The organism is Pseudomonas sp. LAM2023 (assembly GCF_016620375.1).
GTDB classification, from domain to species: domain Bacteria; phylum Pseudomonadota; class Gammaproteobacteria; order Pseudomonadales; family Pseudomonadaceae; genus Aquipseudomonas; species Aquipseudomonas anuradhapurensis.
Window position 1 is genome coordinate 56,696 of the sequence record NZ_JAENHV010000026.1, and the last position, 115,343, is coordinate 172,038.

Here is a 115,343-nt window from a genome sequence, read left to right on the forward strand (position 1 = left end):
ACCCGCGCCGCAAAGCGGCCCTGGCTGAGCTGTGCGACATAGTCGATCAACTGGCGGATCGGCTCGATCAGGCTGCGGTTGACCAGCCACAGGCTGAACAGCCCCACCAGTACCGCCGAGGCGAGCATCACCAACAGGCCCAGCCATACCGTGCGTTCGGCGCCGGCGCTGAGGCTGGCGGCGCGCTGGCGGGCATCGCCCCGCAGTTGCTCGACCAGCTCGCTCATCTGCTCGCTGGCGGCACGGTCCACGCCCTTGACCGCCTGGTCGCCGGCAACCGGGTCGCCCCCCGCCGCCAGGAACGCCTGGCGGCCCTGCGCATAGGCCTGGCCAAGCTGCCGGTGGCTGTCGCGCAGTTGCTGCAGCGGTGCCTTGAGACGCGCGTCGCTGCTCTCGATCAATTGCCCGAGCAGTTGCTGCACCTGCTGCTCGCGGGCCTGGAACTGCTGCCAGTACTTGTCCATGTCAGCGGGTTGGCGCCCGCGCAACAGCACGTTCTTCCATTCCTGCACCTGGATCTTGAACTGCAGGTTGGCTTCGTCGATCAATTGCGAGGCCCGCAGCGGCCCGTCCACCAGCTCGGCATAGCCACGCACGCTGGACGAGAGGACCTGGAAGCACACCAGGGCGATCAGCAGCATGGCCAACAGGCTGCCACCGAGCAGCGAGAGAATTTGCACTCTGAGTGATTTACGCAACATCTTGGATCTCGGAAACCAGGGGGAAGGCTGGGGCCGACGACGCAGCCCCGGTTACTGGCAGGCCAAAAAAAGGCTGCCATCAAGCAATGGCAGCCAGGTCAAGCGCGCAACAGTTGAGACAGATACTCTCAGGCAAATACTACAGAAATGTTACAAAGCCAGGACAAGCTAGCCGGTGGTGAACTGCAAGGCTGCCAAGCGCGCATAAAGCGGGCTGGTTTCGATCAACTGGCGATGCGTGCCTATCGCCACCAGCCGGCCCTTGTCGATGACGGCGATACGGTCGGCATGCTGTACCGTGGCCAGGCGATGAGCAATCACCACGGTGGTGCGCCCGGCCATCAGGCTGGGCAGTGCCTGCTGGATCAAGTGTTCACTCTGCGCGTCGAGGGCGCTGGTGGCTTCGTCCAGCAACAGGATCGGCGCATCGACCAGCAACGCCCGGGCGATGGCCAGGCGTTGCCGCTGGCCGCCAGACAGGCCGATGCCCCCCTCGCCCAGCGGGGTCTGGTAACCCTGGGGCAGTTGCCGGATGAACGCGTCGGCATGAGCACCACGGGCCGCCGCCTCGACCTCGGCCAAGGTGGCCTCGGGCCGCCCATAGCGGATATTGGCCTCGACCGTGCCGCGGAACAGCGCGGGGGATTGCGCCACCAGGGCGAACTGCCGGCGCAATTGCTCGGGGTCCAGTTCGGTAATCGCCTCGCCGTCGAGCAGGATGCGCCCTTGCTGCGGGTCGTAGAAGCGCAGCAACAGATCGAACAAGGTCGACTTGCCCGCCCCCGAAGGGCCCACCAGCGCTACGGTCTGCCCCGGCTCGATGGTCAGGCTGAGGCCATCGACAGCCGCGACCGAGGGCCGTGACGGATAGGCGAACAGCAGTTCCTGCAGCTCGATACGCCCACTGGCCCGTTGCTGTGGCAGCACCCGCGCCACACTGGGCGCCAGGATCGCCGTGCGTGCCGCCAGCAGTTCGGCAATGCGCTCGGCTGCGCCGGCCGCACGCTGCAGCTCGCCGATCACTTCACTGAGGGTGCCGAAGGCACTGCCGACCAGCAGGCTGTAGAACACGAAGGCGGCCAGTTCGCCCGCCGAGATTCGCCCGGCGATCACATCCATGCCGCCGACCCACAACATCACTCCCACCGCGCCGAGCACCAGCACGATCACCAGGGTGATCAGCCAGGCACGCTGGGCAATGCGTTGCCGCGCCACGGCGAACGCCGCCTCGACTGCGCCTGCGAACAACTTGCGGTCATGTGCCTGGTGGTTGTAGGCCTGCACGGTCTTGATCTGGCCGAGGGTCTCGGCTACGTAACTGCCCACGTCGGCTACACGGTCCTGGCTCTGCCGCGACAGGCGGCGTACCCGGCGGCCGAACAGCAGGATCGGCGCCAGCACCAGCGGCAGGGCCACGACCACGATGCTGGTGAGCTTGGGGTTGGTGATGAACAGCAACACCACACCGCCGATGACCATCAGCGCGTTGCGCAGGAACATCGACAGCGACGAACCGATTACCGACTGCAGCAAGGTGGTGTCGGCGGTCAGCCGCGACTGGATCTCGGAGCTGCGGTTGTCTTCGAAAAAGCCGGGGTGCAGGCCGATCAGGTGGTCGAACACAGCCCGTCGGATATCGGCCACGCAGCGCTCGCCGATCCATGACACCAGGTAGAAGCGGCTGAAGGTACCCACCGCCAGGGCCAGCACCAGCAGCAGGAACAGGCCGATGGTCTGGTTGAGCTGGTGTGTGGAGCGGGTCATGAAGCCTTGGTCGACCAGCAGGCGGATGCCCTGCCCCATGGACAAGGTAATGGCAGCCGTGACCACCAGGGCCAGCAACGCCAGCAGCATCTGTCGACGGTATGGACGGAGGAACTGCCAACCCAGGCGCAAGGCGCGGCGTTGACGCGGGGAAACCGATTCAGGCATGGCGGCGACCACAAGAGCGGGGAAACCGCAGCCTACCACTCATCGGCGCCCAGGGAACCCTTGCAGGTCGCTATAGCCTATCGGTCTAACCAGACGCTGGAGCTTTGTCGCCGTTTCTGCTGGAGTATTTCTGCCGGGACGCGGCGGTAGGTTTCACAGGCCAGTCACGGCGCAGGGTTACCCTGAGCTTGAACCTGATAAGGAGGCACTACATGAGTTTGCAGCATGGCAGCGACAACCAGAAGCCCCGCCCCATCCCGCCCACGCAGGTGTGCGGCTCGATCATCGACGCCCAGGGGCGCGAGGTACCGATTACCGAGCAGATGATCCAGCAGGCCTGCAAGGCCTTGGAACAAAGCCGGGTCGAGCGCGTACGCAAAGGTTGATCGGCGAATCCCTTGTAACCCGGCGCTTGCGCCGGGTTTTTATTTGCCTGAATCCTGCACTGGCCTCTTCGCGGGTGAACCCGCTCCCACAGGGACCGCACAGCTGCCCAGCGCAGTGGCAGCGGTCAACAGGCTGTCAAACCAGCACCCCACCCAAGGCACTCACCAGTTGCGCCAACTGCGGCGACTCACCGCGCAAGCGCACCGCCAGGCCTTCGATCTCGCGCCGTGGCGGGTACTGTTTGCGCAACTGATCGAATGCCGCGCGCTGCTGCTGCGGGTCGTCGCTGAGGCTGCGGCGGAAATCGGCATCGTCACGGCGCGGGTCGTATACGGCGCGGCACAGGGTGGCCAAGGCCCAGGCGGGGTCGGCATCGGCGTCCAGCTCGATCTGTGCCAGCGGCGGGCGTGGCAGCAGGTCGGCCAGTTGCACCTGTGCCTCCACGCCGAGGAAGCGGCACAGCGCCTGGTAGATCTGCGCCGTGCCACGCTGGCGACCGTCGAGGCTATAGCCAGCAATGTGCGGTGAGGCCAGGGTGCACAGGTCGGCCAGTTGTAGGTCGACTTGTGGCTCGCCCTCCCACACGTCCAGCACCGCATGCACGTCTTCACGGTCGAGCAGCAGCTCGCGCAGGGCGCTGTTGTCCACCACCGGGCCGCGGCTGGCATTGATCAACCAGGCGCCGGGGCGCAGTTGTGCCAGCTGTGCCTGGCCCAGCAAGTGCCAGGTCGGGTGCTCGCCGCCGCGCTGCAAGGGCGTATGCAGGCTGATCACATCGCATTGTTGCAGGAGGGTATCGAGGCTGACGTAGTCGCCGCCTTCGGCGGCCTGGCGCAACGGGTCACACACCAGCACCTTCCAGCCCAGGCCGTGCAGTACCCGCACCAAGCGCCCGCCTACCTCACCAGCACCCACCACGCCATACACCCGCTCGGGCAATGCGACGCCATCCAGTTCGGCCAGGGTCAGCAGGCTCCCCAGCACGTAATCCACCACGCCACGGGCATTGCAGCCCGGCGCGCTGCTCCAGCGAATGCCAGCCTCGGCAAAGTAGTCGAGGTCGAGGTGGTCGGTGCCGATGGTGCAGGTGCCGACAAAGCGCACGCGGCTGCCTTCGAGCAACTGGCGATCGACCTTGGTCACCGAGCGCACCAGCAGGATGTCGGCGTCCTTGACGCTGGCGGCATCGAGGCTTCGGCCCGGATAACGGCGGATTTCGCCGAAGCCCTGGAAGAAGGCATCGAGCAGCGGGATGTTCTCGTCGGCAACTATCAGCATGGCGCTCTCCTGTCTGGGGAACGCAGTGTAGGCGCAACGCGGGGCGTGTTCCAGAGCGCTTCAGTCGGCTTTCTTGCGAATCCAGTACAGGAAGGTGCCGGCGTCTTCCTGCTGCTGCAGCAGTTCGTGGCCGAGGAAGTTGCAGAACTTGGGGATATCGCGACGGGTCGAGGGGTCGGTGGCGATGACCTTGAGCAGGCCGCCAGCGGCGAGGTCACGTACGTGCTGGTGCAGCATCATCACCGGTTCCGGGCAGTTCAGGCCGGTGGCGTCGAGGATGGCGTCGGGGGTGAATTCGGTCATGGGGGGCTCCGCAAATGATGCGCTATTGTCGCGCATAGCGCGACGCGGTCCAAGCACCACACGCCCCACTCGCTCTTCTTGCTCTTGATCCTGATCTTGATCTTGATCTTGATCTTGATCTTGATCTTCGCGACTTCAGGAGGCCGAACGCAGGCCTTGCGGAGGGAGGTGACAGGCATGGATGCCCGTCAAGCGCTGAGGCCCCATGGATGGGGCCTGCAGCGCGTCCTCCCGGGAGCAAGGCCGGAGTGAGGCCTCCTGAAGTCGCAATCGGCGGCGCCTGCACTACCGCGCGCTTAAAAGCAACGGCAATTACCGGGCCGTGCTCAACGCGGTTTCAAGTCCATTCGACGCAGGTGGCAAGTCACTTCCTCTCGGTCATGGTACAGCTGCTTGCAGGCAATCGACACCTTGATCTTGCGTGCCTTGAATGTCGCCTCCATGCGCTCGAGCAGCCGCCGCACCTCGGCATAGCGCTGCTTCATCGGCAATTTCAGGTTGACCACCGCTTCGCGGCACAAGCCCTCGCCCAGCCAGGTCTCGATCAGCGCGGTAGTGCGCGCCGGCTTCTCGACAATGTCGCATACCATCCAGTCTACCGGCTGCTTCGGCTGCCAGGTAAAACCATCGGCCATCAGGTGCTGAACCAACCCGGTATCCATCAGGCTTTCAGCCATCGGCCCGTTGTCGATGGCCGTCACCAGCATGCCCCGACGCACCAGCTGGTAGGTCCAGCCGCCCGGCGAGGCCCCCAGGTCGACACCGGTCATGTCGTCACCCAGGCGCTGCGCCCATTGCTCGCGCGGGATGAACTGGTGCCAGGCCTCTTCCAGCTTGAGCGTCGAGCGGCTGGGAGCTTCGCGAGGAAATTTCAGGCGCGGGATGCCCATGGGCCACAGCGCGCTGTTGTTGGCCGGGGCAACGCCGACGAACACTCGCCGGCCACTGATGAACGTAAGCAGCAGGCGCGGACGGCTGGCATCGTCGACCAGGCGACCGGCCTTCTCCAGCGCCTTGCGCAGCGGTACCTCGAACTTGCGGCAGAACGTGGACAGTTCCTTGCCTTCGTTGCTGTCCAGCACCTCCAGCCACAGGCTGCCGAACACCGGTAACCCCGCCAGGTGCGCCAGCAGCACACTGATGCGGTCGTTCTCCGGCAACTCGACATAACCGCCACGGGCCCATTGCCGCGGGAAAATCAGCTGATTGAAGCGCATTTCCCCCATCAAGCGCTCGGCACCGCCCTCCTCGCTGCAGACAAACTCGGCACTGGCACTGTGCGGCTTGCCTTTGGCATAGCCGGCAATGCCCAGGCGGGCGGCATGTTCGCTGATTTCGGCGCACACCTCGCCCTCGAAACCGGGCCGGCAATGCATGAACAGGGTATTCATCTCTCACTCCACTACGGCGGGCGCCACAGGCGCCGGCAGGGCGGCGATGATAAAGGAAGATCGGAACCTGCGACATGCCCCGCCGGTCCAGAAAAGGGTCAGGTGGCGCAAAGCGGTCTAACCTGACTTTTCAGCCAGGTCCGTAGCGTGCGGACCGATACAGAGCGGTGCCCCCGGCAACCCTGAGTCGTACCGGGCACCGGCGCAGAAGGAGTTGGCAATGCCCTCGCTCGATAGCCTGAACACACTCAAGCCCCTCAAGGTCGGCGACCAGACCTACCACTACTACAGCCTCACCGAAGCCGCCCGACAGCTGGGCGACCTGCAGCGCCTGCCCATGTCGCTGAAGGTGCTGCTGGAAAACCTGCTGCGCTGGGAGGACGGCAAGACCGTTACCGGTGACGACCTGCGTGCCCTCGCCCAATGGCTGGGCGAGCGGCGCTCCGACCGTGAGATCCAGTACCGCCCGGCACGGGTACTGATGCAGGACTTCACCGGCGTACCGGCCGTGGTCGACCTGGCCGCCATGCGCGCCGCCATGGCCAAGGCCGGTGGCGACCCGCAGCGGATCAACCCGCTGTCGCCGGTGGACCTGGTGATCGACCATTCGGTGATGGTCGACCGCTATGGCACACCACAAGCCTTCAGCGAGAACGTCGACATCGAAATGCAGCGCAACGGCGAACGCTACGCGTTCCTGCGCTGGGGCCAGAGCGCCTTCGACAACTTCCGCGTGGTACCCCCAGGTACCGGGATCTGCCACCAGGTCAACCTGGAATACCTGGGCCGCACCGTCTGGACCCGTGAGGCCGATGGCCGCACCTACGCCTTCCCTGACACCCTGGTCGGTACCGATTCGCACACCACCATGATCAATGGCCTGGGCGTGCTCGGCTGGGGCGTGGGCGGCATCGAAGCGGAGGCGGCCATGCTCGGCCAGCCGGTGTCGATGCTAATTCCGGAAGTGATCGGCTTCAAGCTGACCGGCAAGCTGCGCGAAGGCATCACCGCCACCGACCTGGTGCTGACGGTGACGCAGATGCTGCGCAAGAAAGGCGTAGTGGGCAAGTTCGTCGAGTTCTATGGCGATGGCCTGGCCGAGCTGCCCCTGGCCGACCGCGCAACCATCGCCAACATGGCCCCGGAATACGGCGCCACCTGCGGTTTCTTCCCGGTCGACCAGGTGACCCTGGACTACCTGCGCCTGTCCGGCCGCCCCGAGGCGACCGTGCAACTGGTCGAGCAGTACTGCAAAACCCAGGGTTTGTGGCGAATGCCAGGGCAGGAACCGCTGTTCAGTGACAGCCTGGCGCTGGACATGCACGAGGTCGAGGCCAGCCTGGCCGGGCCCAAGCGGCCGCAGGACCGCGTGGCCCTGGGCCAGGTGCGCCAGGCCTTCGACCACTTCATCGAACTGCAACCCAAACCCCTGGCCAAGGAAGTCGGCCGCCTGGAAAGCGAAGGTGGCGGCGGCGTGGCGGTGGGCAACGCCGACCAGGCAGGAGAAATCGACTACAGCCATCAAGGCCAGACCCATACCCTGCGCGATGGCGCGGTGGTAATCGCTGCGATCACCTCATGCACCAACACCTCCAACCCCAGTGTGATGATGGCCGCCGGGCTGGTGGCGAAAAAGGCCCTGGAAAAGGGCCTGCAACGCAAACCCTGGGTCAAGAGCTCACTGGCACCGGGCTCCAAGGTCGTCACCGACTACTTCAAAGCCGCCGGGCTCAGCACTTACCTCGACCAGTTGGGCTTCGACCTGGTCGGCTATGGCTGCACCACCTGCATCGGCAACTCCGGTCCGCTGGATGACGCGATCGAAAAGGCCATCGGCAGCGCCGACCTCACCGTAGCCTCGGTGTTGTCGGGCAACCGCAACTTCGAAGGCCGCGTGCACCCGCTGGTGAAGACCAACTGGCTGGCATCGCCACCGCTGGTCGTGGCCTACGCCTTGGCCGGCACGGTGCGCCTGGACCTGACCTGCGACCCGCTGGGTATCGGCAACGACGGCCAACCGGTGTACCTGCGCGACATCTGGCCCAGCCAGCAGGAAATTGCCGCTGCCGTGGCCAAGGTCGACACGGCGATGTTCCACAAGGAATACGCCGAAGTGTTCGCCGGCGATGCGCAGTGGCAGGCGATCGAGGTACCGCAGGCGGCCACCTACGTGTGGCAGGCCGACTCGACCTACATCCAGCACCCGCCATTCTTCGATGACATCGGCGGGCCACCCCCGCAGGTCACCGACATCCGCGGCGCGCGGATACTGGCGTTGCTCGGCGACTCGGTGACCACCGACCACATTTCCCCGGCAGGCAACATCAAGGCCGACAGCCCGGCCGGGCGCTACCTGCGTGCCCAAGGCGTGGAGCCACGTGACTTCAACTCCTATGGCTCGCGGCGTGGCAACCACGAAGTAATGATGCGCGGGACCTTCGCCAACATCCGTATCCGCAACGAAATGCTCGCGGGCGAGGAAGGCGGCAACACCTTGCATGTGCCCAGCGACGAGAAACTGTCGATCTACGACGCCGCCATGCGCTACCAGCAGGCAGGCACCCCGCTGGTGGTGATCGCCGGGCAGGAGTACGGCACCGGCTCGAGCCGCGACTGGGCGGCCAAAGGCACCAACCTGCTGGGAGTCAAGGCGGTGCTGGCAGAAAGCTTCGAACGCATTCACCGCTCAAACCTGGTGGGCATGGGCGTGCTGCCGCTGCAGTTCAAGGCCGGGCACAACCGCAAGCAACTGGGGCTGACCGGCAAGGAACAGATCGACGTCCTGGGCCTGACCGGTGCGGAGCTCCACCCAGGCATGAGCCTGCCCTTGCGCATCACCCGCGAAGACGGGCAACAGGAACAGATCGAGGTGCTGTGCCGGATCGATACCTTGAACGAGGTGGAGTATTTCAAGGCCGGGGGAATCCTGCATTACGTGTTGCGTCAATTGATCGCGGGCTGAACCGGGTATGCTTGGGCCGCTGTAGGAGCGGCCTTGTGTCGCGATGGGGCGCGTAGCGGCCCCACTCGATAGTGGCGGCGAAGCTCAATCTGAGGCCGCTATGGCCCGTCGCGACACAAGGCCGCTCCTACCAGCGATGGGCAGCGGCCCATTTCCATTTACCCGAGAAGGACCACTCGTGCCTCGCCTCCAGCTGATCGCTCTCCTACTCCTGGCCCTCGGTTACACGCTCGCCCTGAGCCACGGCAAGCTCGGCATCGCCAGCCTGCCCACCTTCCTCGCCCTGCTCACCAGCGCCCTGCTTGCTGGTCGCCCGCAGCGCTGGCTACAAGCCTTGGGCCATGGGATGTTCATCCTGCTGGCTATCGCCCTGGCACTGCACTGGCTGCCCGGTTTCAACGCAGCCAAGGTCATCGACAGCACAACTTTCAGCCCCGGCGCCCAGCCTTTCACGATGTACCTGAACCTGGACAAACCGATGATCGGCGCCTGGCTGCTGCTGGCCTGCCCTTGGCTGATCCTGTGGCGCAGCCAGGGCCTGCCGGCCAGTCTGCTGTGCGCCCTGCCCCTGACCCTGCTGGCCTGCCTGGGCGGGGCCTGGGCCCTGGGCATGGTTGCATGGGCGCCGAAATGGCCCGAACAAGCCTGGTTGTGGCTGCTGAACAACCTGTTGTTGGTCAGCCTGACCGAAGAGCTGCTGTTTCGCGGTTATCTGCAAGGCGGCCTGCAACGCCTGCTGCGCCATCAGGGGCTGGCGTTGCTCGCCGCCGCCATGCTGTTCGGCCTGGCCCACCTGGGGGCTGGCTGGCAGTGGGTATACCTGGCCACGCTTGCCGGTGTGGGCTACGGCCTGGCGTACCGCTGGGGCGGCTTGGCGGCAGCCGTGCTTTGCCATTTCGGCCTGAACCTGGTGCATTTCGCGCTGTTCAGCTACCCAATGCTGGCTCTTGGCTAGCTAATCGGTCATCATCTGACTTCTACGTCATTAATCCGCAGTAAAAACGCAATAATGACGCAAACAAGCTTGAACGTGCCCGGCGACTACCCCAGATTGCATAATGGCTCATTGCCATAGATCAAGCCTTGCAAATATTCACTCAATAAAACCAGGGCCTTGCCGATAGCTTTGGAAAGCCCTGCGGACTATCAACCCATGCGTAACAACCAGCCGATTACCCAGAGAGAAAGGACTTTCCCTGCCCAGCAGCGGTTGATCTCCACCACCAATGCCAAAGGTGTGATCACTTACTGCAACGATGCTTTCATCGAGATCAGTGGTTTCACCCGCGAGGAACTGACTGGCGCGCCGCACAACCTGGTGCGCCACCCGGACGTGCCGCCTGCCGTGTTCGCACACATGTGGCAGACCCTCAAGCAGGGCCAGCCATGGATGGGCATCGTCAAGAACCGCTGCAAGTCCGGCGACCACTACTGGGTCAACGCCTACGTCACGCCGATCTTCGACAATAACCAGGTGGTTGGCTTCGAATCGGTGCGGGTCAAACCCACTGCCGAACAGATTCGTCGCGCCGAGGCGCTCTACCAACGCATCAACCAAGGCAAGCCGCCCGTACCACGCCGCGACAAGTGGCTACCGGTGCTGCAGGACTGGCTGCCGTTCATCCTGATCAGCCAGGTGGGCTTCCTGATCGGCAACTGGCTCGGCCATTCCTGGGGCTTCGCCCTGGCCGCCGGGCTTTCCGTCCCCCTGGGCCTGCTCGGCCTGGGCTGGCAGCAGCGCGGCCTCAAGCGCCTGCTGCGCCTGGCCGAACAGACCACCTCCGACCCGCTGATCGCACAGATGTACACCGACAGCCGCGGCGTGCAGGCGCGCCTGGAAATGGCCATGCTCAGCCAGGACGCGCGCATGAAAACCTGCCTGACCCGCCTGCAGGACAGCGCCGAACACCTCAGCGAACAGGCACGCCAGTCCGACGCCCTGGCGCACAAGAGCTCCTCGGGGCTGGAACGCCAGCGCGTGGAAACCGAACAGGTCGCCGCCGCTGTCAATCAGATGGCCGCCACCACCCAGGAAGTGGCCAACCACGTGCAGCGCACGGCCGATGCCACCCAGGAAGCCAACCGCCTGACCAGCCAGGGCCGGCAGATCGCCGGGGAAACCCGGGAAGCCATCGAGCGCCTGTCGGCTGCGGTGGGCGAAACCGGCCAGACGGTCACCCAGCTGGCCAAGGATAGTGACGAGATTGGTGGCGTGGTCGATGTGATCAAGGGCATCGCCGATCAAACCAACCTGCTGGCATTGAACGCAGCCATCGAAGCGGCGCGTGCGGGTGAAATGGGCCGTGGCTTTGCCGTGGTGGCCGACGAAGTGCGCCAGCTGGCACAGCGCACCGCTGAATCCACCGGGCAGATCCATGGGCTGATCGCCAAGCTGCAACAAACTGCCAGCAACGCCGTGCTGACCATGGAAACCGGCCACCGCCAGGCACAGGAAGGCGTGGACCGCGTGATGCAGGCCGACGAAGCGCTGGTGGGCATCAGCGAAGCGGTGGCCAACATCACCGACATGGCGACCCAGATTGCGGCAGCGACAGAAGAACAGACGGCGGTAGCGGACGAGATCAGCCGCAACATCAGCACCATCGCCCAGCTGGCCGACCAGACTGCCGAACAGGCCCAGCATTCGGCGCTGCTCAGCGAGGAGCTGACCAGCACCGCAGGTACTCAGTACTCACTGGTGGAGCGTTTCAACCGCTGAGGCCGTTTCCGCTGGGAGCGGCTTCAGCCGCGATCACCGGCAAAGCCTGTGCCATCCACCGTACCGCCTGCTTTGCGGATGAATCCGCTTCTACAGTTGACGCTATTTCTGTAGAAGCGGCTTCAGCCGCGATCACCGGCACCGCCGGTGCCAGCCTCCAGATTACCAATCCAGGTGCAAGCGGCTCTCGAAATAACGCTCTTCGCCACTCAGTGGGTCCTCGAAACGCAAGCTCTGCGCCAGCAGTTTCAACGGCCGCTGGTAGTCATCGTCTTCCTTGAGCAACTGCGGGTAAAACGGGTCATTGCTGATCCCTGCGCCCAGTGCCGCCATGTGCACGCGCAGCTGGTGGGTCTTGCCGGTCACTGGCGACAACCCGTAACGCCACAGGTCGCCATGCTTTTCCAACACCTCAGCCCACGTTTCGCTGTTCGCCTCCCCCTCGACCTCATGCATGCGGAAAAACGGCTCGCCATGCACCAGGCGGCTTTTATGCACCAGCGGGAAATCGTGTTGCGGCATGGCCGCGGCAATGGCCTGGTAGCGTTTATCGATGCGCCGCTCGGGAAACAGCCGCTGGTAGGCACTGCGGCTCTGCGGGTTGGCGGAAAACAGCACCAGCCCGGCGGTATGCCGGTCGATTCGGTGCAACGGCACCAGGTGCGGGTTGCCCAGGTGGCGAATCAACCGGCGCAGCAAGGTTTGCTCGACGTATTCTCCGCTCGGCGTCACAGGCAGGAAATGCGGCTTGTCCGCCACCACCAGGTGTTCATCCACATGCAACACCGCCTCCTGCACCGGGATCGGCCGCTCATTCGGCGCCTCGCGGAAGTAATGCAGGCGCATGCCCCGTTTGTACGGCAGCTCGGCCGCGACTGCTCGCCCCTCGGCATCCAGCACCCGGCCACGGGCAAAGCGATCGAGCCATTGGGCTCGGTCGATGGCCTTGAAATGGTCGCACAGGCAGTCGAGTACCGTCGCCCAGTTACCGGGTGGCAGGCACACCGTGCTGGCTTGCTGGCGGGCGGGGTCGAACGGCGTGGTCATGGCAGGGCTCGAAACAGTCACGGCCGCGCATTATCCTCCAAGCCCGCGCCCTCAACCAGCCTTGGCCATCGCTTCGCTGCGCTCCTTCAACCAACGCAGTACCTGCACCGGCTCCCAGCGGCCAGGGTCGTACAGGGCATACAGCAACCCCTGGTAACCCACCACATCCAGCCCGCGGTGGTAGCCGGCACGCTGGAACAAGGCCTCTATCTCGGCGAAGCAGGTATTGAAGTGGACCTTGCCGAACGGCGTGCGGTCGTCGGTTACCAGGCCTTCGAGGCGCAGTTCCAGAACAGCGTCGGCCACCCGTTCGACGGGCATGCGGTTGACGCTGTACTTGAGTTGCTCGACATTGAGCATGGCTTTACCTCGATACTGTATTTATATACAGCATACGAACATCCCCTTGCTGCCGTCAATGCGCTTCATTGCAGCCCCTCCTCGTAGCCGCTGCCTCTGCGAATCGTCAGTACCTGTCGTCGCGGCCTGCCTGGGGTCACCGCCAGGTGTACCCATTGGTCGAATTCGAGGATCAGCTGGTCGAAGGGAATGGCGCTTTCGCTGATGCGCCGCACGACTTCGCGCGGGCTGACTTCGATCACCGTGAAGTCGGCGGCCAACCCTTGCAAATGCTTGCTCGCCATCGACCCGCCAATGCGGCTGTTGACCGCCGGACTGCGATAGCCACTGCTGACGATGACCGGCGCGCCGAACAGGGCGCGTACCTGCTCCAGGACATTGCACAGCAGTTGCAGGTTGGTCCGCGCCTCGGCTGGCGGGTCGTTGTCGAGCCCTTCCCTGGCGGCAAGCTGCGAAACGGTCATTTCATCGAGGGAGAAATGGGGGGTAATAAGCATGCTTGGGGTCCTGATGATTGGTGGCAAATGCCGGCCTCAGTGTGCCGGCAAGTGATCATCACGACGCAGCGCGCCACATGGAGCAGGGAGGCACCTCCCCTGGTGCCGTCATTGCGCGAGAAACGCCACGACCTGCTCGGAATCGAACGGCCAATGCAGCTCGGCGCCATTGTCGCAGCGCCGCAACACCGGAATGATCAGGCCGTAGCGCTCGACCATCGCCTCGCTTTCAGCAATATCGACCAGTTCCACCAACAGGCCGTGATCGACGAAGGGCATCAGCACAGCCTCGGCCACTTCGCACAGGTGGCAGCCGAGGGTGCCGAACAGTTGGCATTCAGGCAGCATGGGCAGGTTCCGGATTGACATGCACAGAAGCCTATTCTAGGCCGCTCCTGCCCAGCGCGCACCTGACCTGGCTCAATCCTGGCTGGTTGCGCCGATACGGTGCAACGACAGGTCGGCGCCCTGGAACTCCTGCTCATGGCTCAAGCGAAGGCCATGCAACGCGCGGATCGCACCGTACACGGCAAAGCCGCCGGCCAGTGCCACCAGCACGCCCAACAGGCTGCCCAGCAACTGACTGACCAGGCTGACACCGCCCACACCGCCCAAGGCCGCCTGGCCGAACACACCACAAGCCAGGCCGCCCCACACGCCGCACAGGCCATGCAACGGCCACACGCCCAGCACGTCGTCGATCTTCCAGCGGTTCTGCGCCGCCGTGAAGGTCCAGACGAAAAGTGCACCGGCGACCAGGCCGGTAACCAGTGCGCCAACCGGGTGCATCAGGTCGGAGCCCGCACAGACCGCCACCAGGCCGGCCAGCGGACCGTTGTGCAGGAAGCCCGGGTCGTTACGGCCGGCCAGCAACGCCGACAGGGTGCCACCGACCATGGCCATCAACGAGTTGATCGCCACCAGGCCGCTGACACCCTGCAGGGTCTGCGCACTCATGACGTTGAAGCCGAACCAGCCAATGATCAGGATCCACGACCCCAGCGCCAGGAACGGGATGCTCGACGGCGCAAACGCCACCAACCGGCCATCGCGATAGCGCCCTCGACGCGCGCCCAGCAGCAGCACCGCTGCCAAGGCCAGCCAGCCGCCCATGGCATGCACCACCACCGAGCCGGCAAAGTCATGGAATGGCGCGCCAAAGCGTGCCTGCAACCAGGCTTGCAGGCCGAGGTTGCCGTTCCACACCACCCCCTCGAAGAACGGGTAGACGAACGCCACGATCAACGCCGTGGCGCACAGCTGCGGCACGAAGCGCGCCCGCTCGGCAATGCCCCCGGAGATGATTGCCGGGATCGCTGCGGCGAAGGTCAGCAGAAAGAAGCACTTGACCAGCGCGTAACCCTGGTCGGCCGCCAGTGCGGCTGCCGGCTGCAGGAAGTTGACCCCGTAGGCGATCCAGTAGCCGATGAAGAAGTACACCAGCGCCGAGATGGCAAAATCGCTGAGAATCTTCGACAAGGCATTGACCTGGTTCTTGTGGCGCACCGTACCCACTTCGAGAAACGCGAAGCCGGCATGCATGGCCAGCACCAGGATGGCGCCCATGAGGATGAACAGGGTATTGGAACCGTGGACCAGAGAATCCATCGCGCTGTGCATGTTTTCCATGAAGTAGGCAGACCTGCTGAAAAGGCACCAGGACAGTTCAAGAACCTGCATCCCTGCACCGAATCGGTGCCACCCCCCCCTGCCCTGTTTCGGTGAGCCGGGCGGGCCTGCGCGGTTTTTTCTTGGGTTTGTCGTGGATTGGGTTAAGGTTTATCGGTAGCCGCTGCGTCGGCGCCCTGAATCGGCGCAAAACCTGCCACGAACGCCCCGCAACGTGGCAAAGCCTCAAGCAAGGCCCATACCAGCGCCGGCACTTGAACCTTCCGCGTGTGCTATCACTCGAACTACCAACATTCATCGACAGGGAGACACCCATGGCCAGCAAATCGGCAAAGACTGCACAAGAGATATTGATGGCTGACTTCCAGGCGCTGGTGCGCGACACCGAGAAGCTGCTGGCCGACACCGCCAACCTGGCCGGCGACCAGGCGGACGAATTGCGCGGACAGATTCACGAGCGCCTGGCCCAGGCCCGCGAAACCTTGCAACTGACCCAGGACTCGGTGCGCGAGCGCGGCCAGGCTGCGTTGGGCAGCGCCGAGCAGTACGTGCAGGAAAACCCGTGGCAGGCGATCGGCATCGCGGCGGGCGTCGGGCTGTTGATCGGCCTGCTGGCCAACCGCCACTGAGGGGATACCATGGATAACGACGCCAACGGCGCCAGCGCTTCAGGCAAGCGCCTGGGCGCAGCTGCGCTGGGGCTGCTGCACAGCCATATCGAACTGTTCGGCATCGAGTTGCAGGAACAGAAGGGCCGCACCTTGAGCCTGCTGTTGTTCGCCGGCCTGGCCCTGGTGTTCGCCTTGCTGCTGCTGACCGCCTTGTCCGGGCTGTTGTTGGTGCTGCTGTGGGACAGTTATCGCCTGGCCGGCATCATCGGCCTCTGTGTGTTCTACGGCATCGCCGCACTGTACTGCGGGCTGCGTCTCAAGGCCGCAGTATTCGACGAATCGTCACCGTTCGGTGCCACCCTCGAGGAACTCGCCAAGGACCGGGAGCGCCTGTTGCCATGAGCCTGCCAGAACTGCCAGACACGCGTAACCCGCGGGAATTGCGCAAGGCGTTGTTGCGCCTGCGCATGGAAATGCACCGCCAGGAAATCCGCCACGAATCCGCGCAGCTGCTGGAACCGCTGCGCCGCGTGCGTGGCATGGGCAACTCGCTACAGGACGGCCTGGGCATCAAGCATGCACCGCTGTGGGGGATCGGCGCCGTGGTGGCACTGGGTTTCCTCACCGGCAAGGGCGTACGCAGCGGCAACCTCGCGCGGCTGCTGCGCCTGAGCACCAGCGTGCTACCGCTGCTGCGCCTGTATCTGCAAGCCAGCCGCCGTCCTTGAGCGTTTTATGCCGCCTGCGATGGTCTCATCGCAGGCTTTGCCCCTTGCGCTGACCCTTCGGACACCCGAAGCTATACCCCTCGATGCACAGGAGACCGCGCCTTGGACTGGCACACCCTGCTCACCCGCGAACGCCTGGGCAAAGCGCTGTACAGCGCCGATGAGCTCGGGCGCAGCCCCTTTCACAAAGACCACGACCGCATCATCTTCTCCGGAGCCTTCCGCCGCCTCGGGCGCAAGACCCAGGTGCACCCGGTTTCCAGCAACGACCATATCCACACACGCCTGACCCACTCGCTGGAGGTCAGCTGCGTCGGTCGCTCACTGGGCATGCGCGTCGGCGAAACCCTGCGCGACAGCCTGCCGGACTGGTGCGCCCCCAGCGACCTTGGCATGATCGTGCAGTCGGCCTGCCTGGCCCATGACATCGGCAACCCACCGTTCGGCCACTCCGGCGAAGATGCCATCCGCCACTGGTTCCAGCAGGCCGCCGGGCGCGGCTGGCTGGATGACATGAACGACGACGAACGCGCCGACTTCCTCAACTTCGAAGGCAACGCCCAGGGCTTTCGGGTACTCACCCAGCTGGAATATCACCAGTTCGACGGCGGTACCCGGCTGACCTACGCCACCCTCGGCACCTACCTGAAATACCCGTGGAGCGCGCGCCACGCCGACGCCCTGGGCTACAAGAAGCACAAGTTCGGCAGCTACCAGAGCGAACTGCCCCTGCTCGAGCAGATCGCTCGCAAGCTTGGCCTGCCGCAGCTGGAACACCAACGCTGGGCACGCCACCCGCTGGTCTACCTGATGGAGGCCGCCGATGACATCTGCTATGCGCTGATCGACCTGGAAGACGGCCTGGAAATGGAGTTGCTGCAATACGCCGAAGTCGAAGCGCTGCTGCTCGACCTGGTCGGCGACGATCTGCCGGAAACCTACCGCCAGCTCGGCCCGGGCGATTCCCGGCGGCGCAAGTTGGCCATCCTGCGTGGCAAGGCCATCGAACACCTGACCAACGCCGCCGCCCGTGCTTTCGTCGAGCAACAGCAAGCCCTGCTGGCCGGCCAGTTGGCGGGCGACCTGGTCGAACACATGCATGGCCCGGCCAAACGCTGCGTGCTGCAGGCCAAGGCCATGGCGCGCAACAAGATCTTCCAGGACAAGCGCAAGACCTTGCACGAGATCGGCGCCTATACCACCCTGGAGATTCTGCTGAACACCTTCTGTGGCGCAGCCCTCGAACAGCACGGCGGGCGCACGCCCTCGTTCAAGAGCCGCCGGGTGCTGGACCTGATCGGCAACAATGCCCCCGACCCGCACGGCTCCCTGCACAGTGCCTTCCTGCGCATGATCGACTTCATCGCCGGGATGACCGACAGCTATGCCAGCGAAATGGCTCGCGAGATGACCGGTCGCTCCAGCCCGGTCTGAACCTGGCAGGTGCAGCCCGCCCCCGGTGCTACCATCCTGCTTGAAGGAAACTTCCTACATATACGCACGACAAACTAAACAACACGATTAAAAACAAAATGATTGGTTACCAAATTTGTTTTGACATCGTGTTGAATCCCCCTATTTCGTAGACAGATTTGTTTTATCTTGTAAGCCATTTCCCATATAGGTCTAACAGCCCTTCCTCGCATCCCCGATCACTTCCAACTGCGATAAGGTGCCGCCTGTCACCTCAATCGCCCGCAGGAAGTTGAACATGCAATCCATATTTATTGTCGACGACCATCCTGTCATCCGCCTGGCTGTCCGTATGTTGCTGGAGAACCAGAATTACAAGGTTGTCGGCGAGTCGGACAACGGTGTGGACGCCATGCAGATGGTCCGCGAAACCAACCCCGACCTGGTCATTCTCGACATCAGCATCCCCAAGCTGGACGGGCTGGAGGTGCTGTCCCGCTTCCAGGCCATGGCATTGCCGTTGAAGGTTCTGGTATTGACCGCACAATCGCCGGCATTGTTTGCCGTACGCTGCATGCACTCGGGTGCCGCCGGCTATGTGTGCAAGCAGGAAGCGGTCATTTTCAAAATTTTTTGAATTTTTTCAGCCTAAATTGATTCTCAGGCACTACTCACAGGCTAGGCACCAAGTCTTGTCGCCCGAGCATCACTGAAAAAGCCACATCAAATCACTTTTTAGACAATTTTGAGGAGTAGTCGCAGCGATCCTTTAGCTCCCGGCCTTGCGACCTTGGGGTCAGAATCCGATGAGCGATGCCCGTCGTCCCTACTTCAGAGAAGCCAGCTCTCTCTGCTGCCAAATTGCGGGGGGCTTTTGCTGGTATCCAGTCCCGACGGATGCGCAGTTGCAGTCCTCGCCTTTAAGGCTATACAAGGAGACACGCGTGTCAATTGAATCGCGCCGTACCCCGACCAATGCCCTTTCGAATTCGATCAGGATTGGTGCAAGAACCTTATGCGGCAATCAACGGATCCTCCCTATCACAGAATGGATGGAGTGGAGGTGACCGGGAGGAACGGTGATCTGCTGGAGCTGCGCCCATGCTGAGATGACCTGGTGTAAACACGACGGGAACTACTGGTCACGACAGGGACGCTTGTCGCGCGAGAAGCGCGCATAGGCTTCCGTCAGGCCACTACGCAACTGTAAATGCAGTTCATTGCCGCCTCACATTTTGTCAGGTCCCGCAACAGATCAGCAGCCCGCTTGGCCACTGCCGTCATACCAATGGTAAATGTCGTACTGATTGGGTCAACCACGCCTCAAGTCTCCCCGCCGGGTCACTTCCGCCATTATGACTTCCGCCATTTGGGCAGGCTCGCTTGGCTGCTATCGACTCATTGCAGACATTCAAGGGCTCTCCAAGATGTGTGTTGCAGGTCGCATCGAGCCTTATCTCCTAACAGACCACCCGTCAGCTTGATCCCGCCTGGAGCAGTGTTTCAATACCTGCTAGAGCGTTTCGTGGATCGCGATTATGCATCGCAACATATACTCGCATAGTTCCCGAGTTCACCAAGGCCAGCAAACATGAAGGTGTCCAAGTTCGAAAGTCACATAAGCGGTCAGCTCATGATGGCCATTTTCCAGTAGTGAAAGGGCCAGCGCATCTGCCTTATGATCACCAGGCTGCTGTGTCAACTCCTACAGCGCCTGGCCAAATAGTATAGTCATTTAGGTGGAAAATTCGTCTAGCCGTTAGAGTCGCGCTCGGCGACAACCAATGTTGATTTATAGCTTAAACACCGTCACCATAAATTTGGCGTCGTATCGCGTAATCAACCTCGCAATAGCCAGGATATAGTTTACCGCAAGAGAAGTCACGCTCGTCATAACCCGGAAAATACTCAACCCCATCAACATCCTGCTTAAACTGAATGTACATTTGAGGCGAGCCATTCAGCTCCCTGTTGTTTAATGAAATAATATGGTTGGCAGCCTTGATTAATTGGTAAAATAAGCTTTGGAGTACACCTTTTCGATATGAGATGTATTTTTCTCGCTGGTAGTAATCAAGGTGCAGGCAGCTTACCCAGTAAGCATATTCATCACCTTCAATATATTTGTTTTCATGCAGACAACAAATGGTTACAAGATCGCGACATACACAATTGAAGTTGCGAATGGCATTTATAAGCACTGTGAAATTTATATCATTCTCGTGATCCTCTATTATCCACTCAACCTGAGATAAGTAGGATTGAATTCGAAGCAGGAACTGCTCTGAAATCCGAACATCACAATAAAAAAACGGCAGAAAACAGCAGTAGTAAACAAGATTGCTCGGATCTATCTTGTCGCACCAAAATCGATAGATTCGCGATGCCGACAGGTCTCGATTGCTTGTGTTTCGGGCATAGAGCAATTCAGAGCCTAAGAAATCTACAATTGTTTTTAGCTTGGGAAGATCAGAGCTATTAACTATTTCCTTGACTAGGTCGGCCACATCAAGTATGTCGCTCTTGGTATCTAATTCGTATTCAGCAGTGCCTATTTTGGCAATCCGATGGTTAGATTTGCTCACAATATTTAGAATTATCAACCGATCATAATTTTTATAGAGGCCCTTTTCTATAAACTTGTCGACGGTGTGTTTCGTTTTGGCTAGGGCTGACGTGGACGTCACCTGAAAAGCAACTCGACTTTGGCCGTCACCTAAATCTATCGCAGCAGTGTTATTGTTAATGATATTAATATTTTTAAGATTGAGACCATAAATTAAATTCAGAAGACCGCAATAAAAATCTTCTGCGCCATGATTTATATCCGTTAGCGCCATGCCGTTATGAATCTCGACCTGGGCTTTTAACCAAGCGAGCGCTGCTATTATTTCTCTGTGATAGTTAAGCCGATTCATTTCTTTGAGTGCTCCGAAAATTCATAAGTGGCTATGAGAAAGCAGCAGTCGTGACACTACCAAAAATTCGCAAGCCGGTGGCCAGTGATGGCCAAAAGCTACATTTAGTTATGATGGATGTCCACTCAATATTTTGGGTAGTCGCTTTGGGAACAACCCACCCGGATATCACGGACGCATGATGGAAGCACGCGATGATGCGCTCTGATGTCGTCCAGATTGTTCAAGGTTTGAGGATGGGGGATTGTCAGCGTTGCTTACCTGAGCAGGAGCGCTATACGGAGGTTAACGCGGAGCTTAAGGTGCATAGATCAAATTCGACAACAGACCTTCTCTGTGCTTTGAATGGGAGTCGATAGCGTCCGCTTTCGAGCCAGGCTGTGTGAAAACGTTCGACGCGATCCGATTGGTTAGAAAACGACATGATTCCGCGCCCCTGCGACGGATCCACTCAAGGCCGCCCCATGGACATCCAGCTAATCGGCAGAAACAGGCTAGTTGCGGCCATTCGCTACGACCCTCAAATCCAAGATTCACTGATGTTTCAGACGCTCCCAGTTTCAGACGTGTAAACCTATTTTTTTACGTGTAAACCACCTAGGTTTACACGTAAAAAAATAGGTTTACACGCATGCCTTAGCAAGCCTTGATTTCATGATGTGGCTTAGCTTGCGAAGCAAGCTACGAGTGGTGGGACGTTCATTACAGACAGGCCGCCCGAGGGTAGGCCTATCTGTTTAGGTCGTGGTGGCTTATCGAGCAACCCAGACTTCACCTCCCAAGCGCTGGTAGCGGCGCTCAAAAGCCTCCGAGCCTCCCTCCATCACTTGGCAAACCTCCTGCCGCATGTCCTGTTCCTGTAGGGAACCGGCCTGCTTCACATGAGACTGGGTGTTGAAATCCAGTAGATGGATCAGCTCAGCATCGAGCCTTCAGATCTAATCGATGAGGACTTCATCGACCACTGGAAGCCAAGCTTGAAACTCTTCCCCGCTAGAGATTCTCCTAAAGCCTAACGGCGTGGCCATCAAAGTGGCGCCAACGGCTTCCTGGTTGGAATGTGTCTCATCCCAAAGACTATGTTTCTCAACCTCAGCAATTAGATCATCAAACTGCTCCGAGCTTTCAAACCCGATGATTGAAACCTCGAAGCCAGCCACTGAAATAGCTGCGATTAGAGCGGGAGGAACATCGATATCAGGACCGGCATACGCAGTCACCATGCGCCCTCCCAAGTGATCGTTAATTCGCTTTTGCCGCTCGTGCCCTCGATCAAACTGCGGCCCAGGCGCATTCGTGGAGATCGAAAACTTCCCGTCGTCGGTTAATTCAATTTTCCACGCCATGGGTGGATTTTCGCTGAATCGGCCAACAACAGTACGTGCAGGACGGAATGACATCACTGTCTGCTGCTGAAAGCACTGGAGGATTTCAAAGAAAAACAAACCTATTTGTATAGCGCCCACCAGCTCATCGTTAGGGACAAGGACTGGGAAACCACCGTTTCTTCGTCGTAACCGTAAACCTTCCGGGACCAGTATGTAGTCAGCGTGAGCTATGCCATTTCGTATGTCATCCCGGAAAGCGATTTCCAACAACCCTGCTAAGCCTGTCATTCCGATGGCTGTTGCAACCTGTGCCAAGTGTCGAAACATCGCGTTAGCATTGGGTCCGATGACGGCCCGAGGCTCCTTGCGGACGCGCACTAGGCCTTGAAATGGCCAAAGGTTGTAAGCCTTTAATTGCGCGACCCTTAGGGTGTTCAGCAATCCCTCATATACCCCCCCAGCTTCTGCAAGATGAGCATAAAGGCAGAGCAGCTGTCGAAGCTCTGAGCGCGTGAGCGGCGTACCTTTAGACCCCAGTGCTTTCAGCTCCTGAAAGACCTCCTGGGCCGTAGCAACAGTACTCCAACCTGCATCTTGCACGCCACGAAACTCGCCAAACATCGCAGCTGCAGTATCGATCTCATTGATCTTCAACGCGTAAGCGTACAGATACGTCAACTGGGTATTGAGTGCTTGCAAATAGGTGCGGGGGTCCATATTTGGCATCCATTGAAATCAGAGAGAACTGGTCAGCAGCACGGACTACTTCGTCTTCAGCATTATCGAAGAAGGAGCTTTTTCACCAAATAGCTTCGCCTCACGTTTTTTCTGAGCCTTTGCCACGCGAGTGCCAACCTCACGAACGATCGTCGGCATGAAAGCCTTGAACACTATCGAAGGTTCGCTCGACGTTTCAGACCAAAGGTCAAAGCGGCCATCGACGATCTTCATAAAAAGGACTGATGCTCTCCAGAAGTCCTTCGGTTGCTGAGCACTCAGCATTGCTCCATACCAGGTCTTCGCCCAAATATTTTTTGCATACCACTCTGACGCAGCTGCATGAGCAGAGCCCACAAAACCTTTGGCTCCGGCGAAGCGGGACAGCACCCCGTCAGCATGCACGCTCTCATCACAAAATCCCGCAATCATAAGCGCAAGCATAGTGTCGCAGGGGCGTTCTGAGGCAAGCAGTTCATCGATATACGTCTGCAGAATTAATACATTCCCTGATAAATGGGCAGCAATGACTTCTTGTGCGATCTCGCTATCATTACGAGATGATTGAAGCCGCTTTATACATACATCCCGGATCTCAGGAGTTTCTGACCGGCGCCAGAGAGCAATCGCCTCCATTGGGATTTTTGCGATACCAGTGACACGACGTATGATCGGGACTAAAGCCAGGACACGTTCAAGGAGTCTTAGTGCTAACCTGTCACCGAACATAATGGCAACTTGAAGCGCGACATGATAAAGGTTGCGCAGTGCCCGATCTGAGGTAGCCAGAAAAATTTTTATCCAGCGCTGAGCACGATCCACATCCTGTCCGATGATGGCTTGGATACCTTCGAATGTTAGGTCAGATAGTATTAAATCTGCATCTGCGGCCGTGAGTTCTGAAGCAAAGCGCTCATAGCTATCTCCCATACGACGGCGGCGTTCGTTAAACTGCTCATCCGATTCCGCAAGCCGACTCATCTTGGAGGCGAAATCGCTCTCAGTTGTAACCCGCTCTGTTAGCGAGATGAGTGGTGGTGTCGAGTTGGATGAATTTGGGACCTCAGTCTCAATATCGGGCAACTCCACATCGCTTCCATACTCTAAGGCTTTGGCAATTGCGATCTCGACACGGTCAGCAATGTTTCTGACTCTCTCGACAGGCAGCGTTTCTGCGGCAAAACCGTAATGGGAAAGGCTCATGCGATCTAGCGCAGGGCCCACCTCAATCAGCCCGGCACGTAACGCTTTCACCAACACCATAGATCCGTGCCAGTCCTCGAAGCTGCTATCACGGCCACGAGGCTTCGCAGCGCACCAGCCGCTATCGATCACTTCCTGCCATAGAGAGTCGTTATCGCTAGATGCCGCGACGGCGAGCGCTTCGTGGCGAAGTCCCTTAAGGGGTGTCCGGATAAACCCTTTGACAATCATGACCGCCCGCGGAGTCAAAGGCGACTGTGAGTAATGTATTGCGGCAAGAACCGCCGTCTGGGAATGTGTGTTGCCGTCGTTAAGCACGCGCTCCAAGACATGTTCCACTTTTTCTTCAGTGGCCCGATGAACACAGTCCAACAATTCCAGCAGTACCGTATCACCCTGCATATTAGCGATTGCATCTAGCTGCTCGTTCGCGCTGAGATGTGGCAAGGCGATAAGCGTAGAAAACTGAGCGGTTAGGAATTCATCCTTACCTTCATCAGTATCTTTATGAGACGCTGGGCAAGATACTCCGGCGGCCAGGAACCTTGAGGCTTGCTCTTTAGTAAGCCCGGCGCTGTGTCGCATGAGCTCCAAAACACCTTGGCGACGCTCAAATCCTGTACGGTCCAAGACGTCATTCGCGAGCGCGCGGAGTGAGTAAATCGCGTCATCCGATAGGAAACGCGCGATTCCAGAGCGAGCGCTACGGAAAAAGTGACCCTGCTCAGATAGTGCACGGCCGGTTGCGACCTTACCGACATCAAGCTCACGGTACCGTTTGGCAGTCGTCGTAACGTTGTCAGGCATGGTGGAATTTGGATTGCATGGATCTACTGCGCAATGGTCCTCAATCAGAGACCAACCTTCATGGAGCTTCTGGCCGGGCTTAATCTCATCGAAAATTCTTTCACTTTCGATAGCATCACCGATGTCTCCGGTGCCGTGCAGAATGCCTACACGAGTCCATCTACCCACATCCGAACAGCCCTGCCCCGGTAGTGATTCCAGTTCCTGTAGAAGAGCAGCCCTGGTTTCATGCCAATCTACACGGTTGAAGCGCAGCACATGCTCGAATTCTTCGTAGGGTGCTGATAGTGAGTAATGGAGCGCGTAGGAAAATCGCCAACGTACAAAATAGGGGGCAATTTCGACCAGAGGCATACCAGACAGAAGATACAAAGCAAAATGGCTTAGACTATCAAAGTTGGGATGAGGAGCGATAATGAGTTTTGCCATCATGAACGATCGCTCGGCTTCTGTGATAGCAGCCAGTCGCGCCTGAATTTCGGTTTCAATCCGAGAGCGCTCTTCATCAACCCGCGTGGTGTTGTCCGAACGGATTGACATCCGCATCCGACGAGTGGGTTCGAGCGAATAGTAGGAAAGCCATCGCTTCGTCGATGTCAAGATCTCTTGCCAAACAGTCGGCTGCTCGCGCCGACTCAGCAGTGCATGAAGGAGCCAGTCGTTGACACCATTATGCTCATGCGATAAATGCAGGTTTTCAGCAGCTTTCATGAAAGCGACCGGAGCCGACTTGGCAAGTACCGCGAATGCTTCAACTTGGCTGTTAGGTAGATTTTGTAATGTGACTAAATTCTCGATAAGCGCCGGCGGTATCTGAATGCTCGTCTCCTCATCCAAGCAAGCAATTTGCGTGGCGAGCAAAACCACCCTACCCGTCTCATCAAGCGCGCTTATTGGTTCCAAAATTGTGGCTAGTTTGTCCCGCGGGTCACGCCCATTACGCACCTCGCGCTCAAGTTGACCGACCAGGTGAAGCGCGAGCGCGAGATTCAGGCCATTTGGCTTGATCTCGTAGCGAGAACTGGTTCCCTTGACTGAGGAGAAGAACTGACACGACGCCACCGCCTGTAATTGAGGCTCTTGGACGGCATTGAACAACCGAAGGTCGTCAGTCTCAAAGGCTTTTGCTCGGCTCAATATTGTCGCAGCAAGATCTTTTAGAAGATCGGCAAATTCCTGCGCAGGAAGCGGTGCTGCACCGAGTTGCTGCATCCTGCGCATATGTTCGAACAGGAGCCGCCCGACACTAAGTTCATCCAACAGCTCAATCGCTTTCGCCTGAATTAACTCGATTGCGATTCCTAGCAGCCGCGGATTTCGCACAGATTCGAGCACTTCCGGCCTGACGTTAGCAAAATCAATATCACGGCTTAGCAGTATCTCTTTAACATCCTGGATGGACCACTCAGCCAGCGAGACTGTCTTTGTGTCGCATGGCAACGTGTTTTTGAGATGTGCCCAGTGCTGAGTGCGGGTAGTTAGCACAAGACAACCACCCAAGTCATGGAGATGCAGTGCAGCTCGACCGATCCATCGCCCCCAGTTTGATTTTAAGGTTTGATTGAGGCCATCGACAACCAACGTCAAACGGACAGATCTCGCTGGCAGGTTTGCGCGCCATCCATGAAAGCGTCGCCTCCATCGCTTTATTGCCTGCGGTGTGTCACTGCCGCTTGTCTGGCGGATCAATCTACGGATTAGGAAGCTGTCGAAGTCATCGGATTCATCATCCGTCAAATCCTCTGCGGGACATAGGACAAAAAGAGATTTCGTGAGGGATCGACTCCACCCTTGGATTGCGAGCCAGCTTTTTCCAACACCCTCTTCACCTACAATTGCGTAAATTCGGTTTTGAGGTGCTCCTGAGAATGCTTCTGTTAGAACTGCACGCTCCGGCCGGTCAAGCACCCTAGACCCATTAGGATCAAGCGGGCAAAGTGGTTGACCAAACTCTGCACGCGCCCGGGCCTTGCTTGAGAAGATGCGATTAAGCCACGCTTCGCTCAGAGTCTTGGCATGTCCCAGCCCGACATCATCGGCGAGCGCTTTTCTCAGCACACCCAATCTGCTAGCAAAATCCACATGACGTCCGAAGTAGTCGATTGCATCCACAGCGGGTACAACAAGCACTGCTTCAGGCTTGTCCTTCAGGGCTTGGGCAATCAACTCTTTGGACTTGGAGGCAGCCGCTACTACTGCGATAAGCAGAGATCCCAGATCGTTATTCAACCAGTCCAATACCACAATTCCGAAACCGTAATTGGCTGCAAATGTGCGAGCGTCCTCCACTGTTTGCGAAGCGACCTCGCAAGTAGCGCCTAGAATCCAGAGATCCACCTGGCCGGTATCATCGTTAGCAACGTCAAAAAGCTTTGCCGAGACATCGTTCTTCTGAAGGCCTTCCTTATAACGTTTACCTTCAAAATAAGTGGCACCTCCGTCAAAGGCGGAATCACCATCTCGGCCTCGTTGCGTACCTGATTTCGCAAGGCGGAACGATTGCCCTGTAAGCTCCCCCAGAACGATACCCAAAAGCCCCTCGAAGCCCTGTGGCCCGGAAGGGTCAAGTGCAAGTAAAGCGGTCTTAAGAGCTTTCGCGTGTGTCTGATCTGCTGACATATCAACCCCGTGTACCGCACGCTTATGCGCTCAATAGCCAAGCCACCACGTTCTGACGTCGAAAAGCCCCTCCCAGGAGGGGCTTGATTTTTCACCGAGTGAAATTCTTCTTAACTACCTTTGAGCCGGCTCGATCCTTACGCAGCATGACCTTTATGCACATGAGGTATTTGGGGTCTCGGATGGTGTACGAGCCCGAACGGTCATTCCTCGACAGCAGTGGCGTACTGCCCGATGCTAGATCGGCAAGGATATTGCCTATACCCATATTTTTTACGGCAGTTTTCGGAAACTCACTTCGTATGACTTTGTCAACGTCGTTCGCATCAAATTGATGCCCGCTGAGTTGAGCGATGCAGTAAATAGCCTGGTTTCTTCGGGCTACGGTGGTATCGCGACTGTTTAGGTGCCCTTCGATTACGGTATAGCACTGCCGCAGACCGCTTAACATCCAAGCTTCATCTGCGAGATCAAGTAGGTCCGAATCGTAGATCCAGTCGTTTTCCTCAATCTCCTCGGCTAACGCTTCGCAGTATTCATGTACGCGTTGTGCTATGCCTAAGGTGATCGACCAGATATGATCGGAAACCTCTATGTACTCGACAGCTTCCATCTTGATCTCAAGCTGTTCGAAGCCTTTTCGAACGATTTCCTGAACCTGTCCAGAATCCAGGCTTCCTACTTTTCGTATCTCTGTTATTCGATTGGAAACAGATTCAGAGTTCTTAGTTTCACGAAAATATTGGAGGACACCGTTCGGAACGCCAACGATCAGGAAGTTTATGTTGCAGTCGGCGTATCGAGTATCATCCAAAAGAATTACTAAGTCTGCAAGCTCTGACATCAACGCCGGCGCGTCAAAAATAGATTCAAGGTTATCTAGGACAATAATCTTTTTTTGATCGACCCCGCCCGGACCGCTGCTTGCTAAGAGCTTGAACGCTCTCAGCAATGGTTCCTCTTGGGCGATGTTGTACATGCCTGTATGCTTCAATCCACCCTTTGCGAAGTATGCGCTTACCTCAGCGGCCTTTTCTTCGTTGTAACCCATCTTAACAGCAGTGCCGGGTTCGATGATGCAGCGGCAAATTTCCTGCGTAAGGGAGTTTGCTCGCGATGCGTTGGCGCAGTTAACGGCGATGTACGGCAGTTTATTCGCAGCTAGCGCTTTCTTGAAAAGCCAAGTCTTTCCATTCCCACTTTCTCCGAACAGGAGAGTGTGACTGTGCCGGGCGAACGCTCTGGCGAGGTCTTTCTCCAGTCGCGGGCGGTGCACGTACATGGCTGGATTCAGTTCCCTGCTGCGAGGGGTGAACACCTCGCTTATCGCTTTCCTGCTCATGCTACTCCTGCGCTGTGGTGTGATGGCACCGCAATGCTACTCGTTTTTTGTAGTTCGTGACCATAGGGAAGCAACTGCAGAAGATGGATAGCCAAACTTGGTAGCCACAAGCCGGCGTCACACTTTGATGAGCACAATCGAGTATCGAAGTCTCGACATCCCTGCTCCAAGTGCCAATTAACGTTCTCGATGGTCACCGCTAATGCAGGAGCTCATGCTGCCACGGACAATGATAGATAGGCTCTAATAACTGCCTCGCTCGTGCCGACCTAGCTAAGCATTGGCCTCAGGGCGTATAGTTCGTGAGTAACGTCGTCGAGGAAGCTGCCGTGAAACGCACCCTGATTGGGATGGCAGAGGCTGGAGAGCCGCTGTTGCGACAAGCACTTGAGGCACTGCGCCAGTTGCATGAAGCCGAGGATGCAGGTGTTTCCGAGCCTGAAGTGGCGCGTCTTCGGCTACTGGCTGACTCACTCTACCAAGCGGTCATTGATTTTCAGCTGGTTAACGCCGGGGATTGCCCATCGACCATCCATTGAGGCGCAGGCGAATGACGCACAAACCATCAGTAGTTTACCCTGACCATCGAATGTATACAGACGCCGTGGACGCGATGAGGCGATACCACGAAGCCCAAGCCTCCGGCAGTCCTGCCGAGCAAGTCGAGCGGTTGCGAAGAATCGCCGAAGCGCAGTTTCAGGCAGTAAACGACTACCAACTTAAAGCCCTACGATGCGGCGCTCGACAGCCTCATTGATGATGACATCTGGCTGTAGGCCCTATTGACCCATATGCCTGAGCATGAGGTATCCGCAGGAACCCTATGCAGGAGACAACCCACGATCAGGTTCCTGAAAGAAATTCAACGCGCCCACTCGCCGAACGGTGCGTAAGACTCGATGTAGCGGGCGGCAGATTGCACATCACGCCAACCGACATATGCCATCAATGCCTCGGTGCTCCACTGATTGCGGCTGGCCCAGGTAGCGAAGCCACGACGTAGCGAATGCGCCGAATAGCCCTCGGCCTCGATCCCGCTACGCAATAGAGCCCGGCGCAACAGACGCGACACACTGTTGGCATTAAGTGGCTGCTTGCTGAGATGCCCCCAGCGATCAATGCCACGAAACAGAGGGCCTTTCTCAATACCGCTGAGCGTTAGCCACTGTTCGACGGCTTGTACCGGGCATAGGCGTTTCAGCGCCGGCATGGTCAGATTGCGCCCGCGGTTGTCCCGGTCGGTCTTGCTGCTTGCCAGGAACACGTGCATGCCTACTCCCGTCTCGATCCGCACGTGCTCGGCCTGCAGTCGGCACAGCTCGTCGCCACGAAAGGCGCGCCAGAAGCCGAGTAGGATCAGCGCCTGGTCGCGGGCGGCACGCAGTCGAAGTGCGGGTAGTGCACTGTGCATGTCGGCGCTCAAGCCCTCAATGCTGGCTTCCAGCACCTTGAGCTGCAACGCCGGTGCCTGTCTCACCGGCTGCGGGTGCAGCGCCTGGATGCCGCGCAAGGTGTCGCGCACTTGGGCCGCCTTGGTCGGGTCGACAAAGCCGCGCTGCTGGTGCCACTGGGCGAGTGCCGCCAGGTGCGTGCGCAACGTGCTGGCGGACAGCCGTGCCCCGAAGGCCGCCAGGTAGCGCACCACGCTGACGCTCGACGCCGGCAGCAGCCCGCCCCACTCCCCTTCGAAGTGCTCGATGGCCTGGGCGTAGCGGCGCGCGGTGCTGGCCCGGCGTGCCGCCTGCTGATACCGCTCCGCGTCGCTCACCTGACCTCCCGTGTACCGCGCTTACGCGCCGAATCCCGCTAAAACGCCTATCAGGTTCGAGAAATCTGCATTCTCGAACGCCACTCCGTCCGAATCCTTGTCGCGTTTCGGGCACCGTTACAGCTGTAATCGCATACTCCGTAAACCAGTACGAAATCGTAGGAGAGCCGCCATGGCGCGCGGTGGCATCAACCTGGCTGTGGTCAGAACCGCCCGCGAAACTCTGCTCGCCCGCGGCGTACACCCGAGCATCGATGCGGTGCGCGTCCAGCTCGGCAACACCGGCTCCAAAAGCACGATTCAGCGCTATCTGAAGGAACTCAGTGCCGGAGATCGGGCGCAGCGCCCTCCAACCCCGGATGAGGAACTGCAGGGCTATGTCGCGGACCTCAGCGCGCGCCTTAATGCGCTGGCCGCCGAGCATGTCGCCGAGGACCGACGCCAGCTCGCCCTGGAACGCATTGCTCAGGAGCAACAACGCCTCCAGCAACAAGCGCAGCTCGACCAATTGCAGCAAGCGCACGCCACCCTGCTCGGTGAAGTGGAGGCGGTGCGCGCCCATGAACGAACGCTGCAAGCACAACTGCGCGAAGCCGAAGGCGAGCGTCGGCGCTTGGTCCAGGTCGACCGCGACTGGCAGCAATTACTGGAGGAGCGCGCCCTGCGGGTGCACACGTTGGAGGACAAACTGCGCCAAGCGCGTGAAGCCCTCGCCCATTACCGCCAACAACACCTGACTCAACGCCGAGAAGAGCTTCAGCGGTACGACACCCAGATGCAGCAACTGCAGCACGAACTGCGTGAAGTCCGATTGGCCCTGCAGCACAAGTTGGAAGAGCTGAGCAGCTTGTCCCGGGACAATGAGCGACTGGTCAGCGAACTGCGCGCCGAACGGCAACAAGCCCACCGCCATGACCAGGATCAAGCTCACCTCCGTCAATTGCACCAAGAAGCTGACGCTGCACTGCGCCTGGCCCAAGAGCGCCTGAACACGTTGTCGGCGGCGAATGCCAGTCTTCGCGAACGGGTGAAACGCCATATCCTCAAAGATCGCCACGTCCATCGGGAGCTACGCGCCCAAAAACAGCGGGTTAGCGAACTGCAAGACCTCCTCAAAGAGCCCCACGCAGCGAAACCACTGGAAGGGTGAGGCTTCTTCAACGACCAGCTGCTATTGGCCGATAACCGCAAGCGATACCAGGTTTCCACTCGCTTACACGCCGACATCGAGTCGGAACCGATTCCGTTGGTGCCGTTTGAGCGCGTTTGCAACCTGCCTGAGCAGAACCGATGGCACCACTTCTCTCGCCAGTTGCGCCCAGGACGTTGTCGATGACCCAGGCGGAGCCCGCGACAGCAGAAGATGCACCGCCGTACAGCCGGACAAGTCCCAGCGTTCGAAGCACTGAAGGTCCTGTAATACGGCCGCAACCTGATCCAATCCGTCCCCCAGTTGTTCGAAGCCGGCAAACTCATGGGGCCAGCCCACGATAGGCTCAAAGAAGTGACGTTCGTGCAGCGCATCCAGCAGTTCGTACAATGGCTGGCGGGCGCCGCAACAGGGCTCGCCATGACAGACCAGTGCCAAGTACGTGAGGAAATGGGTGCTGCACCAGCGCCGGTGCGGGCGAAACCGCCAGTCTGTTGACCCCATTATGGCAATCACACACCCGAGGTTGTGCCAATCGGGACACTCGCACAATCGCCGCATGAGCACTGCCCCCGCATTAGGCAACCCGTAGCCGTAGGCCTGGTGCAGGCTCAGAGCCTGACTGCCGGTGTGCCGGCGCTTGTCCCAAAGCGTTTCCAACACATCCCACAAGGGGTCCATCAACACGTCTTGCAATGCCGGCAGTACAACCTGCCATTCATTTAGATAACGGGCTTGCGGCAGAGCGCCCCTCCACTGGGCCGCGTATTTATGGTTGCACGCGCCCCGTGGTGACAGACACGGGTGAAATTTGAGCGTAACCGCATCCCCGAACTGCGCCAAACCACGGCTACTCAGCTCTAGGCCTGCCAAGGCTGGCACCGAATGGCTCAGCACCACTCCTTTGATAGGTCGGACTAATGATTGACGGTTCATGGCAGCATCTTCGGCAAATGAACACCAAAAAGTGAAGCAGGATTGGCCTTAGCTGCAACGTGTCGATCCGCTCAAACCGCAACATCTAAATATAATACCCAAAGAATTTTCCATGAAATCAAGCAGTTAAATCCTGCTAACGAACCACATACCGGTAATCGTACTAGTACGAAATCCGTTCAATAATACGAACATGTCCGCTACTTCACGCACGCATGGCTCAGGTGGGAGTGTGATCATGAAGTCCTGTAACTGCCGAATTTGGCTCGACAGCGGCCAAACCATCCGATCAAGTACTGGCGTTGAGTTGCGGGTTACGCCATCGAAAGCTCTCGAACCGTTGGCCTTGGCAGGAAACGCCAGCACCCTCTGCTGGCATGCTCAGACACTGTTCCAAGGCGCGTGCCTAGTACTCCCCGCAAAACCGAATTCTACGCTTCGACTTGGCCCTGAATCCCGCTATGCCAGCCACAAACGCTCTAGCAGCGTTGACCGGAAATGTCAGCTTCCCAGCGCTAAAGCCTCCCGCGAGGAGCGCCACTGCAATGCCACGTACCTGTCACTCGCATTCAAGGGGCTTGGACCTAAAGCTGCCAACCGCCAAGGCATTCCAGTTATTTTGCAACTCGTAGCAATAGATAACCGCACCAAATACGTAATTGTGACGAAGGTGATACCACGCTTACGAAAAGCGCTGGATTGGAAAATGCAGGTTCTGGCGGTTCTATCAGCCAAACGGGCAGCACGAGAGAGGAACGCTTAGTCCGCTAAATCCGAAGTAAACATCAGCCGATTCCGTAACTGGAAATCAACTGAACTATTTCCGCTTGCGTTCGTGGAGACCAGGTCATGGTTAATTCATACGATCGGCATGTACTGCACGCTGGCTACACGCTTGAGCCGAGCAAAATCTTAAAATTCGGTAAACCTCGCAAACTGGTGACCTTCGTTGCCTCTCGCAAGAATGGGAACTCCATCGGCTGCGAGAGCTTGCTGGAAGCTGATTTTTGTATTTATTTAGAGTACCAGCCCGCTATCACAGCCTATCAATCACAACCCTTCACCATTTGCTTCAGCGCAACGAGGAGGCGCTATACGCCAGATTTCATGGCGACGCTAGCGGACGGTAGCCAAGTTATCTACGAGGTAAAAAGCGATGCGGGGGCTCGTAATCGGCGATGGAGCAGAAAACGTGCCGTGCTGGAGCAGTTCTTCAGCCTCAATAACCTGAAATTCGAGTGTGTTGAGGAACATCAGTTTTGCCGTCCTATCGAGATTCAAAATCTGCGGACGCTATATCATCTCGGCTACCACGGCAGTCTCAGCAGAGTACCGTACATCCTTAGATTACTCAGCAAGGAAGCACTAAAAAGCACCACCATCGCCTTTTTACTTAAACACGGCGTTTCGCAGGCTGACATCACCTGCGCACTTTTTCATCAGCACTTGCATTGCAACTTACAGCGCCCGATTAATTTAATGAGCCGGGTATGGTGATCTCTATGGATAGGCTTGGAAAAAATCATCATAAGAATTTTACAGTTGCCTATCAATTGGACAAGGGCAGCGGGTATATCAACGCCTGTTCGAAAATTGCGCTTGGCGAAATTGACGTTGACATTATCTACTGCAAGCCAAGAATCCCCTGCCATAAGCAACACATCGAAAAAATCTACGAGGCCTGGACCACGTCCATGTCTGCATGCACTCCGTGCAGGCTTCTTTCAAAGCAAGGCCCGCAATAAACTCAAATCAATACCGTGTTTTTCAATGTCCACTTAATCTTTTAATTGGATAGGATGAATATGATGAATAGCCTGGAACTCAAGGTCGGCGAGCACTACCAATACGGTGGCTCCGATTACCAATTGGTCTCGGCGCAAGGCAATCGCTATCAACTGCGCTCGCTGAAATTTAGTAAGCAAATCGTAATTCAGTCATATGATCGACTGGTGAATGCCTGGCGAAATGGCACTCTGTTTAAAACTCAGGAGGCGCCGTTCGCTCCGCGGATGGACCTGATCGCCGACGCCTTGACTAACCGTCAACAAGCCGTCCTAGCCAAGCGGCTACGTTATGTGATGCCGGTAATGGACCGCTGGGGTGGTCATCTTCCGCGTCAACCGGTAATGACCCTGCTCTCCGAAATTGCAGAACAGCACGGTGAAAGGGGACCGAGCTATGGCGCGCTGTACCTATGGGTAAGAGCTTACCTCAGCATGGGTGAGAATAAGCTCGCGCTAGCCCCCCGCAAGCGCACCTCCACGACCCGGCGTATTTTCAGTCTTCCAGAGGTAGTGCAAGACCTCATCCAAATCAACTTGCAGCAATTATTTTACACGCCCACCCCGTGCAAAAAGACTGACCTGATCGTCGCCATTAAATGCTCAATTGACGCATGCAACGAAAAACGGCCGCCACATGACCAACTCGGTTGTCCGTCAACGAGCACATTGTACCGGATCATCACTGAACTGGACCGGTACGAGACGGACCGCCACCAACTCGGTTACCGCCGAGCTATCAAAAAGCAAAAATGGAGCAAAAAGTGCATGAAACCACAAAAGCTCTTTGATCTCGTCGAAGGCGACACGCATACGCTTGACATTGAAACCGTAGATGAAAACGGCCAATTGCTCGGGCGCCCATACTTGACTGCGCTGATCGAGGTAAGAACTCGAATAATCACCGGGTGGGATATTTCCTACAACCCCGCCAGCGCCGAAAAAACGATGCGCGCATTGAAGATGTCACTTTCCAGCAATAATCCTTATGGCGGACTGGCAAGTCGTTATCGTTTGGACAACGGCAGCGAGTTCGCCAACGCCCGGTTAAAACGTGTACTTAGCGACATGGGGAGTGACGTGACCTACTGTGAGCCGGGAAACCCCGATCAAAAGCCACACATCGAAAGTTTTTTCAAAACCTGGACCACGTCCATTGCTCATAGTATGCCAGGGACGACTTTTTCAGGTCCAAATCCCTACGACTCCGAAGCCAACGCCACCCTCACTCTGCAAGAAGTCATCAATAAATTCGAGGAGTGGCTCACGAACACGTACCACTCTGGCTTTCAAAACGGCCTAGGCCAATCACCCCAAGAGGCATGGGATGAAGATCAAGCCGATACCCTAGCTTTCGAGCGAAAAAGGTACAGCGAGGAAGACCTCAAACGTCACTTGCTGAGCGTCACCTACGTAAAACCCAACAACGGTCGTTTGCGTTTTGAAGGTCTAGCGTGGACAGGACCAGCAGTGAGCTACCTAGCAACCCAGCATCCTGGCAAACCCAGGGCCCTGCGGCTGCTGTATGACATTTCCGAACTAGGAAAAGCTTGGGTCAGCGATCCTAATTCGAACGGTATTTTCGAAGTCGTTGCAGTGGATGGCGAGTACCAGAACGGGTTGACGATGCACCTGCATGAGATGATCAAAACTCGGCTGAGGGTCAGAAAACAGTCTCTAAATTACAGCGCCGCGCGCGAGGCACGTGTGCAGATTCTACGAGAACTCGCCGGCGCGAAAACCAAAACGCAACGCATTACTAGGAAGCGCGCTGAGGAGCGTGGCGATTTCAATACACAACCTAGCTTGCCCCGCCCCGCCGTAGCGACGGAGATCGCTAGTAACCATCCTCTTCAACTCCATCCTGACACACCTTCGGGTTTCGCTAGCGTGGTGACTAAACGTGAAAAGTGAAGCAAGCGGGGCTGTGGCCGAATTCAGCAAGCTAGCTGTGTTCTTTCCAAGTTATCAATTCGCTTATTCCCAGCTTTCCAAAGCGGTGGAGGCTACGGAAATACGTAAGACGGCGAGTTGCGCCTTCATTATCGGACCTTCAGGCACCGGCAAATCTCGTCTGTGCGAACTGTTCACCGAGTCCTTTGACGCACCTTATGAAGCATTTGATGGAGATGGCGTCTATAAAGTCATCACGGCACTCTATTGTATCGTCCCCGCACCCGTAACAATTAAGGGAATTTGCATAACTTTACTCAAGAACCTCGGAGTCTACCCGCCACACGGCGACGTGCATGCACTGAACGAGCTGTTACTCGATCGCTTAAAAAAATGCCGGGTCCGAGTCATTATTTTGGATGAAATCCAGCGATTATTGAAACCGGAGGCAGAAAAGTCGCGCAGTGTGACTCTGGATTGGCTGGTTACGCTGCTAAGCAAGAGTGAAATTCCTATCATGCTGGCAGGTACCGAAGAGTGTAAATATCTGCTTCATGAACAGAGGAAACAAGGACACTCTCCGTTCATCAGAAGATACTGTTACGTGGCCTACCTGGAACACTTCACGTTCAGCGAGCTGGAAAGTTCCGATTTCTACATGACGCTTAAGGTGTTGGACCAGCAATTGTATGACCTGATGGAGTTTAGCGGCGAAGTCCATCTTCACAACTTGCTGATCATGGCGCCGCTCTACGTGGCCAGCGTGGGGAACCTGGAATACCTTCGGCAGATCGTGTACGAAGCTGTTATCAATGCCCAAACCCGCCATGCGAATGTGCTCACCCGCCAGGACTTCATCGAGGCCTGTCGATGCCTCAGCCTGCCCAAACAACTTAGCGAAACCAGGAACCCTTTTTCAATATCGCTGACCGAATGCCTGACACTGATAGCGGAGTACACCGATGAACAAGCTAATCTTCGTGCCCGTTCCGCACGCTGAAGAAAGCCCATACAGCCTGATCAGGCGGGTAACACTGTTTCATAAATTCAACACAGTTGGCCAATTCACTCGTCGCTGTATCGGGGAGTCCGCTGTGCAGCATACAACCATAAGTCAATCATCAGCGATTGCTCAATTTCTGGCTGCAGAGGCTGGGGCTTATGCGAGCGCAGTTCTCAATGGATTTTATCAACCTGTGAATCGGGCTCAGATAGCTCACTGGATGATCAACGGCGTCGAAATACCCAGCATTTATTTAAGGCTGCGCTCATTTGTGTTCTGCGACAGCTGCTTTGAAGAAGGTTGGCAACGTCAAGTTCAAGACCTTAGACTATCTGAATATTGCCCCTACCACTGCAAAAGATACCTAACGAACTGCCCTGCATGTAATGGCGATCTCAAATGGTGGCACGCGCTACACGGGCAATGTCATTACTGTGGCGAAGTCCTTAAGTGCGATCCGTGCAGCGATCACGACTGTCTGCCTGAGCGATGCCTTGCGCATAGCTTGAAGTCACACAACCAGGCGTACATTGACAAAATCATCAGAACCACCCGCCTACTGGGAGGAGCAAGCCAAAATAAGGGGTTTATTCCCGACGCTACCCGATGCCAAATAAATGAAGCTGCCATGTTCATTGCTAACGATGACGTGAATGGCCTCGTGGATCATCTCTCAGCATTACATGAGGGATATCCGGAGATCGATAAATCCTGGATCGCGGCTCGCTTTTCCGGGATGAAAACGCCTGGAGTGGCGGAGGCTACAACCATTTTCATGACGAAAATAACATCGACTCACAGCAGCGTCCGCAACGACTCGCCGTTTTTACTAACAGCGGGTCAAGTAAGACAAAAAATGCAGGCAGAGGGTCTTCACTTTGACAGCAGTAGTCAGATGTGTAAGAACTTGAACGCAAAAAGAAGACGTTTTAGCACTGAGGACATCTCAGCATTGTCGACCGCCCTCGAGGAATACCACGCTACGAGTGCTGGAAGGCTGCCCACAACTCAGACAGAAATGTGGACCACTAATGAGGTCGCCAAACAACTTCAAGTGAATCCGCATGTAATACAAATCTATGCACGAGATGGCTTGTTGACGTTTTACAAGGGGAGGCACAACAAGAAATACTTTTTACCTGCCGACGTCGACAAATTTCTTGAGCAGCTTCAACCGCCACACTACATTGCTGCCACGTGCGGGCTCAAAGTTACAAAGATCCGGAAAGCCATCCTCCAATGCCAAGTAAAATCGAGCTACCATGCCGAACTTCACTGGTCATATTGGTTGTTCAACTTGGACGACGTCCAATCAATCAAGCGCGCGCTAGTTCATGAACGAAAACTCCGCACTGCGCAGCACTTCAATTTAATTCTGCCGAAATTGCCTTTTGATCCAGTTTTTTTTGCCAACTTCATGACGTATGCGCAGGCGGCCAGATCGCTGGGAATCGTGAAAGGCACGGTCCACGAGCTGATCAAATGGCAGCATCTTAAAGGGTGTTATTTATCCGCAAAGAAAATATACATCCCCAAAATCGAAGTGCAAAAATTCAGACATCATTATTTGAACAGCACCGCCACCAGCAAGATTCTGAAGATTACTGTAAACCGATTGTCAGATGTGCTCCAAGCCGTTGGGATCCAACCGCTAACCTTTCCCTCCACCACCCAATCCCGCATCACGACAATTTACAGAAAAAAAGAGATCAAGAGATTTGCCGCTCAGCTCAGCACTGAACAGTCGAGAGAGCGACAGAATTACTTAAGTATAACTATCGCTAGCAAGCGTGGCCGTGCAGACGAACGTACGCTTAGGGTCCTGGCTGCTAACAACATCCTCACTCACGTGAAAGGTCAACTTTCAATCTATTTTCGCCCAAGCGTTTTAGACTTGTTTCGCAGTAAATTCGCGATTATCGAGCCTTTGCTCTCATCTATGGGATTTCCGTCGCACCCCACCCCAAAACTTATCGAGACACTGCACAAATACAAAACCACCAAGATGCCAGCCTCGAGCAATACAGCTCCGTTTTACCGAAGCAGCGCAGATATATTATCGTACCTGCATTCCGATGCACCATCGGACGCACCAGCATTGACAAGAATCAAAATAGCAACTAGACAAAATCGTCCAGCCACATTACCAATGCTGACCCACGCGATTTCACTCATAGCGGCCCTGGAACATTTACAAATTAGCAATAACGACTTCAATGACACTTTTGCCAAGAAAGGATTTTCAAAGATTATAAAACATGACAACGGCAAATACCTAAGTCAAAAGGATTATGAAGAGTGCCAGCGCGTCCTTACCACGCACATTACCTGCGCCATGGCAGACCGCCTCGTATTCAATAACCCTGGTACGACTCGTTGCTTGATAAGACGACATATCCTTCCGACAGAAGCGCTATCAGACTTGATCACCAAGCCGTTGATACGGCGGGACCTGATAGCCCGCTATCTCATTGATCACCCGATCAGTTCGCACTTACAGCCAGCTGTTCTGGACTCTATCCACATTTAATACAGCTTTACGAAACCGCTTTTAATAGCCACAAGATCTGCGATTAATCCCCCTTGCCGGCAGGCCCAACCATGAATAACCTCATGCCCTCCAGACCCCAAATTTTACGCGCCAATCCTCGACTATTACAAAGGTTTTTCCTGCGCCGAAGATTTCAGCCCAGAGTAATATTATGCAAAATCACAAATATTGGCTCACATACCAGCACCGAGCTAAAGTCCATCTTCACAAGCATAAAGTCATATAAACTTTTCAAGCAGATCAGAATAACAAATCATTCATAAACTTGAAAAAACGACCATTATAAAAATCAAACCTTATCAACCTTCAATAGCAAGTCACGCACCGCAAAAAAAACTAAGCCCAAAAACCTTAAAAACTCAAAACCTTAGCACCAACCTTCCAAAACTTCAAGATCTTCCATAATTTCCAGATACAGACTAAAATTCGGAATCAGCCTTAAACTGAGATCCCTAGAACTGTGGAACTAGAAACTTTAGATGCTGGCATATTTGAAAACCTAATTTTTGACTTAGTTTGTGATTGTGGCTTAATCAACCCTAAGTGGCGAACCCCTGGCAGCGACGAGGGTCGAGATATTGAGGGGGAATTTTACATAAGCGACCTTTCTGGGTATTTTCAAAGGCAGCTGTGGTATATAGAGTGCAAGAGATATACGGGAAGTATTGGATGGCCGCTTATTTGGGAAAAGATCTCTTATGCGGAAACCCATAATGCTGACGTACTTTTATTTACCAACACTTCAACAATCACGCCGCAGGCTCAAAATCAAGTTACAAAGTGGAATGAATCTGGCAAGCGACCCACCATCCGGATCTGGAACAAAATCGACATAATAGAGCGGCTAAATATAAGAAAGCATCTCTCTATCAAGTACGGCCTGTCTAAGTCGAGTCTTCAAGAGGCATCAGCCTCACTGGCCCCGCTCCTCAAACTACTTATAAAAGCTAATGACTCACTGTACTCCTCAGGATTGACAAGCACAAAATCACAGGCAAAACTTGAACTTTCCCACGCCCTCGGAGAGTTAATCGACAAGCGGCTGTGTGACTTGGAAGAAAGTGAAACGCGGAGATGGCGCAAGACGTCCGGCATTCAAGATATGTATGAATGGATTAATATTGATAACAGTCCAGCCATTAAGCTTTGCAAATTCGATAATTTGGGATTACGCGCTTTCATGTGCTACATTAAATTCGCGACCCAGAGTGAACAAGTTTCGATCATGACTGAAGACGGCAACAATCCTGAACTGACAGTAGAGTTAGGAAAGAGCCTCGAGCAATACCAAATAGCTCACCTACTAACAATTAGCAACTGGTCAAATTTTAACTTTTCAATTACTCAAGACAAAATAGTACTGCGCGAGGCGACCACATGAAGCCTGAACCAGCGGATTTCACTTTATTCCTGATCTCAAATATCACCCACCAAGCAATCAACCCATTAAATGGTGTAATTGGCACACTGGACAATGTTGTAAAGGGCGATGTAGCAGAACACAAAATTGAGCAGCGACTGAAAAGCGCTCGCGCTCAATTAGAGTATACCGTATCACTGATTAGAAACTTATCCTATTTTGCAGAGTATGCTGTCGAAAAAAATAGCGAAAAAAAGCCCGGCCCTTCCAAAAAATGCGTAATTCCTGAAATCATCATCCAAGCAGCGCAATTTTTCCAAGAGCAAGGCAGGCAGAACGGCATCCGTATTCAGCTTGAAGACGCAAAGGTTCAGAACTGTGTACCTGGCGACCCAGACTTGATCCGGCAAGTTTTTATGAACCTTTTTGATAACGCAGTCAAGTACGGAAATAAGAACTCTCAAGTATTAGTGAAAAATTGGATTCAGAAGAAAACTCAAGAACTAATTGTCACAATTGAAGGAACCAGCACCCCATTCGACACTTCAGATGACATCTTTGGCCTCGGCGCACGCGGTAAGAAAGCAGAGGAAAAAACATCGTCGGGCTCAGGCTTGGGACTTTATATTTGCCGTTTGATTGTAGAAAATGTCTTTAACGGAGTTATTACTGGCAACTGCTCAGCTAGCGGCGTGGTGCGCTTTGAATTAAGAATTCCAAATGCTTATGAGAAAAGTAAATGAACAGAATTACTGACACTGTTCTCGTCCTAGATGACGAGCCACTTTTTTTAGACTGGCTAGAAGATTTTATTGAATCGCGAGGCTTCAAAACAAAATTTGTTACTAACTTGCCAGATGCTCATATTGAGATTTCGAACAACAACTATGTTGCCTTGCTAGTTGACTTGAACGTTCCTTCATCTGCGGACATCGACAAAAAAATTGAAGCTAAGGACCCTCTATATAAGGAGTTTCGCGGTCTTTTCCTAGCCAGCGAAGCGAGAAACAAAGGCTACCCGGGATCAAATCTGATTATTTACTCCGTACACGCGGATGAGCGACTCGCTCCAATCTGTCAAAGATTAGGAATCGATCACATCGCGAAGGGCCGCCCACACCTACTCAAAGCGAAGCTAGAAACTATTTTCAAGCGCGCTAGACAATAATCCCCAACTAGAGAGGTGCCATATTTGACTTCAAATCAATTAAGCACCTTCTACTTGGCTGTCGCCCGCAGGATTGCACCTGCATAATTCATGCTCCCTCAGCATACTACAATTAATTAACTAGCCTCCGTTTTTTGATGCAGACCTATCCAACTTGACCCCAAGCCAGCTACGCCAAATATTGTAGAAATTGATAACTTGACAGTTTCGGCGACTGAGCGCTCCCCCTAGCATGGTCTTACGGCTCTACCCTTACGCCGCCTAATCATCAATCAATGGTAATTATCTCGATTTAATATTCTACAAATTCAATGAAATGAAATAACATTCCAACCCTATAGAATAAACCATGACTGATCTTAGCCTTGTCTCAACAGATCCACCCCCTAACATCCTGAGCCTCAAAAGTCATTCATCATGACTACGCGGACTACCACCCCTGCGAAAACATTTAGATAAGTGCAGATCGCAACCTATGATTTACTAGACCCCATATTCGCCACCTCATCATTATGAAAAGATCGCAACATTTGGATGAAATATCTCCTGAAATATAAGCGAGGGACCGACTCGCCCTCTTCGGTCAATCTTGAACGGCATTCCGCCCCCTCCTAAACAACTTGTCGCATAGGACAATTCAATGAGTTGACAGGTACTTCCAGGAGCCGGCATTTCATCCAGATTATTTCTAGTAAGATCGAATTCATCTATTTTAATTTCCCTGAACAAAGAAAATTAAAAACTATTGAATTTCTCATCAAGCCCCAGCACTAATTTCGACTTCATAAGAATTTGATCGGGAAGACCTGAGCGAATTGCTCAGTGCAATCAAGGCAGTATTGGCCGGTTATAACTATTTCCCCAGCCAGGCGATAAAGCACAACCAGGCGGCGGATACCGACCTGCAACTTTTCCGGCAGGTGAACGACCGCGAACTGATGGTGCTGCAGCTGTTCGCCCAAGGCCGCAGCAACAAGGAAATCGCCAAGGGCATGTTCCTCAGCAGCAAGACCGTCAGCACCTACAAGAAGCGCCTGATGCACAAACTTCAGGTCGATACGCTTGTCGACCTGATCGAGATGGCCAAGCGCAATGCACTGGTCTGAGGATGGTCATGGCGCGCCCTATCGCTCGCCTGCTGCTCGCCCTGCTCCTGCTCAGCAGCGTGGCACAGGCTACCTATCAAGAAGCCTCTTCCTACACGTTGCTGGCCCGGTCATCGGCTCAACCCGCCCTGCCAGCGCTTACCGCCAAACAAAGGCAATGGCTCGACAGCCGTCAGGAACTGGTACTGGGTACCTCGGCACCGGACTACCCACCCTTTGACATCACCAGTGGTGGCCGCGACTATCAGGGCCTGACCGCCGAGTACGCCAGCCTGATCGGCAAGGCCCTGCAGTTGCCGGTGAGGGTACTGCGCTTTTCAAGCCGGCAGGCGGCGGTGGAAGCGCTGCGCCACGGCGACATCGATCTGCTTGGCAGTGCCAATGGCTACGAGGCAGCCAGCGACGGCCTGGCGCTTTCGCACCCCTATGCCATCGACCAACCGGTGCTGGTAACGCGTGAGGACGAAAGCCGGGCACTGGACATGGGCTTGCCTGGCATGCGCCTGGCCATGCTCTACCACTACCTGCCCAGACAAGAAGTCCTGGGCACCTACCCCAAGGCCGAGCTCCTGGCCTTCGGCTCTTCCAGCCAGGCCTTGAATGCCGTGGCGTTCGGCCAGGCCGACGTGTTCATCGGGGATACCATTTCCACCCATTACCAGCTCAACCGCGGCCACTTGCCGCGCCTGCGCATGGCCAACTTCGGCAAGCACGAAGCCATCGGCTTCGGCTTTGCCCTGCGCCAGCAGGACAGGCTGCTGATGGAGCTGGTGAATGCCGTGCTGGACAGCCAGCCCCCCGCCATACGCGCCAGCATCTTCAAACGCTGGAGTGCCGGCAGCGATTTGTTGCTGACCGACCGCAAGCTGCAACTGACCGAGGCCGAAGAGCAATGGTTGCGCGACCACCCGGTGATGCGTGTGGCGATCGATGACACAGCCGCACCGGTGTCCTACTTCGATGGCGCGGGGCATATTCGCGGCATTACCGCCGACCTGCTGGAACTCATCCGCCTGCGTACCGGCTTGCGCTTCGAAGTGCAGCGCGCCAGTGGCATCGCCGACATGATTGCCCGCCTCAAGGACGGCCGCGCGGATGTCATCGCCGCATTGGCCACCGGCGGCGACGCCGAGGACAACCTGCAGATCAGCCGCCCTTACCTGGAAAGCGCCTACGTACTGGTCAGCCGCAAGGACAACGAGGCACCGGCCTCGCTGGAACAGTTGCACGGGCGTCGCATCGCCATTACCCGCTACAGCGCCATGGACGCGATGCTGTCACAGCACTATCCACAAATCGGCTGGATCGAGACGGAAAGCACGTTCTACTCCATGGCATTGCTCAACAGCGGCGCCGTCGATGCAGTGATTACCACCCTGGTCGACGCCAACCATGCCCTGGCCAGCAATCCCGAGCTGGTCATCCGCACCACTGTCGGTAGCGAACCCGCCAATTTCGCCATGGCGACCAGCGCCTCGTCGCAGGTGCTGGTCTCGATCCTCGACAAGGCCCTGCTGAGCATCTCGCCGGAGGAGCTGGGGGTAATCAACAACCGCTGGCGCGGCTTCGACCTGCACGATGACGGCAACGGCCGGGATTACCATCGCCTCGCGGTACAGCTGGTACTGGGCGCAGCCGTGCTGTTGCTGCTGGCGCTGCTCTGGAACGCCCGCCTGCGCCTGCAGATTCGCCAGCGGCAACGCGCCGAGCGCGCGCTGAACGACCAACTGGCGTTCATGCGCGCCCTGCTCAACGGCACGCCTCACCCCATGTACGTGCGTGACCGCGAGGGCTGCCTGCAAAGTTGCAACTTCAGCTACCTGGAAGCCGTGCAGGCGTGCTCCGAGGAGGTCATTGGCAAACGCCTGAAAGACAGCCTGTTCGCCGAGTACGAGCATATTCGCCAGATCGAGGCGGATTACCTGAAGGTGATGGCAGTCGGCACCCCGCTGATCATGGACCGGCCGCTACGGATCAAGGGCCGTGAGATGACCATTTACCACTGGATCCTGCCGTATCGCGACTCGCTGGGCGAGGTCCAGGGCATCATCGGCGGCTGGATCGACATCAGCGACCGCCGCCAACTGGTCATGGAACTGCGCCAGGCCAAACAGCAGGCCGACGATGCCAACCGCGCCAAGAGCACGTTCCTGGCCACCATCAGCCACGAGATCCGCACCCCGATGAACGCGGTCATCGGCATGCTGGAACTGGCGGTCAAGCGTGCCGACCAGGGCCGGGTGGACCGCAGCGCTCTGGAACTGGCGCACCACTCGGCAAAGGACCTGCTGGGCCTGATCGGCGACATCCTCGATATCGTGCGCATCGAGTCCGGGCACTTGACCCTCGCCCCGGAAACCGTCGACCTGGCGGCCCTGGTCGAATCGGTAGGGCGCATTTTCGAGGGCCAGGCACGGCAGAAAGGCCTCGCCCTGGAAGTGATGATCGCCCCCGCGGCACGCTGCCATGCACTGCTCGACCCACTGCGTTTCAAGCAGGTGTTGTCCAACCTGGTGAGCAACGCCATCAAGTTCACCGAACATGGCCAGGTGCGCATCAACGTCAGCCTGGATGAGGCCTGCACCCCGGCAGTGCTGGAGCTGGAGGTGCGCGACAGTGGCATTGGCATACCCGCTGACGACCTGCAACGCCTGTTCAACCCCTTCATCCAGGCCAACCCGCACAGCCAGGGCGCTCGCGCGGGCACCGGCCTGGGCCTGGCCATCTGTCGCAACCTGTGCGAAATGATGGGCGGCGACCTGAGCATCAGGAGCCTGGAAGATGTCGGTACCCAGGTGCGCCTGAAGATGCCACTGCAGCGGGTAGACGCCCCCACGCTGCAGGCCCCGTTGCCTGAAGAACTCGACGTGCCCGACCCACGGCTCAGCGTGCTGGTGATCGACGACCATCCGGCCAACCTGCAGTTGATGGCGCAACAGCTTGGTTACCTGGGCCTGGACCATGCCAGTGCCCATGATGGCCGTGAAGGCCTGGCTACCTGGCGGGCGGGCGACTTCGATGTGCTGGTGCTCGACTGCAACATGCCACACATGAACGGCTATCAGCTGGCCTCTGCGGTTCGTGCCGAAGAGCGCCATGGCAAGCGCTCGCGCTGCACCATTCTCGGCTACACCGCCAATGCGCAACCGGAGGTGCGGCGCAAATGCCTGAGCGCCGGCATGGACGACTGCCTGCTCAAGCCCATCAGCCTCAGCACGCTCAGCCAGCGCCTGGCCGGCATCCGCCCGCGGCGCCAGCAAAAACCCCGGCGCAAGCTGTATAACCTGGACGGGCTGGCTGCAGTGGTCGGGCATGACCCCAACGACCGCCAGCGCTTCCTGGAAGCCCTGCAGCAAAGCCTGCAGGCCGATCTGGCCACGCTCATGGCACTGCATCCGGAGCACGACAGCGGGGCCATCGGCGAACAGGCGCACAAGGTGCTCAGCGCCGCACGCATGCTCGAAGCCCCCGAGCTGATGGCGGCCTGCGAAGCCCTGGAGGCCGGCGGCTTGTCCACCCTCCAGCTGCGCCGGCGGCGCCAGGCACTGGCGCGGCACATGTGCCGGGTGGAACGGGCCCTGGCCAGGGAACTGGCTACCGATAGCTGCACACAGGCAGGCAGCCAGGCGTGTTAACTGGTAGACTGCGCGGCGTTATTACCTAAGAGGATTGTTTCATGGCCACAAACCGCTCCCGTCGTCTGCGCAAGAAGCTGTGTGTCGACGAGTTTCAGGAATTGGGCTTCGAGCTGAACCTGGAATTCAAGGAAGATCTGGATGACCAGGCAATCGATGCTTTCCTCGACGCGTTCCTGGCAGAAGCCATGGACGCCAACGGCCTGGACTATGTAGGCGGTGACGATTTCGGCCTGGTGTGCTCGGTCAAACGCGGCTCGGTCAGCGAAGAACAGCGTGCAGCCGTTGAAGCCTGGCTCAAGGGCCGCAGCGAACTGACCAAGATCGAAGTCAGCCCGCTGCTGGACGCCTGGTACCCGGAAAAGCCGATCAACAAGGCCGAGTAATACCGGCCCGATCGCTGAAAAGGCCACCTTCATGGTGGCCTTTTTCATGGCCAGTGGTTTTCCATGGGTGGTGCTTTTCTGTCGAACGTGGCGCATCGTCGCTGCGCTTGGGGCATAATGCGCATTCTTTCATCCTGGGGCCATCATCCTTTACAGCCCCAATGCCCTTTCCCCTCGCCGTAGGGTATTTACGCACTATGATCAAAAAGCTTCGTCCCCTCATGCTTGCCGGCCTGCTGCTGCCATTCGCCCTGCCCAGCCAGGCCGCCGCCGTCAATACCACCCTGCCCCCCAAAGTGCAGCAGGCCCTCAAGGCCAGCAAGCTGCAGGACTCGGCGCTGTCGCTGGTGATGCTGCCGCTGGACGGCCCTGGTACACCGACCGTGTTCAACGCAGATGTGTCGGTAAACCCGGCCTCGACCATGAAACTGGTCACCACCTACGCCGCCCTCGAACTGCTTGGCCCGACCTTCCAGTGGAAGACCGAGTTCTACACCGATGGCACGCTCAGCAACGGGGTGCTCAACGGCAACCTGTACCTCAAAGGCGGCGGCGACCCGAAACTGAACATGGAAAAGCTGTGGCTGCTGATGCGTGACCTGCGTGCCAATGGCGTGCGCACCATCACCGGCGACCTGGTGCTGGACCGCAGCCACTTCGTGCAGCCCAACCTGCCGCAATTCAACGATGATGGCGGCGATGAAAACAAGCCGTTCCTGGTCAAGCCGGACTCGCTGATGATCAACCTCAAGGCCCTGCGCTTCGTGGCCCGCAATGATGGCGGCAAGGTCACCATTGCGGTCGAGCCGCCGATTGCCAGTATCCGCATCGACAACCAGGTCAAGGCGGTAGCCTCCCGGCAGTGCGCGGGTGATGTGCGCTACAACCCGGTGCCGCAGGCCGATGGCATCAGCGTGACGGTCAGCGGCCAGCTGGGTGAAGGCTGCAACTCGCAGACCTACCTGTCGCTGCTTGACCACCCGACCTACGCCGCCGGTGCCGTGCGCGCGATCTGGAACGAGCTGGGTGGCAGCATCCAGGGGGGCGACCGCTTCGAGAACGTGCCAAAAGGTGCGCGTCTGCTGGCCCGGGCCTTCTCGCCAGACCTGGTGGAAGTGATCCGCGACATCAACAAATACAGCAACAACACCATGGCCCAGCAACTGTTCCTGAGCCTTGGCGCGCAGTTCCGCACCGATGCCGATGGCGACGATGCCCGCGCCGCCCAGCGCGTGGTGCGTCAATGGCTGGCGAAGAAGGGCATTACCGCACCGCACCTGGTCATGGAAAACGGCTCCGGCCTCTCGCGCGCCGAGCGGGTCAGCACGCGGGAAATGGCGGCAATGCTGCAGGCCGCCTGGAAAAGCCCGTACGCCGCCGAGTTCATCAGCTCGATGCCGCTGGTGGGCATGGACGGCACCATGCGCAAGCGCCTGAAACGTACGGCGATGTCGGGTGAAGGGCACATCAAGACCGGCACCCTGAACACCGTGCGGGCGATCGCCGGCTTCAGCCGCGACAGCAATGGCCATACCTGGGCGGTGGCGGCAATCCTCAACGACCCGAAACCATGGGGCGCATCGCAGGTGCTCGACCAGGTGCTGCTGGACCTGTACCGCCAGCCGAAGCTGGCCGGCAGCACTGCGGCCAACTGACCGCAGCGGCCCGGCAACAAAGGGCCGGCTGACCCGGTCGGTGTAGGAGCGGCCTCGTGTCGCGATGGGCTGCGCAGCAGCCCCCAGCCATTTGGTATTGCGAAGCTGGAATCCTGGGGCTGCGTTGCAGCCCATCGCGACACGAGGCCGCTCCTACATCGATCGCGCCCGCCATGGCCGATCAGGCCGACTCCCCCTCCACCCGGTCGCGCCCGGCCTGCTTGGCCGCGTACACCCCGGCATCGGCGCGCAGCAGCAAGGCATCGGCACCTTCTCCCCGCCGCCAACCCGCTACCCCAAAGCTGGCAGTCACCCTGCCCACACCCTCCACCGGCACATTGCGCACCCCCTGCCACAGCTCCAGCGCCAGTTGCCGCGCCTGCTCGGCATCGCTGCCTGGGCAGAGCACCATGAATTCCTCGCCACCCAGCCGGCAGAACACATCGGTACGCCGCAGACGCTGGGCAATGCGCAGGCACAAACTGCGCAGCACACGGTCACCGACGGCGTGGCCGAAGCGGTCATTGATGCGTTTGAAATGATCGATGTCGAGCATGATCACCGCCAGCGCCTGGCCATCGCGCTGGGCCCGTTCCAGCTCGGACTTCAAGCGCTCCTGGAAATAGCGGCGGTTGTGAATGCCGGTCAGCGAATCGGTCACCGACAGCGTCCGTAACTCCTCTTCCACGCTCTTGAGGTCGGAGATATCGGTCAGGTAGCCATGCCACAGGGTGCAGCCCTGCTCGCCCACCTCCGGCGTCGCCTCGCCACGCACCCAGCGCAACCCGGCACGCGGCAGGCAGACCCGGTACTCCTCGCGCCAGGGCGACAGGTGCTCGGCCGAGTAACGCACCGAACGGCGTACCCGCTCGAGGTCATCAGGGTGGATACGCTCGAACACGGCCGTCGCATCCTCGCGCAACTGCTGCAGGTCGACTTCGTAGATGTCGTACAGGCCCATGCTGGCATAGGGGAAACACGAATGGCCATCGCCATCCAGGCGGTACTGGTAGATGCCGCCCGGCACTTCGGCAGTGAGCTTTTCCAGGAGCCGATCACGCGCCGCCAGCGCCTCATGTACCCGACGCCGTTCGGTGACATCGATGCAGATCGCCAGGTAGCCCGTCCACAAGCCTTGTTCATCGAGCATGGCGGTGACCAGCATGTTGGCCACCAGCTGGCTGCCATCGGCGCGCAACAGGGTCCACTCCCCCGGCTCGGCACCATGCGCCTGCACCGTCTCGGCGAACATGGCCTGGCCGCCGGCGATCGGTCGGCCGTAACGCAGGCTCAAGGCGTGGGCGCGCTGGCTCAATTCCTCGGCCAGTACCAGGTCTTCCAGGTGCAGTTGGCCAATCGCCTCGCTGGCCGGGTAACCGAGCATGCGCTCGGCACCCGCGTTGAAGGTGCTGATGACGCCCTTGAGGTTGGTGGCGATGATCGCCACCTGGGTCGCGGCATCCAGCACGCTGCGCAGCTGATTATGGGTGCCGCGCAGGGCTTGCTCGCTGACCCGCAGCTCGGCGCTGCGCTGCTCGACCAGGGCCAGGGCACGCTGGCGCTGGCTGAACAGGCTGTGGAACAGCACGCTGAGCAGCAGGCTCAACAAGCCACCCAGCAAGCTCACCGCCAGCACTGCGGAGGAACGGTTGGCCTGCATGAACGCCAGGCTCGGCCTGATGCCCAGCTGATAGTGGTGGTCGGCCAGGTGCAGCAGTTGGTTGCTGGCCAGCGCCAGGGGGGCTACCGGGTTCTGCGAATCGAACAGCACTTCGGGGCCACGCGAGCCGGCGGGATCGACGATACGCACGACCAGGTTGTCGTCTGCCACCGCCGGTTGCCCGTCACTGACCAGCTCAAGCATGCTCAGCAAGGCCACCACGTAGCCGATTGCTGCGCCACTGGGCGCGGAATCGGCAAACACCGGCGCCACCATCAGCAGGCCGCGTGCGTCCGAGCGCCCATCGAACAGGGCCAGTGATCCGGAAACCGCCATGCTGCCTGGCCCGAGCGCCCGCGCCAGTGCCGCCCGGAACGTGGCCTGGCCGGCGAGGTCGAGCCCATAGGGCAACCCAGGCAATTCGCCCGACTGGGTATAGAACACCGGGAAGTAATGGTCACGCAGCGGGGCGGGGTGCCACTGGCCATGTTCGTCCTGGTCCCGCACTACATAACCCGGGCCAAGGTACACGCTGGCCTGGCGCTCGAACTCGGCGCGTTGTGCAGCTTCCACACGCGGCGCCCAGGCATAGGCCAGGGTCCGCTGCAACAATGGCCGGGCGTAGGCGTTGAATGCCTGCGGGGTGACAGCCTCGGCCAAGCTGAAAAACCGCCGCAGCCCGTCCAGGCGCTGCTGCTGTTGGTCAAGGCGCTCGGCGATACGGCTGAAGCGCTCGCTGGCCAGCAGCTCAAAGCGCTGGCGCAGCTGCTGCTTGTAGAAAGTTTGCGCGGCAAGCGCCAGCACGGCGGTCAGCAGGCCGCCCACCAGCAGGGCGACCAGCGCGACAGCCCAGGCGGGCACCCCCTCTGTGCTCAGGCCAAGCAACCGCGCACGCACGCCACCCTTCGACATACACCCGTCTCGTCAAGCCAGCGTCCTGCGGATTATCTTGCCCTGCTGTCATTTATAGCTATTGGCCATCAGCCGCGCAATGTACCTCGTCGCCTCACCGCAGCTGCAAACGCCAGGCGCGATGAATGCGGTTGTTGCGGGCGAAATCCGGGTCCAGCGTCTGGGCGGTGATTTCCTCCACGGCGTAGCGCGTCATCAGGTGCTCGTCGAGCTGGAACTTGCGGAAGTTGTTGGAGAAGTACAACACACCGCCCGGAGCCAGGCGGGCCATGGCCAGGTCCAGCAGTTGCACGTGGTCCCGCTGCACGTCGAACACACCCTCCATGCGCTTGGAGTTGGAGAAGGTCGGCGGGTCGATGAAAATCAGGTCGTAGCTGTCGCGGTTGCCTTCCAGCCAGGCCATCACATCACCCTGCTCCAGGCGGTTGCGTTCGGAGAAACCGTTGAGCGCCAGGTTGCGCCGCGCCCAGTCCAGGTAGGTTTTCGACAGGTCGACGCTGGTGGTACTGCGCGCCCCGCCCTTGGCGGCGTGCACGGTGGCCGTGGCGGTGTAGCAGAACAGGTTGAGGAAGCGCTTGCCGGCGGCCTCGCGCTGGATGCGCATGCGCATCGGGCGGTGGTCGAGGAACAGCCCGGTATCGAGGTAATCGGTGAGGTTGACCAGCAGCTTGACGCCGCCTTCGCGCACTTCCTGGAAGCGCCCTTCGGTGGCCTGACGCTCGTACTGGCGCGTACCGCTCTGCCGTTCACGGCGCTTGAGCACCACCCGCTGCGGGGCAATGCCCAGCGCCTGGGGGATGGCTGCCAGCGCGTCGAGCAGGCGTGCCTGGGCCTTGTCCGGGTCGACCGAACGTGGCGCGGCGTACTCCTGCACGTGCACCCAGTCCTGGTACAGGTCGACTGCCAGGGCATATTCGGGCATGTCGGCATCGTACAGGCGGTAGCAATCGACCTGCTCGCGACGCGCCCACTTGCCCAGTTGCCGAAGGTTTTTCTGCAGGCGGTTGGCGAACATCTGCGCCCCTTCCGACAGGCGCGCCGGCTCGCTGGCCACCGGCGCCTGCGCATCGAGGTCTGCGCCTTGCGCGGGCAGCTCGCGGCGCTCGCCGGTCACGAACTGGTCAGGCTGCACCTTGAACAGCAACAGCTTGCACGGCAAGGCGCCGTTCCAGAACGCGTACTGCTTGTGGCTGCGAATGCCCATGCGCTTGCCCAGCTGCGGCGCGCCGGTGAATACCGCGGCCTCCCAGCCCATGCAGGCCTGGCGCAGGCGCTCGCCGAGGTTCTGGTAGAGATACAGCAGGCTGGCTTCGTCACCCAGGCGCTCGCCGTAGGGCGGGTTGCTGATGACCAGGCCTTTCTGGTTCTGGTCCGGGCGCGGCTCGAAGGTGCTGACCTCGCCCTGGTAGATCTTCACCCAGTCGCCCAGGCCGGCACGCTCGACGTTATTGCGGCCGGGCTGGATCAAGCGTGGGTCGGCCTCGTAGCCACGGATCCACAGCGGCGGCCTGGCCAGGCCGGCTTCGGCCCGTGCCTGCGCTTCTTCATGCACCTTGCGCCACAGCGCCGGCACGTGGCCGAGCCAGGCACTGAAGCCCCAACGTTCACGCTTGAGGTTGGGCGCGATGTCGGCGGCGATCATCGCGGCTTCGACCAGGAAGGTACCGACACCGCACATCGGGTCGGCCAGCGCGCCCCCTTCGGCGGCAATGCGTGGCCAGCCGGCACGGATCAGCACCGCCGCCGCCAGGTTTTCCTTCAGCGGCGCGGCGCCTTGCTGCAAGCGGTAGCCACGCTGGTGCAGGCTGTGCCCGGAAAGGTCGAGGGAGAGGATGGCTTCACCACGGTCCAGGCGCAGGTGCACGCGTACGTCAGGGTCGATCTTTTCCACCGACGGGCGCAGGCCTTCGCGGTTGCGCAGCTTGTCGACGATCGCATCCTTGACCTTCAGCGCACCGAAGTGGGTGTTGTCGATGCCCGAGCCGTGGCCGCTGAATTCCACCGCCAGGGTGCCATCGGCAGCCAGGTGGTCGGCCCAGTCGACCGCGTGCACGCCGTCGTAGAGATCGTCGGCGTTCTTCATGGAGAAGCGCTTGAGCACCAGCAGCACCCGGTTGGCCAGGCGTGACCACAGGCACAGGCGGTAGGCGGTTTCCATGTCGGCGGCGCCGCGAATGGCCGAGGTGTGCTCACGCACCTCATCCAGGCCGAGGCTGCGCGCCTCTTCGGCAAGCAGGCCTTCCAGGCCTTTGGGGCAAGTGAGATAAAGTTCGAAACGGTCCGACATGAGTAATCCAGCGCCTTGGGCTATTTGACTGACGGGGCAACGCATCGCCCCGCGATGTTTGCCGCACCCCTTTCCAGCAGGTGTGCGGGTGGCCTTCCCCGGCACGCGAGCGTGCGGTGAACGGCCGGGCCGCCTGACCAATCTGCGCCTGGCCCAGCGGCAAGGACAGCTTAGATCATCAGGCAGTACGTAAAATTCTGGTGACGGCGGGGCCAATGTGACCCTTCGTCGCATTTCAAATTATTTCCGTCATCCGCCAGCAACGCTGGCGAAATGGCGTCAAGGTTCGGCAAACCCTGATCATAGCGGGCTCAACGCTAAACAAGGTTGAGTCGCATTTATTTACTTATCCCGTCACCCTTGGAAAGGTTACGTCCTTATGACAAATCGATCATTCACACCGTGACCCGCATTCGATAGAACTGGTCTCAGGCCGCTTCGCAACGAGGCGGCACTTTCAGCTCGCCACGCCGGCAGCGAGCGCACACCGGCAGAAAGACTCTGCCCGGCCTCGGAGAGGCCGACGGGACATTACAGTCAACAAGTGAGGGCAACACCCTATGAGAAGACTTAAGCGTGATCCGTTGGAAAGAGCATATTCACGTGGCTACCAATACGGGGTCACCGGCAAATCCCGCGAACTTTGCCCCTTCAATCTTCCTTCTGTTCGCCAAGCCTGGATCAACGGCTGGCGTGAAGGTCGCGGTGATAACTGGGACGGAATGACTGGCACCGCTGGCATCCATAGACTCAACGAAAATCACGCCGTTGGCTGAACGAGGACACTGAATTCGATTTACCATGCACGCCCTATCCGGGCGGCGGGCGAAGGCCCAGGGGCCCCTTGATGGGGCCCTTTTTTATGGCTTCGATTCGGTATCCACGCTGGCTTTTGCGGTTCCCCGGCAAATGGGCCCGTCAGGTCAACGCGGCATCGCGGCGATCGCGTCGACCGCCTCGCGAATCAGCGCCGGCCCCTTGTAGATGAAGCCCGAGTAGATCTGCACCAGGCTTGCACCGGCAGCGATCTTTTCCGCAGCATGGCGGCCTTCGGTAATGCCGCCGGCAGCGATGATCGGCAACTTGCCGCCCAGCTCGCCCGCCAGCACCTTGACGATATGGGTGCTCTTCTCCAGTACCGGCGCGCCCGACAGGCCGCCGGCCTCGCCGCCGTATGGCAGCCCTTCGACACCTTCACGGCCCAGCGTGGTGTTGGTGGCGATCACCGCATCCATGCCCGACTCCATCAGCGCGGCGGCCACCAGGGCGGTTTCTTCATCGCTCATGTCCGGGGCAATCTTGATCGCCAGTGGCACACGCTTGCCATGCGCACCAGCCAGTTGCTCGCGGCGCTCGGCCAGGGCGTCGAGCAGTTGCTTGAGCGAATCGCCGAACTGCAGGCTGCGCAGGCCAGGGGTGTTTGGCGAGCTGACATTGACGGTGATGTAGCTGGCGTCGGTGTAGACCTTGTCCAGGCAGATCAGGTAGTCATCCACGGCGCGCTCGACCGGGGTGTCGAAGTTCTTGCCGATGTTGATGCCCAGCACGCCTTTGTAACGTGCTGCGCGCACCCGGCCGAGCAGGTGGTCGACGCCCAGGTTGTTGAAGCCCATGCGGTTGATGATCGCGGTGGCCTCCGGCAGGCGGAACAGGCGCGGCTTGGGGTTGCCCGGCTGCGGGCGTGGGGTGACCGTGCCGATCTCGACAAAGCCGAAGCCCAGCTGGGCGAAACCGTCGATGGCCGCGCCGTTCTTGTCCAGGCCGGCCGCCAGGCCTACCGGGTTGGCGAAGTTCAAGCCCATGACCGTGACCGGCAATGCCGCCGGCTGCTTGCACAGCACGCCGTTGAGGCCAAGCCGGCCACCGGCACCGATCAGGTCCAGGGAAAGGTCGTGGGAGGTTTCCGGAGAAAGCTTGAACAGCAGCTGGCGGGCCAGGGTATACATGGGCGGCGAGGCTCGGGGTGAATGAGGGGGCGATTATAGCCAGCGCGCAGCCGGCATGACAGCAAATCGTGGGGCAACTGCGCCAGTGCTGCCGCCAGATGGCACATCGGTTGCACCAGACAAGCCCACAGCCTTATCAGTACGGGCGAGGAACCTTGTGAACACAGCACCCCGAGCAATGCCCCTGGCCTGGGTCAACGGCAGCGACGCGCCGGAAAAGCCCAGCCTGAACATCGGCTACATGGCCCTGACCGACTGCGCCTCGGTGGTGGTCGCCGCCACCCAGGGCTTTGCCCAGCAGCATGGCCTTACCCTGAACCTCAAGCGCCAGGGTTCCTGGGCTGGGCTGCGTGACAAACTGGTCAGCGGCGAGCTGGATGCCGCACATTGCCTGTACGGCCTGGCCTATGCCGTGCACCTGGGCATCGGCGGCGTACCGGCCAGCGCCATGGCCGTGCTCATGGGGCTGAACCAGAACGCCCAGGCGATCAACCTGTCGCCGGCCCTGCAACGCAAGGGCGTGACCAACCCCGAGGCATTGGCGCGCCTGGTGCACCAGCATGGCGCACGGCTGACCTTCGCCCAGACCTTCCCCACCGGCACCCATGCCATGTGGTTGTATTACTGGCTGGCCAGCCAGGGCATCCACCCGCTGCGCGACGTCGATAGCGTAGTGGTGCCGCCAGCGCAGATGGCTGCGCACATCCAGGCCGGGCGCATCGACGGTTTCTGCGTGGGCGAACCCTGGGCCGCCGATGCGGTGGCCAGGGGCCAGGGCTTCACCCTGGCCACCAGCCAGTCGATCTGGCCGGACCACCCGGAAAAGGTCCTGGCCTGTGCCCGTGCCTTCGCCGAACAGTACCCCAACAGCGCCCGCGCTTTGATCAAGGCGATCCTCGCCGCCAGCCGCTTCATCGAGCAAAGCCCGGAGAACCGCCGCAGCACCGCACAGCTGCTCAGTGGCAGCGCCTACCTGGACACCCCGCTGGAGCGCATCGAACCGCGCCTGCTCGGCCATTACCAGGACGGCCTGGGCAATCACTGGCAAGACCCGCACGCCCTGCGCCTGCACGACCATGGCCAGGCCAACCTGCCCTACCTGTCCGACGGCATGTGGTTCATGACCCAATTCCGCCGCTGGGGCCTGCTGCGCGAAGACCCCGACTACCTCGGCGTGGCCAGCCAGGTGCAGCAACTGGCCCTGTACCGTGAAGCGGCACAGAGCCTGGGCGTGGCCTGCCCCGAGCAGCCCATGCGCAGCAGCCTGCTGATCGACGGTACCCGCTGGGATGGCAGCGATCCCTACGCCTATGCCCGCAGTTTCCGCCTGCATGCCCTGGGCGAGCTGCCCGATGCTCGCGTCGGCGCGTAAGGGGGATGAGCATGTTGCGTATCCTGCTGATCGACGATACCCAGAACAAACTCGGCCGTCTCAAGGCGGCACTGAGCGAGGCCGGTTTCGAGGTGATCGAAGCCCCAGGCCTGACCATCGACCTGCCTGCCTGCGTCGAAACAGTGCGCCCGGACGTGGTGCTGATCGATACCGATTCACCAGACCGTGACGTGATGGAGCAGGTGGTACTGGTCAGCCGGGACCAGCCACGCCCGATTGTGCTGTTTACCGACGAACACGACCCCGCAGTGATGCGCCAGGCGATCCAGGCCGGCGTCAGCGCCTACATCGTCGAAGGCATCCATGCCGCACGGCTGCAGCCGATCCTGGATGTGGCCATGGCCCGCTTCGAAAGTGACCAGGCGCTGAAGGCGCAGTTGCAGGCGCGCGACCAGCAACTGGCCGAGCGCAAGCGTGTCGAGCAGGCCAAGGGCTTGCTGATGAAAATGAAGGACTGCAACGAGGAACAGGCCTACACCCTGATGCGCCGGCAGGCCATGAGCCGCCAGCAGAAGCTGATCCAGGTAGCCGAGCAGATCATCGCCATGCACGAGATGCTCGGTTAGCAACCTGCTTCACGCGGCCCCCCTGTAGGAGCGGCCTTGCGTCGCGATGGGCTGCGCAGCAGCCCCGGCAATCTGTGCTGCAGGCTGAAATTCGGGGCTGCTGCGCAGCCCATCGCGACGCAAGGCCGCTCCTACAAATACCCGGTCGCTTGGCAAAGTTGGCCCATCTCTTGCTGAACGAATTGCACCGGTAACCAACGGCGGTTGCCCACTTGATCCCGACAAAGACGTCGCTCTCCCCTCCACACCCGTGGAGCGGGAAGCGGCGTCTTTTTCGTTCCGCTGCATTGCCAAGTGAGGTGTTCGATGAGTACCAGCTTCTGGAAATCCGGGCATGTGCCCACCCTGTTCGCCGCGTTCCTGTACTTCGACCTCAGCTTCATGGTCTGGTACCTGCTCGGCCCGCTGGCGGTGCAGATTGCCGCCGACCTGCAACTGAGCGCACAACAACGGGGCCTGATGGTGGCCACACCGATCCTGGCCGGGGCGATCCTGCGCTTCGCCATGGGCGTGCTGGTCGACCGCCTGTCGCCGAAAACCGCCGGGTTGATCGGCCAGGTGGTGGTCATCGTCGCGCTTGCGGCAGCCTGGCACCTGGGCGTGCGCAGCTATGAACAGGCGCTGCTGCTGGGCGTGTTCCTCGGCTTTGCCGGCGCCTCGTTCGCCGTGTCGCTGCCGCTGGCCTCGCAGTGGTACCCACCGCAGCATCAGGGCAAGGCCATGGGTATTGCCGGGGCCGGCAACTCCGGCACGGTGTTCGCCGCCCTGTTGGCACCGGCGCTGGCCGCAGGCTTTGGCTGGAACAACGTGTTCGGCTTCGCGCTGATACCGCTGTCGCTGGCACTGCTGGTGTTCGCCCTGCTGGCACGCAATGCTCCGCAGCGGCCCAAGCCGAAAGCCATGGCCGACTACCTCAAGGCCCTGGGCGACCGCGACAGCTGGTGGTTCATGTTCTTCTACAGTGTCACCTTCGGTGGCTTCATTGGGCTGGCCAGCGCCCTGCCCGGCTACTTCAGCGACCAGTACCGCCTGAGCCCGGTCACCGCCGGCTACTACACCGCCGCCTGCGTGTTCGCCGGCAGCCTGATGCGCCCGCTCGGCGGCGCGCTTGCCGACCGCTTCGGCGGCATCCGCACCCTGCTGGGCATGTACAGCGTGGCGGCCATCTGCATCGCTGCGGTCGGCTTCAACCTGCCCAGCGCGGCCGCCGCCCTGGCGCTGTTCGTCAGTGCGATGCTGGGCCTTGGTGCCGGCAATGGCGCAGTGTTCCAGCTGGTGCCGCAACGCTTCCGCCAGGAGATCGGCGTGATGACCGGGCTGATCGGCATGGCCGGCGGCATCGGTGGCTTCCTGCTGGCGGCCGGTCTCGGCACCATCAAGCAGCACACCGGTGACTACCAACTGGGCTTGTGGCTGTTCGCCAGCCTGGGCCTGCTGGCCTGGTTCGGCCTGCATGGCGTCAAACAGCGCTGGCGCACCACCTGGGGCTCGGCAGCCGTTACCGCGGCGCGGGTCTGAGGCACACCAATGAGCCTGCAACTGAGTTTTGCCCAGGCCAGCGCCACCGGGCCGCGCGAGGAAAACCAGGATGCCCTGCGCCTGGTCACCCCGGCGCCAGAGCTGGCCGCCAGCAAGGGCTACCTGTTCGCCCTCGCCGACGGCGTCAGCCAATGCGCCGATGGTGGCCTGGCGGCACGCGCCAGCCTGCAGGCGCTGGCCCTGGACTACTACGCCACCCCCGCGACCTGGAGCGTGGCCCAGGCCCTCGACCGCCTGCTGCTGGCGCAGAATCGCTGGCTGCGTGCCCAAGGCAGCGGCCAGCCGTTGCTGACCACCCTCAGCGCGCTGGTGCTGCGTGGCCGGCGCTTTACCCTTGCCCACGTCGGCGATTGCCGGGTGTACCGCTGGCACGCCGGGCGCCTGCAGTGCCTGAGCGAAGACCACGTGTGGGACCAGCCCGGCATGCAACATGTGCTCAAGCGTGCGCTGGGCCTGGACCAGCACCTGCTGGTGGATTATCTGGAAGGCGAGCTGCAGGCCGGTGAATGCTTCCTGCTGCTCAGCGACGGGGTCTGGGCCAGCCTGGGCGACCAGCACATCCAGGCGGTGTTGCGCGAGCAACCCGACCTGCAACTGGCCGTCGATACCCTGGTTGCCAGCGCGCACCTCAACGGCAGCCAGGACAACGCCAGTGCCTTGCTGGTGCAGGTCGAGCAGCTGGGCACGGCCAACCTCGGCGACACCCTGGCCCAACTGCAGCAATGGCCGCTACCTGGCCCGCTGCGCGAGGGCCAGGCAATCGATGGCTGGCAGGCCGAAAAGCTGCTCGCCCACAGCCGCCAGTCGCTGCTGTACCGGGTACGCGATGGCCACGGCCAGCCCTGGCTGCTCAAGACCCTGCCCGCCGCGCGCGAGCAGGCGCCCGGCGCGGCGCAAGGCCTGCTGCTGGAGGAGTGGTTCCTGCGCCGGGTCGCCGGCCGCCACTTCCCCGAGCTGCACCCGGCCAGCCAACGCCAGCACCTGTACTACGTGATGCGCGAATACCCCGGCCAGAGCCTGGCGGCGCTGCTCGCCGAGCACGGCCCACTGCCCCTGTCGCAGTGGCTGGAGCTGGCCCGGCAACTGCTGCAGGCGGTCGGCGTGCTGCACCGGCGCAACCTGCTGCACCGCGACATCAAGCCGGAGAACCTGCACCTGGGCAGCGACGGCCAGCTACGCCTGTTGGACTTCGGCCTGGCCTACTGCCCGGGGCTGTCCGAAGACGCGCTGCACGAGCTGCCGGGCACGCCCTCGTACATTGCCCCGGAAGCGTTCGATGGCCAACCGCCGAGCCCGCGCCAGGACCTGTATGCCGTAGGCGTTACGCTGTATCACCTGCTGACCGGGCATTACCCGTACGGCGAGGTCGAGGCCTTCCAGCGCCCGCGCTTCGGCCAGCCGGTCAGCGCCGCGCGCTATCGCCCCGACCTGCCGGAATGGCTGCAGCACAACCTGCAGCAGGCAGTGGCGGCCGACCCGGCGCAACGTTTCGAAACCGCCGAACACTGGTTGCTGCTGCTCGAGCGCGGCGACCGCCAGGAACTGCCGGACCGGCCACGCCCACTGCTGGAGCGCGAGCCACTGAAGGTGTGGCGCACCATGGCCCTGCTGTCCTTGCTGTTCAACCTGATCTTGCTGCTCACCCTGCTCAAGGGCTGAATGCTCGACGCCAAAGAGGAAATGCTGATGAATGCGAAAGTCTGGCTGGTCGGTGCCGGCCCTGGTGACCCTGAGTTGCTCACCCTCAAGGCCGTGCGCGCCCTGCGGCAGGCCGCCGTGGTGATGATCGACGACCTGGTCAACCCGGCAGTGCTGGAGCATTGCCCCCAGGCCCGGGTGATTGCCGTGGGCAAGCGCGGTGGCTGCCGCTCCACGCCGCAAGCGTTCATCCAGCGCCTGATGTTGCGCCATGCCCGGCAAGGGCGTTGCGTGGTACGCCTGAAAGGGGGCGACCCGTGCATTTTTGGCCGTGGTGGCGAAGAGGCGCTGTGGCTGCAGGGGCATGGCATCGAGGTGGAAGTGGTCAACGGCATCACCGCCGGCCTGGCCGGCGCCACGCAGTGTGGCATTTCCCTGACCTCACGGGGTGTGAGCCGGGGCGTGACGTTGGTCACGGCGCATACCCAGGACGACAGCGAACTGAACTGGGCGGCCTTGGCCCAGGGCGGAACCACGTTGGTGGTGTACATGGGCGTGGCACGACTGGAGCAGGTGCGCCAGGGGCTGCTGGACGGCGGCATGGCACCGGGAATGCCGGTGGCGATGATCGAGAATGCCTCGTTGCCACAACAGCGGGCATGCTGGAGCGATGTGCGCGGGATGGTAGAGGCTGCGCGGGGGTTTGGCTTGCGTAGCCCGGCGATATTGGTGATTGGCGAGGTGGTTGGGGAACAGGCGGTTCAGCCATTGGTGGCAGCAGCCGGCTGAAACACGGTCCGTTGTAGGAGCGGCCTTGCGTCGCGAAAGGGCTGCAAGGCAGCCCCAGCGACTTGTGCACCTGCGCGGAAATCCTGGGGCTGCTACGCAGCCCTTTCGCGACGCAAGGCCGCTCCTACAACGGACCGTGCGGACCGGCTTGCCGGTGGAAGGGCCGGCACCGGCAACACAAATTCCTGGCAAAGAAAAACCCGGCCGAGGCCGGGTTTTTCGTGAAGCTTCAAACCAATTACTTGGCCTGGGCTTCTACCTGAGCTTCAACGCGACGGTTGATAGCGCGGCCTTCTTCGGTGGCGTTGTCGGCAACCGGACGGGTTTCGCCGTAGCCTACCGAGTCAACACGGCTAGCTTCTACGCCGTACTGCTGGGTCAGGACCTGCTTGACAGCGTTGGCACGACGCTCGGACAGCTTCTGGTTGTAAGCGTCTGGGCCGACGGAGTCAGTGTGACCTTCCACGGTGGTGGTGGTCTGTGGGTACTGCTTCATGAAGTCAGCCAGGTTCTTGATGTCGCCGTAGCTGTTTGGCTTGACGACCGACTTGTCGAAGTCGAACTTGACGTCCAGCTCAACGCGAACGACTTCGGCAACAGCCGGGCAGCCATCAGCGTCAACGGTAACGTTGGCCGGGGTGTCCGGGCACTTGTCAACGTTGTCGCAAACGCCGTCGTTGTCGGAGTCGGAGCAGACTTCAGCAACAGGAGCCGGAGCAGCTTCAGCTTGCTTCGGGCTACCGCCGAAGTTCAGGCCAACGCCAACGCTCGGGGCCCACTCGGTGTCGCCCTGGTCGATGTTGTACTGAGCTTCAACGCCAGCACGGGCGTAGAACATGTCGGTGATGTACCACTTGGCGCCAGCGCCAACGTTGGCGAAGGTGGAGTGGTCACGACCGCCACGGCCGGTCTGGCCCAGCGACTGGTGCGAGAAACCAGCGGAAACGTACGGACGGATAGCGTCGTACGGGTTGTTGAAGTGGTAAACGGCGTCCAGGGCGGTGTTCGAGCCCTTGATGTTCTTGCCGTCTTCGCCACGAGCGTTGTGAACTTCGTCGTAGCCCAGACGCAGCTCAACGTCGTCGGTCAGGAAGTAACCGATCGAACCGCCGAACAGGTTGCCGTCGTTCTTGAAGTCGCGCTGGCTGTCGAAGAACTCTTTCTTGTAGAAGACTTCAGTTTCGACGGCGCCTTGGCCTTGCGCCATAGCGCCAATCGAAGTGGCGGCTACAAGCGAACCAATGGCCAAGCCCAAGGTGTTTTTCAATTTCATCCGTTAAATCCCCATCTGGTGATAGTTAAGCAGTCCCACCACAAACAAGGGGGACAACTCGACGGCAAGTCTAGCAGAACTCGCCGGTTCGTTAGAGATATTTGCACGCCCCTAAGTTTCATCAAGGCCGGCAAATTTCTCCCGAAGCTTGTCTAGCGCGCGCTTGTAGCGCATTTTCGTCGCGCTCAGGCCCATGTGCATGATGTCGGCAATTTCCTGAAATTCCAGCTCTGCGACAAAACGTAGCACCAGAATTTCCCGGTCAATCGGGTTCACATGCACCAGCCACTTGTCCAGCCCGCCTTTTTCTTCCGGCTTCGGCGCCTTTTCTTCGGACGCCTCTTCCACCGGGTCCAGGCTCAAGGCATCCATCAAGCGCCGCTTGCGGCGCTCCTTGCGGTACTGGGTAATGCATTCGTTGTAGGTGATGCTGTAGAGCCAGGTCTTGAACTTGGACTTGCCCTCGAAGTTCTTCAACCCGTAGAGCACTTTCAGCATGACCTCCTGACAGACATCGTCCGCGTCACGGTCGTTCCCCAGATAACGCGCACAGACGTTGAACAGGGTCCGTTGATAGCGCCGCATGAGCTCCTCATAGGCGCGGGTAACGTGGTACAGCTCCTCATGCGAACGCGCCACCAACTCTTCGTCGGTGAGCTCGCGGGGGTCATAGCGCATGGGCGGCGAATGAACTTTATTCAAAACGGATCTGGCCGACAGTCAGGTCAATGTCGCCGCGTGACCCCGTGGGTCGATTTTCGCGGCGGCATACATTAACAGCTTTTGTGCGGTTAGCGGCTATTGACTCGCTGTTCCAGCAACTCGCGGTTGGACAGCGACACCAGTTCGCCATCATCGGTCAGCAGCGTGGTCTTCACCGTACCGATCTCCTCGATCTGCCCTTCGACCTCGCCAATCCGCACCTGCTGGCCTACCTGGTACAGCTCGCGCACGTAGATGCCGGCCAGGATCTGCCCGGCAATTTCGCGGCTGCCAAGGCCCATCGCCAGCGCAACGGCCAGACCAACGGTAATCAGCCCGATCACGATCACATGGTTCAGCAGGTCGGTTTTCACCTCCAGCTGGCTGATGGCCACCGAGATGCTGATGATGATCACCAGGCCCTGGGTGATACGCCCCAGGCCTGCCGAGTATTCCAGGCCAATGCCTTCGGCAGCGCCACGCACCAGGCCGTTGGCGACCTGGGCCAGGAGCACGCCGGCGAGCAGCACCAGGGCCGCGCCGAATACCTTCGGCAGGTACAGGGCGAGCATGTCGAGGGTCGCCGAGACCCGCTCCAGGCCCAGCGACTCCGCCGCCGAGACCAGGAAAATGAGCAGCACGAACCAGTACACCACCTTGCCGATCAGGGTCGAGATCGGCACCTGAATGCCGACCCGGCCGAGCATCTTGGTCAGCCCGGTGCCGGCCATCAGGCGGTCCAGGCCGAACTTGGCCAGCAGTTTGGACAACAACGTGTCGAGCAGCTTGGCCACCACGAAACCGAGCAGCACCACGACCAGCGCGCCAAACAGGTTGGGGATGAAGTTCGCTACCTTGGTCCAAAGGGCGGTCATGGCAGTGACCAGGCTCTGGGTCCAGAGATCGAGTTCCATATTCAATCGGCCTTATCTGCTTTGCTGCCATTGGCAGCGTTGCGGGAAGAATGTCGGCGCACCGGCGCAACATGCGCCGCGCCATTGTTCACGGCGATCAGCAGCGCCTGGCTCCAGCGGCCAAGCAGGCTGAACAGATCACCGGCGCCAACCTGGCGGTTGGCGGTTTTCAGCACGCGACCCAGGCAGGCGGCGTCATCCCGGTCGTCCCGGTCATTGCCGGAGGGTGACGCCTTGAGCAGGTCACGCAGGGATTCTTCAAACGGATCGTGCATGGGCACCTCGCGCAGTGTCAGTCAGAGACGAGATGGCCTGGCGATGGGTCACACATCGCACTGGGACGGATGTTTCAAAATGCATGCGCGCTGGCTTTTTCGCGAGCACGCCCGTTCCCACCGGAGTGCCACTCGCCCTCAAACCTGTGCTGTTCCTGTGGGAGCGGGCATGCCCGCGAAGCGGCCGGTGCAGGTCAATCAACATCTACACCCACCGCAACCGTCGGAACAGCCACCACTGCCCCACCGCCAGGCCCAGCACCACGATGCAGGCAAACAGGAAGCCGTAGGGGTTTTCCGCGCCCGGTATCCCACCGACATTGATGCCCAGCAGCCCGGTGATGAAGCTCATGGGCAGGAAGATGCAGGTGATGATGCCGAAACGGTACATGGTGCGGTTCATCCGCTCGCTGCGCCGGCGGTCCTGGCTTTCCAGTACCAGCGCGGCACGTTCGCGGGCCAGTTCCAGCTCTTCGAGGTAGCGGATCAGGCTGTTGTTCAGTTCGTTCCAGTAATCGGCGTCGGCATTGGCGAACCAGCTCCATTTGCTGCGCGACAGCTGGGCGTAGATTTCCCGCTGCGGGGCGAGGAAACGGCGCAGGCTGGCAGCGCGCCGACGGATATGCTGCAGGCAACCGTTTTCAGGGGTGTACCGCTCGTCGGATTCGACCTTTTCTTCCTCCAGGTCGACCTGTTCGGACAGGTCGCTGACCAGGGCCTGAACCTTTTCCGTCAGCAGCTCACCCATCAGCAGCAAGAGCTCGGAGGCCGATTTCGGCCCCCTGCCCTCTTCGAGCTGCTGCAGAATCTCGTCACTGGCACGCAAGGGCCGCAGGCGCAGCGAGATGACCCGCTGCGCCTCGGCGAAGATGCGCACCGAGACCATGTCCTCAGGCTCGGCACCGGGGTTGAGGTTGACCCCACGCAGGAACAGCAACAGCTGCTCCTGCGCCAGGGGCAGCAGGCGCGGGCGGGTGTTTTCTTCCAGCAGCAGCTCGCAGGCGAACTCGCTCAGCCCGCTGTCGTGCAGCAGCCAGGTGCGGGTTTGCGGATGGCTGCGGTCCCAGTGCAGCCACAGGCTCTGCTCGGGTTGCAGCTGCAGGCTGTCCAGTTCGGTACGGGCAATCGAGCGCGCGCCGCCTTTGCCATCGAGCACCAGGGCATGGACCAGCCCCCACTGCGCGTTGTCTTCCTCGAACATCAAAGCTCCATCAGCGCGGCTGGCGCATTACGCCGGCATTTCCAGCGGGCTTGGCGAGACCAGCACGCCGTTGTTGTCGGCATACACATACTCACCCGGGCGGAAGGTCACCCCGGCGAAGGTCACCGGCACATTGAGGTCGCCGATGCCGCGCTTGTCGGTCTTCATCGGGTGGCTGGCCAGGGCCTGCACGCCAACGTCAGTCTGGATCAGCACATCGACGTCACGCACGCAGCCATAGATCACCAGGCCTTCCCAGCCGTTCTTCGCGGCCTTTTCCGCAAGCATGTCGCCAAGCAAGGCACGGCGTAGCGAGCCACCGCCATCGACCACCAGGACCTTGCCCTTGCCATCGAGCTCGACCTGCTCCTTGACCAGCGAGTTGTCCTCGAAGCACTTGATGGTGACGATCTGGCCACCGAAGGAATCGCGGCCACCGAAATTGCTGAACATCGGTTCCAGTACCTGCACCAGGTCCGGGTAGGCGTCACACAGGTCGGGCGTTACGTAATGCTGCATGGGAAGCTCCTGTCAGTCACAACGAAAGCGGTTATCGGCCAAGGCTACACCCTGGAGGCTGTCGCAGTCATCCAGGACTGAGCAGTCAGCCGAATCAACCAGCAGGTACAGGCTGCACCGCCACCGTGGAGGCATGCACCGGCAGCAACGGGTCACGCAACCAGCGCTCCACTAGCGGCCACACCTGCACCTGTGCGGCCTTGCTCACCAGCATGTCGACATGCCCGAAGGCCTCGAAGCCTTCCTCGCGGCCCAGCCGCAGAAACTGCTTGCGTTCCCCGCCCAACTGCTCGAACAGCTTGCGGCAGGCCCATACCGGGTCTTGGAAGTCGCCTGCGCCGGCCACTGCCAGCAGCGGCACATCCACCTCGGCAAGCCCGGCCCACCAGTCGCTGTGCTTGTCGCCAAAGCGCCCGAACAGGCCATGCCAGCGCATGCTCTCCAGCGCCAGGCCAATCGGCTCGTCCTCCGGCCCACGCTTGAAACGCGGCCCGGAGATCTGCCCCCAGCGCTTGAGCAACAGCTTCGCTCCCCAGGTCAGCGGCGGGACCTTCAACGGCCAGTACACACGGCTGACCTGGGTGCCGAACAAGGCCACGCTGGCCACCTGCCCGGCCTCCAGGAAGCCACCGCCAAGGGCGGCCACCAGGGTCGTGCCGCCCAGCGAATGACCGACCCAATGTGGCGCCTCGCCCGACTGCTCGCGCACGAACGCCGCAATCAACGGCAGGTCATCACGGGCATAGGCAGCGACGTTGTTGTGCTTCCACTCGCGATTGCGCGGCGACAGGCCGTGGCCGCGCATTTCCGGGATCCACACATCGAAACCGGCGCGGGCGAGAAAGGCCCCCAGGCCGACGCCCTTGGGCGAGTACCAGAAGCGACGGTTGGAAAAACTGCCGTGTAGAAGGATGACCGGTGCGCCCTGGGCCTGCCCCTGGTCGGCCAACCCCAGGCGGGTCACCGCCAACTCGACGCTGGGGTCGGGGCCGTTGCCGGCCTTGATCCGATACACGTCTTCGCTGAGGTCGCCGCGGCGTTCGGCACTGAGCAGGGCCACGGGGAATAGAGTGCTGCTGCTTTGCATAATTTTGCTTGGTGCATAAAAAAGGGCGGGATCCATTGCTGGAACTCGCCCTGGAAAAACCAGGCGGGGGTACGCCAGACGTCCCCCCGCGTTCTACTGCGTCAGGCCTCGCCCTGGCCCTCGGCCAGGTAGAACCAGGTTTCGAGTACCGAATCCGGGTTCAGCGACACGCTGTCGATGCCCTGCTCCATCAGCCACTTGGCCAGGTCCGGGTGGTCCGAGGGGCCCTGGCCGCAGATGCCGATGTACTTGCCAGCCTTGTTGCACGCGGCAATGGCGTTGGCCAGCAGCTTTTTCACCGCAGGGTTACGCTCGTCGAACAGGTGGGCGATGATGCCCGAGTCGCGGTCCAGGCCCAGGGTCAGCTGGGTCAGGTCGTTGGAACCGATCGAGAAGCCGTCGAAGTACTCGAGGAATTCTTCGGCCAGGATGGCGTTGGACGGCAGTTCGCACATCATGATCACGCGCAGGCCGTTGTCGCCGCGGGCCAGGCCGTTTTCGGCGAGCAGGTCGACGACCTGGCTGGCTTCGCCCAAGGTGCGCACGAACGGCACCATGATCTCGACGTTGGTCAGGCCCATCTCGTTGCGCACACGCTTCAGCGCACGGCACTCGAGCTCGAAGCAGTCGCGGAACGACTCGCTGATGTAGCGCGAGGCACCGCGGAAGCCCAGCATCGGGTTCTCTTCTTCCGGCTCGTACAGCTTGCCGCCGATCAGGTTGGCGTACTCGTTGGACTTGAAGTCCGACAGGCGCACGATGACCTTTTTCGGGTAGAAGGCTGCCGCCAGGGTGCTGATGCCCTCGACCAGCTTCTCGACATAGAAGCCGACCGGGTCGTTGTAACCGGCGATGCGCTTGTCGACGCTGTCCTTCAGGTCGGCAGGCAGGCCGGCGTAGTTCAGCAGCGCCTTGGGGTGCACGCCGATCATGCGGTTGATGATGAATTCCAGGCGCGCCAGGCCGACACCGGCGTTGGGCAGCTGGGCGAAGTCGAAGGCACGGTCCGGGTTGCCGACGTTCATCATGATCTTGAACGGCAGGTCGGGCATGGCATCGACCGAGTTCTGCTTGACGTCGAAGCCCAGCTCGCCCTCGAAGATGAAGCCGGTGTCGCCTTCGGCGCAGGATACGGTCACGCCCTGGCCGTCTTTCAGCACCTGGGTGGCGTTGCCGCAACCGACCACGGCCGGGATGCCCAGCTCACGTGCGATGATCGCCGCGTGGCAAGTGCGCCCGCCGCGGTTGGTGACGATGGCGCTGGCGCGCTTCATCACCGGCTCCCAGTCCGGGTCGGTCATGTCGGAAACCAGCACGTCGCCCGGCTGGACCTTGTCCATTTCCGAGACGTCGTGGATCACCCGGACCTTGCCGGCGCCGATGCGCTGGCCGATGGCGCGGCCTTCGACCAGGACGGTGCCCTTTTCCTTCAGCAGGTAGCGTTCCATGACATTGGCGCTGGAGCGGCTTTTCACCGTTTCAGGGCGGGCCTGGACGATATACAGCTTGCCGTCGTCACCGTCCTTGGCCCACTCGATGTCCATCGGGCGCTGGTAGTGCTGCTCGATGATCATCGCCTGCTTGGCCAGCTCGCTGACTTCGGCATCGGTCAGGCAGAAGCGCGCGCGCTCGGCGCGGTCCACTTCCACGGTCTTGACCGAACGGCCGGCCTTGGCTTCGTCGCCGTAGACCATCTTGATCGCCTTGCTGCCCAGGTTGCGGCGCAGGATGGCCGGGCGGCCTGCCTGCAAGGTGCTCTTGTGCACATAGAATTCGTCGGGGTTGACCGCACCCTGCACCACGGTCTCACCCAAGCCGTAGGCGCCAGTGATGAACACCACGTCGCGGAAGCCCGACTCGGTGTCGAGGGTGAACATGACGCCAGCGGTGCCGGTTTCCGAGCGGACCATGCGCTGCACGCCGGCCGACAGGGCGACCAGCTTGTGGTCGAAGCCCTGGTGTACGCGGTAGGCGATGGCACGGTCGTTGAACAGCGAGGCAAACACTTCCTTGGCGGCGCGGATCACGTTGTCGACGCCGCGGATGTTGAGGAAGGTTTCCTGCTGGCCGGCGAACGAGGCGTCCGGCAGGTCTTCGGCGGTGGCCGAGGAACGCACGGCCACGGCCATGTTGTCATTGCCGGCGGCCATGGCGGCGAAGGCCGCGCGGATCTCGCTGTCAAGGCGCGGCGGGAAGTCGGCTTCCATGACCCACTGGCGAATCTGCGCGCCGGTCTTGGTCAGGGCATTGATGTCATCCACGTCCAGTGCGTCGAGCGCCGCATGGATACGGTCGTTGAGACCACTCTGTTCGAGAAAATCGCGGTACGCCTGCGCCGTAGTGGCAAAGCCGCCCGGCACCGATACACCAGCACCTGCGAGGTTGCTGATCATCTCGCCCAGGGATGCGTTCTTGCCCCCCACATGCTCCACATCATGGACGCCGAGCTTATCGAGGGAAACTACGTACTCTACCAAGGTGATCTCTCCACTAACTGTGTTGGAAAAGCTCAAGGGCGCCCGCCTGCCTTCATTGACTTGGCCGGACGCTTGTGGCCTGTACATGGAAAATAAGTGAGAATGCCGACAGCCGCATTCGGCAAACCGAACTTATCATATCCAAGAAACGTCATCAGCTTAAGGCCCAGATCGCAAATGAAACGAACCGCGTTCTTCATCTCCGACGGCACCGGCATTACTGCCGAAACCCTGGGCCAGAGTCTGCTCGCTCAATTCGAGAGCATTCCTTTCAATAAATTCACTCGTCCCTACATCGATTCGCCGGACAAGGCACGCAGCATGGTCCAGCAGATCAATGCCGCGGCCGAGCGTGACGGTGTCCGCCCGATCATCTTCGACACCATCGTCAATCAGGACATCCGTGAAATCCTGGCGACCTCGAACGGCTTCATGATCGACATCTTTTCTTCGTTTTTGTCCCCACTCGAACAGGAATTGACGGCCCATTCGTCGTATTCCGTCGGTAAATCGCACTCGATTGGCGGCAATTCCAACTACATGGAGCGCATCGAGGCGGTCAACTTCGCCCTCGACAACGACGATGGCGCGCGCACCCATTACTACGACAAGGCCGACCTGATCCTGGTTGGCGTGTCGCGCTGCGGCAAGACCCCGACCTGCCTGTACATGGCCATGCAGTTCGGCATCCGGGCGGCCAACTACCCGCTGACCGAAGACGACATGGAGCGCCTGCAACTGCCGGCGGTGCTGAAAAAACACCACAACAAGCTGTTCGGCCTGACCATCGACCCCGACCGCCTGACCGCCATCCGCCACGAGCGCAAACCCAACAGCCGCTATTCAAGCTTTGCCCAGTGCGAGTTCGAAGTGCGCGAAGTAGAGAGCCTGTTCCGCCGGGAGAACATTCCACATATCAATTCCACGCATTTCTCGGTGGAAGAGATCTCGGCCAAGATCCTGGTCGAGAAAGGCGTGGAGCGCAGGTTCAAGTAAGCCTGCCCCCCGGCTTGACGCGGCCCCTGTAGGAGCGGCCTTGTGTCGCGAAAGGGCCGCAAAGCGGCCCCGGGATTTCAGCTACAGCACACCTGAAGCCGGGGCTGCGTTGCAGCCCTTTCGCGACACAAGGCCGCTCCTACAGGGGCCGCGTCAACCAACCGTACAGACCAAAAGAAAGCCCCGGCATCACTGCCGGGGCTTTCTTCTTACCGCGTCATCAGACTCAGGACGGCACCACCGTCGCCTGCCCGCTCATGGCCAGGTCGACCAGCTCGCGGTTGGCCACCGCGTACATCGCATAGTCGGTACCGGTGGCGTTGCGCAGGTCGTCGAGCATGGCGCGCCAGCGCTCCACCATCACCCGGTGCTGCTCGGCCCACAGCGCCACACGGGCGTCCATGTCTTCCGGCCCGTCGGCCATCTGTAGTACCGAGATGGTGATTGCCCGCTGCTGCAGGTCGATGTCGTCGCGGAAAGCTTCGCGGGCCAGCGCCTGCCAGTTGTTCTCCACCGGCAGGTTGCTGATCTCCTGCAGGTACCAGGTCAGGTCCAGCGCGCTGCCCACGGCGAAGAACGCCTTGGCCACCTGCGCCGGTTCATGCCCGGTAACGTCAGCCGCCTCGATGATCGGCAGCAGGGTGTACAGGTGGCTGGTACCGGCCACCATGCGCGCCAGCAGCTCCGGCACCCCAGCCTCGACGAAGCCCTGGTAACGCACCATCCAGCGCTCGCGGGTCGGCCCTTCGAGCAGCTCGTCGAGCTTGAGCCCCAGCTGCGCGATCTTCGGCCCGAAGTGCGCGGCGTCGCGCCCGGCGTCCTGCTCGTTGCGGCGGCTGCGCAGGAACCAGCGGGTAGCCCGGCGGCCCAGGCGCATCAGCTCGTCCATCAGGGTCAGCTGGACTTCCGCCGGCACCTGGTAGTCGAGCGCCTCGATCTGGCGGAACCAGTGCGGCAAGTGGAAGATGTCGCGCACGATCACATAGGCCCCGGCCACGTTGGCCGGGCTCATGCCGGTCGACTCCTTCAGGCGCTGGACGAAGGTGATGCCCATGTTGTTGACCAGGTCGTTGGCGATCTGGGTGCTGACGATCTCGCGCTTCAGGCGGTGGCGGCGCATGGCCTCGGCGAACTTGCTGACCAGCGACGGCGGGAAGGCAGTTTCCATGTCGCGGGTCAGGTAGTCGTCGTCCGGCACCAGCGACTTGAGCAGTTGCTCCTTGAGGTCGATCTTGCTGTACGAGATCAATACCGACAGTTCGGCGCGGGTCAGGCCCTGGCCTGCGGCCAGGCGTTCGGCCAGCTGCTCTTCGGACGGCAGGAACTCGATGGCGCGGTCCAGCTTGCCACGGGCTTCCAGGTCGGCCATCAGGCGCTTGTACTCGGCAATCCGCTCGCGGGCGCGGCGGGCTGCCAGCGACAGCGCCTGGGTCTGCTTGTAGTTGTTGCCCAGCACCAGGCCGGCCACTTCGTCGGTCATGCTGCCCAGCAGCTGGTTGCGCTGCTTCTCGGTCATGTCGCCACCCTGCACCACTTCATTGAGCAGGATCTTGATATTGACTTCGTGGTCGGAGCAGTCCACGCCGCCGGCGTTGTCGATGAAGTCGGTGTTGGTGGCGCCGCCGTTGAGGCCGAATTCGACCCGGCCGAGCTGGGTCATGCCCAGGTTGCCGCCCTCGCCCACCACCTTGCAGCGCAGTTCGTTGCCGTTGACCCGCAGCGCATCGTTGGCCTTGTCGCCGACATCGGCGTGGCTTTCGGTGCTGGCCTTGACGTAGGTACCGATGCCACCGTTCCACAGCAAGTCCACCGGTGCCTTGAGCAGCGCGTTGAGCAGCTCGGTCGGGGTCAGGCGGTCGGCTTCGATGGCGAAGCGCTCTTTCATCTGCGGGCTGATGGCGATGCTCTTGGCACTGCGCGGGAAGATCCCGCCGCCTTCGGACATGATGCTGGTGTCGTAGTCGCTCCAGGCCGACCGCGGCAGGTCGAACAGGCGCTTGCGCTCGGCAAAGCTGGAAGCCGGCTCCGGGTTCGGGTCGATGAAGATGTGCAGGTGGTTGAAGGCAGCCACCAGCTGCAGCTTGTCGGACATCAGCAGGCCGTTGCCGAACACGTCACCAGCCATGTCGCCGATGCCGATCACGGTGATCGGGTCTTCCTGCACATTGATGCCGCGCTCGCGGAAGTGGCGCTGCACGCCGACCCAGGCGCCGCGTGCGGTAATGCCCATCTTCTTGTGGTCGTAACCGGCCGAACCGCCCGAGGCGAAGGCGTCACCCAGCCAGAAGCCGTAGTCGATGGCAATGCCGTTGGCGATGTCGGAGAAGGTCGCGGTGCCCTTGTCGGCCGCCACCACCAGGTACGGGTCGTCATCATCGTGGCGCACCACGTTGGCCGGCGGCACCACGCCACCGTCCTTGAGGTTGTCGGTGATGTCGAGCAGGCCGGAAATGAAGATGCGGTAGCACGCCACGCCTTCGGCAGCGATCTCGTCGCGGCTGCCACCCAGGGGCAGACGGCGCGGCAGGAAGCCGCCCTTGGCACCGACCGGCACGATCACCGAGTTCTTCACCTGCTGGGCTTTCACCAGGCCCAGCACCTCGGTGCGGAAGTCTTCCTCGCGGTCCGACCAGCGCAGGCCGCCGCGGGCCACGTTGCCAAAGCGCAAGTGCACGCCCTCGACCCGCGGCGAGTAGACGAAGATCTCGAACTTGGGCACCGGCTTGGGCAGCTCGGGGATCAGCTTGGGGTTGAACTTGAAGCTGAAGTACGACTTGTTCTGGCCGTTGGCATCCGGCTGGTAGAAGTTGGTGCGCAGGGTGGCCTTGATCAGGTCCAGGTAGCGGCGCAGGATGCGGTCTTCGTTGAGCACCTGCACATCGTCCAGCGCGGTCAGGATGGCCTGCTCCAGGCGCTGCTGCTTGTCGTCCAGGTCTTCCTGGGTGAGCTTGCGCGCCAGGTAGAAGCGGGTCTTGAACAACCGGGTCAGCTCGCGGGCGATGTCGGTGTGGTTGTTCAGGGTGCTGGCGATATAGCCCAGGTCGAAGCCCAGGCGGATCTGCTTCAGGTAACGGGCGTAGGCGCGCAGCAGCGCCACGTCACGCCATGGCAGGCCGGCGGTCAGCACCAGGCGGTTGAAGGCGTCGTTCTCGGCATCGCCACGGACGATATGGATGAAGGCGTCCTGGAGGATGTCGTTGAGCTGCTGGATATCCAGGCTCAGGCCTTCGCTGTAGGTGAAGGCGAAGTCGTGGATCCAGTACTCACGGCCGCTGGCATGGCGCAGCCGGTAGGGGAACTCGCCGAGCACGCGCAGGCCGAGGTTCTCCAGGATTGGCAGCACATCGGACAACGCCAGCGGTGTATCGGCGTGGTACAGCTTGCAATGCAGGATGCGTTCGCCGACCTGGGTCAGCGGCTGGTAGAAGCTCATCGCCAGGGGCTTGCTTTCCGACAGGTTCAGCACGTGCTGCAGGTCGACCACCGCCGAGTGCGCGGCAAAGCGCTCGCGGTAGCCGGCCGGAAAGCCTTTGGGGAAGTCGGCGAGAATGTTGGTGCCCTGGGCTTCGCCGAAGTTCTCGATCACCAGCGCGGAGTAGTCGTCGTGCCAGGAGCGGCAGGCCTGGATCACTTCGCGCTCCAGCTGCTGCGGGTCGATGTCGATGCGATTCTTCGGGTCTACCCGCAGGATCAGCTGCACGCGTGCCAGCACCGACTCGGAGAAGAAGGTCCAGAACTCGCAGTCGCTGGCCTTCAGGCGCTCCATCAGGACCTGCTGGATCTTCTGTCGCACTTCGGTGGAGTAGATTTCCCGCGGTACATAGGCCAGGCAGTAGCAGAAGCGACCGTACGGGTCCTTGCGCAGGAACACGCGGATCTTGTTGCGCTCCTGGATCTGCACGATCGACATGACGGTGCTGAACAGCTCGTCGACCGGTGTCTGGAACAGGTCGTCACGCGGCAGCACTTCCAGCACCTGGGCCAGTTCCTTGCCCAGGTGCGCCTTGGGGTCGAAGCCCGAGCGGCGCTCGACTTCGTTGACCTTGACCCGGATATAGGGGATGGCATGCACGCTTTCGCCATACACCGACGAGGTGTATAGGCCCATGAAGCGGTGTTCCTTGATGACCTTGCCGTCGGCGTCCAGCTGGCGGATCGACACGTAGTCCGGGTAGGCCGGGCGGTGTACGCGGCTGGGCAGCGCGGCCTTGGCGAACGACAGCAGCAGTGGCTCGTTGAGGTAGGCCACGGCGTAGTCTTCGATGCGCAGCTCGTCGCTGGTCAGGCCCACGCGCAGGCGGCGTGGCAGGCCGAGGAACGACTGCTCGTCGTAGACCATCTGGCCGCCATCGGCGCCACCCTGGACGGTAAATTCTTCATAGCCGAGGAAGGTGAAGTGGTTGTCCAGCAGCCACTCGAGGAACGCCTTGACCTCGGCCTTCTCGTGCTGCGCCGGGGCAAAGGCGGTCTGTTCCACCTCCGCCACCACCTGGCGCAGCTTGGCCTTCATCGGTTCGAAGTCGGCCACCACCACGCGCACCTCGGCCAGCACCTGCTCGATCTCGCGGGCCAGCACGGTCAGCTCGGCGGCATTGGCGCAACGGTCGATTTCCAGGTACATCAGCGATTCATGGCGCACGCCCTCGCCCTGGGTACCCTTGGGCAGCAGTTCGAGCAATTCGCCCTTGGCGCCACGGCGCACGCTGAGCACGGTGGTCTGCAGGGTGTGGATGCTGTAGCCACGGCGGTTGAGTTCGGTACGCACCGAGTCGACCAGGAACGGCAGGTCGTGGTGCAGCACCTCGACCACCGAGTGGGTCGACTGCCAGCCATTGCGTTCGTAATCGGGGTTGTAGACCCGCACCTGCGGGTACTCGGGGTCGAAACGTTCGATGATACGCCAGGCTGAAAGGGTGCAGCCGGCCAGGTCGGAAAGCCTGCGCTGGGTGAGTTCGTCCAGAGAGATGATGCCGAAGAACTGCTCGGCGAACAGCGCCACTTGTGGCAGGGACTGTTCGCTGATGTGCTGCGCCAGGGCCGCTTGCAGTTGATGCTGGAAGTCGGCTTTGCTGGCTGCGGTGAAGAACGCCATCTGTGGTACTCCGCTTGGGCTTTGTAATAGTTGAAGCGTCGCTGCGTGCGCCATGTACGGATCAACGATAGCCAACCCGTGGCAAGGCGGACGGTAAAACCAGACGTTGAACGTGCGCAGGCACGCCCAGGGCTCGCCGAAGCTTACCGACTGATCGGTCATTCAGGCTTGCAGCGCTGCGACAATTTCGGTCAAGGGGCGGTAACTTTACGTTTATGCCTGCTGACAAGACTGTCAGAATTCCCTTCCGTTTCCTTTGATCCGAGCCTTGTCCATGCAAATCAATACTGCCCTGCTGTTCGCCACCCCTTGCGATGACGAGGAAGACAACATGGCGACCCTGTGCTGTCACAGCGACAAGGGCCAGATGTTCCTGCTGACCCGCTACCCGGACGAAGACACCGTCGACCTGACCCTGGACGACGAACCGTCGACGCTGGATGGGTTGAAAGTGACCTTGAGCGCCAAGCGCCTGCTGATCGAAGTGGCGGCCGGCGACCGCGATGCGCTGAAGGGGGATGAAACGCTGGAGATCAACCTGACCAGCGAGCTGAGCGACCTGGATGAGGTGAAGCAGACCCTGGAGAACATCCTGGCCGGGACCGGCACCTTCGTCTGCGAGCTGTAGGCCCAAACCAGGCGTGCTCAGTGTTTGTGTGTGTGTAGGAGCGGCCTTGTGTCGCGATGGGCCGCAACGCGGCCCCGGGATCTGGATGCCGCAAAGATTGCCGGGGCCGCGTTGCGGCCCATCGCGACACAAGGCCGCTCCTACATGAAAAGCGAGCCTGGCGTCAGGCCAAGGCCGCCTGCATTTCCTGCGCCTGCACCCGCAACGCCTCACAGAACGGCTCCACCGCCGCCGACGCTGGCCGGTGGTCCGGGCGTATCAACATCACCTGGTACGGCACCGATACCCGCAACCGGCGGATCGGCAAGCCACCCTGCGCCGCCTCCAGCCCGCTCAGCGGGTTGATGATCGCCACCCCGAGGCCTTGCCTGACCATGGCGCACACCGAGGCGGCACTGGTGGTCTCGATGACCGTGCGGCGGTTGACCCCCGCCGCCCGGAAGTGCTGGTCCAGGCGCTGCCGGTAGGTGTCCAGGCTGGCCAGGTTGATGAAGTCGACCTCGTGGAAATCGCTCAGCTCCAGTTCGGCCTTGGCCTGCAGCGGATGCCCCTCGGGCAGCACGCAGACCATGTTGGCGCTGAACAACAATTCGCCGTAGGCGCCGCGTGGTATCTGCTCGACCTCGGTCAGGCCCAGGTCATGCTGCTGGGCGACCAGCGACTCCTCCAGCAACGGTGACTCCTGCGCCAGGATGCTCACGCTCACGCCCCGGTGCTGCTGATGAAAACGCTGGCACGCCTTGGGCAACAAGGTCTGGGAAAACAGCGGCAAGCACGTGATGGCCAGCCGGCCTTGCTCGAAATTGCGAATGGCCTGGGCAAAGCGCTCGATCCGCTCCAGCCCGAGGTAGGCGCGCTCCACCTCCTCGATCAACAGCAACGCCTGGGCCGTGGCCACCAGGCGCCCGGCCTCGCGCTCGAACAGGTTCAGCCCAGTCACCTGCTCCAACCGCGCCAGTTCACGGCTGACGGTGGGCTGCGAGGTGAACAGCAGGCGCGCTGCACCGGTGACACTGCCAGCGGCCATGATGGCGCGGAACACTTCAATATGGCGAACAGAGAGTTTCACGGCAGTCCCAAGAAAGTGGCGGAGGGTATATCAGATATGAATGATCAACAGAAAAATAGCTATTTTTCTGAATTTCCACTTTGGCTCATCCTCGAACCCTTCCTTATATGAGTAGCGCCACCATGACCGCACCCTTCCCCCTCCTGGCCGAGGCGGCCCGCCAGCACGGCACGCCGCTGTGGGCCTACGACGCCAGCACCATCGCCGCACGGGTCGAACAACTGAAAGTGTTCGACACCGTGCGCTTCGCCCAGAAGGCCAACCCCAACCTGCACGTGCTGCGGCTGATGCGCGCCCACGGCCTGGTGCTGGACGCGGTATCGCTGGGCGAGATGGAGCGGGCCTTCGCTGCCGGTGCGAGCGTGGATGGCGACCCCGCCGGCGTGGTCCTGACCTGCGATGCGCTGGACCGGCCGACCCTGGAGCGGGTGGTGGCGTCGAAGATCGAGGTCAACGCCGGCTCCATCGACATGCTGCGCCAGTTGGGGGAACGCTCCCCCGGCCACCGCGTGTGGCTGCGCATCAACCCCGGTTTCGGCCATGGCCACAGCCGCAAGACCAACACGGGTGGCGAGAACAGCAAGCACGGCATCTGGCACGAACAGCTGGACGAGGCGCTGGCCTGCGTCAAGGCTCACGGCCTGCACCTGGTGGGTGTGCACATGCACATCGGCTCCGGCGTGGACTACCAGCACCTGGAGCAGGTGGCCAGGGCGATGATCGAGCTGGTTGGCCGGCTGGGCGTGGACATCGAAGCGTTCTCCATCGGCGGCGGGCTTTCCACCCCGTATCGCAGCAGCGACACGCCGGTCGACCTGCAGCGCTACGCCCGCACCTGGGCCGTGGCGCGTCAGGAAATCGAAGCCATGCTGGGCCATCCGGTGCGCATGGAGATCGAGCCCGGGCGCTTCCTGGTGGCGGAATCGGGCTACCTGGTGGCCGAAGTACGGGCCGTGAAGCAGGCCGGCCGCAATACCTTCGTCATGATCGACGCCGGCTTCAACGACCTGATGCGCCCGGCCATGTATGGCGCCTACCACCGCATGACCCTGCTCGACGCCAATGGCCAGCCGGTGGACCGCCCACGCCAGCCAACCGTGGTCGCAGGGCCGCTGTGCGAGTCGGGTGACGTGTTTACCCAGGATGACCAGGAACTGACCCCGCACGACCTGCCCCAGGCACAGGTGGGCGACCTGCTGGTGATCCACGACGCCGGCGCTTACGGGGCATCGATGTCGTCGAACTACAACAGCCGGCCACTGTTGCCGGAATTGCTCATCGAGGAAGGCGCATTGCGGATGATCCGCCGCCGGCAGACCGTGCAGGACTTGCTGAACCTGGAGTGACAGGCAGCGTAACCTGCAGCGTCGGGGGGCTCTGTTAAACTGCCCCCTCTTTCATTTTGCCGACAGGGCAAGGCATGAACCCGACGCGCTATGCCCGTGTGGCAAAGGACCTGATGCAAGGCATCACCAGCGGCCGTTACCCGGTGGGCAGCCTGCTGCCCACCGAGCTCGAACTGTGCGACCTGTACGATGTCAGCCGGCATACGGTGCGCGCGGCCATCGACCAATTGCTCGACCAGGGGCTGGTGTCGCGCCGCAAGCGCGTGGGCACCCGGGTCGAGGCCAGCAGCCCGCGTGGCGGCTATTGCCAGTCGCTGGCCAGCGTGGCGGAGCTGGTGCAACTCGGGCAAAACCAGCAGCGGCAAATACAGGACGTGCGCCAATTCGTCGCCGACCTGAGCGAGGCCGAGCGGTTGGGCCTGGTACCGGGTGAGCACTATCTCTGCGTGTCGAGCATCCGTGTCGACCGCGTGCACGATAGCTTGCCGCAGTGCTGGAGCGAGGTTTATCTCCCGCGGGACTACACCGAGGTCATCGAACTGGCCCGCGAACACCCCGACCAAGTGATTGCAGGGCTGATCGAGCAACGCTACGGCCGGGCCATCGCGCTGGTCGAGCAGCAGGTGCGGGGAGTCTTGCTGACTGCGCCAATCGCCCAGGCGCTGAAGGCCGAGGCGGGTTCACCTGGGCTGCGGATCATCCGCCACTACCGTGAGGAAAACGGCGACCTGATGGCGGTATCCGAGACCGTGCATCCGGGCGACCGCTTTACCCTGGTTACCCAACTGCGTCGGGATCGTCCAGCGGGTTGAACCCATCATCGCGGTGCTCTCGAAGCAATACGCACCAGTTTCTGCAGGTTAAGTCGAGGCCAACAGGCATGGCAGTAGAAAGCACACGAATGCTAACGGTAGGGGAAGTGGCCAGGCGCAGCGGCGTGGCCGTGTCTGCGCTGCATTTCTACGAAACCAAGGGGTTGATTGCCAGCACCCGAACGGCAGGCAACCAGCGCCGCTATCCCGCGCTGGTGCTGCGAACATTGGCGATCATCAAGGTGGCGCAGCGCACCGGCATTCCCTTGGAAGAAATCAGGCAGGCGTTCAGCCGCTATCCGCCGAACAGCAAGCTGACGGCGGCGCAATGGGGGGAAATGTCCACCGCCTGGCGCGAAGACCTGAATGCGCGCATCCGTACGCTGGAGGCGTTGCGCGACAGCCTGGACAATTGCATTGGTTGCGGCTGCCTGTCGCTGGAGGAGTGCCCGCTGCGCAACCCTGAGGATGTGTTGGGCAAGCAAGGCACCGGCGGGCGGATCCTGGAGAGCAAGACCCGATAAGGCATGGGTCCCGACAAGGCGTGCCCGTGAAACAGGCAGCGCGGTGGATGGCACCGGCTGTGCCGGTGATCGCGGATAAATCCGCTCCTACCAGGTGCAGCCTCAACCTGAAGCCGTTCACCCTTGTAGGAGCGGATTCATCCGCGATGCAGGCGACGCGGTTCGCGGCTGAAGCCCGGCCCCTTACCAGATGGCGATATCGTAGGTCAGATAAAGGCGATTACTGTCCCGCCCCCGAGCAAAATCCGAACGGTAGACATAATTGCGCAACTTCACCCCCAGGCCTTTCAACGGCCCGTCCTGCACTACATAGGCAAGCTCGGCGTCACGCTCCCACTCCTTGATCCCCTCGCTACCGGAGCGGCCATTGTCGCCACTCAGGTAGCGCGTCATGAAGGTCAGCCCAGGCACACCAGCGGCGGCAAAGTTGTAGGCGTAGCTGGCCATCCAGGTCTTCTCCTCTTCCTCGATGAACTTGCCGATACCGACGTTGCTGAACGAATACACCGTCGCACCACTGATATATGGCAACCCCGCGTCGCCATCGAGCACCTGGTAGCCAGCACCAACGGTATGGCCGGAATGGGCATAGGCCAGCTGCCCGCTGAACATGTCGTTGTCGATGGCGCCACCGTAGGCCGCCCCGCTGTCACGGCTCTTGAAATAGCGCAGGTCGGTGGTCAGCACCCCGCCGGCCAACGGCAGGTCGTGGACCAGCCCGGCGAAATCCTGGCGATAGAAATCCTCGAGCTGGCCATGGTAGTAGCTCAGGCGCAGTTGTTTGTTAACGGCATAATCAGCACCAGCGAAGTTGAAATCACCTGACTTGTCGCCGCCATAACCGTCCAGGTAAAGGCCTGTGCTGTCGGAGGAATCACGCTGCTTGAAGCGGTCCAGGTGGGCAGCAGTCAAGGCCAGCCCGTCGATGTCGGTACTGGTCAGCTGCGTGCCCTGGTAGGTCTGCGGCAGCAACCGCGCATCGTTGTACACCAGCAACGGCGTCTTCGGCAGCAAGGTGCCGTGCTTGACCACGGTCTGGCCGAGGCGCGCCTTGGCGGTCACCCCCGCGCTGGCGAACTCGTCCGCAGCGCGGCCGTCGTCATGCACCGGCAGCAGCCCGGTGCCACTGCGCCCACGACCGGAATCGAGGCGTACGCCCCACAGGCCAAGGGCATCCAGCCCCACGCCCAGGGTGCCGTTGGTAAAGCCCGACTGGTAGTCGAGCAAAAAGCCTTGCGCCCACTCTACCCGCTCGCTCTTGGCATTGGCCGCGGCGCGCGCGCTCATGCCCTGCTCGTCACGGAAATTCTCGTTGAAATAGACATTGCGCAATTGCAGCTTGAGCTTGCTGTCATCGACGAAACCAGCGGCGCCGGCAACAGGCAGCCAGCCGCACAGCAGGCCACAGGTGGCCCCACGGAACACAGCTCGGGACATGATCGGTACTCTGTTGTTGTTTTCAGAATGAGTAGTGGCGGGCGCCTGGCAGCGCCCGGTAACGCTTAGACGAAGAAGGACAAGGCCCCGGTGAGCAATGCCAGTGCGGTGATCACCAGCGAGGTGAGCACCGCCCATTTCACCGTGGCTTTCTGGAAGTCGCCGATATCCCGGTCGACCATGCCCACCAGCAGCAGGGTCGACGCCACCAGTGGGCTCATCAGGTGCACCGGCTGGCCCAGCACCGAGGCGCGGGCGATTTCCACCGGGTCGATGCCATAGGCCGCCGCGGCATTGGCCAGGATCGGCACTACGCCGAAGTAGTAGGCATCGTTGGACAGCACGAAGGTCAGCGGCATGCTGGTCAGCGCCACCACCAGCGGGAACCAGTGGCTCCAGGCTTCAGGGATCCAGTCCACCAGGGTTTGCGCCAGCGCATCGACCATCTTGGTGCCAGAGAAAATACCGGCGAAGATGCCCGCGGCGAACACCAGCAGCACCACGGTCATCGCATTGCCCGAGTGAGCGAGGATGCGTTCCTTCTGCAGCTCCAGCTGCGGGTAGTTGATCATCAGCGCGGCGACGAAGCCGATCATGAACAGGATGGCGGCGTGCATCAGCCCCAGCACCAGCGCGGTCATCACGGCGATCACCAGCACCAGGTTCACATAGGCAAGGCGCGGGCGCTTGTGCGGGCTATCGCCGAGGATTTCCTTGATGTAGCAGTTGCCACCACCGGACTCCAGGGCGATGTTGCCGATACGCCGGCGTTCGGCGCGGCCCAGCAGGAAGGCGGTGAACACTACCCACGCAGCGCCACCGATGACGGTGGGCAACATCGGGATGAAGTATTCGGTGGCATCCAGCCCCAGCGCGGCAATGGCACGCGTGGCCGGGCCGCCCCAGGGGCTCATGCCGCTCATGATGCTCAGCGACAACATCGACACGGTGGCCAGGATCATCGGGTTCATGCCAATGCGCTTGTACAGCGGCAGCATGGCGGCACAGGTGATCATGTAGGTGGTGGTGCCATCACCGTCCAGCGCCACCAGCAGCGACAGCAGTGCGGTGCCGATGGCGATCTTGACCGGGTCGCCGTTCACCCGCTTGAGGATCTTGCGGATCAGCGGGTCGAACAGCCCGGCGTCGATCATCAGGCCGAAAAACAGGATGGCGAACAGCAGCAATGCAGCAGACGGTGCAACCATTTTCAGCCCGTCGAGCATCATCTTGCCCAGCTCGGGGGCAAAGCCGCCGATCAGGGCGAAGACGATCGGCACGACGGTCAGTGCAACGATCGGAGACAGGCGTTTACTCATGATCAGGTAGGTGAAGGTCACCACCATGATCAGGCCCAGAAGTGCGAGCATGGTTTGTTCTCTTGTTGTTATTTTTCCAGTGTGGCCGAGCGCAGCGCAGACGGCCCCCTACCCCACCCGGCAAAAGCGGGTGGGGGGATTGGTCGACAAGGGTTCAGGGCACCGCAGTTCAGCCGTGACGACGCGGCTCGGCAGTCCATTCAGGTGTTTGCGCAACCGGGCCGGGCAGCGGTTCGCCGTTCAGGCGGCTGAGCAGGGTCTGGCGGTCGCAGGCGTTTTCCGACAGCGACACCACCACCGTTGCCACTGCGTTGCTGGCAAGGCTGGTCAGGGCACGGGCTTCCGACATGAAGCGGTCGATGCCGATCAGCAGGGCCAGGCCGGCCAGGGGGATATCGTGGATCACGGTCAGGGTCGAAGCCAGCGCCACGAAGCCGCTGCCGGTCACGCCGGCGGCGCCCTTGGACGACAGCAGCATGATCGCCAGCATGGTGACCACCTGGCCCAGGCTCAGGTCGATGTTGCAGGCCTGGGCGATGAACACCGCCGCCAGCGACAGGTAGATGGCGGTACCGTCCAGGTTGAACGAGTAGCCGGTGGGCAACACCAGGCCGACCACGCCCTTCTTGCAGCCCAGCTTCTCCAGTTTCTCGAGCATGCGCGGCAGCACCGGCTCGGTCGATGACGTGCCCAGCACCACCAGGAACTCTTCGCGGAAGTAGCGCAGCAGCTTCCACAGGCTGAAGCCATGGGCACGGCAGATGCCGCCCAGCACGACCAGCACGAAGAACGCGCAGGCGATGTACAGCGTGCCCACCAGCTTGGCCAGCGAACCGAGCGAGGTGATGCCGTACTGGCCGACGGTGAACGCCAGCGCACCGAAGGCACCGACCGGGGCGAACCGCATCAGGTAGCCGAAGATACGGAACACCATGGTCGAGGCCGACTCCAGCACATCCAGGACCGGCTTGCCCTTCTCGCCCATCGACGACAGGGCGAAACCGCTGAGCACGGCAATGAACAGCACCGGCAGCACTTCACCCTTGTTGAAGGCACCGATGAAGGTGTCCGGGATGATGTGCATGAAGAAGTCCACCACGCTCAGCTTGGCCGCCGACGCGGTGTACTGGCTCAGGCCTGCGGTGCTCAGGGTGGCCGGGTCGATGTTCATGCCGACGCCGGGCTTGAACAGGTACACCGCCGCCAGGCCGATCACCAGGCTGACCACGGTCAGCCCCAGGAACAGCAGCAGGGTCTTGCTCATCAGGCGCCCCAGGGAGCGCTTGTCGGTCATGCCGGCGATGCCGGTGACGATGGTGCAGAACACCACCGGGGCGATCATCATCTTGATCAGCTTGATGAACGCATCACCCAGCGGCTTCAGGGCCACTGCCTGTTGCGCCCAGAAATGGCCGACCACCACGCCCAGCAGGACGGCGCAGAGGATCTGGAAGTACAGCGATTTGGCGAGTTTCATGTGGCATCACCCATTGTTGAAATTGTGCGGATGCGCTGGTTGCGATTGTGCAGGTCTGGATAACGCCTGGGCTTACCCCGCCAACCTGCGGAATGTAGGGGCGTAGACGAACCCTGAGAAGAGCCGCCGGGCGGTTCGCACCACCGAGGCCTGGATCGTCTTGCCATCGGCACCGCTGCGCGACAGCGCGACATCGATGCCGCCGCTCGGGTGTTCCAGGCGCACCTCGGTGAGTTGCCCGGCACCCTCGCCCAGCAGGTCGCCGATCACCGTACCGGGGCTGACGCAGGCAGTCGCCAGCCCTACCGCGCCGGTGATGGCCAGGGCGCGATGGCAGTTGTGCGGCATGAAGTAGCGAACCTGCACGGTGCCGTCGTAGCGCGGTTTGGACACCAGCACCGGCTTGGGAATCACCATGCCACTGACATCCCCCAGGCCCATGGCCTTGCCGGCCTTCAGGCGCAACGCCTCGAGGCGTGCGAGCAGCGCGCCGTTGGCGTCGAGTTCAGCCGGGGTTTCCGCGCCGCTGACCCCCAGTTCGCTGGCCTGCACCACCATCATTGGCATGGCCATGTCGATGCAGGTGACCGGCACACCATCGATCACATCCTTGGCCTGGCCGGTGGGGAACAGCTTGCCGGTCTTGCTGCCGACCGCATCGAGGAAGGTCAGGTGCACCGGGGCGGCAGTGCCCGGTACGCCGTCGATCGCCGTACGGCCTTCGTAGCGCACGATACCGCCGGGGGTTTCCACCAGCGAATTGACGAAGGTGCCAGTGTTGAGGTTGCGAATACGCACCAACGTCTTGCCGTCCTGGCCTTTGACCAGGCCTTGCTCGATGGCGAACGGGCCCACGGCGCACAGCATGTTGCCGCAGTTCGGGGCTGTGTCGACCCGGCGTTGGGCGACCATGACCTGGACGAACAGGTAGTCGACGTCGGCGTCGGCATGCAACGACGGGCTGATGATGGCGACCTTGCTGGTCTGCGGGCTGCCGCCACCAATGCCGTCGATTTCCAGTTCGTGGCCGGAGCCCATCAGGTTGATCAGCAATTCGTCGCGCTCGACCACATTGGCAGGCAGGTCCCAGGCGTGGAAGAACGGCCCCTTGGAGGTGCCACCGCGCATGAGTACGCAAGGAATTCGTTGCATGATTTCGCACTCTTGTTGATCAATGGACATCATTGATGCTGTGAGCAAAAGAGTGACAGGGATGGATAAATCAATCCAATGCAAATATCGTAGCCATTATTGCTTTTCACAAAATAATTCTCCGTCAAACGGGCTGTGGTTTATTTATGGAATATGAGCTGCAAGACATCCGATCTTTCGTGAAAATCGCCGAACTCGGCAGCTTCCATGAAGCCGCCGAAGCACTGCACCTGTCGCAGCCGGCGCTGAGCCGGCGGATCAAAAAGCTCGAAGAAGGGCTAGGCACCTCGTTGCTCGAACGCACCACCCGTCGGGTCAGCCTGACCAGTGTCGGGCGTGACTTCCTGCCCAAGGCCAGGCGGCTGCTGGATGACTTCGAGGACTCGATCCTCAGCATCCGTGAGCTGGCCGAGCGGCAGACCGGCCAGGTCACCCTCGCCTGCATTCCCACCGCCGCGTTCTACTTCCTGCCGTCAGTGATCCGCGACTACAACGAGCAGTACCCGAAAATCCGTATCCGCCTGCTCGACCTCAGCGCCAATGACGGGCTGGAAGCCGTGCTGCGCGGCGAAGCCGACTTCGGCATCAACATGATGAGCGGGCAACACCCGGACATCGAATTCGTCTCGCTGGTGCAGGAGCACTTTGTCCTGGCCTGCCGGCGCGACCACAAACTGGCGGGACGTGAAGCCGTGACCTGGACCGAGCTTGCCGACTACCGGCTGATCGGCGTTGGCCGCCTGAGCGGCAACCGCATGCTGCTCGACCATGCCCTCTCCGGCCTCAACCTGCGCCCCAAGTGGTTCTACGAGGTGCAGCACCTGTCCACCTCGCTGGGCATGGTCGAGGCCGGGCTGGGGGTATCCGCCATGCCCAGCCTGGCCATGCCCAGCGCCGACCACCCGACGTTGGTCAGCGTGCCGCTGATCGAACCCCAGGTAACGCGTACCCTGGGCCTGGTGTACCGGCGCGGTGCGTCGCTGTCGCCTGCCGCGGAAAAGTTCGTTTCGATCCTGCTGGAGAAGTGGCCCAACCGCTGAGCGGGCGCGGCCATCAGGCCGATGCCCAGCCCAGAAAAACATCAGCGCGGTGCCCATGCTTCAGTCCCCGCCCAGGCCATGCGGGTCGGGCCGGCGTTTCTCGATGGCGAACTTCAGCAACGCGGCGCTGCGGAACAGGCCATGGGCAAACTTGCCATAGGGCAGCGTGAGGAACAGCGCCATCACCGTGCCCAGGTGGATGGCCAGCAGGATGGCCATGGCCCCGCTGTCGCGCAGCCCTAGCAGCGCCAGCCCGGTGACGCTGACCAGCAACAGCAGCAGGATGAAGGCCCGGTCCATCGGCCTTTGCCGAGCATCGCCGTGTTCCGGCGCCCGGCGCAGGTTCAGCGCCAGCAGCCCGAGCGGGCCGATGACCAGGCCAATCCCACCGGCCGTGCCCAGCAGCACCGGCAGGCTCAGCAGCGGGTAAGGCGCTGCCAGGCCGAGCAGGTAGTGATAACCGGTGGCGACCAGCGTAGCCGCGAAGCACAGCAGGAAGCCGTAGAAGGTCAGGTGATGGAAGCGGCGCCGCCACAACGTGTAGCGGTCGTCCGCATTGTTGCAGCCCTGGCCATGCCCGCCGTCGAGGTACTTCAGCGTCAGTACCGCCGCCGATGCCTCGAGCACAGCGCCATCGGCCGGCGTTGCCTGCTGCCCGGCGGGCGAGACCTGGCGCCAGAAGCGCCGCACGGCCAGTGCCAGCGCCACACCGGCAAGGCTGAAGACGCTGCCGAACAACAGCGCCAGGGTGTGGTGCGGGAACACCGCATAGAAATCGCCCGCCAGCCGCCCGGGCAGCAAGGTGCCGTTGACCGCCAGGGCCAGCAACAGGAACAGCGACAGCGCCACGGCCAGCGCGCTGGCGACATAGGTACCATTGTGCCGGTACAGCCGGCCGAACGCCGCCGGCCAGGCATAGTCGGCGTAGGTCTGGCCGCGCACCTTGGCCATCGCCTGCGGCACGTTGACGGCGAACTCGTGGGGCGCGGCGTACTGGCAGGCGTGCAGGCAGGCGCCGCAGTTGTGACAGAGGTTGGCCAGGTAATGGATATCGGCCTTGCCGAAGGTCAGCCGGCGGGTCATCGCCGGGAACACGGCGCAGAACCCTTCACAGTAGCGACAGGCGTTGCAGATGCTCATCTGCCGCTGTACTTCCTGTTCGTCCAGGTTCAGCAACGGGATCAGTTCGGGGCCGCTGGCAGCAGGCAGGTACTGGCGGGGTTCAGGCAGTTGCGCGGTCATGGCGGGCCTCGTCAGGGGATGGAATGCGCGCGGCGGCAGCGGCACGAGTGCCGGCAATACGGCCGAAGGCGGTGCCGATGGACATGCCGACCCCGGCGGTGTAGCCCTTGCCCAGCACGTTGCCGGCCATCATTTCACCGGCCACGAACAGGTTCGGGCTGCGCCGGCCAGCGAAGTGCACGGCGGCGGTCTCGTCGGTGCGCAGGCCCAGGTAGGTGAAGGTCACGCCTGGGCGCAGCGGGTAGCCGTAGAAAGGCGGCGTATCGATGGGCAGGGCCCAGTGGCTCTTGGCCGGGGTGATACCGACGGTGTGGCAGTCATCCAGCCGGGTATGGTCGAAGGTGCCGGGCTGGCAGGCGCGGTTGTAAGCCTGCACGCTGTCGACGAAGGCCGCCGGCGGCAGCCCAAGCAGGCCCGCGAGTTCTTCGAGGGTGTTGGCCGTGGTGCCTGGAAACACCGGCGGCATGAACCGACCCAGGGCCTTCTGGTCGATGATGGAGAACCCGACCTGGCCCGGCTGATGGGCCACCAGGCGGCCCCAGATCGCGTAGCGCTTGGGCCAGAAATCTTCACCCTCATCGTAGAAGCGCTGCCCTTCGCGATTGACCACCACCCCCAGCGACACGCAGTCGATGCGGGTGCAGATGCCGCCGTCGTACAGCGGCGCGCGGGCATCGATGGCCACCATGTGCGCCTGGGTCGGGTCACCGATGGTATCGGCGCCCAGGTCGATCATGCGCCGCAGCAGCACACCGTCATTGAAGCGAGTACCGCGCACCAGGAAGTTGTCCGCCGGCCATTCGCCGCGTTGGTTCTGCCCCCAGGCCTCACGCAGCCAGCTGCGGTTGGATTCGAAGCCACCGGCGGCCAGCACGCAGCTGCGTGCCTGGATACGTTCGGCCGGCAACTGCCGCCCGCCTACCTCGCGCGCCGGTACATGGGCGGCGACGAAACGCTCGCCGTGCAGCTCGATGTCGCACACCGGGGTGTCGTAGCGAACCTGCACGCCCAGGTGTTCGGCGCTGCGAAAATAGGCATTGACCAACGCCTTGCCGCCGCCCATGAAAAACGCATTGGTACGTGCCGTGTGCAAGGCCCCGGACAACGACGGCTGGAAGTGCACACCGTGGCGCCGCATCCAGTCGCGGCAATCGGACGACGCCCTTATCACCAGCCGCGCCAGTTTTTCGTTGGTCTGGCCGTCGGTGACCTTGAGCAGGTCTTGCCAGAACTCTTCTTCCGGGTATGCATCGACCAGCACATCCTGCGGTGCATCGTGCATGCACCGCAGGTTGCGGGTGTGTTGCGAGTTGCCACCTCGCCAGGCACGCGGCGCGGCCTCCAGCAGCAGCACGCTGGCGCCGGCCTCACGCGCCATCAACGCAGCGCACAGGGCGGCGTTGCCACCGCCAATGACAAGCACATCGATCATTTTGCCTCCAGGTCTCGAGGAGCCAGAACGGTCGGTGTGCTCCTCGCGGACCACGGAATCTAATGACCCCGTGCGGGTGACGAAACGCGATCAGCGGGGGTAGGTGTTCAGTTTTTCTAAAGGGTGGCGCCGCGGCAGGCCCTGGTCAGAGCAGTCGCGCGCCCGGCCATTTGCCGTGGGCGACCAAGTCGCGGGCCACTTCATGCAGCACGATCCGGGTCGCCAATGCTGCTGGCGAGAGCTCGTCTTCACCCAGGCTCACCACCAGGTTGCGGCGCTGCGCCTGGGCATCGTCGATGGCGAATACCCGCACGCCGGCCTGGGCTGCCCGGGCTACCGCAGCACCGGGTTGCAGGGTGGCGGCGTGGCCGGCGGCCACGCAATCCATGAGCAGCGACAAGCCGTCGACCTCCATGACGATGTCGGCTTCCAGCCCGGCCCGGGCCAGGATCGCCTGCAAGGTCGAGCGCAGGCCGTGCTGGGTACTAGGCATCACCAGCGGCAGCGTGGCGATCTGCTGCAGGGTCAGCGCTTCGCCCCAGCCCTCCTGCACCAGGCGCTGCGGCACCAGGGCGAACAAGCGCTCCTGCAGCAGCGGGCGCACCTCCAGCCGCGCCCCTGCTTCCGCCTGGAACAACACCGCCAGGTCCAGGTGCCGGGCGTTGAGCTGGCTCAGCAGATAGCCCGATAGCATTTCCACCAGGTGCAGGTGGATGTCCGGATAGCGCTGACGCATCCGCTCGATCAGAGCAAGGCCCAGCACCGATGCGGTGGTCGGCGCCAGGCCGACGCTGACATAGCCGCTCATGCGCCCACTCTGCGCCGCCAGCATGGCGTGCTCGGCCTGGCGCAGCGCCAGCCGGGCGTGGTACTCGAAGGCCAGGCCCGCCGCCGTCGGCGTAACACCAGTACTCGAGCGGGTCAGCAGGCGGGTGCTCAGCTCGCTTTCCAGCTTCGACAGCTGCTGGCTCAGGGCGGACGCGCCCACCCCGAGCTCGAGCGCGGCCCGGCCCAGGCTGCCGTGCTCCAGCACACTCAAAAAGTAGCGAAACTGGCGTAATTCCACATTGACCTCGCGATGCCCCTGCCCTGCCCGCATTGTACGCAGGATCGGCGACTGTTCGCGGCCTACTTGTCGCTCGGGGTGACCAGTACCGTCTCGTTGCTGTCGAGCACGAACACCGCCATCAGCTTGGCCGGCTTGCTGTCGCTGGCGTTGGCGCTGACGCCGTGGAACGCGCCCGGGGCCTCGTACCAGTTCTCGCCGGGCTTGTAGACCTTGGCCGGCTCGCCATTGACGCTGCTGCGTACTTCACCTTCGAGCACGGTGGCGTAAATGAAGGCGGAATTCGGGTGGCGGTGCGCGGGTGACGCAGCGCCCGGCGCGTAGTCGACGATGACCCCGCGCATGCTCTTGCCTGGCACGTTCGGCAATGGCTTGTCGAACACCACGGTGACCTTGCTCAGCGGGCGTTCGGCGGCGATTGCCGGGGTAATGGCCAGCACGCTGAACGCGGCGGCCAGGAGGGTGCGATTGAACATGCTGGTGCTCCTCGGTTGACGGGTGGGGGCTGGGCGACTCACTGGCGCGCCAGCCAGTCTTCGAAACGGATGGTGCCAAGCCGCGCGCCGCTGCCGGGGGTGAGTGCCTTGTCGTCGAGCTCGGCGCCGAAATAGCGGGCGTGCACGTCGGCCACCACCTTGCGGTTGTCGCCACGCAGGCGCAGCAAGCGGCGCACCAGTTCGTCCATCGGCAGTGCCTCCGGCCCGGCCACCTCCAGCGTAGCGTTGGCCGCGGGTGCCAGGGCCACGTCGATCAGTGCCGCCACCACGTCATCGGAAGCCAGCGGCTGGAACAGCGCCGGCGACAGGTGGACTTCGTCACCGACAGTACCCGCCTGGGCGATGCCTTCGACGAACTCGAAGAACTGCGTGGCCCGCAACACGGTGTACGGCAACGCCGAGTCCTTGATCAGCGCCTCCTGGGCGACCTTGGCGCGGAAGTAGCCGTTATCCGGCAGGCGCTCGGTACCGACGATCGACAACGCCACATGGTGCTTCACCCCAGCGGCTTTCTCGGCCGCCAGCAGGTTGCGCGTGGACGTCTCGAAGAACTCCAGCACCGCCTGGTCCTCCCAGGACGGGGCGTTGGCCACGTCCACCACCACATCCGCACCATCCATCGCCTCGGCCAGGCCCTCGCGGGTGATGCTGTTGACCCCGGTGCTCGGCGCTGCCGCGACGGCCTGGTGGCCGCGCTCACGCAGGCCGTTGACCAGCTTCGAACCAATGAGGCCGGTGCCTCCGATGACCACGATTTTCATTGGGCTGTCTCCGCATGCACGACCGCAACCATTGCTGTCGTCTGGCTGCAGCATGCGCCGCCTGGTACAGCCAGTCCTTGTTCGCGGGCTGGATTTGCCTCCACGCAGGCTTTAATTTGCGTCCAAACTATTCAATCCGGGCGCAGGCCAGTACTGCCGCCTGGGCTGCTGCCGTATCATCGACCGATACCTGAAACCAGGCGCCTCGGCCACCAGGCCCAGGGCGTGCGAGGGATGCCACGTGCCATTCGTGTTTGACGACTATCAGCTCGACGAGCAGCGCCGGGAACTGACCCGCCAGGGCCAGGCCGTGGCCATCGGCCCGCAGGTGTTCGACCTGCTGGTACAACTGGTCAGCCACCGCGACCGGGTGCTGGGCCGCGACGAATTGCTGGCACGGGTGTGGAACGGCAAGGTGGTCTCCGAATCGACCATCACCAGCCACATCAACGCCGTGCGCAAAGCCATCGGCGACTCCGGCGAGGAGCAACGGCTGCTGCGTACCGTGGCGCGCAAGGGCTATCGCTTCGTCGGCGAAGTCCGCGAAGCCGCCAGCGGCCCGGCGCCAACCGCAGCCGAAACGGTGCCGGCACCCAGCGGGCCCGCGCTGCCGGACAAGCCATCGATCACCGTGCTGCCGTTCCAGAACCTCAGCGGTGACCCCGAGCAGGACTACTTCGCCGATGGCATGGTCGAGGACATCATCGCCGCCCTGTCACGCATCCGCTGGCTGTTCGTCATCGCCCGCAATTCCAGCTTCACCTTCAAGGGCCAGCCCATCGACGTGCAGCAGGTGGGCCAGGCACTGGGCGTGCGCTATGTACTCGAAGGCAGCGTGCGCCGGGCCGGCCAGCGGCTGCGCATCACCGGCCAGCTGATCGACGCCAGCAGCGGCGAGCACCTGTGGGCCGAGCGGTTCGAAGGGTCGCTGGATGATGTGTTCGAGTTGCAGGACCAGGTCACTGAAAGCGTGGTAGGGGCGATCGCGCCGCAGCTGGAGCGGGCCGAGATCGAGCGGGCCAAGCGCAAGCCTACCGCCGACCTTGGCGCCTACGATTTCTACCTGCGCGGCACGGCCAAGCTGCACCACGGCACCCGCGAGGCCATCGCCGAGGCCTTGACACTGTATTACCACGCCATCGAACGCGACCCGGAGTTCGCTTCAGCCTACGGCATGGCCGCATGGTGCTACTTCTGGCGCAAGCTCAATGGCTGGATGGACAACCGCACCGAGGAGATCGCCGAGGGCGCCCGGCTCGCGCGCCTTGCCGTGGCACTGGGGCGTGACGATGCCGTGGCCCTGACCCGTGGTGGCCATGCCCTTGGCCATCTGGCCGGCGACCTGGACGGTGCCATCGCCTTGCTCGACCGGGCACGCCTGCTCAACCCCAACCTCGCACCGGCCTGGTACCTGGGCGGGGTGTTGCGGGCGCTGCGTGGCGAGACCCAGACCGCCATCGACAACCTCAGCCACGCCACCCGGCTGAGCCCGCTGGACCCGGAGATGTTCCGCATGCAGGTAGGCATGGCATTGGCGCACTTCTTTGCCGGGCGGCTGGATGACGCGGTGGAGTGGGCGGAAAAATCGCTGGGCAACCTGCCCAACCTGCTGGTGGCGGTAGCCCTGGTGGCAGCCAGCCATGCCCTGAGCGGGCGAATGGACAGCGCCCACCGGGCCATGGCGCGCCTGCGCGAGCAAGATCCGGGATTACGCGTGTCGATCCTGCGTGAATGGTTGCCGATCTATCGCGATGAAGACCTGGCCCGGCTGGCCGAGGGCCTGCAACTGGCAGGGCTGCCAGGGTAACTGGAAAGCCACTGACCAGGCTCAAGCCACTAGCGGCCTGGCTTCACGCTGTCCAGCCAGTCGCTGCGGGTCATCTCCCAGATCTCGACGCGCATTGGCCCGGAGACGAAATCGCCATCGCGCACCTCGACCAGGCGCATGCCTTCGTGCTCTGAAACCTTGCGCGACGCGTTGTTGGCAACCGCCTTGGGAACCCGCATGACGGGGCGCGACAGAGTCTCGAACCAATAAGCATTGATGGCCCGGCATGCTTCCCGCATATAGCCTTTGCCCCACCACTGCGGCGCCAGCCAGAATCCGCGGTTGTTACCAGCCTGGTCATACAGGCTGATGCTGCCGATGGTGTGCTGGTCTTCGTCGCGCAGACGGATCATCCAGTGCCACTCTCGGCCGACAGCCATAGCAGGCAGGGCGATATCACGCACATAGCTCAGCGCCCCGTCTGGCGGGTACGGCCATGGCACGCGACGGTCGAGGTAGCGCACCACCTCCCATTGGGGGAACAGCGCCTGTATCGCCTGGGCATCCTCCAAGCGAAGCGGCGTCAGCAGCAGACGCTCTGTGAACAAGGTAGGAAGGCCATCCATGCTTTCGCTCCCGAATATCCCCGGCAATGAGTCACTTTTGAAAATCGACACCGCGCCTGGCGCGCTCATCGACGTTCAACGAAAACACGTCGGGCCGCGAATAATGGCCCACCACATCGAAATCGTAGCGAGCGCGCACCAGCTCCTCCAGGTCGATATCCGCGGTCAACAGCCCCGCTTCACCGCGTAGCGGCCCGGCAAGCACGTCGCCCAGCGGCCCGACGATAACACTGTTGCCCTGGATCAGGGGACGTTGAGGATCCCAGCTTGGCACTTCGATGCCCAGTTCACGTGGCGACGGCTGGACCTGACAGGCGCTGACCAGGAACATCCGCCCCTCATGCGCGATGTGGCGCATGCTGGCTTGCCAGACATCACGCTCATCGACGGTCGGCGCGCACCACACCTGTACCCCTTTCGCGTACATGGCCGTGCGCAGCAGCGGCATGTGGTTCTCCCAGCAGATCGCCGCGCCCAGTTTGCCTGCGGGCGAATCGACCACAGGCAGGGTCGAGCCGTCACCCTGGCCCCAGATCAGGCGCTCGGTGCCCGTCGGCATCAGCTTGCGGTGCTTGGCGACCAACCCGCCCTCTGGCGAGAAGAACAGTGCGGAACAGAACAGGGTGTTGCCGGAGCGTTCGATCACCCCGACCACCAGGTGCGCCCCAGTGCGCTCGGAGAGCGCGGCGAGTTCATCGGTTTCTGCGCCGGGCACGTCAACCGCATTGGCGAAATAGGCCTGGAATGCCTCGCGCCCCTCGGGCAGGCGATAGCCCAGGTAGGTGCCGAAGGTCGCGCCTTTCGGGTAGCCGCCAAGCAGCGCTTCGGGCATCACGACCAGTTTTGCCCCGCTGGCCCTGATCGCTTCCTCGTAGCCGAGGATCGCCTTCAGGGTCTCGGCCTTGCCGTCCGGGTGGGAACCTATCTGCAGTGCTGCAACGGTGGTATGGGCCATGATCGACTGTCTCGTGTGAACGGTGTGGCTGCCATGTTCTGTCGCGACACGTTATTGAACAACACCGCCAGGGCAACATCTGATATGACTGGAATTCATATCGGGTTTCGCCTAGCGTGGCCGCAGTCATTCTTGCAAAGGGCAGTCCCGATCATGAGCAAACTCGACCTCGCCTCGGTGGACCTGAACCTGTTCAAGGTCTTCGAAGCCTTATATGAAGAAGGCGGTGCCGGCCGCGCCGCCATCCGCCTGGGCATTACCCAATCAGCGGTGAGCGCTGCGCTGGCCAGGCTTCGGCGGGTCTTCGGTGATCACTTGTTCGAGCGCACCGGGCGCGGCCTCCAGCCCACGGCAAAAAGCGAGGAACTGCGCCCTGTGATTGCTGCCGCGCTGGACAAGTGTCGCCAAGGCTTGATGTTGGCATTCAACGACGATGCAGCCATCCAGGGGCGCACGATCGCGTTGGGCATGTCGGATGATTTCGAACTGGCGATCGGCAGGCAGTTGATCGATCAGGCGAAAGCCCACGCGCCTGGCATCCGCCTGGTGTTCAAGCAGACCCACAGCTTGCTTGCCAACGATGCCTTGATGAATCGGCAGTTCGACCTGGCGCTGACTTCAGGCGCCGTCGCCTCGAAAGCGCTCGGGCGCCTGGCGCTCGGAACCGGTGGCTACAGCTGCCTTACGGCAACCAGCGCTGCGCCGGTTGCGCTGACCCTTGAGGCTTACCTGGAAAAACGCCATGTCCTGGTTTCTTCAGGCGGTTATGTTGGCGTGGTGGACGAAGTGCTGGCAGCGCAGGCACAGAGCCGCACGGTGGAAGCTTCCACCACGCATTTCGCTGCGCTCCCTGCGCTGTTGCAAGGCAGTGACTGCGTGGCCACCCTGCCGACGCATGCGGCACAGGCGCTGGCGCGGGTGAGCCATGTCGTGTGCCAGCCTTGCCCGATCCACTTGCCGCGGTATTCGATAGAGCTGGGCTGGCGAATCGACAATGCCCGCGACCCCGCGATGCGCCTGATGACGGCCTTGCTGCGCGAGGCCATCGCCCTACTGCCAGGCAGCGATACAAGGCCGCTTCTGCCTGGGTGAAGCATTGCAGGCATTCACCTTGTGAGAACGGGCACGGCCGGTGCCAGGCTCTACGCCGTCAACCGGCAGAAGTACCTGGTTCAAGAGGAAAAACAACCTTGAATGTCGTACCCAGTTCCGCACTGGACAGTACTTCGATCATGCCCCCATGGCTGGCGACAATCTCGTTGGCAATGAACAAGCCAAGCCCCAGCCCATGCGGCTTTCTACCTTCCATATGGCCCGCCCGGGCCAAACGTGCCTCAGGATTGAACAGATACATCTTGCGGTCTGGAGGAATAGGGTTGCCCCAGTTGTGGATCTCAATCACCGCGCAATTGTTCTCGGTCGTCAGCCGTATCCGAATCGGCGAGCGGTCATCGCCATGCCGTATGGCATTGGCGACCAGGTTCGATACTACCTGGGAAATGCGTGACGGGTCGAAGCTGGCCGGTAATGGCCCTGCCTGCTCGAAGCGCAGGTCTATCTGCGGATAGGCCAGGCTGGTTTCCTTGACGATGGCGGCGCACACGGCGCTGAGTTCACCAGGCTCACGCTGTATGGGTATGCCCAGGCTGAGGTTGCATCGGGCCAGGTCGAGCAAGTCGTTCACCAGGTCGTTGGCACGCCCGACGCTCGTGTAGATCTGGTTCAGCACAGTCTGTTCCCGCGGCCCCAGTTGCTGATTCCTGGCAAGCATACCGGCCCCCATGGTGATGGCGGTCAGCGGTGAACGAAGATCATGGCCGAGTACACCCAGCACCATCTTTCGTGTGGTCTCGACGGCCTTGCCATACGAAGCGATGGATTCGACCAGGGCCTGGTCGATGGCTTCGTTGAAGCGGATGACCTCCGCCACCCGCTCGGGCTGGTCGATCGACATTTCCTGAGCAAGCCACAGGCGCAACACGCTTGATCGAAGGGCCCGATACTCCGACACCATCTGATCCATGCTGAAGCCATCCATCAGGCGCATGACCGCATGGGTTTCCGCCGCGCTTTCGCCCGCTGACGCTGCAGCCAGTCCGTGGGATTTGTCTATTTCCTCCTGCACGGTCTGGCTGGTTTGCATGTCCCGCGCCACGGCCAGGAGAATGTGCGCTGCGTGGTTCCTCAGGCCCGATGTGCTCAGAGCTTCCCTGGGCAGGTCAACCGTTCGGGCGAAGTCCTCCCAAGCCTGGAGGATCCTTTCCATATGCTGAATGATGAACGTAGACAACCGCATGCAGTCATTCCTCCGCTGCTTGACCAGGGCAGTTTTCGATTGGGTGGAATAAGCGTAGCGCTGCAAAGCCGGGTTTTCGAGCCGGGCGACACCTTTCTGGCGCTTGTAGCGCTACCGTCTGGCAGTTTCCCAGCGAATGAAAATGTACGGATTGTTGGTGAACCAGTGTCGGGCGGCGCAGTCATAGCCGGGCCCTTTGACCGGCCTCACTGCCAACCTCCTGCCGAGCTGTCTGCCCCATGCGCCACGCTGCCTGCTGCTCCCGCCTTGTCTCGCTCTGCCTGTTGCCTTTCCTGCCGCTGTTGACCAGCCCCGCCCATGCCAGCGGGGAGCGCCAGCTGGTAGCGGCGATCAACGACTACCGCGCCCAGCCACAGCGCTGCGAGCGGCGCCTGGTTCGGGCCTCGACGCCGTTGGCGCTGAAGGCGAACCTGGCGCTGCCGATCGGCTATGGGGGTGGCTTGCGCGACGGCTTGAAGGCGGTTGGCTATCAGGCAGTGAAGGTGCGGGCTATCCGCCTGGTCGGCGCCCACGATGCCGAGGAGGCCTTCGACATGCTGCGCAGCGACTACTGCGCTGCGTTGCTCGATAGCCAGTATGCCGATATTGGCGTGCGCCGCGCCCGCAATGAGTGGCAGGTGGTGCTGGCGCGCCCATTGCTGGAGGCGCAACTCGGCGACCGGCGCAGCACGGGCCAGGCGTTGCTGGCCCAGGTCAACGCTGCCCGGGCCAAACCGCGCCTGTGCGGGCGCCAGCGCTTTGCTGCCGCACGCCCGCTGACCTGGAACGCCGCCTTGGGCGCGGCCGCACAGCGCCATAGCCGGGCGATGGCCAACGAAAACTTCTTCGCCCACCGCGACCTCGACGGTGACCTGCCGGCGGACCGGGCGCGGAATGCCGGCTATCGCGGCCGCCAGATCGGCGAAAACATCGCCGCCGGCCAGGGCTCAGCGAGCAAGGCGATGGCAGGCTGGCTGGCCAGCCCGGGGCATTGCGCCAACCTGATGAATCCGATGTTTACCCAGGTGGGGGCGGCATATGCCGAGAATTCGCGTAGCGATGATGGGGTTTACTGGACGATGGTGTTTGGTGCGCCTTGAGAGAGTCGGCCGCAGAAAGAAAGTCGCACGATAGCTGATAAATAGAAGCCTGATAGCACAAAATAAGCAGTTCAAATGGCGTCATGCACAGGGACCTTCAGACAACTCGACAGCAACACAGCAACACAGCAACACAGCAACAACAAGAACAGAAAAGCAACACGAGGAGAACACCTGAGAACTGAAGAAACAGGTAGTTACGCCTGGTGCCGACCGCAGACAAGACAAAACCGGCGTAAGCTCCGGTGCCTGAGAAACGTGGAGTCACTGTGCATGGAGTAAATCACCGCGCCGCATGCTTTCAAGTAACTGATGAACAATTAAAGCAATCAACGCGGAATGTCGTTCAGATGACTCCGTGTAAGTTATTTCTTCAATTCTATTTTCAGCATCGCACAGCAAAGACCTAAACCAGCGCTCCTCATATGCGACAACCTCCTGCTCTGCTTTATATAAAGCAGCTTGCAGGTCGCTCCTAGCCAATCCACCGCTCAGAAATAAGGCGCACGCACGCTCAACAGCCTCAACTGTCTTAGGATAGAGCCACTCAGTCATTCGCTGGCCCTCCGAAGGATCGTAACCACAAGTTTCCCTGAATTCTCAGTTACCACGCCAAACATTTCCACTCCAGTAAACCGTCCTAGGAACCTCATCAACAACGGTATGCACTGGTTGACCTGAGCGGATCACATTTATAGTCGATCTCCGACCTGAGCATAGTTCTTACCTCCCTCTGAAACCTTTGGATAATCCTTCCAGCGCACCAGTACTGAAATAACCGCCAGCGGCCTCAGCGGCCAACCCCGCCCATAACGGCCTGCAGTCCGATCTTGGCCAGACTGCCATCAAGCAAATTCGAGCGGTCTGGCGCGGTCCTATTCACCAGACTGTCCTGCAGGGCCTTTCCCAGCCCGGCGTTCACGCAACGCCCTGTGCAATCAATGCCCACATCGTATTTCGCACTAGGCTCTGTACGAAAAGTCTTGAGACGCAGGTCAGGCAAGGCGAAAACAGCCGAGGAAGCGGAGTGTACTGGAGTACATGAGCATTCCGAGGCTGTTTTCAACGCAGCATGAACAAGTATCAAGGCTTTTCGTACAGAGCCTAAGTACACCGCCCCGCTAGGCTCTGCAGCGGGCGCAACTCTCCACCACCAGCTACTGCATTCGGATAGCAGCGTACGAAAGTACGACGGCGATGACACAACGCTTGCTTATGACACATTGTGTCATTAAGATCGCATTGTGTCCTGACGTCGCCCCGCGCCGCTCAGCCCCTGATCGCCATCCCATGCAGGTACCGCCCATGACGACCACCATGCAAACCCCCAAGGACCAGCTCGTCAAACTCGCCCAGCAGCAAATGCTGACGGCGCTGGCCGACAACACCTACACCCCACGGCAAAAACTCGCCCTCACCTGCCGCATCCTGTTCGATGCTGGCCACGACTCCGGCCTGGCCGGGCAGATCACCGCGCGCGCCGAGCAACCCGGCACTTACTACACCCAACAACTCGGCCTGGGCTTCGACGAAATCGCCGCCTCCAACCTGCTGCTGGTGGATGAAGACCTCAACGTGCTGCAAGGCCGCGGCATGGCCAACCCGGCCAACCGCTTCCACAGCTGGCTGTACCGCGCACGTGCCGACGTCAACTGCATCATCCACACCCACCCGCTGCACAGTGCCGCCCTTTCGATGCTGGAGGTGCCGCTGGCCATCTCGCACATGGACCTGTGCCCGCTGTTCGATGACTGCGCGTTTCTCAAGGAATGGCCCGGCGTACCGGTGGGCAATGAAGAAGGCGAGATCATTGCCCGGGCGATCGGCGACAAGCGCGCGATCCTGCTATCCCACCACGGGCTGCTGATCGCCGGCCGCTCGATCGAGGAAGCCTGTGTACTCGCCATGCTGTTCGAACGCGCGGCCAAGATGCAGCTGCTGGCCATGGGCGCTGGCGACATCCGCCCCATCCCCGAAGCACTGGGCAAGGAAGCCCACGACTGGATCTCTACCCCGAAACGTCATGGCGCCGCGTTCAGCTATTACGCGCGCCGTGCCTTGCGTGCCCATGGCGACTGCCTGGGCTGATCGAAGATGTTGCTCCCTATCCCCTACAACGGCAGAGGTGCCTGGTCATGTCTACACCTGTAATTCGCGGCGTTATCGGCTACACCATCACTCCCTTCACGGCAGACGGCACGCTTGACCTGGATGCCCTGGGCCTGTCCATCGACCGCCTGATCGCCGACGGCGTGCACGCCATCGCACCGCTGGGCAGCACCGGCGAGGGCGCCTACCTGTCCGACAGCGAATGGGAAACGGTGGTGCGCTTCAGCCAGGCGCGTATCGCCGGCCGTGTGCCAACCGTGGTCAGCGTCTCCGACCTGACCACCGCACGCACCGTGCAGCGCGCCCGCCTGTCCCAGGCTTGCGGCGCCACGGCGGTGATGGTGCTGCCCATTTCCTACTGGAAACTCACCGAAGCCGAAGTGGTCGCTCACTACCGCGCAGTGGGCGCGGCGATCGACATTCCGATCATGCTCTACAACAACCCCGGGACCAGTGGCACCGACCTGCCGGTAGAGCTGATCCTGCGCATCCTCGACGAAGTGCCCAACGTGACCATGGTCAAGGAAAGCACCGGTGACATCCAGCGCATGCACCGCCTGTTCAAGGCCACCGAGGGCCAGGTGGCGTTCTACAACGGTTGCAACCCGCTCGCCCTGGAAGCCCTGGTGGCCGGTGCCGCCGGCTGGTGCACCGCCGCGCCCAACCTGATCCCGGCACTGAACCTGGCGCTGTGGGACGCGGTGCAGCAAGGCGACCTGGGCGAAGCCCGTGCGCTGTTCTACCGCCAGTACGAACTGCTGGAGTACATCACTCGCCGCGGCCTGCCCACCACCATCAAGGCGGGGCTGAAAATGCTTGGCCATGATGTCGGCGCCCCACGCCTGCCCCTGCAGCCGCTGGATACGCAAGGCAGCACCTACCTGAAAAGCCAGCTGGTAGCGCTGGCTGACTGACCGCGCCAACTGCCCGGCGGCGCCCTGCCGCCGGGCCTCATCGCACCAGCTTTGCTGCGCCTTGGCCGAGCGCGAACTGGCGCAACACCTTCGCCAGTTTCGCCACAGCCATCGCTAGCTCGCCCGGGGTATGCGCCGCGAACCCCATCAGTACCCCCGCCTCCGCGCTGGACGACGCATACAGGCCACTGAGCCCCAACAGATCGATGCCTGCGGCCTGCGCCGCTTTCACCACCTGTGCTTCAGGCATGGGCCTGGTGAATACACAGGGCATCTGCATGCCACCCGCTGGTACGCGCGCGACGAGAAAGTCGGACAACTGCGCCTGCACCAGCGCCGCCAGGGCATCGCGGCGCTCGGCATAGATCGCCCGCATCAAGCGCACGTGGGCGCCGAAGTGCCCACCTTCGATGAACCTGGCCAGGGTCAGTTGGGCCAGCGAAGCCGTATGCCCGTCCTGCAACGTCCGCGCAGCGGTCATCGGCCCGACCAGCTGCGGCGGCAAGACCATGTAGGCAATACGCAAGCCGGCGAACAGGGACTTGGTGAACGTGCCGATGTAAACCGTCCGGTCATGGGCATCCAGGCCTTGCACGCACGCAGTGGGCTTGCCGGCATAGTGAAATTCGCTGTCGTAGTCGTCCTCGATGAGCCAGGCGCGCTGCTGCCGTGCCCACTCGATCACTGCCAGGCGCCGGTCCAGGGACAAAGTCACGCCGGTGGGGAACTGGTGCGAAGGGGTCAGGAAAACCGCCCTGGCCTGGGGCGCCAGGCGTGGGATCTGCTCCACCTGCATGCCGCCCGGGTCCACGGCCACGGGGATGCAGTGCAGGCCCGCAGCAACCAGTGCCTTCCTGGCGCCGTGGTACACCGGGTCTTCGATAACTACCTGGTCACCGGCATCGGCCAGCACATGGGCACACAGGCTGAACGCCTGCTGCGAACTGGTAAGAATGAGCACGCGGTCGGCCGTGGCCTGGGCGCCGCGTTCCAGGTTGACGTAATCGGCAATGGCCCGCCGCAGTGACTCGGTGCCTTGCGCCGCACTGTGCAGCAGCGCCTGGGTGCCATGTTCCTTTAACACCTGCCGCTGCAGCTTTTCCCAGGTCTGTAACGGAAAGTTGCGTGTCTCTGCCACACCCGGTGCAAACGGGCGCGGGGCGAAAAAATTGTGCACGCCACCGTCCTGGCACAGCGCCTGGCCCCGGCGGCTGAGCACTGCCGGCTCGGCCGGGGCTTTCACCCGCCCGCCCCGGGGGCGCGCCGGGAGGTGCTGCGCGCGGGGTGAAACGAAGCTGCCGCTGCCTACCCGGCGCTCGATGAAGCCTTCGGCGTGCAACTGGCCGTATGCGGCTTCAACTGTATCCCGCGATACCGCCAGCGAAGTCGCCAGTGCACGAGAGGCAGGCAAGGCCTTACCCGCGGGCAACGCCCCTTCGAGAATCAGCTGGCGTATCGCCCGCTGGATCCGCACGTGCAACGGCAGCGCCCCACGCACCGGGTCACCGATCCAGGCCTTCACCGACTCCAGCTGTGCATGCTTGAACATTGGTATGTACAGACCTTGAAAAGTGGTGGGGTATTACCGGCCATTTTAACGCTATAAAAACCATGCCTTGCAACCCTATGTGCCAGTACCCGGAGGCCCCCATGGACGCGCCTGCACACACTGCTTCAACCCCCCTACAGCTGACCGATCTGCTACACCCCATGGTGGCGGGGATCGTGTCGGTCATCGTCAATTACGGTGGCACCTTCATCCTGGTGTTCCAGGCCGCCAAGCTGGCCGGGCTGAGCCCGGAGCTGACCTCGTCGTGGGTCTGGGCCGTGTCGATCGGCGTCGGCCTCAGTGGCTTGGCCCTGTCCTGGTACAGCCGCGAGCCAGTGATTACTGCCTGGTCCACGCCGGCCGCAGCGTTCCTGGTCACGGCGCTGGGCAGCGTGCCCTACAGCGAGGCCATCGGCGCGTATCTGTTGTCGGCTGCCGGTTTCGTGGTGCTGGGGCTGACCGGGTGCTTCGAGCGCCTGGTGCGGGTGATTCCCGGCGGGATTGCCGCTGGGCTGCTGGCGGGTATCCTGCTGCAGTTCGGCATCGGTGCATTCGGCGGCCTGTCGGTCGACCCCGCGCTGGCCGGGCTGCTGATCGCGGCCTATATGACGTTCAAGCGCCTTACCGCCCGCTACGCTGTAGTAGGTATTCTGCTGCTGGGCCTGGGCTACCTGCTTGTCCAGGGCCAGGTGGGCCTGGCATCGCTCAGGCTGGAATTCGCCTCGCCGGTGTTCACCGCGCCCACCTTCTCGCTCAATGCCGCGCTGAGCGTGGCCCTGCCGTTGTTCCTGATCACCCTCACCGGCCAGTACATGCCTGGCATGCTGGTGCTGCGCAACGACGGCTTCAAGACCAGCGCCAACCCGATCGTCGCGGTGACTGGCCTGGGATCGTTGCTGATGGCTCCGTTCGGGTCGCACGCCTTCAATATCGCCGCCATCACCGCTGCCATCTGTACCGGCAAGGACGCCCACGAAGACCCGGGCAAACGCTGGGTTGCGGGCATCGCTGCCGGTGTCTGCTACATCCTCGTGGGGGTGTTCGGGGTCACCCTGGCCAGTGTGTTCATGGCCCTGCCGGCCACCTTCATCACCACGCTGGCCGGTCTTGCCCTGCTCGGCACCATCGGCGCCAGCCTGGCCAGCGCGATGGCCGATGCCCGTTCGCGCGAGGCAGCACTGATCACCTTCCTGGCAGCGGCCGCCAACATCAGCCTGTTCGGCATCGGCGGGGCATTCTGGGGATTGGTCATCGGCCTGCTGGCCCATGCCGTGCTGAACGGCCGCCTACCCGGTTTCAGCCGCTCGCCCCGTTAAGCGGGCTTTCACCACCCTGCCGTGCGCCGGGTGCGCACGCCATACAAAGGTATCGACATGCCCCCAGCTGGCCCCAAGCTTCTTACCCAAATTGCTGCAGTGCACTTCGTCAGCCATGTGCACATCATGCTGGTCCCGGCGCTGCTGCCCGTGCTCCCCGGCTTGCTGGGGGTCGGGTTCGTCGAGCTCGGCGTGGCCCTGGCGGTGTTCAACATCGTCTCCGCCCTGGTGCAGGCGCCGCTGGGCTATGCCGTCGACCATTACGGTGCGCGCAAAGTGCTCAAGGCCGGCTTGCTGCTGGGCAGCCTCAGCTTCCTGCTGGTTGCCCTCAGCCCCAGCTACGCACTGCTGCTGGTAGCGATGGCCATGGCCGGCCTGGCCAATGGCGTGTACCACCCGGCCGACTATGCGCTGCTGGCCAACGGCATCGATCAAAGCCGCCTGGGGCGGTCGTTCTCGATCCACACCTTTGCCGGCTTCCTGGGCTCGGCGATGACGCCAGCGGTGTTTCTCGGCATCGCTGCCGTGTTCGGCACGCAGGCAGCCCTGGCGGCGGGCGCGGCAGTGGGGCTGGCCGCCTTGCTGCTGATATCAGTGCCCGGCAGTGGCGTGTATCAGGTTGCCAGGCCGGGCAATGCAGATGGCGCCGCCCCCGCAGCAGCAACCGCTCGCGTACGGCTGTTCACGCCCATGCTCGGGGTGCTGACGGTGCTGTTCATCCTGCTCAACCTGAGCACCAGTGCCATCGAGAAGTTCTCCGTGGCCGCACTCGTCCAGGGCCAAGGCCTGACCCTGGCCTGGGCCAACACGGCGCTTACGGCCTTCCTGCTCGGCAGTGCGGCGGGCGTGCTATGCGGCGGGGCCTTGGCGGACCGGACCCGGCGCCATGGCCTGGTAGCGGCATTGGCCTTCGCCCTGGCGGCGGCGTTGACGACGCTGGTGGCCTTGGGGCTGCTTCGGGGCTGGCCGTTGGTAGGGGTGCTGGGTGCCATTGGCTTGCTGACCGGGGTCATCGCCCCGTCGCGGGACATGCTGGTCAAGGCCGCGGCTCCGCGTGGTGGCGAAGGCAAAGCCTTCGGGCTGGTCTCGACCGGCTTCAACATCGGCGGCGCCCTGGGGCCGGTGGCGTTTGGCTGGATGCTCGACCAGCGCCTGCCTAATGGCGTGTTCGTGGCATCGGTGGTGTTCATGCTGCTGACAGTGCTGCTGACCCTGGCGCAGGAAGCATACCGGGCCAGAAGGCAGCGATAACGTGCCTAGCCGCTCCCGCAGGTAATGCGCCGCTCTCGCGGTTGACGCCAGACCTGCCGGAGCGGGCTTGCCGGCGAACACCGGCGCAGCGGCTGCCACGCAAGCCCATTGCCGCAGTTGGCTCAGGCGACCGGGTTGGCATGCACCACGCGACCATCCGCCGCGGGTCGATTGACGAACAACACGTCCAGCACACTGTTACGCAACCCCTTCACGGCATTCCAGTTCGCCGACGCATGTATGTACCGGTGGCGCAACAGCTGCTCCTCCTCCGCCGTCAACCCCGGCTGTTGCCGGTCACCCAGGGCCAAGGCATGCAACTTGCGGCTGATTTCCAGCAATGCCTCCGGCAAGCGATGCTCGGCCTGGCCGCCCAATGGGGCAAACGGCACCCCCGCCCGCACCGCCAGTTCGCGCATGATGCTCAGGTACACCCGTGATAGCTGCCCCGCCACCTCCCGTTCACGGTATACCGCCGCATACACCTGCTTTTGCGCCTCATCCGAGCGGTCACCGGCAAGCGGCACCTCCCAGGCCAGCACCTGCGCTCCACGTGCCTCCGGTATCGAGGCCAGCAAGGCCTGCATCGTGGCGTATACGCGTGTCTGCTCGGCACGCATACCTTGCGGCACACGCTGTGATTGCGGTTTGCACAGCAACACCTGCTCCTGGGTGGTCTCCGGATAACCACCGCCGATGTTCGAGTGCACGCCTGGCAGCACGATGTCATGATCGCTGCGCACCAGCGGGTAGTTGTGCCGCTGCTCGTCCCGCGCCACCAGTTGCACCGTTTGCCGGGCAATGCCTGGCCAAAGCCCCAGGCGCAAGCCGGCGTGGCGCTCGTCTGCCGGGTCGAAGTCACCCTGCAACGGCGCGACGATCGCCGCGACGGTGTCGAACAGGCCGATGAAATTGATCACCAGCCTGCAGGGCACCGGTATCAGCCGGCCTGCATTGTCGTGCAGCAAGTTGGCCAGATGCCGCGCCGCCGCCGCGCCGCGGCTGAAGCCGAACAGATCGAACTCGACGCGCTCGGGCCTGGCCTGGGGATGCGCCTGGCACCAGCCGCGCAATTGCTCGGCTATCGCGGCCAGCGCCTCGGCAACCCGCGCCGCCACCCCTGTCGACCCAGACCCGGTGGCAGACGCGTACACCTGGTCCGCCTCGCCCGCCAAGGTACCCACGCCTTCGACATAGTGTTTCAGAAACGCCATGCGGCCCTCGGCATCGGCCCCCTGCCCCGGATACAGGGCATGCAACAGGGCCACATTGCTCAATGCGTTGGTATAACTGGCCCCCCTGCCCACCGGCACCTCCAGCTGTGCCGCATTGTTCTGGTTGTTGCCGGTGCCATCGAAGAACACCCCGAAACGCAGGGCGACCGGGAACATACATTCGTTGTTACAGCTGTTCGGTACCATCAGCGTGCTTCCTGCTTGTTCAAAAAGCACAAGCAAGCGCCAGCGCGCCGCGACGGAACATCAGCCAATGGCCAGCCATGATCAGGAAAATTCCGCGCGTGCATGGCCCCCGGCAAGGATAAATTTCCCTGCCGCCATTGGTCGCCGCCCCCCCGGATGGATTAAAGTATCAGCCCTTGCCAGGGCAGCTGCTTCCAGTTGCCTGCGGCCCCACACCAGGAACCGTCGCCGATGGAACACCGTGAAGCGCTGATCGCGCTGCGCACTTTTCTTTCTTCCCAGATCCTGGGCCAGGAAAAACTGGTCGAGCGACTGTTGATCGTGCTCCTGGCCGATGGCCACATGCTGGTCGAGGGCGCGCCGGGCCTGGCCAAGACCAAGGCCATCAAAGAGCTGGCCGAAGGCATCGAGGCGCAGTTCCATCGCATCCAGTTCACCCCCGACCTGCTCCCGGCCGATATTACCGGCACCGAGATCTACCGCCCGGAAACCGGCAGCTTCGTGTTCCAGCAGGGCCCGATCTTCCACAACCTGGTGCTGGCCGACGAAATCAACCGCGCCCCGGCCAAGGTGCAGTCGGCGCTGCTCGAAGCCATGGCCGAGCGCCAGGTCAGCGTGGGCCGCAGCACCTACGACCTGTCGCCGTTGTTCTTGGTCATGGCTACGCAGAACCCGATCGAGCAGGAAGGCACCTATCCGCTGCCCGAAGCCCAGCTCGACCGTTTCCTGATGCACGTGAAAATCGGCTTCCCCGACGCGGCGGTAGAACGGCGCATCCTGTTGCAGGCCCGTGGCGAAGCCCTGGGCGGCGAGACCAAGCCCGAACGCCGGGTCAGCCAGCAGGCGATCTTTGCCGCCCGCAAGGAAATCCTCGGCCTGTACATGGCCGACGCGGTGGAGGAATACCTGGTGCAGCTGGTGATGGCCACCCGCACCCCGGCCAAGTTCGACACCGAGCTGGCCGACTGGATCGCCTACGGTGCCAGCCCACGCGGTTCCATTTCGCTGGACCGCTGCGCGCGCGCGCATGCCTGGCTGGCCGGGCGCGACTTCGTCAGCCCCGAGGATATCCAGGCGGTGCTGTTCGACGTACTGCGCCACCGCATCATCCTCTCGTTCGAGGCCGAGGCCGCCGGGATCGACCAGGACCGCGTGGTCCAGCGTATCCTCGACGTCGTCGCCGTAGCCTGAACCCATGCCCACCGCGTCGCTGGCCGAACCCGGCATCCGTATCGGCCTTGCCGAGCTGATCGACATGCGCCACCGCGTGCGTGAAATCCAGCTGTTTTCCCGGCCCGGCCAGCGCAGCCCGCTGGTGGGCCTGCACCATTCCAAGCTGCGCGGGCGCGGCGTGGACTTCGACCAGGTGCGCGTGTACCAGGCCGGCGACGATGTGCGCAACATCGACTGGCGGGTCACCGCGCGCACCCAGGAGCCGCACACCAAGCTGTTCCACGAAGAGCGCGAACGGCCGATCTTCATTCTCGTCGAGCAGAGCCAACGGCTGTTCTTCGGCTCGGGGCTGATGTTCAAGTCGGTGCTGGCCGCCCAGGCTGCAGCACTGTTCGGCTGGGCCGCGCTGGGCCACAACGACCGCATCGGCGGGCTGGTGTTCGGCGACAACGAACACCACGAAATCAAGCCGCGACGCAGCAAGCAGAGCCTGCTGCAGTTGCTCAACCGCCTGGCCAAGGTCAACCAGGCACTGCACACCGAAGCCACCCCCGGCACAGACAGCCTGGGCCTGGCCCTGCGCCGCGCCCGCGAAGTGCTGCGCCCCGGCAGCCTGGCCATCATCATCTGCGACGAACGCTCGCTCACTGGCCAGGTGGAACAGCACCTGGCCATGCTCTCGCGCCACTGCGACCTGCTGTTGATGCCGGTATCCGACCCGCTCGACCACGCCCTGCCCGCCGCCGGCCTGTTGCGTTTTGCCCAGCGCAGTGCGCAACTGGAGCTCGACACCCTCGACGCCAACCTGCGCCAGGCGTACCGCCAGCAGGCCGAAGCGCGCATCGAACGCTGGGAACTGATGGCGCAGAAGCTGCGCGTGCTGCTGATGCCACTGAGCACCCAGAGCGAAATGATCGAGCAACTGCGCGAATACCTGAATGCCCAGCGGCCACGGAGCGCGTCATGAAGAGCAACGGCCAATGAACCCGCTTGACCAATTGCAACCGTTGATCGCCCCGGCGCCGATCGGCCTGTGGCCGCCGGCGCCCGGCTGGTGGGTGTTGCTGGGCGTGCTGCCGCTGCTGGCCTGGGGCCTGTGGCGGCTACGCCGCTGGCGCCCGGGCAAACGCCGCGTCGTGCGCGCCGAGCAACCGCTGGACCCGGTGCGGGTAGAGGCGCTGGCCGAGCTGGCCCGCCTGCCACGACCCTATGACGGCGCCCCCGCGGGTGCCTGGCTGCAACAGATCAACGCGCTGCTCAAGCGCCTGTGCCGCATCCACTACCCGGGGGCCAACAGCCATACCCTCAACGGCCGCCAGTGGCTGGCGTTTCTCGACAACCGCTGCCCGGCCGCCGGCCTGACCCGCTGGATGGTGCTGGTCGAAGGCGCTTACAAACCCGAGTGCAAGCTCGACGACAAAGCCATCGCCGGGCTCAGCCAAGCCGTCGAAACCTGGATCCGCAAGCATGTTTGAACTGGCCTGGCCGTGGGTCTTCGCCCTGTTGCCGTTGCCGTGGCTGGCGCGCCTGGTGTTGCCGGCCGCCGACAGCGGCGAGCCGGTGCTCAAGGTCGGTTTCCTCAACGAACTGGAAAGCCTGGCCGGGCGCCGTGCGCGGCTGAACCTGCCGACCTGGCGCCAGCAGGCGCCGTTCGTCGTCATCTGGCTGCTGTTGCTGTGCGCCGCCGCCCGCCCGCAGTGGCTGGGCGACCCGGTCCCGGTGGCCGCCAGCGGCCGCGACCTGCTGGTGGCGGTGGACGTGTCCGGGTCGATGGATTTCCCCGACATGCAATGGCAGAGCGAAGAGATCAGCCGCCTCGACCTGGTAAAGGCGCTGCTCGGCGACTTTCTGCAGGACCGCGAAGGCGACCGCGTGGGCCTGATCCTGTTCGGCAGCCAGGCCTACCTGCAGGCCCCGCTCACCTTCGACCGGCGCACCGTACGGACCTTCCTCGACGAAGCCCAGATCGGCATCGCCGGCAAGAACACGGCGATCGGCGACGCCATTGGCCTGGCGGTCAAGCGCCTGCGCCAACGCCCGGCACAAAGCCGGGTGCTGGTACTGATCACCGACGGCGCCAACAACGGCGGGCAGATCCACCCACTGACCGCCGCCCGCCTGGCCGCCCAGGAAGGCGTACGCATCTACACCATCGGCATCGGCGCCAACCCCGAGGCCAGTGGCACCCCGGGCCTGCTCGGCCTCAACCCGAGCCTGGACCTGGACGAAGCCTCGCTCAAGGAAATTGCCGAGATCACCCATGGCAGCTACTTCCGCGCGCATGACGGCGCCGAACTGGACGCCATTGGCGACACCCTTGACCAGCTTGAACCGGTGGCCCAGCAACCGACCCAGTCGCGCACCGCGAAAGCCCTTTACGCCTGGCCGCTGGCCCTGGCGCTGTTGTTGAGCGTGCTGCTGGTGGTGGCCGTGCAATGGCCCGACAACCTGCTGCAGCGGGTGTTGCGCAAGCCGCGCTTCCTGCAGCCGCACCCGGAGTGGCGCCAACGCCTGAAGCGCCTGCGCCTGAGGAGGCGGCGATGAGCGAACTGTGGCCTGAATGGTTGCGCCCGCTATGGCTGCTGGCCGTGCCCCTGCTCGGCTGGCTGCTGTACAAGCTGTGGCACCGGCGCAAGCGCGCCGGGCGCTGGCAGCTGATCCTGCCGCCGGCGTTCCATGGCGTGCTGCTCGGCGGTGGTAGTGGCAGCAGCAGCAAGCTGCCGTGGGTGGCGCTGGGCCTGGCCTGGGCGCTGGTGGTCCTGGCCCTGCTCGGGCCCAGCTGGCAGCGCGTGGAGGAAAGCCGCCAGCGCCCGGCCGACCCGCTGGTGATCCTGCTGGAACTGACCCCGCAGATGCTCGCCGAGGACAGCCCACCCAACCGCCTGGAGCAAGCGCGGCGCAAGATTCTCGACCTGCTGGAGCACCGCCGCGACAGCCAGACCGCACTGGTGGTCTACGCCGGCTCGGCGCACACCCTGGTACCGCTGTCCGACGACCTGGCGACCACCCGCAACCTGCTGGAGGCGCTCGACCCGTCGATCATGCCCAAACCCGGCCAACGGGCCGATCTCGCCGTGCAGAAAGGCCTGGCCCTGCTGGCCCAGAGCGGCCTGGGCCAGGGCCGCCTGCTGCTGATCGGTTCTGCGCTGAGTGCGCCGGAGCGCCAGGGTATCGCCCAGGCCCTCGGCCGCCAGGGCCCGAGCCTGCTGATGCTGGGCATCGGCAGCCGCGAGGGTGCGCCGGTGCGCCAGGCCAACGGCGAATACCTCAAGGACGACCAGGGCGGCATCCTCCTGCCACGGCTGGACAGCGCCAGCCTCAAGGGCTTCATCAGCGGCACCGGCGGGCGCTACCGGCATGCCCGGATCGATGACCTCGACCTGCGCGGCCTGGGCCTGTTCGACAACCCACGCAGCGGGCGTAGTGACGGCCAGACCTTGCAACTGGACAGCTGGGCCGACCAAGGCTATTGGCTGTTGCTGCCGCTGTTGCTGCTGGCCGCCTGTGCCGGCCGACGCGGCTGGCTGTTCTGCCTGCCCTTGCTCCTGGCCGTGCCACAACCCAGCCACGCCTTCGAATTCAACGACCTGTGGCTGCGCCCCGACCAGCAAGGCCAGCGCCTGCTCGAGCAGAACCGCCCGGCCAGCGCCGCGCGCCACTTCCACGACCCACAATGGCGCGGCATGGCCTTGTACCAGGCCGGCGACTATGCCGCTGCCGCCGAAGCGTTTTCCCAGGGCGATACGGCCGCAGCCCACTACAATCGAGGCAATGCCTTGGCCCGCAGCGGCGAGCTGGAAGCTGCGCTGGACGCCTATGAACAAGCCCTGGAGCGCCAGCCCGACCTGCAAGCAGCGCTGGACAACCAGGCGCTGGTGCAGCAACTGCTGCAACAGCGGACGGCCAAGGCCGACGAGCAACCGGCCAACAGCGATGCCCAAGGCACGCCCGGCAGCGAAACCGAAGGCAACAGCAGCTCGGCCAGCAGCCCGGCCCAAGGCACCCCGGGCGATGATGAACAGCCTGGCAACGAACAGCCCGGTGAAGGCAGCGGCAACAGCCAGGCTGCGTCCGGCAACCAGCCGGGCGCAGATGACGGCGTCATCCAGCCGCCGCAGCGCCCGGTGTCGACCAGCCTCGATGCCGAACAGCGCCAGGCCCTGGAACAGTGGCTGCGCGAGATCCCCGACAACCCGGCCGAGCTGCTGCGGCGCAAATTCTGGTATGAACAGCAATTGCAACAGGAAAATCCACAATGAGTCGCTTCGGCGTCTTTCTACTCGGCCTGCTGTGGGCCGTGCTGGCCCAGGCCGAACCGCTGCTGCGGGCCAGCGTTGACCGTACCCGCGTGGAGGCCGGCGAAAGCCTCGAGCTGACCCTGGAAAGCCAGGACGTCACCGAGTTTGGCAAGCCCGACCTGCGCGCGCTGGAAAACGACTTCGAGGTGCGCGGCACACGCCAGCTGAACAGCCTGCACAGCCTGGATGGCGAAACCCGCGCCAGCACCCGCTGGATCATCACCCTGTTGCCACGGCGCAGTGGCAGCCTGCGCATCCCCGAACTGCAACTGGGCCAGTCGCACAGCCAGGCCATCGACCTGCAAGTCCTGCAGGCCGACGCCAGCCGCCAGGACAGTGCTTCCCAGGTGTTCATCGAAGCGAGCCTCGACACTGCCGACGTCTATGTCCAGGCCCAGGCCGTGCTGACCCTGCGCATCTACCACTCGGTGGCACTGTACGACGACAGCAGCCTGAGCCCGCTGCAACTGGACAATGCCAAGGTCGAACCGCTGGGCGAATCGCGTACCTATGAAAAGGAAATCAACGGCGTACGCCATGGCGTGATCGAAACCCGCTATGCCATTTATGCCCAGCAGAGCGGTACCCTCGAGATACCGTCGTTGACCTTCACCGCCACCGCTGCCGCCAGCCCCGACGCGGCCTCGGCCGCCAACGGCACGGCCCGGGCCGGGCGCCAGGTGCAGGTCAGCTCGCTGCCATTGCGCCTGGCCGTGCGGCCGATTCCGGCGGCCTGGCCAGCTGGCGTGCCGTGGCTACCGGCCCGTAGCCTGAGCCTGGAAGAGCACTGGAACCCTGACCCGGGCGACCAACAGGTGCAGATTGGCGACTCGCTGACCCGGAACATCACCTTGCGTGCCGAAGGCTTGTCCAGCACCCAGCTGCCACCGCTGCCAGCCACCGAAATCACCGGGCTGCGCCGCTACCCCGACCAGCCGCTGCTGCGCAACGAGATTGGCGAGCGGGGCATGACCGCCAACCGTGAGGAACGCGAGGCGCTGGTGCCGACCCACAGTGGCGCACTGGCCCTGCCGGTACTGGAAGTAGCCTGGTGGAATACCCGCGAGGACCACCTGGAGCACAGCAGCCTGCCAGCGCGTACGCTCAACGTGCAGGACAACCCGGCACTGAGTGCCGACACCCCGGCGGGCGACAGCAGCAGCGCCAGCAGCCTGCTGTGGCCGTGGCAGCTGGCCACCTTGCTGTTTGCCCTGACCAGCGTGCTGGGCTTCGCCCTGTGGTGGCGCGCCCGTTCGCAGCCGGCCGTGCTGCGCGCCGCGCAGACCGGGCCGAGCCCGCGTACCTTGCTGGATGACCTCAAGCGCGCCTGCCAGGCCAACGACCCGCAGGCTACCCGCCAGGCACTGGACGCCTGGGCCCGGCAGCAGCCGGAAACCCTGGCCGAAATGGCGGCGCGCTTCGTGCCGCTGTCGGATGCGCTGGACGGCTTGAACGGGGCGTTGTACAGCGAGAGCGGGCAATATTGGCAGGGTGAGGATCTGTGGCGGGCGATCGGTACCATTCCGCCGGCTGAGCAGGTATTGCTGCCGACCGGCGAGAACGGCAGCCTGCCGCCGCTCTATCCCAAGTGATGAGCTGCCTGTGCGGGCTTCTTCGCGGGTTCACCCGCGAACACCGGCGTACGACATTTCTCCGAATACATCTGCGCCAATGCCGGCGAGCCCGGCATCAACATGCTGGTCAACGCGGTGCATCACGTTCAGATGACCAAGGCCTTGGCCGAGTTGCTGTTGCACCCGCAAGCCGGGGATATAACCTGGCACTGACTACACAGCCCCAAGACATACGCGGCCCCTGTAGGAGCGGCCTTGTGTCGCGAAAGGGGTGCGAAGCGCCCCCAGGATCTGCGCACCACCACAAAATCGCCGGGGCCGCCTTGCAGCCCTTTCGCGACACAAGGCCGCTCCTACAGAGACCACGATCGGAGAGAGGGCTTCATCAACCTGCGAGCACCGGTTGAACTGGCTGACGGCTCAGATGAACCGCTGCCCCTCGAACGGGTTCCAGCCCTGCTGCCCTTTGGTCTGCTTCAGGTAGTAGGCACGGTTGGTCAGAAAACCGTACAGAAATGCAAACCCCATGCTGATGCCGTTATCCAACGGCCGCGGGATTTCGCTACCGGTCGCGATCTCGTAGTAGCTCAGGAGAACGCCAATGACGATCATGATGGCCAGCATGACCAGGTTCTTCT

90 protein-coding genes and 3 pseudogenes (1 of these 93 cut by a window edge) are annotated in these 115,343 nt (G+C 61.7%); 48 read left to right on the top strand and 45 right to left on the bottom strand.

Annotated elements, in window-relative coordinates; genetic code table 11:
* Nucleotides 1-17 precede the first annotated feature (17 nt).
* Nucleotides 18-701: pseudogene (locus JKP78_RS25480) on the bottom strand (methyl-accepting chemotaxis protein); the annotation flags it as partial.
* Between the two features lie 168 nt (nucleotides 702-869).
* Nucleotides 870-2,633, bottom strand: coding sequence for an ABC transporter transmembrane domain-containing protein (locus tag JKP78_RS15275; RefSeq protein ID WP_186690624.1), 1,764 nt, complete (start codon nucleotides 2,631-2,633; stop codon nucleotides 870-872).
* A 212-nt stretch (nucleotides 2,634-2,845) separates the two neighbouring features.
* On the opposite strand from JKP78_RS15275, the gene JKP78_RS15280 reads away from it, so the two are divergent.
* Nucleotides 2,846-3,019, top strand: a complete 174-nt coding sequence (locus JKP78_RS15280; protein WP_170029074.1) for a PA1571 family protein — start codon at nucleotides 2,846-2,848, stop codon at nucleotides 3,017-3,019.
* Between the two features lie 136 nt (nucleotides 3,020-3,155).
* Here the strand turns inward: JKP78_RS15280 and pdxB are convergent, their stop codons facing one another.
* The 3 genes from pdxB to rlmM all read right to left on the bottom strand — a co-directional run bounded on the left by pdxB (nucleotide 3,156) and on the right by rlmM (nucleotide 5,992).
* The gene (pdxB, locus tag JKP78_RS15285) at nucleotides 3,156-4,298 is read right to left on the bottom strand and encodes a 4-phosphoerythronate dehydrogenase PdxB (protein ID WP_170029073.1); all 1,143 of its coding nucleotides are present in this window, start codon (nucleotides 4,296-4,298) and stop codon (nucleotides 3,156-3,158) included.
* 60 nt (nucleotides 4,299-4,358) lie between these two features.
* Nucleotides 4,359-4,601, bottom strand: a complete 243-nt coding sequence (gene tusA, locus JKP78_RS15290; RefSeq protein WP_170029072.1) for a sulfurtransferase TusA — start codon at nucleotides 4,599-4,601, stop codon at nucleotides 4,359-4,361.
* A gap of 326 nt (nucleotides 4,602-4,927) precedes the next feature.
* Nucleotides 4,928-5,992, bottom strand: coding sequence for a 23S rRNA (cytidine(2498)-2'-O)-methyltransferase RlmM (gene rlmM / locus JKP78_RS15295; protein WP_186690635.1), 1,065 nt, complete (start codon nucleotides 5,990-5,992; stop codon nucleotides 4,928-4,930).
* Nucleotides 5,993-6,212: 220 nt separating this feature from the next.
* Here rlmM and acnA point away from each other — a divergent pair, with 220 nt between their 5' ends.
* The 3 genes from acnA (at nucleotide 6,213) to JKP78_RS15310 (ending at nucleotide 11,673) form a co-directional block, all read left to right on the top strand.
* Entirely contained in the window at nucleotides 6,213-8,954 is a 2,742-nt protein-coding gene (gene acnA, locus JKP78_RS15300) for an aconitate hydratase AcnA (protein WP_200626914.1), read from the top strand.
* A 178-nt stretch (nucleotides 8,955-9,132) separates the two neighbouring features.
* Entirely contained in the window at nucleotides 9,133-9,909 is a 777-nt protein-coding gene (locus tag JKP78_RS15305; RefSeq protein WP_442793997.1) for a CPBP family intramembrane glutamic endopeptidase, read from the top strand.
* Nucleotides 9,910-10,107: 198 nt separating this feature from the next.
* On the top strand, nucleotides 10,108-11,673 hold the full coding sequence (locus JKP78_RS15310) for a methyl-accepting chemotaxis protein (protein WP_186690641.1): 1,566 nt from the start codon (nucleotides 10,108-10,110) through the stop codon (nucleotides 11,671-11,673).
* A 162-nt stretch (nucleotides 11,674-11,835) separates the two neighbouring features.
* Here the strand turns inward: JKP78_RS15310 and JKP78_RS15315 are convergent, their stop codons facing one another.
* The 5 genes from JKP78_RS15315 to JKP78_RS15335 form a co-directional block, all read right to left on the bottom strand.
* A complete protein-coding gene (locus JKP78_RS15315) occupies nucleotides 11,836-12,720 on the bottom strand; it encodes a pseudouridine synthase (RefSeq protein WP_200626915.1) in 885 nt (294 codons plus the stop codon).
* Between the two features lie 51 nt (nucleotides 12,721-12,771).
* Nucleotides 12,772-13,080 (bottom strand): transcriptional regulator, encoded by a 309-nt coding sequence (locus JKP78_RS15320; RefSeq protein WP_170029066.1) that lies wholly within the window; start codon nucleotides 13,078-13,080, stop codon nucleotides 12,772-12,774.
* Nucleotides 13,081-13,145: 65 nt separating this feature from the next.
* A complete protein-coding gene (locus tag JKP78_RS15325; protein WP_186690645.1) occupies nucleotides 13,146-13,577 on the bottom strand; it encodes a D-Ala-D-Ala carboxypeptidase family metallohydrolase in 432 nt (143 codons plus the stop codon).
* Between the two features lie 108 nt (nucleotides 13,578-13,685).
* On the bottom strand, nucleotides 13,686-13,925 hold the full coding sequence (locus JKP78_RS15330) for a glutaredoxin family protein (RefSeq protein WP_186690647.1): 240 nt from the start codon (nucleotides 13,923-13,925) through the stop codon (nucleotides 13,686-13,688).
* A 72-nt stretch (nucleotides 13,926-13,997) separates the two neighbouring features.
* Nucleotides 13,998-15,206, bottom strand: coding sequence for an ammonium transporter (locus JKP78_RS15335; protein WP_186690649.1), 1,209 nt, complete (start codon nucleotides 15,204-15,206; stop codon nucleotides 13,998-14,000).
* Nucleotides 15,207-15,520: 314 nt separating this feature from the next.
* Here JKP78_RS15335 and JKP78_RS15340 point away from each other — a divergent pair, with 314 nt between their 5' ends.
* From JKP78_RS15340 to JKP78_RS15360, 5 genes and pseudogenes are all read left to right on the top strand, one after another.
* Nucleotides 15,521-15,835 carry a DUF883 family protein gene (locus tag JKP78_RS15340; protein ID WP_170029062.1) on the top strand — a complete coding sequence of 105 codons (315 nt, stop codon included), beginning with the start codon at nucleotides 15,521-15,523 and terminating at the stop codon, nucleotides 15,833-15,835.
* Between the two features lie 9 nt (nucleotides 15,836-15,844).
* Nucleotides 15,845-16,219 (top strand): phage holin family protein, encoded by a 375-nt coding sequence (locus JKP78_RS15345; protein WP_051098817.1) that lies wholly within the window; start codon nucleotides 15,845-15,847, stop codon nucleotides 16,217-16,219.
* Nucleotides 16,216-16,545 carry a hypothetical protein gene (locus JKP78_RS15350; protein WP_186690651.1) on the top strand — a complete coding sequence of 110 codons (330 nt, stop codon included), beginning with the start codon at nucleotides 16,216-16,218 and terminating at the stop codon, nucleotides 16,543-16,545. Before JKP78_RS15345 ends, JKP78_RS15350 begins: the two co-directional genes overlap by 4 nt.
* Nucleotides 16,546-16,647: 102 nt before the next feature.
* Nucleotides 16,648-17,979, top strand: a complete 1,332-nt coding sequence (locus JKP78_RS15355; RefSeq protein ID WP_186690653.1) for a deoxyguanosinetriphosphate triphosphohydrolase — start codon at nucleotides 16,648-16,650, stop codon at nucleotides 17,977-17,979.
* A gap of 277 nt (nucleotides 17,980-18,256) precedes the next feature.
* A pseudogene (locus tag JKP78_RS15360) lies at nucleotides 18,257-18,571 on the top strand (response regulator); the annotation flags it as partial.
* A gap of 1,186 nt (nucleotides 18,572-19,757) precedes the next feature.
* On the opposite strand, the gene JKP78_RS15365 reads toward JKP78_RS15360, so the two are convergent.
* The 4 genes from JKP78_RS15365 to JKP78_RS15380 form a co-directional block, all read right to left on the bottom strand.
* Nucleotides 19,758-20,876 (bottom strand): SMEK domain-containing protein, encoded by a 1,119-nt coding sequence (locus tag JKP78_RS15365; RefSeq protein ID WP_200626917.1) that lies wholly within the window; start codon nucleotides 20,874-20,876, stop codon nucleotides 19,758-19,760.
* Between the two features lie 938 nt (nucleotides 20,877-21,814).
* Nucleotides 21,815-22,921: a hypothetical protein gene (locus JKP78_RS15370; protein WP_085616622.1), complete on the bottom strand. Its 1,107-nt coding sequence runs from the start codon at nucleotides 22,919-22,921 to the stop codon at nucleotides 21,815-21,817.
* Between the two features lie 45 nt (nucleotides 22,922-22,966).
* Nucleotides 22,967-27,550, bottom strand: coding sequence for a hypothetical protein (locus JKP78_RS15375; RefSeq protein ID WP_200626918.1), 4,584 nt, complete (start codon nucleotides 27,548-27,550; stop codon nucleotides 22,967-22,969).
* A 91-nt stretch (nucleotides 27,551-27,641) separates the two neighbouring features.
* Complete coding sequence (locus tag JKP78_RS15380) at nucleotides 27,642-28,892, bottom strand: AAA family ATPase (RefSeq protein WP_200626919.1); 1,251 nt, start codon at nucleotides 28,890-28,892, stop codon at nucleotides 27,642-27,644.
* A 329-nt stretch (nucleotides 28,893-29,221) separates the two neighbouring features.
* Between JKP78_RS15380 and JKP78_RS15385 the strand changes: the two genes are divergently transcribed.
* Both JKP78_RS15385 and JKP78_RS25125 read left to right on the top strand, forming a co-directional pair.
* Entirely contained in the window at nucleotides 29,222-29,431 is a 210-nt protein-coding gene (locus tag JKP78_RS15385; protein ID WP_200626920.1) for a hypothetical protein, read from the top strand.
* Between the two features lie 11 nt (nucleotides 29,432-29,442).
* Complete coding sequence (locus JKP78_RS25125) at nucleotides 29,443-29,649, top strand: hypothetical protein (protein ID WP_234454632.1); 207 nt, start codon at nucleotides 29,443-29,445, stop codon at nucleotides 29,647-29,649.
* A gap of 105 nt (nucleotides 29,650-29,754) precedes the next feature.
* Here the strand turns inward: JKP78_RS25125 and JKP78_RS25290 are convergent, their stop codons facing one another.
* On the bottom strand, nucleotides 29,755-30,660 hold the full coding sequence (locus JKP78_RS25290; RefSeq protein WP_200626921.1) for a site-specific integrase: 906 nt from the start codon (nucleotides 30,658-30,660) through the stop codon (nucleotides 29,755-29,757).
* Nucleotides 30,661-30,832: 172 nt separating this feature from the next.
* On the opposite strand from JKP78_RS25290, the gene JKP78_RS15395 reads away from it, so the two are divergent.
* Complete coding sequence (locus tag JKP78_RS15395; protein WP_200626922.1) at nucleotides 30,833-31,810, top strand: DNA-binding protein; 978 nt, start codon at nucleotides 30,833-30,835, stop codon at nucleotides 31,808-31,810.
* A 63-nt stretch (nucleotides 31,811-31,873) separates the two neighbouring features.
* On the opposite strand, the gene JKP78_RS15400 is transcribed toward JKP78_RS15395, so the two are convergent.
* Nucleotides 31,874-32,746 (bottom strand): hypothetical protein, encoded by an 873-nt coding sequence (locus tag JKP78_RS15400; RefSeq protein WP_200626923.1) that lies wholly within the window; start codon nucleotides 32,744-32,746, stop codon nucleotides 31,874-31,876.
* An 849-nt stretch (nucleotides 32,747-33,595) separates the two neighbouring features.
* Here JKP78_RS15400 and JKP78_RS15405 point away from each other — a divergent pair.
* The 11 genes and pseudogenes from JKP78_RS15405 (at nucleotide 33,596) to dacB (ending at nucleotide 49,287) form a co-directional block, all read left to right on the top strand.
* Nucleotides 33,596-34,243 (top strand): TnsA endonuclease N-terminal domain-containing protein, encoded by a 648-nt coding sequence (locus JKP78_RS15405; RefSeq protein ID WP_200626924.1) that lies wholly within the window; start codon nucleotides 33,596-33,598, stop codon nucleotides 34,241-34,243.
* 311 nt (nucleotides 34,244-34,554) lie between these two features.
* Nucleotides 34,555-36,444, top strand: coding sequence for an integrase catalytic domain-containing protein (locus JKP78_RS15410; protein WP_200626925.1), 1,890 nt, complete (start codon nucleotides 34,555-34,557; stop codon nucleotides 36,442-36,444).
* Entirely contained in the window at nucleotides 36,434-37,423 is a 990-nt protein-coding gene (locus tag JKP78_RS15415; RefSeq protein ID WP_325166803.1) for an ATP-binding protein, read from the top strand. Before JKP78_RS15410 ends, JKP78_RS15415 begins: the two co-directional genes overlap by 11 nt.
* Entirely contained in the window at nucleotides 37,386-39,956 is a 2,571-nt protein-coding gene (locus JKP78_RS15420; RefSeq protein WP_200626926.1) for a helix-turn-helix domain-containing protein, read from the top strand. Before JKP78_RS15415 ends, JKP78_RS15420 begins: the two co-directional genes overlap by 38 nt.
* Before the next feature lie 481 nt (nucleotides 39,957-40,437).
* The gene (locus tag JKP78_RS15425; protein WP_200626927.1) at nucleotides 40,438-41,358 is read left to right on the top strand and encodes a restriction endonuclease; all 921 of its coding nucleotides are present in this window, start codon (nucleotides 40,438-40,440) and stop codon (nucleotides 41,356-41,358) included.
* On the top strand, nucleotides 41,355-42,080 hold the full coding sequence (locus JKP78_RS15430; protein WP_200626928.1) for a sensor histidine kinase: 726 nt from the start codon (nucleotides 41,355-41,357) through the stop codon (nucleotides 42,078-42,080). The genes JKP78_RS15425 and JKP78_RS15430 overlap by 4 nt, the downstream gene beginning before the upstream one ends.
* On the top strand, nucleotides 42,077-42,505 hold the full coding sequence (locus JKP78_RS15435) for a response regulator (protein ID WP_200626929.1): 429 nt from the start codon (nucleotides 42,077-42,079) through the stop codon (nucleotides 42,503-42,505). Before JKP78_RS15430 ends, JKP78_RS15435 begins: the two co-directional genes overlap by 4 nt.
* A gap of 797 nt (nucleotides 42,506-43,302) precedes the next feature.
* A pseudogene (locus JKP78_RS15440) lies at nucleotides 43,303-43,611 on the top strand (LuxR C-terminal-related transcriptional regulator); the annotation flags it as partial.
* A gap of 8 nt (nucleotides 43,612-43,619) precedes the next feature.
* Nucleotides 43,620-47,246 (top strand): ATP-binding protein, encoded by a 3,627-nt coding sequence (locus JKP78_RS15445; protein ID WP_200626930.1) that lies wholly within the window; start codon nucleotides 43,620-43,622, stop codon nucleotides 47,244-47,246.
* A gap of 41 nt (nucleotides 47,247-47,287) precedes the next feature.
* Nucleotides 47,288-47,632, top strand: a complete 345-nt coding sequence (locus JKP78_RS15450; RefSeq protein ID WP_004376110.1) for a YggL family protein — start codon at nucleotides 47,288-47,290, stop codon at nucleotides 47,630-47,632.
* A gap of 197 nt (nucleotides 47,633-47,829) precedes the next feature.
* Nucleotides 47,830-49,287 carry a D-alanyl-D-alanine carboxypeptidase/D-alanyl-D-alanine endopeptidase gene (dacB, locus tag JKP78_RS15455; RefSeq protein ID WP_186690659.1) on the top strand — a complete coding sequence of 486 codons (1,458 nt, stop codon included), beginning with the start codon at nucleotides 47,830-47,832 and terminating at the stop codon, nucleotides 49,285-49,287.
* 181 nt (nucleotides 49,288-49,468) lie between these two features.
* Here dacB and JKP78_RS15460 read toward each other — a convergent pair whose 3' ends face one another.
* Both JKP78_RS15460 and rlmKL read right to left on the bottom strand, forming a co-directional pair.
* Entirely contained in the window at nucleotides 49,469-51,859 is a 2,391-nt protein-coding gene (locus JKP78_RS15460; RefSeq protein WP_200626931.1) for a sensor domain-containing diguanylate cyclase, read from the bottom strand.
* A 94-nt stretch (nucleotides 51,860-51,953) separates the two neighbouring features.
* Entirely contained in the window at nucleotides 51,954-54,146 is a 2,193-nt protein-coding gene (gene rlmKL, locus JKP78_RS15465) for a bifunctional 23S rRNA (guanine(2069)-N(7))-methyltransferase RlmK/23S rRNA (guanine(2445)-N(2))-methyltransferase RlmL (RefSeq protein ID WP_186690731.1), read from the bottom strand.
* A gap of 560 nt (nucleotides 54,147-54,706) precedes the next feature.
* On the opposite strand from rlmKL, the gene rmf reads away from it, so the two are divergent.
* On the top strand, nucleotides 54,707-54,922 hold the full coding sequence (rmf, locus tag JKP78_RS15470; protein ID WP_003248687.1) for a ribosome modulation factor: 216 nt from the start codon (nucleotides 54,707-54,709) through the stop codon (nucleotides 54,920-54,922).
* Nucleotides 54,923-55,069: 147 nt separating this feature from the next.
* Here rmf and JKP78_RS15475 read toward each other — a convergent pair whose 3' ends face one another.
* On the bottom strand, nucleotides 55,070-56,092 hold the full coding sequence (locus tag JKP78_RS15475; RefSeq protein ID WP_186690733.1) for a quinone-dependent dihydroorotate dehydrogenase: 1,023 nt from the start codon (nucleotides 56,090-56,092) through the stop codon (nucleotides 55,070-55,072).
* 157 nt (nucleotides 56,093-56,249) lie between these two features.
* Between JKP78_RS15475 and JKP78_RS15480 the strand changes: the two genes are divergently transcribed.
* From JKP78_RS15480 to cobA, 5 genes are all read left to right on the top strand, one after another.
* Nucleotides 56,250-57,464: a CmpA/NrtA family ABC transporter substrate-binding protein gene (locus tag JKP78_RS15480; protein WP_186690735.1), complete on the top strand. Its 1,215-nt coding sequence runs from the start codon at nucleotides 56,250-56,252 to the stop codon at nucleotides 57,462-57,464.
* 11 nt (nucleotides 57,465-57,475) lie between these two features.
* Nucleotides 57,476-58,051, top strand: a complete 576-nt coding sequence (locus JKP78_RS15485) for an ANTAR domain-containing response regulator (protein WP_170029052.1) — start codon at nucleotides 57,476-57,478, stop codon at nucleotides 58,049-58,051.
* A gap of 306 nt (nucleotides 58,052-58,357) precedes the next feature.
* Nucleotides 58,358-59,569 (top strand): nitrate/nitrite transporter, encoded by a 1,212-nt coding sequence (locus tag JKP78_RS15490; RefSeq protein ID WP_170029051.1) that lies wholly within the window; start codon nucleotides 58,358-58,360, stop codon nucleotides 59,567-59,569.
* Between the two features lie 9 nt (nucleotides 59,570-59,578).
* A complete protein-coding gene (locus tag JKP78_RS15495; RefSeq protein WP_200626932.1) occupies nucleotides 59,579-61,249 on the top strand; it encodes a bifunctional protein-serine/threonine kinase/phosphatase in 1,671 nt (556 codons plus the stop codon).
* Between the two features lie 27 nt (nucleotides 61,250-61,276).
* Entirely contained in the window at nucleotides 61,277-62,017 is a 741-nt protein-coding gene (gene cobA / locus JKP78_RS15500) for a uroporphyrinogen-III C-methyltransferase (RefSeq protein ID WP_170034098.1), read from the top strand.
* A gap of 238 nt (nucleotides 62,018-62,255) precedes the next feature.
* Here the strand turns inward: cobA and JKP78_RS15505 are convergent, their stop codons facing one another.
* From JKP78_RS15505 to ppsA, 8 genes are all read right to left on the bottom strand, one after another.
* On the bottom strand, nucleotides 62,256-63,290 hold the full coding sequence (locus JKP78_RS15505; protein WP_170029049.1) for an OmpA family protein: 1,035 nt from the start codon (nucleotides 63,288-63,290) through the stop codon (nucleotides 62,256-62,258).
* A 111-nt stretch (nucleotides 63,291-63,401) separates the two neighbouring features.
* Complete coding sequence (gene sigX, locus JKP78_RS15510; protein WP_033696348.1) at nucleotides 63,402-63,968, bottom strand: RNA polymerase sigma factor SigX; 567 nt, start codon at nucleotides 63,966-63,968, stop codon at nucleotides 63,402-63,404.
* Nucleotides 63,969-64,081: 113 nt separating this feature from the next.
* Complete coding sequence (locus JKP78_RS15515) at nucleotides 64,082-64,906, bottom strand: mechanosensitive ion channel family protein (RefSeq protein ID WP_170029048.1); 825 nt, start codon at nucleotides 64,904-64,906, stop codon at nucleotides 64,082-64,084.
* A 2-nt stretch (nucleotides 64,907-64,908) separates the two neighbouring features.
* Nucleotides 64,909-65,181 (bottom strand): hypothetical protein, encoded by a 273-nt coding sequence (locus JKP78_RS15520; RefSeq protein WP_004376140.1) that lies wholly within the window; start codon nucleotides 65,179-65,181, stop codon nucleotides 64,909-64,911.
* Nucleotides 65,182-65,386: 205 nt separating this feature from the next.
* Entirely contained in the window at nucleotides 65,387-66,382 is a 996-nt protein-coding gene (locus tag JKP78_RS15525) for a zinc transporter ZntB (RefSeq protein ID WP_186687470.1), read from the bottom strand.
* Between the two features lie 27 nt (nucleotides 66,383-66,409).
* The gene (gene rraA / locus JKP78_RS15530; RefSeq protein ID WP_186687468.1) at nucleotides 66,410-66,901 is read right to left on the bottom strand and encodes a ribonuclease E activity regulator RraA; all 492 of its coding nucleotides are present in this window, start codon (nucleotides 66,899-66,901) and stop codon (nucleotides 66,410-66,412) included.
* Between the two features lie 94 nt (nucleotides 66,902-66,995).
* Complete coding sequence (locus tag JKP78_RS15535; protein ID WP_225931938.1) at nucleotides 66,996-67,988, bottom strand: alpha/beta fold hydrolase; 993 nt, start codon at nucleotides 67,986-67,988, stop codon at nucleotides 66,996-66,998.
* A gap of 101 nt (nucleotides 67,989-68,089) precedes the next feature.
* Nucleotides 68,090-70,465 carry a phosphoenolpyruvate synthase gene (gene ppsA / locus JKP78_RS15540; RefSeq protein WP_186687462.1) on the bottom strand — a complete coding sequence of 792 codons (2,376 nt, stop codon included), beginning with the start codon at nucleotides 70,463-70,465 and terminating at the stop codon, nucleotides 68,090-68,092.
* Between the two features lie 177 nt (nucleotides 70,466-70,642).
* Here ppsA and ppsR point away from each other — a divergent pair, with 177 nt between their 5' ends.
* Nucleotides 70,643-71,461: a posphoenolpyruvate synthetase regulatory kinase/phosphorylase PpsR gene (ppsR, locus tag JKP78_RS15545; RefSeq protein WP_170029043.1), complete on the top strand. Its 819-nt coding sequence runs from the start codon at nucleotides 70,643-70,645 to the stop codon at nucleotides 71,459-71,461.
* A 226-nt stretch (nucleotides 71,462-71,687) separates the two neighbouring features.
* On the opposite strand, the gene JKP78_RS15550 is transcribed toward ppsR, so the two are convergent.
* Nucleotides 71,688-76,553 carry an NAD-glutamate dehydrogenase gene (locus JKP78_RS15550; RefSeq protein WP_200626933.1) on the bottom strand — a complete coding sequence of 1,622 codons (4,866 nt, stop codon included), beginning with the start codon at nucleotides 76,551-76,553 and terminating at the stop codon, nucleotides 71,688-71,690.
* A gap of 274 nt (nucleotides 76,554-76,827) precedes the next feature.
* On the opposite strand from JKP78_RS15550, the gene JKP78_RS15555 reads away from it, so the two are divergent.
* Nucleotides 76,828-77,181 (top strand): hypothetical protein, encoded by a 354-nt coding sequence (locus JKP78_RS15555; protein ID WP_186687456.1) that lies wholly within the window; start codon nucleotides 76,828-76,830, stop codon nucleotides 77,179-77,181.
* Between the two features lie 163 nt (nucleotides 77,182-77,344).
* Here JKP78_RS15555 and JKP78_RS15560 read toward each other — a convergent pair whose 3' ends face one another.
* Entirely contained in the window at nucleotides 77,345-78,250 is a 906-nt protein-coding gene (locus JKP78_RS15560) for a LysR family transcriptional regulator (RefSeq protein ID WP_186687453.1), read from the bottom strand.
* A gap of 122 nt (nucleotides 78,251-78,372) precedes the next feature.
* On the opposite strand from JKP78_RS15560, the gene lysA reads away from it, so the two are divergent.
* The 3 genes from lysA to soxR all read left to right on the top strand — a co-directional run bounded on the left by lysA (nucleotide 78,373) and on the right by soxR (nucleotide 80,932).
* Nucleotides 78,373-79,596, top strand: coding sequence for a diaminopimelate decarboxylase (lysA, locus tag JKP78_RS15565; protein WP_170029039.1), 1,224 nt, complete (start codon nucleotides 78,373-78,375; stop codon nucleotides 79,594-79,596).
* A 74-nt stretch (nucleotides 79,597-79,670) separates the two neighbouring features.
* On the top strand, nucleotides 79,671-80,408 hold the full coding sequence (locus JKP78_RS15570) for a GntR family transcriptional regulator (protein ID WP_200626934.1): 738 nt from the start codon (nucleotides 79,671-79,673) through the stop codon (nucleotides 80,406-80,408).
* 68 nt (nucleotides 80,409-80,476) lie between these two features.
* The gene (gene soxR / locus JKP78_RS15575; RefSeq protein WP_200626935.1) at nucleotides 80,477-80,932 is read left to right on the top strand and encodes a redox-sensitive transcriptional activator SoxR; all 456 of its coding nucleotides are present in this window, start codon (nucleotides 80,477-80,479) and stop codon (nucleotides 80,930-80,932) included.
* A gap of 183 nt (nucleotides 80,933-81,115) precedes the next feature.
* On the opposite strand, the gene JKP78_RS15580 is transcribed toward soxR, so the two are convergent.
* From JKP78_RS15580 to JKP78_RS15595, 4 genes are all read right to left on the bottom strand, one after another.
* Nucleotides 81,116-82,369: an OprD family porin gene (locus JKP78_RS15580; RefSeq protein WP_186687442.1), complete on the bottom strand. Its 1,254-nt coding sequence runs from the start codon at nucleotides 82,367-82,369 to the stop codon at nucleotides 81,116-81,118.
* Nucleotides 82,370-82,434: 65 nt separating this feature from the next.
* Nucleotides 82,435-83,739, bottom strand: coding sequence for a CitMHS family transporter (locus JKP78_RS15585; RefSeq protein ID WP_186679394.1), 1,305 nt, complete (start codon nucleotides 83,737-83,739; stop codon nucleotides 82,435-82,437).
* Between the two features lie 118 nt (nucleotides 83,740-83,857).
* Nucleotides 83,858-85,165 (bottom strand): dicarboxylate/amino acid:cation symporter, encoded by a 1,308-nt coding sequence (locus JKP78_RS15590; protein WP_200626936.1) that lies wholly within the window; start codon nucleotides 85,163-85,165, stop codon nucleotides 83,858-83,860.
* Between the two features lie 72 nt (nucleotides 85,166-85,237).
* Nucleotides 85,238-86,317: a 4-oxalomesaconate tautomerase gene (locus JKP78_RS15595; protein WP_186687438.1), complete on the bottom strand. Its 1,080-nt coding sequence runs from the start codon at nucleotides 86,315-86,317 to the stop codon at nucleotides 85,238-85,240.
* Nucleotides 86,318-86,463: 146 nt separating this feature from the next.
* Here JKP78_RS15595 and JKP78_RS15600 point away from each other — a divergent pair, with 146 nt between their 5' ends.
* Nucleotides 86,464-87,357 (top strand): LysR family transcriptional regulator, encoded by an 894-nt coding sequence (locus tag JKP78_RS15600; RefSeq protein ID WP_170029032.1) that lies wholly within the window; start codon nucleotides 86,464-86,466, stop codon nucleotides 87,355-87,357.
* 60 nt (nucleotides 87,358-87,417) lie between these two features.
* Here the strand turns inward: JKP78_RS15600 and tcuB are convergent, their stop codons facing one another.
* From tcuB to JKP78_RS15625, 5 genes are all read right to left on the bottom strand, one after another.
* Nucleotides 87,418-88,599: a tricarballylate utilization 4Fe-4S protein TcuB gene (gene tcuB, locus JKP78_RS15605; protein ID WP_200626937.1), complete on the bottom strand. Its 1,182-nt coding sequence runs from the start codon at nucleotides 88,597-88,599 to the stop codon at nucleotides 87,418-87,420.
* Nucleotides 88,580-90,031 (bottom strand): FAD-dependent tricarballylate dehydrogenase TcuA, encoded by a 1,452-nt coding sequence (gene tcuA, locus JKP78_RS15610; RefSeq protein WP_200626938.1) that lies wholly within the window; start codon nucleotides 90,029-90,031, stop codon nucleotides 88,580-88,582. Before tcuA ends, tcuB begins: the two co-directional genes overlap by 20 nt.
* 145 nt (nucleotides 90,032-90,176) lie before the next feature.
* Nucleotides 90,177-91,097 carry a LysR family transcriptional regulator gene (locus tag JKP78_RS15615; RefSeq protein ID WP_186687423.1) on the bottom strand — a complete coding sequence of 307 codons (921 nt, stop codon included), beginning with the start codon at nucleotides 91,095-91,097 and terminating at the stop codon, nucleotides 90,177-90,179.
* A 62-nt stretch (nucleotides 91,098-91,159) separates the two neighbouring features.
* Nucleotides 91,160-91,573: a cupin domain-containing protein gene (locus tag JKP78_RS15620; protein ID WP_170029028.1), complete on the bottom strand. Its 414-nt coding sequence runs from the start codon at nucleotides 91,571-91,573 to the stop codon at nucleotides 91,160-91,162.
* 38 nt (nucleotides 91,574-91,611) lie between these two features.
* Complete coding sequence (locus JKP78_RS15625; protein ID WP_186687421.1) at nucleotides 91,612-92,355, bottom strand: SDR family oxidoreductase; 744 nt, start codon at nucleotides 92,353-92,355, stop codon at nucleotides 91,612-91,614.
* A gap of 241 nt (nucleotides 92,356-92,596) precedes the next feature.
* On the opposite strand from JKP78_RS15625, the gene JKP78_RS15630 reads away from it, so the two are divergent.
* Nucleotides 92,597-94,162 (top strand): winged helix-turn-helix domain-containing tetratricopeptide repeat protein, encoded by a 1,566-nt coding sequence (locus tag JKP78_RS15630; RefSeq protein ID WP_200626939.1) that lies wholly within the window; start codon nucleotides 92,597-92,599, stop codon nucleotides 94,160-94,162.
* A 29-nt stretch (nucleotides 94,163-94,191) separates the two neighbouring features.
* Here JKP78_RS15630 and JKP78_RS15635 read toward each other — a convergent pair whose 3' ends face one another.
* A complete protein-coding gene (locus tag JKP78_RS15635; protein ID WP_200626940.1) occupies nucleotides 94,192-94,749 on the bottom strand; it encodes a GNAT family N-acetyltransferase in 558 nt (185 codons plus the stop codon).
* A 31-nt stretch (nucleotides 94,750-94,780) separates the two neighbouring features.
* Nucleotides 94,781-95,704 carry a carbon-nitrogen hydrolase family protein gene (locus tag JKP78_RS15640; RefSeq protein WP_200626941.1) on the bottom strand — a complete coding sequence of 308 codons (924 nt, stop codon included), beginning with the start codon at nucleotides 95,702-95,704 and terminating at the stop codon, nucleotides 94,781-94,783.
* 153 nt (nucleotides 95,705-95,857) lie between these two features.
* Here JKP78_RS15640 and JKP78_RS15645 point away from each other — a divergent pair, with 153 nt between their 5' ends.
* The gene (locus JKP78_RS15645) at nucleotides 95,858-96,796 is read left to right on the top strand and encodes a LysR family transcriptional regulator (RefSeq protein ID WP_200626942.1); all 939 of its coding nucleotides are present in this window, start codon (nucleotides 95,858-95,860) and stop codon (nucleotides 96,794-96,796) included.
* A 58-nt stretch (nucleotides 96,797-96,854) separates the two neighbouring features.
* Here JKP78_RS15645 and JKP78_RS15650 read toward each other — a convergent pair whose 3' ends face one another.
* Nucleotides 96,855-98,000 carry a sensor histidine kinase gene (locus JKP78_RS15650; protein WP_186687411.1) on the bottom strand — a complete coding sequence of 382 codons (1,146 nt, stop codon included), beginning with the start codon at nucleotides 97,998-98,000 and terminating at the stop codon, nucleotides 96,855-96,857.
* 239 nt (nucleotides 98,001-98,239) lie between these two features.
* On the opposite strand from JKP78_RS15650, the gene JKP78_RS15655 reads away from it, so the two are divergent.
* Nucleotides 98,240-99,100 carry a CAP domain-containing protein gene (locus tag JKP78_RS15655; protein ID WP_200626943.1) on the top strand — a complete coding sequence of 287 codons (861 nt, stop codon included), beginning with the start codon at nucleotides 98,240-98,242 and terminating at the stop codon, nucleotides 99,098-99,100.
* Between the two features lie 264 nt (nucleotides 99,101-99,364).
* On the opposite strand, the gene JKP78_RS15660 is transcribed toward JKP78_RS15655, so the two are convergent.
* A complete protein-coding gene (locus tag JKP78_RS15660; protein WP_186687407.1) occupies nucleotides 99,365-99,655 on the bottom strand; it encodes a hypothetical protein in 291 nt (96 codons plus the stop codon).
* Between the two features lie 750 nt (nucleotides 99,656-100,405).
* Between JKP78_RS15660 and JKP78_RS15665 the strand changes: the two genes are divergently transcribed.
* Both JKP78_RS15665 and JKP78_RS15670 read left to right on the top strand, forming a co-directional pair.
* Nucleotides 100,406-101,188 carry an aldolase gene (locus JKP78_RS15665; RefSeq protein ID WP_186687404.1) on the top strand — a complete coding sequence of 261 codons (783 nt, stop codon included), beginning with the start codon at nucleotides 100,406-100,408 and terminating at the stop codon, nucleotides 101,186-101,188.
* A gap of 47 nt (nucleotides 101,189-101,235) precedes the next feature.
* On the top strand, nucleotides 101,236-102,123 hold the full coding sequence (locus JKP78_RS15670; RefSeq protein ID WP_186687399.1) for a dihydrodipicolinate synthase family protein: 888 nt from the start codon (nucleotides 101,236-101,238) through the stop codon (nucleotides 102,121-102,123).
* Between the two features lie 37 nt (nucleotides 102,124-102,160).
* Here the strand turns inward: JKP78_RS15670 and pdxR are convergent, their stop codons facing one another.
* Nucleotides 102,161-103,672 carry a MocR-like pyridoxine biosynthesis transcription factor PdxR gene (gene pdxR, locus JKP78_RS15675; RefSeq protein WP_200626944.1) on the bottom strand — a complete coding sequence of 504 codons (1,512 nt, stop codon included), beginning with the start codon at nucleotides 103,670-103,672 and terminating at the stop codon, nucleotides 102,161-102,163.
* A gap of 101 nt (nucleotides 103,673-103,773) precedes the next feature.
* On the opposite strand from pdxR, the gene JKP78_RS15680 reads away from it, so the two are divergent.
* Both JKP78_RS15680 and JKP78_RS15685 read left to right on the top strand, forming a co-directional pair.
* Complete coding sequence (locus JKP78_RS15680; protein WP_200626945.1) at nucleotides 103,774-104,988, top strand: benzoate/H(+) symporter BenE family transporter; 1,215 nt, start codon at nucleotides 103,774-103,776, stop codon at nucleotides 104,986-104,988.
* A gap of 57 nt (nucleotides 104,989-105,045) precedes the next feature.
* On the top strand, nucleotides 105,046-106,239 hold the full coding sequence (locus tag JKP78_RS15685; RefSeq protein ID WP_200626946.1) for an MFS transporter: 1,194 nt from the start codon (nucleotides 105,046-105,048) through the stop codon (nucleotides 106,237-106,239).
* Nucleotides 106,240-106,361: 122 nt separating this feature from the next.
* Here the strand turns inward: JKP78_RS15685 and JKP78_RS15690 are convergent, their stop codons facing one another.
* Complete coding sequence (locus JKP78_RS15690; protein ID WP_200626947.1) at nucleotides 106,362-107,660, bottom strand: T6SS phospholipase effector Tle1-like catalytic domain-containing protein; 1,299 nt, start codon at nucleotides 107,658-107,660, stop codon at nucleotides 106,362-106,364.
* Between the two features lie 231 nt (nucleotides 107,661-107,891).
* Here JKP78_RS15690 and JKP78_RS15695 point away from each other — a divergent pair, with 231 nt between their 5' ends.
* The 6 genes from JKP78_RS15695 to JKP78_RS15720 are packed head-to-tail and all read left to right on the top strand — an operon-like array spanning nucleotide 107,892 to nucleotide 114,723.
* Complete coding sequence (locus tag JKP78_RS15695; RefSeq protein ID WP_186679428.1) at nucleotides 107,892-108,851, top strand: AAA family ATPase; 960 nt, start codon at nucleotides 107,892-107,894, stop codon at nucleotides 108,849-108,851.
* 4 nt (nucleotides 108,852-108,855) lie between these two features.
* Nucleotides 108,856-109,800 (top strand): DUF58 domain-containing protein, encoded by a 945-nt coding sequence (locus tag JKP78_RS15700; RefSeq protein ID WP_186687384.1) that lies wholly within the window; start codon nucleotides 108,856-108,858, stop codon nucleotides 109,798-109,800.
* 13 nt (nucleotides 109,801-109,813) lie between these two features.
* Nucleotides 109,814-110,308 carry a DUF4381 domain-containing protein gene (locus JKP78_RS15705; RefSeq protein WP_186687381.1) on the top strand — a complete coding sequence of 165 codons (495 nt, stop codon included), beginning with the start codon at nucleotides 109,814-109,816 and terminating at the stop codon, nucleotides 110,306-110,308.
* A complete protein-coding gene (locus tag JKP78_RS15710) occupies nucleotides 110,301-111,377 on the top strand; it encodes a vWA domain-containing protein (protein WP_200626948.1) in 1,077 nt (358 codons plus the stop codon). Before JKP78_RS15705 ends, JKP78_RS15710 begins: the two co-directional genes overlap by 8 nt.
* Nucleotides 111,374-113,092 (top strand): tetratricopeptide repeat protein, encoded by a 1,719-nt coding sequence (locus tag JKP78_RS15715; protein WP_200626949.1) that lies wholly within the window; start codon nucleotides 111,374-111,376, stop codon nucleotides 113,090-113,092. Before JKP78_RS15710 ends, JKP78_RS15715 begins: the two co-directional genes overlap by 4 nt.
* Nucleotides 113,089-114,723, top strand: a complete 1,635-nt coding sequence (locus tag JKP78_RS15720; protein ID WP_186687373.1) for a BatD family protein — start codon at nucleotides 113,089-113,091, stop codon at nucleotides 114,721-114,723. Before JKP78_RS15715 ends, JKP78_RS15720 begins: the two co-directional genes overlap by 4 nt.
* A 402-nt stretch (nucleotides 114,724-115,125) precedes the next feature.
* On the opposite strand, the gene JKP78_RS15725 is transcribed toward JKP78_RS15720, so the two are convergent.
* A protein-coding gene (locus JKP78_RS15725) for a DUF2628 domain-containing protein (RefSeq protein WP_186687371.1) crosses the window boundary here: on the bottom strand, nucleotides 115,126-115,343 show its 3' portion. 214 nt of this gene lie beyond the right edge of the window; 218 of the gene's 432 nt are visible here — the last part of the coding sequence; its start codon lies beyond the right edge, outside the window; its stop codon occupies nucleotides 115,126-115,128.

Bases quoted from the DNA above. Each gene is read 5' to 3' on its own strand.
- JKP78_RS15275 (WP_186690624.1), bottom strand. From the start codon at position 2,633: ATGCCTGAATCGGTTTCCCCGCGTCAACGCCGCGCCTTGCGCCTGGGT.
- JKP78_RS15280 (WP_170029074.1), top strand. From the start codon at position 2,846: ATGAGTTTGCAGCATGGCAGCGACAACCAGAAGCCCCGCCCCATCCCG.
- pdxB (WP_170029073.1), bottom strand. From the start codon at position 4,298: ATGCTGATAGTTGCCGACGAGAACATCCCGCTGCTCGATGCCTTCTTC.
- tusA (WP_170029072.1), bottom strand. From the start codon at position 4,601: ATGACCGAATTCACCCCCGACGCCATCCTCGACGCCACCGGCCTGAAC.
- rlmM (WP_186690635.1), bottom strand. From the start codon at position 5,992: ATGAATACCCTGTTCATGCATTGCCGGCCCGGTTTCGAGGGCGAGGTG.
- acnA (WP_200626914.1), top strand. From the start codon at position 6,213: ATGCCCTCGCTCGATAGCCTGAACACACTCAAGCCCCTCAAGGTCGGC.
- JKP78_RS15310 (WP_186690641.1), top strand. From the start codon at position 10,108: ATGCGTAACAACCAGCCGATTACCCAGAGAGAAAGGACTTTCCCTGCC.
- JKP78_RS15315 (WP_200626915.1), bottom strand. From the start codon at position 12,720: ATGACCACGCCGTTCGACCCCGCCCGCCAGCAAGCCAGCACGGTGTGC.
- JKP78_RS15320 (WP_170029066.1), bottom strand. From the start codon at position 13,080: ATGCTCAATGTCGAGCAACTCAAGTACAGCGTCAACCGCATGCCCGTC.
- JKP78_RS15325 (WP_186690645.1), bottom strand. From the start codon at position 13,577: ATGCTTATTACCCCCCATTTCTCCCTCGATGAAATGACCGTTTCGCAG.
- JKP78_RS15330 (WP_186690647.1), bottom strand. From the start codon at position 13,925: ATGCTGCCTGAATGCCAACTGTTCGGCACCCTCGGCTGCCACCTGTGC.
- JKP78_RS15335 (WP_186690649.1), bottom strand. From the start codon at position 15,206: ATGGAAAACATGCACAGCGCGATGGATTCTCTGGTCCACGGTTCCAAT.
- JKP78_RS15340 (WP_170029062.1), top strand. From the start codon at position 15,521: ATGGCCAGCAAATCGGCAAAGACTGCACAAGAGATATTGATGGCTGAC.
- JKP78_RS15345 (WP_051098817.1), top strand. From the start codon at position 15,845: ATGGATAACGACGCCAACGGCGCCAGCGCTTCAGGCAAGCGCCTGGGC.
- JKP78_RS15350 (WP_186690651.1), top strand. From the start codon at position 16,216: ATGAGCCTGCCAGAACTGCCAGACACGCGTAACCCGCGGGAATTGCGC.
- JKP78_RS15365 (WP_200626917.1), bottom strand. From the start codon at position 20,876: ATGAATCGGCTTAACTATCACAGAGAAATAATAGCAGCGCTCGCTTGG.
- JKP78_RS15370 (WP_085616622.1), bottom strand. From the start codon at position 22,921: ATGGACCCCCGCACCTATTTGCAAGCACTCAATACCCAGTTGACGTAT.
- JKP78_RS15375 (WP_200626918.1), bottom strand. From the start codon at position 27,550: ATGTCAGCAGATCAGACACACGCGAAAGCTCTTAAGACCGCTTTACTT.
- JKP78_RS15380 (WP_200626919.1), bottom strand. From the start codon at position 28,892: ATGAGCAGGAAAGCGATAAGCGAGGTGTTCACCCCTCGCAGCAGGGAA.
- JKP78_RS25125 (WP_234454632.1), top strand. From the start codon at position 29,443: ATGACGCACAAACCATCAGTAGTTTACCCTGACCATCGAATGTATACA.
- JKP78_RS15395 (WP_200626922.1), top strand. From the start codon at position 30,833: ATGGCGCGCGGTGGCATCAACCTGGCTGTGGTCAGAACCGCCCGCGAA.
- JKP78_RS15400 (WP_200626923.1), bottom strand. From the start codon at position 32,746: ATGAACCGTCAATCATTAGTCCGACCTATCAAAGGAGTGGTGCTGAGC.
- JKP78_RS15405 (WP_200626924.1), top strand. From the start codon at position 33,596: ATGGTTAATTCATACGATCGGCATGTACTGCACGCTGGCTACACGCTT.
- JKP78_RS15410 (WP_200626925.1), top strand. From the start codon at position 34,555: ATGAATAGCCTGGAACTCAAGGTCGGCGAGCACTACCAATACGGTGGC.
- JKP78_RS15420 (WP_200626926.1), top strand. From the start codon at position 37,386: ATGAACAAGCTAATCTTCGTGCCCGTTCCGCACGCTGAAGAAAGCCCA.
- JKP78_RS15430 (WP_200626928.1), top strand. From the start codon at position 41,355: ATGAAGCCTGAACCAGCGGATTTCACTTTATTCCTGATCTCAAATATC.
- JKP78_RS15435 (WP_200626929.1), top strand. From the start codon at position 42,077: ATGAACAGAATTACTGACACTGTTCTCGTCCTAGATGACGAGCCACTT.
- JKP78_RS15445 (WP_200626930.1), top strand. From the start codon at position 43,620: ATGGCGCGCCCTATCGCTCGCCTGCTGCTCGCCCTGCTCCTGCTCAGC.
- JKP78_RS15450 (WP_004376110.1), top strand. From the start codon at position 47,288: ATGGCCACAAACCGCTCCCGTCGTCTGCGCAAGAAGCTGTGTGTCGAC.
- dacB (WP_186690659.1), top strand. From the start codon at position 47,830: ATGATCAAAAAGCTTCGTCCCCTCATGCTTGCCGGCCTGCTGCTGCCA.
- JKP78_RS15460 (WP_200626931.1), bottom strand. From the start codon at position 51,859: ATGTCGAAGGGTGGCGTGCGTGCGCGGTTGCTTGGCCTGAGCACAGAG.
- rlmKL (WP_186690731.1), bottom strand. From the start codon at position 54,146: ATGTCGGACCGTTTCGAACTTTATCTCACTTGCCCCAAAGGCCTGGAA.
- rmf (WP_003248687.1), top strand. From the start codon at position 54,707: ATGAGAAGACTTAAGCGTGATCCGTTGGAAAGAGCATATTCACGTGGC.
- JKP78_RS15475 (WP_186690733.1), bottom strand. From the start codon at position 56,092: ATGTATACCCTGGCCCGCCAGCTGCTGTTCAAGCTTTCTCCGGAAACC.
- JKP78_RS15485 (WP_170029052.1), top strand. From the start codon at position 57,476: ATGTTGCGTATCCTGCTGATCGACGATACCCAGAACAAACTCGGCCGT.
- JKP78_RS15490 (WP_170029051.1), top strand. From the start codon at position 58,358: ATGAGTACCAGCTTCTGGAAATCCGGGCATGTGCCCACCCTGTTCGCC.
- JKP78_RS15495 (WP_200626932.1), top strand. From the start codon at position 59,579: ATGAGCCTGCAACTGAGTTTTGCCCAGGCCAGCGCCACCGGGCCGCGC.
- cobA (WP_170034098.1), top strand. From the start codon at position 61,277: ATGAATGCGAAAGTCTGGCTGGTCGGTGCCGGCCCTGGTGACCCTGAG.
- JKP78_RS15505 (WP_170029049.1), bottom strand. From the start codon at position 63,290: ATGAAATTGAAAAACACCTTGGGCTTGGCCATTGGTTCGCTTGTAGCC.
- sigX (WP_033696348.1), bottom strand. From the start codon at position 63,968: ATGCGCTATGACCCCCGCGAGCTCACCGACGAAGAGTTGGTGGCGCGT.
- JKP78_RS15515 (WP_170029048.1), bottom strand. From the start codon at position 64,906: ATGGAACTCGATCTCTGGACCCAGAGCCTGGTCACTGCCATGACCGCC.
- JKP78_RS15520 (WP_004376140.1), bottom strand. From the start codon at position 65,181: ATGCACGATCCGTTTGAAGAATCCCTGCGTGACCTGCTCAAGGCGTCA.
- JKP78_RS15525 (WP_186687470.1), bottom strand. From the start codon at position 66,382: ATGTTCGAGGAAGACAACGCGCAGTGGGGGCTGGTCCATGCCCTGGTG.
- rraA (WP_186687468.1), bottom strand. From the start codon at position 66,901: ATGCAGCATTACGTAACGCCCGACCTGTGTGACGCCTACCCGGACCTG.
- JKP78_RS15535 (WP_225931938.1), bottom strand. From the start codon at position 67,988: ATGCAAAGCAGCAGCACTCTATTCCCCGTGGCCCTGCTCAGTGCCGAA.
- ppsR (WP_170029043.1), top strand. From the start codon at position 70,643: ATGAAACGAACCGCGTTCTTCATCTCCGACGGCACCGGCATTACTGCC.
- JKP78_RS15550 (WP_200626933.1), bottom strand. From the start codon at position 76,553: ATGGCGTTCTTCACCGCAGCCAGCAAAGCCGACTTCCAGCATCAACTG.
- JKP78_RS15555 (WP_186687456.1), top strand. From the start codon at position 76,828: ATGCAAATCAATACTGCCCTGCTGTTCGCCACCCCTTGCGATGACGAG.
- lysA (WP_170029039.1), top strand. From the start codon at position 78,373: ATGACCGCACCCTTCCCCCTCCTGGCCGAGGCGGCCCGCCAGCACGGC.
- JKP78_RS15570 (WP_200626934.1), top strand. From the start codon at position 79,671: ATGAACCCGACGCGCTATGCCCGTGTGGCAAAGGACCTGATGCAAGGC.
- soxR (WP_200626935.1), top strand. From the start codon at position 80,477: ATGGCAGTAGAAAGCACACGAATGCTAACGGTAGGGGAAGTGGCCAGG.
- JKP78_RS15580 (WP_186687442.1), bottom strand. From the start codon at position 82,369: ATGTCCCGAGCTGTGTTCCGTGGGGCCACCTGTGGCCTGCTGTGCGGC.
- JKP78_RS15585 (WP_186679394.1), bottom strand. From the start codon at position 83,739: ATGCTCGCACTTCTGGGCCTGATCATGGTGGTGACCTTCACCTACCTG.
- JKP78_RS15590 (WP_200626936.1), bottom strand. From the start codon at position 85,165: ATGAAACTCGCCAAATCGCTGTACTTCCAGATCCTCTGCGCCGTCCTG.
- JKP78_RS15595 (WP_186687438.1), bottom strand. From the start codon at position 86,317: ATGCAACGAATTCCTTGCGTACTCATGCGCGGTGGCACCTCCAAGGGG.
- JKP78_RS15600 (WP_170029032.1), top strand. From the start codon at position 86,464: ATGGAATATGAGCTGCAAGACATCCGATCTTTCGTGAAAATCGCCGAA.
- tcuB (WP_200626937.1), bottom strand. From the start codon at position 88,599: ATGACCGCGCAACTGCCTGAACCCCGCCAGTACCTGCCTGCTGCCAGC.
- tcuA (WP_200626938.1), bottom strand. From the start codon at position 90,031: ATGATCGATGTGCTTGTCATTGGCGGTGGCAACGCCGCCCTGTGCGCT.
- JKP78_RS15620 (WP_170029028.1), bottom strand. From the start codon at position 91,573: ATGTTCAATCGCACCCTCCTGGCCGCCGCGTTCAGCGTGCTGGCCATT.
- JKP78_RS15625 (WP_186687421.1), bottom strand. From the start codon at position 92,355: ATGAAAATCGTGGTCATCGGAGGCACCGGCCTCATTGGTTCGAAGCTG.
- JKP78_RS15635 (WP_200626940.1), bottom strand. From the start codon at position 94,749: ATGGATGGCCTTCCTACCTTGTTCACAGAGCGTCTGCTGCTGACGCCG.
- JKP78_RS15640 (WP_200626941.1), bottom strand. From the start codon at position 95,704: ATGGCCCATACCACCGTTGCAGCACTGCAGATAGGTTCCCACCCGGAC.
- JKP78_RS15645 (WP_200626942.1), top strand. From the start codon at position 95,858: ATGAGCAAACTCGACCTCGCCTCGGTGGACCTGAACCTGTTCAAGGTC.
- JKP78_RS15650 (WP_186687411.1), bottom strand. From the start codon at position 98,000: ATGCGGTTGTCTACGTTCATCATTCAGCATATGGAAAGGATCCTCCAG.
- JKP78_RS15655 (WP_200626943.1), top strand. From the start codon at position 98,240: ATGCGCCACGCTGCCTGCTGCTCCCGCCTTGTCTCGCTCTGCCTGTTG.
- JKP78_RS15660 (WP_186687407.1), bottom strand. From the start codon at position 99,655: ATGACTGAGTGGCTCTATCCTAAGACAGTTGAGGCTGTTGAGCGTGCG.
- JKP78_RS15665 (WP_186687404.1), top strand. From the start codon at position 100,406: ATGACGACCACCATGCAAACCCCCAAGGACCAGCTCGTCAAACTCGCC.
- JKP78_RS15670 (WP_186687399.1), top strand. From the start codon at position 101,236: ATGTCTACACCTGTAATTCGCGGCGTTATCGGCTACACCATCACTCCC.
- pdxR (WP_200626944.1), bottom strand. From the start codon at position 103,672: ATGTTCAAGCATGCACAGCTGGAGTCGGTGAAGGCCTGGATCGGTGAC.
- JKP78_RS15680 (WP_200626945.1), top strand. From the start codon at position 103,774: ATGGACGCGCCTGCACACACTGCTTCAACCCCCCTACAGCTGACCGAT.
- JKP78_RS15685 (WP_200626946.1), top strand. From the start codon at position 105,046: ATGCCCCCAGCTGGCCCCAAGCTTCTTACCCAAATTGCTGCAGTGCAC.
- JKP78_RS15690 (WP_200626947.1), bottom strand. From the start codon at position 107,660: ATGGTACCGAACAGCTGTAACAACGAATGTATGTTCCCGGTCGCCCTG.
- JKP78_RS15695 (WP_186679428.1), top strand. From the start codon at position 107,892: ATGGAACACCGTGAAGCGCTGATCGCGCTGCGCACTTTTCTTTCTTCC.
- JKP78_RS15700 (WP_186687384.1), top strand. From the start codon at position 108,856: ATGCCCACCGCGTCGCTGGCCGAACCCGGCATCCGTATCGGCCTTGCC.
- JKP78_RS15705 (WP_186687381.1), top strand. From the start codon at position 109,814: ATGAACCCGCTTGACCAATTGCAACCGTTGATCGCCCCGGCGCCGATC.
- JKP78_RS15710 (WP_200626948.1), top strand. From the start codon at position 110,301: ATGTTTGAACTGGCCTGGCCGTGGGTCTTCGCCCTGTTGCCGTTGCCG.
- JKP78_RS15715 (WP_200626949.1), top strand. From the start codon at position 111,374: ATGAGCGAACTGTGGCCTGAATGGTTGCGCCCGCTATGGCTGCTGGCC.
- JKP78_RS15720 (WP_186687373.1), top strand. From the start codon at position 113,089: ATGAGTCGCTTCGGCGTCTTTCTACTCGGCCTGCTGTGGGCCGTGCTG.